Genomic DNA, 113,561 nt, shown 5'->3' on the forward strand with positions numbered 1-113,561 from the left:
ACCATCGTCATGCGACACCGGCTCGGGGGCGCCCCCCCCGCGGGCGCCCCCGGCCCCCCCCCGGGTGTGCCCCCCCCCCACCAGGCTGCCTTCAACTGCTCTGCGGTGAAACGGTTTTGGACCGCGAAGGTCGTCCTGGTGGCCGGGGTGTCACATTCGAGGGTCGGGCTTGAGGAGGGCGAACTCTGCGCCGAAGGGGTCCGCTAGCCAGGCGATCCTGCCGACCTCCGGGACGTCCGCCGGAGGCATCAGCACGGTCCCACCCGCGGCCGTCGCAGCGGCGGCGATGGCATCGGCGTCCTCGGCGAAGAAGTAGGGCACCCAGCGCGGCAGTTCACCGGCGCCGTCGCCGATCGGCGCGACTCCGCCGAAGGAGGCGTCCTGCTGGTCGCCGTCCTTGGTGCTCAGTACCCGGTACGTCATGCCAGGCGCCGGCATCTCCTGGCTGCGCCAGCCGAACACGCCCTGGTAGAAGCCGATGGCGGCGACGGGGTCGGGGGCGTGCAGTTCCACCCAGAGCAGGGTGTTCGGGGCGGAGGTGATCTCCAGCCCGGTCGTCTTGCCGGGCTGCCAGAGCGCGAACTCGGCGCCCTGCGGGTCGGTCGCCTGCGCCAGATGGCCCTCGCCCATGACGTCCATGGGCTCCATCCGGATGGTTCCGCCGCCCGCCGTGATGGCCGCGACGGTGGCCTGGATGTCGTCCGCCTTGAAGTGGATCATCCAGGCGGACTTCGCACCCTCCTGGGTGAGCGGTCCGAGCGCGGCGACGGTCTTCCCGCCGGTCTGGAAGAACCCGTACCCGCCCGCGTCCGGTCCGGCCGAGACGAACTGCCAGCCGAGGACGGCACCGTAGAACGCGGCCGCCGCATCGGTGTCGGGACTGCCGAGGTCGAGCCAGTTGGGCGATCCGAGTTGGAAGTCTGTACCGAGCATGAGCAGGTCCTCCGGGGCGTGGGTCGATCGGGCCAGGGGTAACGATGCCGACCGGGCCCGTGGTGGGCCACCCATGACCACCGGCTGCCCACCGGCTTCACTCGTACGGAGTAACGCCCTGTTCCGCGTCGGACCCAGCCCCTTGGCTACGCGGTCCGGCGCCGTGGCCACCGGGCGAACAGGCCGCGCCGCCTGCGAGGTTGAGTCGTGAACGCCGTTCGCGGGACACCCAGCGCTTCGAGCCGGGACATGAGCCGAACCTCTTGCTCCGATGTGACGGAGATCCACAGTGCTGTGCCCGTGTCGCTCGCGCTGAAGATTTCTCGACCCTGCTGCCACCCCTCGGCGTGAATCGTGTAGGGAGCCAAGGCCAGAAGCGCGTCGAACTGCACGTCGTCGCGGACATCGACGTCAATCCCCATACCGGGGTCACTCTTCGCGGACCGGACGCCCTCGGCCACCTCGTTGGCGGCCAGCGATATCACCTGCTCGTACGCGGGCACCACTTCGAGCGGCCAGGCGATATCGCTGTAGGCGTCGACGTGAGCCGTCTCGATGCTGTCCCGCAGGACACGCAGCGCCTCACGGTGAACGCGCACCACGTCTTCTTCCTCCAGGCCGTCTCGGAGGAAGAGGTCGCGACGTGGTTCATCGGGTTCACTGGTCATGCGGCTCAGCCTTTCACGCGCCGATGGCGTCCGTTCGAAGGACCTGCCTTTCGCGGCTGCGGCTGCCGACCGCCGCACGCCCTGCGCCGTATCGCCCCGTCGGCCCCCGCCTCTCATAGCGTTCACTTTCATCCATTGCAATGATCTCTATCCGGGGATGTCGCGTTAAGTTCGGCCCTGTTGCAACAAATTCCTGGCGGTGAGCTGCCATGATGACGGTCGGAAGCAACAGTTGTGTTGCGGAATACGTGAATGCAACGTAGCGTTTCCTTCGTCGGAAAGTAGCGTGTCGGTCCGAGGCGCGCGGTGCCTGAGAAGGAGAGCATCATGCAGAAGTTCGACACCCCCGCCCCCGTCTCGGCGATCGTCGACATCCCCGCCGGACGTATCCAGTTCATCGCCGCCGACCGCGCCGACAGCACGGTCGAGGTCCTGCCGGCCAACCGTTCCAAGAGCCGTGACGTGAAGGCGGCCGCGCAGGTCCGCGTCGACTACGCCGACGGCGTTCTGCGCGTCGAGGCGCCCGAGGCGAAGAACCGGATCCTGGGCTCGACGGGTTCCGTCGAGGTGACCGTGCAGGTGCCGGCCGGCTCCCGTGTCGAGGCGAAGGCGGCCGCGGCCGAGTTCCGGGGCGTGGGACGGCTCGGCGACGTCACCTTCGAGGGCGGCCACCGCTCCGTGAAGCTCGACGAGGCCGACACCGTACGCCTGGCCGGCCTCGACGCGGACATCGCCGTCGGCCGCCTCAACGGTTCCGCCGAGATCAGCACCCAGAAGGGCGGCCTCACCGTCGGCGAAGCCGCCCGAGGCATCCTCAGGCTCAGCACCCTCATGGGCGACATCACCGTCGGCGCAGCCCCCGGTGTCTCCGCGTCGCTGGACGCCGGCACCACCCACGGCCGGGTCGGCAACACCCTCAAGAACGACGGCACTCCCGGCCTGACCATCCACGCCACCACCGCCCACGGCGACATCACGGCCCACAGTCTCTGACACTCGGCCTCCGGCGAGCAGCCCCGAAGGCGAGCGGTCCCGGTGGTGGACGGTCCCGATAGCGGGCGGTCCCGAAGACGAGCGGTCCCGATAGCGAGCTGTCCCGATAGCGGAGGAGCCCACGCCCCGGTCACGCCGACCTCCGCGCTACCGCGACCGGATCAGCCGAGCGCGCACCCCATAGTGGTCGGACAGGTAGGCCTGACGGCCGTCGCCCAGCGTCACCTTGTCCTGGAACACGAGGTCCGCGTCACCGGTGAGGCTCTCCCCGGCCGCGGCCCTGACCAGTACATGGTCCAGAGCCGGCGGCGACGGCCACCGAGGCGTCGGCCGGTAGGTCGGACGCGGGTCGCTGGCGAGGATGTCCCGTAGCCCTGCCCCCGCGACGAACTCGGTCAGCGTCGTCGAGTCGCGCGGCAGGTTCAGATCACCCACCACGGCCACGGGCACCGAAGGGCCGGCGGTCGCGATCAGCTCGGTGAGCGTGGCCAGTTCGGTACGCGCGATGCGCGTGTACCGGTTCGTGGGGGACCAGTCGTCGTCGCGGTTCGCGGACAAGTGGGTGTTCACGACCACCAGTTCGCCGTCCGGAGTGCTGACGGACGCCAACTGGGCACCCTTGCGCATGATCAGTTCGCCGCGCACCGGACCGGTCATCGGGAACCGTACGAACCGCGATCGGCTGATCGGCCACCGGGACAGGATCACCAGGCCGCCCTTGAGCAGGCCCGTGCCGGAGCAGGCGACGTGCCGGTACGCGGGAGCCGCACGGCGGATCAGCCGTGCGTGGCGCCGGAACATGACTTCCTGAAGGCACACGATGTCGTAGTCGGACCGGTCCAGCGCGGCGCCGAGCGCACGGAGCCGAGCCGGGACATCGCCGGTGAAGAGGGCGTTCATGGTCAGCAGCCGCAGAGCCTGCACGGACTGGTCACCTTCGGTCCAGGGGCCGGTCGGGCCGGTCGGGTCGTGCGAGGAGCTGCTCACGGCGTCGATCGTACTGTCGTCCGGTCCGCTGGAGGACCCGAAGTCGCCCTGGAAACGGCGCAGTTCGCGACCGGTGCCCCCGCAGGTCCCCCGGCCCACCGCTCACCGCCCGGGTGCCCGCGGGCGGCGTCAGATGTCCAGGACACTCCTGATGGTGCGGATCACGCCGTTGTCGGTGTGCGCGGGGGCCAGGTGGCGGGCGCGGTCGATGACGTCGGGGTGGGCGTTGGCCATGGCGTACGACCACTCGGCGGCGTCGAGCATGCCGAGATCGTTCAGATAGTCCCCGAACACCATCGTCTGGGCCGGTCCTATGCCCAGGTGATCCTGGAGCCGGCGCACGGCGACCCCCTTGTCGGCGGTGTGGTTCATGACGTCGATCCAGTGCTCGCTGGAGACGACCACCCGGTGGGTGTCGGCGAAGGAGGCCAGGGCGGGCGCCGTGCCAAGCGCGGCCGGCCCGAAGTCGAAGATCGCCACCTTGACGATCTCGTCGTCCAGCGCGGTGGCGTCGTCGACCAGGCGATGCGCGTGGTAGTACGGGGCGACCTCGTCGAGGAAGGCCCGGTCGCCGCGTTCCGTGTAGGCCGCGTGCTTGCCGCACACGACGACGCCCGCGTCCACGCCCTCGTCCGCCAGCTGCCGGACGGTCTTCACCAGACGGGCGGTGACGGCGGGGTCGAGGGGGTCCGAGGAGATCTCCAGCCCGTCGCGGACGACGTACGAGCCGTTCTCCGCCATGTAGACCATGCCGTCGTCCTGGCCGGCGAACAGATGGGCGAGCGTGGCGTACTGACGCCCGCTGGCCGGGCTGAACACGATGCCGCGGCGGCGCAGTTCGGCGAGCAGGGGCCACAGCCCGTCGGGGACGCGGCCGTCGGCGTCCAGCAGGGTGCCGTCCATGTCGGAGACGACGAGCCGGATGTCGGGACGGCCGGGGAGGGGGGCGGGGGTGGCTGCGGTGCTCATCACGTTCCTGTTGAGGTGGCGGGGAAGGGGGCTGAGGGCGGGGTGGCCGGCACAGGCCGGTGAGCGCTGTGGGGTCACCACTGGGTGGTGGGGTGGGCGGTGCGGACGATCAGGGAACCGAGCTCGTCGACGGCGCGTGTGCGTGCTCCGGTCAGCTCGGGCAGGGGCAGGGCCGCCGCGCTGAGCGGAACGGGCCGGGGTGAGCGGGTGACGTGTTCCTCGATCGCGGTGACGAGGCGGGGGTGGGCGCCCCAGCTTCCGCCGAGGACGACGGTCCGGGGGTCCGCGAGGGAGAGGGCCGCGGCCAGGACCCCGCCGACGGCGTGCGCCAGCGCGGTGCGAACCCGCTCGGCACCGGCGTCGGTGGCCTCCAGGAGGTCCAGCAGCCGCGGCACGTCGACGGCGGTGGAGGAGGCCCGGCGCAGGCCGAGCGCGGCGAACACCTCGGTGAAGGCCATGGCCTGTCCGTCCGGCCCCGCGGTGTACAGGTGCGCGATCTCCCCCACCAGCCCCCGGTGTCCCCGTCGTACGACGCCGTCGCTGACCACGGCGCAGCCCAGACCTTCTCCGAGGTGGAGGTAGACGAAGTCGTCGACACCCTGGGCGCAGCCGATCTCGTACTCCGCGCGCGCGGCCCAGTTCACGTCGTTGTCCACCAGCACCGGACCGGTCACCGTGCTGGCCAGGACCGCGGGCGGATCCAGCGCACCCACCAGGAACGGGGCGTCGGGCAGATGCACCAGCCGGCCGGTCGCTCGGTCGACGGGGTCGGCGGCGCTCACGACCGCCAGCCGCAGCCCGCCGGACGCCTTGTCGTCCAGCTCCGCGGCCGCCGCGGCGAGCGCCTCGGCGGCCGCTTCCTGTCCCGCGTCGGCGGCCAGCGCGATACGGACCTGCCCGTGGGTGCGCCCGAGGGCGTCGACGGCCTCGGCGATGACGCCGTGCGGGGTGATGCTCGCCACCAGGGCGGTGCCGATGTGCGGCGCCAGCGCGTAGTAGGAGCCGACCCGGCCGCGCCCGGTGGTCCGCTCGCCGGTGTCCACGACCAGTCGTGCCTGTTCGAGGCGCTGGACGCTCTCGGAGATGGTCGGCTTGGAGATGCCGGTCCTGGTGGCGATCTCCGCCCGGGTGAGCCGGTCGTGCGCCATCAGGAGGCGCAGGACGTTCTCGTCCGTCAGGCCGCGCAGCAGGTCCAGGGACGGTTTCGGCGCGTTCATACGAGCATTCTAGTAAGGAGTCTTGCCTAAACATGCGAGCGGATCTACGTTGTCCTAGTTAGGAGTCCTTACTGAAAGGGTCGAGATGACGCTCTCCGCCGCACAGCGACCGCTGCCCGCACTGCCGTACTGGAACCGGACGCCCGAGGACGTCACCGCGGCCATCCGCGAACTCAAGCCCGCGCTGCGCGCCCGCATCGAAGCGGGCGGTCGCACGGTGGAGCAGGTGTTCGCCGCCGTCGAGCAGCGCGTCGAGGCGCGCGTGACCGAGATCGAGGCGGACCGCGAGCGCGGCGAGGAGGTCTGGCCCGTCCTGGACTACGACGCCATCGCCGCCGGCACCGTCACACCGACGGAGCTGGCCAAGCTCAGGAAGCGCGGCTGTCTCGTCGTACGAGGACTCTTCCCGCACGAGCAGGCGCGCGCCTGGGACCGGGACATCGTCGACTACGTCGAGCGCAACAGGTTCTTCGAGACCTACACCGGGCCCGGTGACGACTTCTTCGGCAGCGTCGGCTCCAAGCCCGAGATCTACCCGATCTACTGGTCGCAGGCCCAGATGCAGGCCCGCCAGTCCGACCGGATGGCCACGGTCCAGTCGTTCCTGAACTCGTTCTGGAAGCACACCGGTGACGACGGCACCCGGTGGTTCGACCCCGACCGCGACGCCCTCTACCCGGACCGCATCCGGCGTCGCCCGCCGGGCACCGACTCCGCGGGCCTGGGCACCCACTGCGACCCCGGCACCCTGGACCTGTGGATGACCGAGGAGTACCAGAAGGCGTTCCGCCACCTCTTCAGCGGCGACGTCGAGCGGTACGACCCCTGGGACCCGGCCCACCGCACCGACGGGCCCCAGTACCCCGGCTCCACCATGTGCTCGGCGTTCCGCACCTTCCAGGGCTGGACCGCCCTGTCCGACATGGACGCCGACCAGGGCGTCCTGCACACCGTCCCGATCCCCGAGGTGATGGCCTACCTCCTGCTGCGGCCCCTGCTGCCGGACGTTCCCGACGACTCCATGTGCGGCGTCCGGCCCAACCAGGTCTTCCCCGTGACCAGACGCTGGCACCCGACGCTCTACCGGGCCCTGACCCCGATCCCTGACGTCAGGGCCGGCGACGCCGTGTGGTGGCACTGCGACATGATCCACAGCGTCGCGCCCGTCGAGAACCAGCGGGGCTGGGGCAACGTCATGTACATCCCCGCGGCCCCCTGGTGCCCCCGCAACGAGAAGTACGCGGCCGACGTGAGGGACGCGTTCACCACCGGCTCCAGCCCGGGCGACTTCCCCGAGGAACACTACGAGCGCACCTGGACCGGCCGCTTCACCCCCGACCAGCTCAACGAGACCGGGCGCCGGGGGCTCGACCTGAGCCGGTAGACGCTCGCTCCAGTGCCGATGTGCGCCGCCCGGGCGGACGCGGAAAGGGCCCGGCGCGTCGATCCGGCTCCGGCACCGTTCGCGAAGCCTCAGCGGGGGAGTCGCGTCACGGTGCCGGAGCCAGTGGCTCGACCGTGACGGCGGAACGTGAAGCGCTGGGCTTCCTCCAGGGCGACGGCCTCGTCGAGGGTGACGGCCACCGCGGCCCCGTGCAGCGGCCGCACCACATCCACCCCGTGAAGCATCACGGTGCCCCACACCGCGGCGGTACGGATGTGGAAGCGGAGGCGATCGCCGGACATCAGGTCCGTGCCGCCCTGCTCCTCGGACAGCACGGTGATGTCCGCGGTGAAGCAGGCGTGGGCACGGATCGAGCCCGGCGCCGCCAGCACGTGACCCCGCTCGACCAAGTCGGCTGCCGTGCCAGGCAGCAACACGCCCACGTTCATGTCGGCACGGGCTTCGTCGACACGTACGTGACACGCCTCGATGTCCACCACACGCGCGATCACGCCGTCCCCCGGGCCGACGATCTCCACCTCGTCACCCCTGCGCACCCGCCCACGCTCGATCCGGCCCGTCACCATGACCGACCTGCCCTGCCGCAGGCGGAACACATCCTCGACGCACATCAAGAACGCCGTCGCCACCGCATTCATCCTGACCGACCTGTGAATCCACCGGCTCTGTCCACGGGCGTCCTCGCGTCCTCGACGTGGCTGCACACACGGCAACGATCAAGCGCTGAGGCTAGCAATGCCTGGAACCCCGGCAGTCGGCGCACACTCCTTTGGAAGTTCTCGTCGAGCGAGGCCGCACCCACCGCATCCGCAACGGCGCCGAGCTCCGGCCGGCTGCCGCCTGGTAGGTGTCGGCCGATCATGCGATTGCGCTGGGGTGGGGGCCTGGGCCCTGGCCGAACGCCGCGTCGTAGGCTGCGGTTCATGGGCCTGTGGGACGTCTTGCCGGACAGCGAGCGACAACAGTGGATCTTCGATTCGTTCGTCGGCGTGGGTCCGCTGCGGTTTGGAATGACGTCCGACGAGGCGTCCGCTGCACTAGGCGGCGTCCCCGCGTCCGACTGCGAGCATTACCCTCACTGGGATGTCGTGTGCCGCACCTACGCCGCAGTGGGCCTGAAGCTCTACTTCGGGGCCGAGGGATTGCGTGGAGTCTCGATCGATGCGCGTCGGGGGCCGCAAGTCCATGTCGACGCAACGGCCTTGGTCGGCCAGGTTCCCTCCGAGCTGGAACAGTGGCTCTTCGATCGAGCGGAACGCCGGGAACCGTTCACCGAGCTCTTCTACCTGCCAGGCGCGGAGCCCGGATCGTTGACCCTCGGGGTGGCGTTCTGCGTGCAGCGGGCCGGCGATCATCTGCTCACTCGCCCTGTATTCCTGGCAGCCGATTCCATGGATGACGTCTATCACCGGCTGCCGAGGGAAGCCTGGGCCATTTTCTGATTTCCGGGACGGCCGAGCACGAACAGTGGCCCGCCCGGCGATCAGACGCAGAGCCAGAGGATCGGTTTCTACGGCTGGTCAGGTTCATGTTGGCATTCATCCTCAACGCGGGGCGGCTCAAGGCGGGGGCCGCCGCGCGGCCGTGGCCCTGCACCCGGCCGGGGCGCGTGTCCGCGCGGTCATCTGGCCCGGGCGTGCCGCAGTTTGTGGGTGAAGCGGTGCATGTGGGGATCGAGCGATTCGTCCGGCTCCCTGAGCACCTGCTCGTCGGTCAGCCAACGAATCGCGTCGATCTCACCTCGGTCGTAGGACGTGATGGTGCCGGCATCGGCCTGGAGGAGGTACCAGAGCGAGACGTCGGTGTGTGTGCCGGGCCCGCGCGTCTTCGTGACCGTGAGGAAGAGGGGGAGCTCACCGGTGATCGACGATGCCGTGGCCACGATGCCCAGTTCCTCACGGCATTCGCGGACCACCGCGGCCCACGGGTCCTCATCCGGCTCGACGTGTCCGCCGGCCGGCAACCACAGACCCGCCTTGCGGTGCGCGACGAGCAGCAGTTGCCCGCGCGTGTCGTCGAGGACGACGAAGTAGCTCACCAAGTGCATCGCGGGAACGTCCGGCTTGCGCACCCGGTAGAGCGGAGCTCCGCCGGAGATCCACTGCCTGGCGGTGTCCAGGTGCGTGCGCTCCAGGTCGTCCCAAGTATCGATGGCCTCGACCAACCTCAGAAGACGGGCACGTGGATGATCGTCATGGGCGTTGGGAGGGTGTGGAGTCGACGTCATCCACGCATCCTGGCAGCAGACACTGACAGGCAGGAGCAGTCGGCCTCTGCCGCAACGGCGGGAGGCCGCTCTGGCCCGGGTGTCAGTGGCGCTCTTTACGATCTCCGGCATGGCAGTCCCCGAGATCGTTCCGATCACTCATGAGCCCGGCTACCGGACGGCGACCATCGGCCGCTACGGAACAGGGCCAGTTCTTCGCCTCGGTCATCTACGCGTTCCCCCAGGGGCTCAGGCTCTGTGAGGACCGGATGGAACAGAAGCGCCTCTACGCCGTGCTCCATCGGTTCGACTCCGAGGGCCGGCACATTCATTCGGACATATGGCGTGCCGGAACATTCGCCGAACAACAGCGACGCCCGTACGGAAGCGACTCGGTACGGGCCCGGGCGGAGGCCAGACCGGCGGAGCGACTCGGGAGCCTTCCGCAGCTCGCGTACAGGGACATCGCGATCCGTCCCTTCCAAGTGACCTTTGACGGCGTGCTCTTCGGCCTGGTCGCCGAACGTCACGCAGACGGCGAAGGAGAGCACGACTGGGCTGAGCTCTATCCCGACCGCCTCGGATTCTCCGCTCCGTGGGACGGCCTGTACGACACGTGAGGGCCGGCGACCTTGAGGCGCGCCCGGCCCGCTCTCCCCGGCAGCACCCGACACCACGGTCCGGCCGAGCCGGAACACGCCACGGCGCCCGGGGCGCATGGGGGAGTGGTTCGTCAGCGATGCTCAGGAACACCCCGGGAGGTGCGGTCGGCCGCCGGTAGCGTGACCGCCGTGATGATCGGAACCGAAGAAACCCGACTCGTCGTCCTGCGCGGCAACAGCGCCTCGGGCAAGTCGTCCGTCGCGGCCTGCCTGCGCGAGAGGTTCGGCCGCGGCCTTGCCTTGGTCGGCCAGGACAACATCCGCCGCGTCGTCCTCCGCGAACGCGACAGACCGGGAGCGGCGAACATCGGCCTGATCGACCTGACCGCTCGCTACGCCCTCGACGCCGGATTCCACGTCGTGCTCGAAGGCATCCTCTACGCCGACCACTACGGTGACATGCTTGCCGGACTGCGCGCCGACCACCGCGGCCCGACTCACGGCTACTACCTGGACGTGCCCATCGAGGAGACCCTCGCCCGGCACGCCACCAAACCGATCGCCGACGACGTCGACGAAGCGCAACTGCGCGACTGGTACCGACCGCGCGATCTGCTTCTCGACGGAACCGAGATCGTCATCGGTTCCGACAGCGCGTTGCACGAGACCGTCGACCGCATCATGCTCGACACCGGGCTCGCACAGCTGCCCGCACTGGATTGCTGACCGGAGCCTCGTTGCGGCAGCGGCAGCTGCGGCGGGTGCTAGCCGAGCCTGTTCAGCACCTCGGCGACAGCGGCGCGGTACCTGCGGAGCGCCTGCAGTCCGGCCGTGTAGCGGTCGCGGTGTCGCCTGATGTCCGCGGTCTGCTTCTGCGCCTTTACGGTGTGCCAGAGTTCCGCCGTGTGGTGGCGGCGCTTGCAGGTGACGTCGGCGACGGCGGTGGCCCGCTCGCGCCGTGTCTGCCGAGTGTTGCCATCGCTTCCGCGCTGCCAGGCGGTGTCCGTGTACGCCGCGACGGGGTCGGGATAGCGCGTGAACCCCTGGTCCGCCACGCAACGGGACCACACCGCCCAAGCCGTACGGAGCCGCGGATCGCGCCTGACCGCCTTGTCGTTTTCCAGCGCCCGCGTACTTGCGTACAGCCAGTCCCGCTTGAGGTCGATGCCGCGCATCAGCCGCCGGTTCGCATCCACGTTGCAGGCCGGGAGGTCCGCATACTCGACGTTGGTCATCCGGCGGCCCTTCGGCCGGGGGACCAAGGGCTTCGCCGGGTCCCAGCCGTAGCCCCAGCGCTGGGCCTCGGCGAGATCCAGGTCGCCGTAGTCGGTGCCGACCGCGATGGCGACGACAGGGTCCGTCGGGTAGCGGGGATCGAGCGGGAAGTCCGGGTGTCCGTGCCGCGCCATGCACTGCCGGACCAGCAACGCCGAGGCGCGCTCGGACTGTTGGTAGTCCTGCGGCGTGTAGCTGTAGCGGTCGCCCGGCAGGGGTCCGAGGTCCGAAGCCGTACGGATGATCCCCGGCTGCCCCTGACCGGCGACACAGACCGCCGCCAGCACCACCACGGCACTCAGCCGCCACCCCCGCTTGGTCATGCCAGGAGATGCTAGCGGCCGGCGTGTGCCGATCGGTTGCGGGCCCCCGTCAACTCGACCACACGCGAGGGGACTTGAAGGAACTTCCGGAGGAAGGTGGGGAGAGAAACGACCGTCTCCGTCCACCCGAGCGTGCAAGCAAGCATGGGAACACGGCACTTTGCGTCTTTCGGCACGCCCTGCGGGCGGCCCGCCGTAGCCTCCACGTTGCCACCACCGCGCGAACGGCCCCCTCGGTATGCCGCCGCCTCGCTGGTGTCACTCACCTGCTCGCGCTCTCGATGAGGACGGACCGCTCATGACCCCTGCCGCCACAGCCTTCGGTGACTCCGGCGACGGCGACGGTTTCTCGCCTTTGGGGCAGCGGATTCGCGCCCTGGTGAGCTCCGAGCGTTCCGTCAGTGATCTGAGGCGCTACTTCGGTATCGGCGTGCATGCCGGGGAACCGCCTTTCACCGGAAGCCGGTTCGAGCATCTGGCCGGCGGGGGAGACCGGACCGGGATCGCCGACACCGTCACCGCCGAGGACCTGATCGCGGTACAGACCCTGTCCGTCACCGTTCCGTCGCCCGTCGCCCTGGACCTCCTCGAAGGTCCTCTCGGAGGTCAGCTGTCCGCTCTGCTGAAGGCGATCCCCGCCGACATCGACCTGACCGACGCCGAAGCGTCCGTCGTGACGGACGGCTCTCCGGCGGAGCAGGCCTGGGACCTCCTTCGGGACCAGCACGGAATCAACTGGGTCATCGCCGGAAAGCTCCTGGCCCGCAAACGCCCCCGCCTGCTCCCGGTGTACGACCGCGTGGTCCGCTGCGCCCTCGGCCGCCCTTCCGAGTTCTGGGCCGAACTCCGAACCGCCCTGCACGAGGACGGCCGTTCCCTGCACCGCCAACTGCTCCAGTTGAGGCAGACGGCGGGACTTCCGGAGACCGTCAGCGCGTTGCGGGTGTGCGACGTGACGGTCTGGATGAACCACCGCGCACTGGATCATGCTTGCCCGTGAGGATTCCGGCCGTCCGTGATGGGCAGCACCCGCGCCAACTTCCGTCCAGTGAGCGGCTGCTCAACCTCAGAGCGACAATGGTGCCGGGCCGCCGAGCAGGGACGAGGCGTTCTGGAGCGGGCTGAGCGAGGGCGCGGGCGTGGCCGCTTCCGGGGTGCGGCAGGTGAAGCCGAGCCGAGTCATGGCCCGGGTCACTTCCCCGCTCGTGAAGTCGCGGCGGTCCTGGCGCGTGATGACCTCGCCGACCTGTTTGACGGGATAGTGGCACCGGCCGATGATCACGGAATCGCCCGTGATCGGCTCGGGCTTGACGCCCTTCATCGACTCCAGCACCCCGCTCTTCGAGAGGTCGAACGGGAAGCGGGCGATTACACAGCGCATGGAGCCTCACAGGTAGTGGAAGAGTGCCGGCCGGAGCGGGCCGGGTGGCGGGGACGGGACGGCTGGACGCTCAGCGGGACAGGAGCGGAGCGCCCGGGGCGTGGCGGTCGCGCAGGACGTCGCACAGGCGGATCCGGTCCGTGTACGCGGAGTCGTCCCGGATCATGACGAGCTGGGCCTCGGTGACCGTGTCCGTGTGCTGATCGTCCTCGTCGCACACGACGAGGCACCCGACACGGGCGCCCGCCATCACGGCCAGGGCGACCTCGACGGTCATGTCACCCCGTACCCGCGGCCCGGACGTGTCACCCGGGTGGGCGATGAAGGCGGCCGGGAGGGTACCCACGGAACACGACGGCGTCTGAACGGGCGTCAAATGGTGCCTCCTGCTGGGCGGTCAGTGGTGGGGAGCCGCGGATACCGGACTACTGCTGGGCGGAGCCGCGCGCGGCGGTGCCGGTGGACCGCACCTGCCCGGAACGGCCACGTCGGCCCCGGGTGGAGGAAGGGCTGCGGCGAGGGCGTTCCGTAACCGGCGCGCGGATGACGACCGGCACGCCCGAGGGGGCCTGGGCGCCCGTGATGCGGCTCAGCTCCTCCTCGCCCGAACGCACCTGGCTGATCCGCGGGTTGATGCCCGCGGCCGCCATCAGCCGGGTCATGTCGCGGCGCTGGTTGGGCATCACCAGGGTCACGACGCTGCCCGACTCGCCGGCACGGGCCGTACGGCCGCCGCGGTGCAGATAGTCCTTGGGGTCGGTCGGCGGGTCCACGTTGACGACCAGGTCGAGCTGGTCGACGTGAATGCCGCGTGCGGCGACATTGGTCGCCACCAGGACCGTCACATGCCCGGTCTTGAACTGTGCCAGGGTGCGGGTGCGCTGAGGCTGGGACTTGCCGCCGTGCAGGGACGCGGCGCGCACCCCACTGCTCAGCAGGTGCTCCGTCAGCCGGTCCACCGCGTGCTTGGTGTCCAGGAACATGATCACTCGGCCGTCGCGGGCCGCGATCTCGGTGGTCGTGCGGTGCTTGTCCGCGGCCTGCACGTGGAGCACGTGGTGCTCCATGGTCGTGACCGCGCCTGCGGACGGGTCCACGGAGTGGACCACCGGGTCGGACAGGTAGCGGCGGACCAGCAGATCGACGTTGCGGTCCAGGGTGGCGGAGAAGAGCATGCGCTGCCCGTCCGGCCGTACCTGGTCGAGCAGCGCCGTGACCTGCGGCATGAAGCCCATGTCGGCCATCTGGTCGGCTTCGTCGAGGACGGTGATGGCGACCCGGTCCAGGCGGCAGTCGCCCCGCTCGATGAGGTCCTTGAGCCGGCCCGGGGTCGCGACCACGACCTCAGCCCCGCCGCGCAGCGCGCCGGCCTGGCGGCCGATCGACATACCGCCGACGACGGTGGTCATCCGTAGCCGCAGGGAACGGGCGTACGGGGTGAGCGCGTCGGTGACCTGCTGCGCCAGTTCCCGGGTCGGTACGAGGACCAGGGCCAGCGGAAGGCGCGGTTCCGCGCGCTGGCCGACCGTGCGGGCCAGCAGCGCGAGGCCGAAGGCGAGGGTCTTGCCGGAGCCGGTGCGGCCCCGGCCGAGCACGTCACGGCCCGCGAGGGTGTTCGGCAGGGTCGCCGCCTGGATCGGGAAGGGGACGGACACGCCTTCGTGGCCGAGCGCGGCCAGCAGCGGCGCCGGCAGGCCGAGGTCGGCGAACGCCTCCACGGCCGGCAGGGCGGGCGTGACGGTCACCGGCAGAGCGAACTCTCCCTGCAGTGAGGCCTGTTGACGTCCATAGCCCTTCGACCGCGCGGGACCACCGGAGCGGCCGGCCGGGACGGTACCGAAACGGCTGCCGCCCCTTCGGGCTCCGGCGCCGTCCGTGCGGGTGCGGGTGCGGCTGAAGCGGTCGTTCGTGCGCGTGCGGTTCATGCGGAACCTTCCTTGACAGGCGCGTATCAAGGAATTCCCGCAGCTAATGGCAGCGCAGAGAATTGCGAGAACGAGCCGAATGAATTCCGTCACCGAGTCGAATCGATGACGAAATGCCGCGGGGTGTGACGCCTGAGAAGCGTCCGTTTCCCGGAAATCCGGGAGCGGCGGATGAGGAGAACGAGGAGGGGGTGCGAGGCCTCGTGATGAATGCCGCGCCGGGAATCGGAAGGGGAGAGGAGGCCCTGATCGACGGCGGCGGAAGGTCGGGAAACGAGACGGGCCGGTCCTCCGGAATCCGGAGGCGAGGTCGCGGGCCGGGCGCGTCGGGCACTGCCTCGGACCTGCGTCGGGCCGTGCCCTGCGCCGAAAAAGCGGCGAGCTGGGGCCCGCACCCCAAGGTGCGGGCCCCAGCTGCGCTGTGCATGCGGGTGTCAGGCGGAAACGATGTTCTCCGCCGTCGGGCCCTTCTGGCCCTGCGCGATGTCGAAGGACACCTTCTGGCCCTCCTGGAGCTCGCGGAAGCCGGAGCTGGCGATGTTCGAGTAGTGGGCGAAGACGTCGGGGCCGCCGCCATCCTGCTCGATGAAGCCGAAGCCCTTTTCCGCGTTGAACCACTTCACGGTGCCAGTAGCCATGTCAATTCTCCTTCGGGACGGTGCTCGGGCTCCGCACTGTGCGGATCCCGCGTCGCCGTGATGATTGCCCCGCCGGAAAAATGAATGACCGGAAATACAAAAGAACTCCGCCCGTGAGAACGGGCTGGATGTTCGCAAGTTTTTTTGGGAACCACAACTGCAACTGCTATCGACAGTAGCACGGCGGGATCGATTCCGTGCGGTAAGGAATCTCACTCGGCCTGTCGATCCAGAATTTCTCATCGCGCCCGACGTCGATTTCTCACGTCGCGGCGACAGATATCCGCCGGGAGTCAGTTCCCCCGGCCGGTGCGGTACTTGGACGGCAGCGTGTACACGAACTCCCGCGGGTCTCCGTACGCCTCTTCGAGCATCGTGGGCACGCTGTGGTACCCGCACGTGTAGAGGTTCCGGCTCGGGTCCCACGTGTTGTACGCGAGGATCGCGGCCCGCTTCTTCGCCATGTGCGAGGACGGGATGTTGAGCACGTAGTCCGCGCCGCGGTCACGCTGGTCGCGGCTGAACGCCTCGTACGTGTAGATGTGGTTGAAGCGTACGTCGGTCAGCTCGCCGTTCTTCATCAGCCAGTACGCGGCGTCGCTGCACGCCTTGTGCGTGGCGTTCGTGGGCTGCGCCGGGTCGATCGTGTCGAGCCAGCCCGCGGGGAACTTGTGGGAGGCGCCGGGATACTGCTGGATGAGCGTGCGGATCTTGCCCATGATCTGCTGGACGAAGGTGTTGTACTCGCTGTCGGTGCCGTAGGCGCTGTCGGAGAGCTTGAAGTTGATGACCTTGTCGACGCCGATGGCCTTGGCGGACAACGTGAACTCGGACGTACGGGCCGAGACGACCTCAGGTGTCGTCCCTGTCTCCTGCCACCCCAGCTCGTGGTAGTGATTGGGAGCCGAGCACTTGTCGCCGAGGAAGCACGGAGTCTGGTTGAGGTTCTGCGCGATGCCGCCGTTCTCACCCTTGGACACGAGGACCAGGTAGACCGGCCGTCCTGCGGCCTTGTGCTCCAGGATGGAGCCGGCCATCCCGATGGCCTCGTCGTCCTGGTGCGGCGAGTAGAAGATCGCGGGCGTGGCCGCCGCCGAGGCGTTCGAGGCGCCCAGGGATCCTTGGAACGCGACGCCCGCGGCCGTCAGGCCGGCGGCGGCCAGTACCGATCTCCGGGAGAGACCGGTCGGAACGGCATCGTGGGGCTGGGGCATGCGGGGACTCCTCGTTTCGACGCGTGGGGCACTCGTCCCGGTCGCGTGGAGACCGCGCGGGACGAGCTCACCTGCTGAATGCGCCACCACGGTTCCAGGAGCCGCTTACGTCTGGCTCACGTCTCGCTGACGTCGCACCCGGCACGTTGATGGTCCCCCGGTGAAGTGGTCGACTTCGAGGCGGCGTCGGGACCTCGGGGAATCTTTGGGGAAGCAGCGCATTTCCGATGTGCAGCGCAACCAGTGAGCCTCCTGAGGAGTCCAAGACGGCATGATCAATATGCGTGTACGGCACGTTCTCGGTGCCTCGATGCTCGTCGTGACCCTGGCGTCACTGTCCCTCTCCTGCTCCAGCGGCCCGGGCTCGACTCCGGCCGACGCGAAGTCGTCCGTTCGCGCCACCCGGAACACGGCATCGGCCCCCGCGACCCAGGAGCCGTCGGCCCCGAGCACCGCAGTCCCGTCACGGGGGGTCGAGAAGGTCCGCGACGTGTTCGCCCGGCTTCAGGCGACCTACAACGACGGGTGCACCACCCCGGGGAACTGCGCGTACTTCCTCGGTCGCGTGCACGATGAGCTCGACAGTCTCGACGAGGCGATGAAGGCGGATCCGCAGGGCCCCGGACACTTCAAGGAACCTCTCGCGTGGATCGCGACACTGCGGTCCGAACTGGGCGCCGACGACTCCTTCGAGAACCTGAAAAAGCACCAGAAGCTGCTCACCGGAACACGGGACGAGATCAACACGTGGATGCAGGGGCACCCGGAGGACTACCGGTGACGGCGGGTCAGACGTTGCTGTCACGAGAGGCTTGAGCGCGTCCGTCGAGAATCGTCCGCGGGTGTCCGCTTGAGGGACGGGGCCGGTTAGTCCGGTCGACGCGAGTCCGTCGAGCCGTGTGGCAGCATCGCCGTCGTGGATGACCGTATGGATGGCCTTATGGATGAGGTGGACTGGTCCGGCTTGTTCCATGCCTCGGGCCCCGCTGGCGACACGCCGCGCCGCCTGGCAGCTCTCCTCGGCGACGATGCGGAGACACTCGTCGACGGGTACTCGCACCTGTGGTCGGAGACGCTTCGCCGCGAGGGCAAGGCCTGGCCTGCGACGGCGCCGACCGCCCTGCTTGTAGCCGACCTCCTGGACGATCCGCTGCTGGGGTCCGACGATCCCTCGCTGCCCGACGCGATGCTGGCCTATCTGTACGAGGTCGGCGTCGCCGCCGACCTCGGCGACAGCGCTGCCGAGATCCGTGCTCGGGTCGAGGACCGCGCACCGGCGCTGCGGGCCTGGACCGTCGAGTACCTGTCCGCCGACGCGGAGGGCAGGGCCCGGAGGTGGCATGACGGCACGGGGCTGGGTGAACTCGTCCTCGATCAAGCCGCGCTCGCCTGCTTCGACCTGGTCCCCACGCTCCTCCAGCGAACACTGCCGTACCTCGGGTCGGAACGTGTCCGGCGCCGGACGTGTGCCGCCGCCGCTGTCGGGGCACTGGCTCGGCACCCCTCGGCCGACGCGCAGCGTTCGGAGCTGCTGGTGCGGCTGACGTCGATGGCCCCGGCTGCCGATTACCCGTACGACCTGGCGACGACGTTGATCGCCATCGGCCATCTCGGCGGCGACACCCGCCCTTGGCTGACGGACCCGCATGCGGGGGTTCGCGCCTGTGCGGCCCTGGCACCCGGTCTTGCCGGTGACGACACGGCACAGCAGGTGCTCGCGGAGCTGGAGCGGTCGCCGCAAGCGTTCAGCGAGTCCTTCGGCGACATGGCTCCGCCCCCGCAGCTCCGGGGCAAGTCGTTCCGGGATCTGCCCACCCGTCCACGCGCGAGCTGATGCCCGGTGTCCCCATGCGTCGCTATGACGGCAGCTGCGGTATTACGTCACATACTGTCCTCTCGGGCTCGGGCTCTCGGGCTCTCGGGCGTGATCCAGAAGCTCGGAGCTCGGAGCTCGGAGCTCGGCGGTCTGCGGATGTCGAGATCGTGACACCCGCTCCGTCCCAGGGGCATCAGCGGCCAGAAGGAGAGACGAGCATGGCGATTCAGCGGATGGACAATGTGGGCATCGTCGTGGAGGACATGGACGCCGCTGTCGCGTTCTTCGTGGAGCTCGGCATGGAGCTGGAGGGCACGGCGACGGTCGAGGGCCCGGTCGCCGATCAGTGCACCGGACTCGAAGGCGTCCGCTGTGACATCGCGATGCTCCGGACGCCCGACGGTCACAGCCGTCTGGAGCTGGCGAAGTACCGCAGTCCCGCGGTGATCAGCGACGTACCGCGCGACCGGCCCCACAACGTCGTGGGCACGCACCGCGTCATGTTCGCCGTCGACGACATCGAGGACACCGTCGCCCGCCTGCGCCCTCACGGCGCCGAACTCGTCGGCGAGTTCGCCCGGTTCGAGGACAGCTTTCTGCTCTGCTACCTCCGCGGCCCGGGCGGCATCATCGTCGGGCTGGCGGAGCAACTGGGCTGAGCAGGAGGAGCCGCATCACGTACGTGGTCGAAGGCGATGCATCGGAACGCTGAACCGCCGCCCGGTCAGGGCCACTTGCCTGTCCAGGGTGCTGGGCCCGGCCGGATAGGCTCGGGCGATGCCGGACACCGCCTTGCTCATCATCGACCTGCAGACTGCGCTGTTGAGCGACGCCCATGAAGTCGAGGCCTGCCTGCACAAGGTCGCCCATCTTGCCGAACGGGCTCGCTGCGCCAGCATGCCGGTCATCTACTTGCGTCAACGGCTTCCTGACGTGCCTGCCGGCCTGATCGACGTCCATCCGACGGTGGCACCGCAGTTGGGCGATGTCGTGTTGGACAAGGACGGCGCGGACTCCTTCCTCGACACCGGGCTCGGCAAGCTGCTCGACGAGCAAGAGGTGTGCCGTGTGATCATCACCGGCTTCGCCACCGAATACTGCGTCGACTCCACCGGCCGCAGCGCGCTCTCGCGTGGCTACGACCTTGTGCTGGTCTCGGACGGACACACCACGCCGGAACGCCCGCCTGGTGCCGCGCCTTCTGCCGCCCAGGTCATCGCCCACCACAACACGACCTTCTCGGCCATCCAGTACGCCGAGCGCTCCATCACAGTAGAACCGGCTGCGCACATCCGCTTCGATGCCGCACGGGCGAGTTGAGGCGAACGGGCTGATGGGCTGGAACCGAGTGGTGGGTGCCACTTACACCGTGACCGTCGGTCCGCAGGGGCCTCGAACGAGTCCCGGTGATCAACAAGGCAGTGCTCGCGCGTCACTGGAGCTGTCCGGAGCCACCGGCTTGTCGGCGGCAAGGGAGTGGATGCGCGGTATCGGCGAGGGCAGCAGCCAGAGCAGGGACAGCGCTCCGCCGACGGCCCCGATGAGGAGGGTCGCCCGGAGGCCGAAGAAGGTGGCGAGGAGGCCGCCGAACACGGCGCCCACAGGACGTATTCCGTAATTGATCGTGCTGTACGCACCGGCGACCCGACTGCGCATGCCATCGGGGATCACGTCCGCCTGGAGGGAGTTGAGGTTGACGTCGAACATCATGACGCCGACTCCGGAAAGGAACTCGGCCACGGCCAGGGCTCCGGCGCGAGCCCAGAGGGGGGCGCCCGCGGCAGCGACGACGGCGATCGGTGCCGGGAACACCACGGCGCCCACGACGATGCTCCGGCCCACGCCGAGCCTCCGCGAGATCTTCGGGGCCAGCACCGCGCCCAGGAGCGAGCCCGTCGCGCCGATCCCGAACGCCATGCCGATGACTCCCGCGGTCAGTCCGAGGTTCCGGCCGGCGAACAGCACGATCAACCCGTTGCCCGCGACGAAGGTGAAGAAGTTGACCGTCGCCGCACAGCCGAGGCTCGCCCTCAGCACCGGGTGGCGGATGACGAACACGAGTCCCTCCCTGGCCCGCCGCAGCACCGAGGACGCCGCTTGGTCATGAGCTGTCGGCGGTTCGCCGGTGGCCACCCGGCCGACCAGGACCGCGGACGCCACCAAGGTCAGGGCGTCGACGGCGACCGCGACAGGAGCGGTCAACGCCTGGATCAGGGCGCCACCGATCGCCGGTCCGGCTACGTACGACGCGGAACGGCCGGCACTGAGCTTGCTGTTCGCGTCGACGTAGGACGAGCGAGGCACCAGGTGGGCGAAGAACGGGGGATAAGCGGTGTTGAACAGCACCGCGGCCGAGCCCGTCAGCAAGGCCACGACGTACAACTGGCCGAGTGCCACCGCTCTCATGAGACAGGCGGCCGGGAGCGAGAGCAGCACTGCCGCCCGCACGAGGTCGGCGAGGACCATCAGGCGCCGCTTGTGGACACGGCGGTCGACCCAGGCACCGAGGACGATCGCGAGCAGGTTCGGGGCCCAGATGAGCGCGGTCAGCAGCGCCACCTGATCGGCCGTGGCGTGCAGCGCCTGCACCGCGATCAGTGGCAGGGCCAGTTCGGTGATCCGGTCGCCGAACTGCGAGACCGACTGGCCGGCCCAGAAGCGACGGAACCGCCGATCGCGCCAGAGCGATGCGACTAAGGACCCGTCTGCCGTCGTGCTCATGACGTCTCACCGGTCTGTTCATCGGCAGTCTCCGGCAGCGCGTATCGCAGCAACCTGACGCCACGCGCGTCGTCCGGCTGCGCGGTCTCCTCGCGCGTCACGTAGGGGGCGAGAACCCGCTCGATCGCGTCCTCGATGGCGGCCAGTTCGTCGGCGGAGACGACGACACGGGTGTTGGCCAGACCGCCGAGCCGTCGCCACACTGGTTCGAGCCGGGGTTCGACCTCGGTTGCCCACCGGTTGGGGAGGTCTCCCGAGCGCAGGAACATCTCCCGCGACAGGACCCGCGAAGCCGACCAGCCCTCCTCGTCGTCGGGATCCTTCGGCGCCTGGAACCGGAAGCCCCGCGCCACGGCCTCCCACCGCCTCTGGCGACGGTCCGGGCCGGGCTCGGCATCGCGGACCAGCCCGAAGCCCGCCAGATGCCGCAGATGCCAGCTCGTCACCGAAGGGGTTGCGCCGACATCGGGCGCGAGTTGCGTCGCCGTGGCCGGTCCTTGCCGTTGCAGGCGTTCGAGGATCGCCAGTCGCACCGGATGCGCCAACGCCCGCATCGCCTGCGGATCAGTTATCTCGATATCGCCCAGACGATTACCAGAGTCCATGACGTGAGAGACTCCTCTCACATATCGTGAGAGTCAAGTCTCACATCTCCATCCCTCGCCCTCGGACAGCCGGGACCAGGCGATCCACGCCGACGTCAAAGGCCCTTCAGGACACGATCGAGTGCGGACCGGCCTGCGGGACCCCAGTGCGGCTTGCCGCCAGGCAGACCGCGATCCCCGTTCCGGCCCATCGACATCAAGAAGAGGCTCTTCATCGCGGCCAGTCCGCGCGCCCGTCGCACCGCCGCCTCGTCCGCCCGTGCGTAACGGTCGAAGAACCGTGAGGCGCCGCCCGCGGGGAGCAGCAGCCAGGCGGCCGCGAGGTCCCAGGCCGGGTCGCCGGCGAAGAGCGCGCCGAAGTCGACGACACCCGCCAAGGTCCCGTCCGCGACGACGACGTTCGCGGGGTGCAGGTCGCCGTGCACCCACACCGGCCGGCCCTCCCACGCCGGCGCCGCCACCGCATCGCCCCAGACCTCACGGATCCCGTCGGCGAGCTCGGCAGGGGCGACGGCCCGGAAGAAGTGCTCGAAGCCGTCCGTGCAGTCCCTGGGGTGAGCGCCGAACTCCGAAGCGGTCGGGGCGTCGGCGGGCGCCTCTACGTGCAGCGCCCGGAGGAAGTCGGACAGCGTCTCGGCCGCGTGGTCGCCGCGAGTGATCGATCCGTGGTCCAGCGGTGTGCCCTCGACCCATGTCATGACGGTCCAGATCTTGGGGCAGCGCTCGGACGGTGCACCGTTCCGTACGGGGACGGGAATCGGCAGGGGCAGGCGCGCGGCCAGAATCGGAAGCCAACGGCGCTCCTTGAGCTGTAGATCGGGGCCCGTGTCCATCCGCTGCATCCTGATGGCCAACTCGTCACCGAGGCGCCACATTTGATTGCCCCAGCCACCCGGCACTTCGCGGATCGGCAGTTCGGCCAGGTCGGGATGCTGTTCTCGAAGCAGGTCGCGGACCAGGTCCTCGCTGACCTCAAACGTGGATTCGATCATGCCGAGTCACCGTACTTGAGGTGAGCGGACGCCGCGTTGCGAAGCGGGTCCAGTCCAGTTCGCCTCGGGCACCGAACTCGTAGAGCACCACTCGGTGGAGCTTGGCCCACACCCGAGCCGTCGACCCGGTCCGTTCCTCGATCCTCGCCGGCGGGATCGACGATGCAGCCGGACGCTTCAGCCGATCTGACGTACGCCATCGACCTTCGCCCCCGCTCATGACCTTCCACTGGCCGACGAATCGTCGCATAGACTCACCAAATGAGATGACGTCTCAATCACTGGGATGAGCAAAGCGGCCTTGCCGTACCGGTGTTATGTCGCCGGGGAGTCTTTCCTGAAACGATCTGGTCGGAAAGCGGGCCGAGGGTGCGTCGCGCGATCGTGCGTCGGCGCAGGAGGGGGTTGACGGTGCACCAGGGGGAGTTGCTGGCCGGCAAGTACCTGCTTGAGGTACGTATCGGTCAAGGCGGCATGGGGGAGGTGTGGTCGGCGTACGACCGCGAGCTGGACCGCTCCGTCGCGGTCAAGGTCGTGAACGCAGCCCCCGGGCTGATCGCCCGGCTACGGCGGGAAGCGCGTACGGGCGCCCGGTTGCAGCATGTCGGTATCACCGTCGTGTACGACATCGGAGAACATCATGGGCACCCGTTCTTCGTGATGGAGCTGCTCGCCGGCACTGACTTCCAGACGCTGATCGAGGACAGCCCAACTGGTCTAACGGTCCTTGGCGTTGCGCAGTTGATGGCGCCAGTGGCGGACGCTTTGCACTACGCGCACCGCAAGGGGGTCGTGCACCGTGACATCAAGCCGGCCAACCTGATGGAATTGGCCGACGGCGGGGTGAAGATCTGTGACTTCGGGATAGCCCGCTACACCGATGCCGCCACAGCCCGCACCGCGCCCGGCGGCATGCTCGGCACCCCCGCTTACATGGCACCCGAGCAGTACGAAGGCAAGGACGCCGACGCGGCCAGCGACCTGTACTCCTTCGGCGCCACCCTGCACGCACTGCTCGTCGGACGGCCGCCCTTCCCTGGCCCGTCACTTGCCGACCTCATGCGCCAGCACCTCACTCAACCCCCGCCCCGGCTCACCGATCTACGGCCCGACATCCCCGCCGAGCTCGAACGGCTGGTCCTGGATCTGCTGGCCAAGGACGCCGCCGGCCGACCCGCATCCGCGGCTCACGTGGGCGACGCCCTCCGTGCACTCGCCGGCGGCCTCGTCCAGTTGACGTCCCTGTCAACGGCCCAGCGTCCGACGGGTTGGGTCCCGCTCCCTCCGCTGTCACCGGCGGAAGAGCAGACACTTCGTTCCACGGACAGTGACATCTCCACCCAGATCGAGTTCGTCAACCAGCGCAGACAGGCCGTACGAATCTGCTGGCTCGACTACCAGGGCTCCCGCACCTTCTACACGCAACTCGCCCCAGGCATGTCCTACGTCCAGCAGACGTATGTCTCACATCCATGGATCATCACGGACACAGCGGAGAACCCGATCGTCATCTTCCACCCGACCGCGGCACCGGGCCAGGCGGCCATCTACTGACCAGGTCAGACCTCCGACGACGCGGGCATGACGCGGCGCATTGGCCAGGCCGGGCAGTTCGTCGATTTCACCGACCGCAGGAGTTCGTGAACCGGCTCTGAACTACGACGAGTTATGGACTAGATGCCCGCTGACAGCGATTCCTGCAAACGACCGGGGATATCCCGCCCCACTCGGTCCGGGTCTCGGCAGGCTGGGGAAGCTCACCATGCACCGCTGGCAGAGGCTCAAGCGGTGCCCTCGTTCCGCTTGTTGAGGAGGGCCAACTCTTCCTCGGTCAGGTGCAGGGTTCCGGCGGTGATGTTCTCTGCCAGGTGCGCCGGGTTCGTGGTGCCGGGAATGGCCAGCACGTGCGGACCACGGTGGAGAGTCCAGGCGAGCCGTATCTGGGCCGGCGTCGCATTGTGAGCGCGGGCGACGGAGCGGACGCGTGTGTCGTGCTCCTGGCCTGCGGCCGCCTCGCGACGCAGGCCGGAGACCGCGAAGAACGGGACGAAGGCGATGCCCTGCTTCCCGCACAGGTCCACCAGCCCGTTATCGTCCGCGCGGCGCCAGTCCAGGCCGTAGGAGTTCTGCACGCAGACCACGGGCGCGATCGTCTGGGCCTCGGTCACGTGCTCGGGCAGGACGGCTGAGAGTCCGAGGTGTCGGATCAGACCGGCATCGCGCAGTTCGGCGAGGGCGCCGAAGTGCTCGGCGACCGAGGCCGTGCGGGGGCCGCCGGCGCGCAGGTTCACCACGTCCAGACAGTCCCGGCCGAGCTGGCGCAGGTTCTCCTCGACCTGGCCGCGCAACTGGTCGGGGCGGACCGAGTCGAGCCACTCGCCGGAGGGATCACGCCCCGGGCCGACCTTGGTCACCACGACCACGTCACCGTGCCAGGAGGAGAGGGCGCGGTTGATGAGCTCGTTCGCGGACCGCAGTGGCGAGAAGTAGAAGGCTGCCGTGTCGACGTGGTTGACACCCTGCTCGAACGCGCTGTGCAGCAGCCCGACGGCGACATCGCGGTCGATCGGCGCACCGTCGGAGTTCCCCATCATGCCGTTGCCCGTCAGCCGCATCGCGCCGTAGCCGATGCGATTCACCTCCAGGTCGCCGAGTTTCCAGGTCCCTGCTGCCGCTGCTGCGCTCACTGTGCTCCCTCGCCCGTCGGTTCGTCAGGTCCTGGAGTATGGGGCGGTCACGGTCTGCTGCGACAGGTCAACGGGCTGGGCGAAGCGTCACATCCCTATCGGGAACTAACCATCTTCGCAATGCCGTTGGAACTGACGAGAGAGCGGCGCTCAGGGCGACGTTTCATTCCTTGTGCTGCTGTCGCGGCGAGGCGGCGGACGATGGTGGCTGCGTTCAGCGAGGCCGGATCACCGGAGAGTCGCCGTGCACCAGCCCAACCGTCGTGGGTAGGGACCGCACGACCCAGGGCCCGTCCGGTCCCAAGACCGTGTCCTGCGTACTCTCACGTTCACGGCGATCCTGATCACGGGCAGCGCATGCGCGTGACGTCGCCCCGCGCATCTCGTACGTCCGCTGGCCGTCCGGACGACGTGACACACTGACGGGATCAGGCAGCGGGGAACGGGGGCGATCCGGTTGGGTCTGGAGATCGAGAGCAGACCGTCGGAGCTTCCGTACATCGAGCGGGTGTGGCGCAGCCGCAGCGACGATGTGGGCCGGATGACGTCGATCGCGACATCGCACTGGGAGCTCGTCTTCTGGGAGCAAGACGGTCAGGTCCAGGCGGCCGTACTGGGCCCCGAACCCAAGGCGTGTCTGGCCCCCGTCCCCAAGGACGCCACGTTCTTCGGCATCAGCTTTGCCCTCGGCACCTCGATGCCACACATACCGATCAGCCGGCTCGTGGGCAGTAGCGCGGAGATACCCGACGTGACGCGGCGCTCCGTCTGGCTGAAGGGCCACGCTTGGCACCCGCCCGATTACGACAACGCGGAGGCGTTCGTACGGCGCATGGTGCGTGAGGGCATCGTGGACTGCGACCCGATCGTGCCCGCCGTGCTCGACGGTGCTCCTCCCGATGTCTCCGAACGCACCCTCCAGCGCCGCTTCGTCGCGGCGACGGGCCTCACCCGGGGTGCCATCCGGCAGATCCACCGCGCCCGTGAGGCGGCGGTGCTGATCCAGGAGGGTGTGCAGGCCCAGGACGTCGTGCACAGGCTGGGCTACTTCGACCAGCCGCATCTGGCGCGGTCCTTGACCCGGTACATCGGCCGGACCGCCACTCGGCTGAGCTCTCCGGACAGGGCGGAGCCCCTGTCGCTTCTGTACAAGACCTCGGCCGCGATGCCCGCATAGTCTCCTGGAGCAGCCGACGGGGTCGGCTCGTCCCGGACGGGACCGGGCAGACGACCCCGAACTGATCATGGAGGAATCATGCGCAAGGTCGTTTCGGGTCTGTTCGTCGCGCTCGACGGTGTCGTCCAGTCGCCGAACGAGTGGCAGTTCGCTTTCGACGAGGAGATGGGCGCGGAGCTGGGGAAGGCGCTGGAGGCGGCCGACACGATTCTGCTGGGCCGGGTGACCTTCACGGAGTGGGCCGCGTACTGGCCGACGGTGACCAGCGGCGAGGACGTCGCCTTCTCCAAGTGGATCAACGATTCGCCCAAGTACGTCGTCTCCTCGACGCTGGACAGTGTCGACGACTGGGCGAACAGCACGCTCGTCAAGGGTGATCTGGCGGCCGCGATCGAGGAGCTCAAGGCGACCGAGGGCAAGGACATCACCGTCGCGGGCAGCCCGACGCTGGTGCGTTCGCTGCTGGAGCAGGACCTGCTGGACGAACTGGTCCTGCTCATCCACCCGGTAGTGGCCGGCGAGGGCCGCAAGAAGCTGTTCGCCGACGACGCCGCCCTGAAGAAGTTGGAGCTGGCGAGCGCCCGGCCGACCAGCAGCGGAGTGATCATCGCGACCTACCGTCCGGCGCGCTGAGCGCGACAACGCCTGCCCCGGACGGCGGATGCGACGGTCACGGCTGGTCCTCGTCGTCCTCGACCGCGTCCGGCCCTGCAACGGGCGCAGGCCCTGGCCGCAGCCGACCTTCGCTTCACTCCGGGCTTCCACCGGAGCCGACACCCGCTACCGGCGCCGACGCGAACAAGGCGACTGGAACGCCGCCCAACGCAACTTCTTCAACCGTATGATCGGCCAGCTTCACCACTGCCAACAGAAGCGCGAGCTCTTCGACGAGCGGTCCGCGTTCCCCACGGCGTCGTGCCCGCCGGCGGAGGCAGCGGCCGCCTGATCTGCCGCACGGAAGGTTGAGCGGTTCTACCAGCTCATATCCCGAGCCACCTCCGCCTGCGCGGCGGCGATCTCCTCGCTCGTCGAACCGGCGATGTCGGCATCGACGTCGGACTCCAGCCGACCCAGCAGGTCAACCAAGGCCTGCTTCTGCGCGGGATGGGTGATGGGGACTGCGTCGAGATCGGTACTCATCAGCCAGTCGAACAGGACGACTGCATCGGCATGCCACAGCCGGACGTTCACGGTCGGCAGATCGGATTCCATGGCGCCTATCGTGCCCTGTCAGGCGCCGGACGCACCCGCGTCTTGCCCGGGAGATCGACGGCGACCGACCCTTTGAACATGAGACCTCAAGTCCAGGTATTCGTCGCCGACGGCCCGCTCCCTGACTGGGACGCGAGCGGAGAAGAGATCGACAGGCGCGTCGAGCAGCTCGAAGCGATTCCGAAGCCGGTCACGGGAGAGGAAGCCCGTGCGCTCGTCACCTGCTTCGGCCCGGACGACTGCTACGGCGTCGCTTGGACGCTTCTCCACCTCATCGAGACCGCCCCGAACCTCGTCCTGGCCACCGACCCCGGACCGGACGCCAACGAATGGCACCAGCGGCTCTTCGGCCGCGCCGTGAACGGAGGACTCATCCCCTGAACGTGACGACATAACAGCGTGCGGTGTCTACGCCAAGGACTGCACCCACATCGAATCGGTCTGGAAGCTCACCACCACCGACGCCGAGAAGACCGCCCTGTCCTCGGTGATCGACGCCTGCAGCAACTGACCAAGGCCCGAGGAGCAAGGGCTGCCGGAAGAACTCTGGCTGCCTCAACGCAGACGCTCCACGCTGAGTGCGGGCAGAGCCGGCCAGTATCGCGAACGCAGTCAGGGGCCGTTGGCCTTGGCGCGGAGAACTACGACCATCTCGATCTCGACGACGTCGACTTTGCGCCGCTGGACGACGTCGCCGAGAGGCTGACGCCGCAGGAAGCACACGAACTGCTCCAGCTCCTGCTGACGATTGCGCAGGATGGCCATCAGCTCTCGCTGCAAGCGGACCGGCTTGCGATGGGGATCGCCGCGCGGATCCTGTCAGAGGGCTGAATCACCACGGCCCTGCGACCCGGGCTCACCGGCGTGCCCGTACCGCTCCTACAGGGCACGCACCCCCCGTCACGGCTCGCGCCGAGTCCGGCCAGCCGGTGGACCGACACGGGCAGGGTTCCCTCTCCGGGCGGCTGTAATCGATTGGAGAGCCCGCCGGGGCCCGGGACGTGTCCCCGGAAGCGTGATCACGCGGTGTCGCCCCGGGGCCGGTGCCCCGGGGCACGTCACAGCGCGAGAGCCGGGACCCCGGGGGTGTTGCGGGCCACACCGCACACCTCGCGTGCGCGCGAGGCCACCGCGGGCTGCGGCGCGAGGGCCGCCCCGATCAGCGGCATGACGGCCGCCAGCATCTCCGTCTCGCTCGCGGTCCCGTCCACGACCAGATCGGCCGCCGCCCGGGAGGGCGCGACGTGGTCCGTGTGGCGGTCCCTGCCGGTCTGCAGATAGTTGCGCAGGGACAGCCGGGGGTCCTGCCGCTGCACCTCGATCTTCCGGAGGATCTTGCGGGCCAGGCGTATGTCGTCCGGGGTGTCGACGAACACCCGCCACGCGGCCCGCCGGACCACGGACGGCAGCGACAGCGCGAACAGGCCCTCGACCACCACCAGCCGCCCGCCGGGGCGCATCAGTGCCGCGTCGATGGCGTGCGCCACCGCCGTCTCGTCGATCGACCCCGGATGGTTCCAGTCCAGGACGGCGTGCCCGTCGGCACTGACCGTCCACTCACCTCTCAGGCGGTCGTGCGCGGGCACGTAATAGTCGTCCAGATGGACCAGCGTGACGCTCTCGGGGCAACGCAGCGACAGAGCTTCGGCAAGGGTGGACTTGCCGGATGCGGTGCCGCCTGCGACCGCCAGTACACCCGTCATACCGGGCGCTCCTCATGTGCTCAAAGGGGATAGACGACGCGGCTGGAGAAGCCGAGTGCAGGGAATGTACGGCGGGGTGATCGCCCATGGCAAGCAGGGAAACGCGGGCCGGTCCTGCGGGGGCCCGGCGCCGCGACCTTCGGCCCGCCCACACACCGGTCCTGGCGCCTGCCGCAGACCTCCGACCTGCGGGAACAGTCCTTGGACACGGGCGTGACATCGACGCGCGGGAGAGCGGATCGTCATGCACCTGACCCGGCGCCGACGTGGTCGGTCTGCGCCCGGCCGGCGGGCTCCACCGATGAGTTCTCGCGGGCCGTCGGGTCAGTACGGGCATGACTGCTGAGAACACGCCGCCGGTCGTCTCCCGCCGGGAGTGGCTGGCCGCCGTCGACACCCTGCGCGTCCGGGAGAAGGCGCACACCTGGGAGGGCGATGCGATCGCCGCCGCACGGCGGCGACTGCCCATGACCGAGGTGAACCCTTCGACTCCGCTCGCGGCAAGCAACGGAAGCGTCCCCCTGATCGACGTCTTCGAGGGCCGCACCCAGCTGTTCGTGTCGTATCACATGTGGCACGACGGCCACACCGCCGCGGACCAGTGCGAGGGCTGCACCTTCTTCACCGGCCAGGTCCGCGAACTGGCCTATCTGCACCAGCGGGACGTCACCTTCGTCGTCTTCTGCCAGGGCCCCTACGAGGAGTCCGACCGCTACCGCCGCTTCATGGGCTGGGACGTGCCCTGGTACTCCGTCCCCGCCGAGTCGCGCGAACGGCTCCTCGCCGGGCGCCACTTCGGGATGAAGGCGAGTTACCTCCGCGACGGCGACCGCGTCTACGAGACGTACTGGACCACCGGCCGCGGCGTCGAACCCATGGCCCCGTCCTACGGCATCCTCGACATGACCGTCCACGGACGGCAGGAGACCTGGGAGGACTCCCCGTCAGGCTGGCCGCAGCCGTACGCGACCCTCGGTCAGCAGTTCCGCAAGGACGGACGGCCGACCGCGCAATGGGCACGGATCGCAGCGGGCCACGACGACGGCCTCCACGGCGGACAGTCCGGCACAGGCGGTTCGGGCTGCTGCTCGTGAACCGGCTCCACGGCCGGCTCGACGAGGCGGCCAGGAAGGGGAGATGAGGGCGGCCCGCAGGTGTTCGAGCAGCTGATCCTGGGAGCCCGAGGAAAAGCCGGCCAGGAGAGGGGGACCGCCCCGCGCCAACGGGGCGGTCCGTGGCCGCTGTCCGGGCTCGTAGGGCGGACGCTGCCAAGGGCGGTTGTACGAACTTTCGCCTCGCTCCCATTATGGGGGTGGCGCGGATTGTTCTCCCGGTCCGCCGCGGCGAGCTGGACGCGACTGAATCCTGGGGCCCTCCACCTGCACCTTCAGTCGTTGTAGGGACGTTGTGCGGCCGTTGTTCTGCGGACGCGGTGAGGACCGGCATTGTTCGGCGGCACGGCGTAACGGTCATAGCGGTCAATTCGATGTCGGCCGGAATCCTCCGAGAAAGCGCCAAGACGGGCATTCTTGACGTGATGTCACCCATCGATCGAGGCAGCGCCAACTGCCGGTGGATGACTCAACTCCTGTCCGGGCTCGTTCGCATGGAGGCTCCTTGCCATGACCGTCATCGTTCCACCCCGTCTCGGCGACACCGGCGTCCTTGAGACACCGGCACGGGTCGTCGTACTGATCGTGATTCTCCTGACCGCGGTCCTGCTCGCTGCGGACGGCCAGGATCCGCGGGCCGCCGCCGGTGTGGCCGTCATAGCGGCCGGCGCCAGCGCCGAGATCGCCGACCGGCTCCTCGGCGTCACCCGCCGGCCCGCACCGAACGGGATCCGGTAATGCCCCGCGGGGAGGCTTCCCTTCCTCAAGACGGCATCCCCGCGCTCGTCGACCTCGCACGGGCCCTTCGGTCCGTGCGGGGAACGGCGGGTCTGACCTATCGCGGCCTCGCCGCCGCGGCCGCCTACAGCCCGAGCGTCCTGTCGACCGCGGCGGGCGGCCGTGAACTGCCGTCCTGGCCGGTGACCTGGGCCTACGCCGGTGCGTGCGACCCGCAGGCGGACCGGACCGCATGGCTTGAGCGGTGGAGGCGTGCCGAACGAGCCGTGGGACGCACCAAGGACGCCGGCGGTTCGGACACCGCGGCGGCTGGCACGTACGGCCTCGCGCCGCATCCCCTGGTCGCCGAGTTCGGCCACCTTCTGGACGGCACGGTGAAGACCAGCGGAAAGAGCCTGCGCCAGATATCACGGAGCGCCGGGTACGCCCCGGGCACTCTCTCCAAGGACATCCGGGGCAAGGCGCTGCCGCCCTGGGAACGTGTGCGAGACGTCCTCCAGGTCATCGGCGTTCTGGACAGCGAGATCGAACAGGTGTGGAAGCCGCGCTGGAAGCGTGCGGATCAGGCCAGCCAGCGTGCCAACGCGGCTGCCGAGGAGACGGCGGTCCCGCACTGGTACGTCGCCGCCCGGGCCGCGGCACGCCGCCGCCTGGCCCCGCACGACCCGATGCACGAAGGGACGGCCAGCGCCCCCTGGGTGGAGGTCGGCTGGCGCGCCGCGTCCGCCCACCTCCATGACGAATGGGAGGCCGACGCCGGAGCCCTCGGTGTCCGGATGGCCCAGTTGTCCGGCCGCGGTGCCGAGATCACCGATGTCTACCGCACCATTTCCTCCGGCCGGCTCGTCGTGCTCGGGTCGGCCGGGGCAGGCGCCAGCAATCTGGTACGCCGACTGGGCATGGGCCTCATCGAAGGTGCCGACCACGCCGCCCTAGCCCCCATCCCGCTGCTGCTTCCCCTGATGACGTGGACCAGCGGAACGCTCCAGGAATGGATCGACCACCAGGCCGTTCGCGCTTTCGGCCGTGAGACGGTGGAACACCTCACCGAGCACCGCCTGCTGCTCCCGCTTCTCGACGGCCTGCACCACCTCACACCCGAAGCACGCGTGGCCGTCCTGGAGGCGGCCAACACGTTCGACCCGAACCAGAAGATCGTCCTCACCAGTCGCCTGACCGCCTACGCCGAACTGGTCGAACGCACCGGCACCGTGCTCTGCGGCTCCGCCGCAGTCCACCTGCAACCGCTGGGTCCCGCCGAACTCGCCGAGTTCCTCCCCGCCGGAGCCTCCCACCAGGGCCGTTCCTGGCACCACATCATCGAGTCGCTGCAGCGCGGCGACCCCCGGACCGCGGCCCTTCAGGAAGTTTGCGCGACGCCCTTCATGGCAGCCACGGTGCGTCGCCGCCATCTTCACGCCCACGCCTTCCCGGACATGCTCCTGGACACCGATCAGTTCCCCGACGCCGCCGCCCTGCGCACTCATCTGGTGGAGTACCACCTCGCCGTTCGCTACGGCGTGCAGCAGGGCACGGACAGTTCGGCATCGATCAGCCTGACCTGTCTGCGCTCGGTACTCGGGAGGGCATCCCGCCGCGCTGGTGACCCGACCCTCGTGGCGCCCTCCACTCTCGTCCAGCCGCCACGGCGGCTGGCGGCGGCGGCCTTCTTCACCATCCTGCTCCTGAGCCCCGTCACCGTCTTCGCTCTCCTGCCCCTGATCCTCGCCCTGTGCCTGTCCAGGTCAGGGGCACCGAGAACCGCCCGCCGCCCGCCCCCGCACGCTCGACGCATCCCGGCATCCCCGTCCGATCGTTCCGCGCGACCGTCCGTCCTCGCGGAACCACGCCTTCTGTCCGCACTGGCGCGAGCCATCACCCTCACCCTGATCGTCAGCTCGATCACCGTGGCGGCGGAGCCACACTCCTCCGAACTCCTCGGGGAGGCGGCAGGCCAGATCGTGATCCTGATCAACAGCCTGATGTGCTTGTTCTGCCTGATCGTTCAGGCCCGCGCGACTCGCCCGGTCGACGACATCGAATGCCCGTCCGCTCCCGCGATGATCACCGACGACGCGTCCTGGGCGGCACGGCTCTTCGTACCCTGGTCCGCCGCAGCGGCGCTCCTCTCCGGGGCCTTGACGCTGTCGCCCGTACTCGGGATGGTCACTTTCGTCGAAGGGCTGCTGCTGGGCTTCGCGTCCAGCGTCGGAGTCCGGCACCATCTCCACCGTTCCCATCCCGTCTCACAGCTGGCCTGGATCACGCAGAAGGAAAGGTACGAGCAGGAGATCGCGGCGACCTGGGACCAGTTGCACCGGGAGGACCAGGTGATCCGCGACCAGTTCCAGGACCCGCTGGCCGGAGATCCGCGCGTCCTGATAGGCAGGGCCGTCAACTACCGCCACCGAGGCGACCTCCAGGTCCTCATCGCCGCGGTGTGCATCGGGGTCCTTGTCCCGGTCGGCGGCGCCTTCCGCCTCAGTCATCCCGCCCTGGCTCACGCGCTGCCCATCGGCTCGGACACCCCCCAGACCCCCGTACGCCGTCTGCTCGCACGCTGGCTCCTTCCAGCTCCCAAGGCGGCCGCCTGACCGTTGGCTTCGTCGGCGGGTCGGCAGAGGCGTTGATGTCCGGCGTCGCCTTGGGGGCGGGCGGCCCGGTGGGTGAGCTGAGCCGGGGGTGTCAGTCCGCTTCGGTAGCCTGCGGCGGTGACTGACGATGCGCTGAGGTTCCTGATAGACGCTGATCACGGGCAGTTCTACGTCCAGGACCTCGACCCTTATGACGCCTGGATGGGCGACGACGCGACGGACCGCGACCTTCCTCCGGCCGGCTGGACCGAAGAAGCGGTCTTCGTTCACCGCATCGGGGTGGAACCGCATTCGATCTCCGTCGGCACCGCGCGGGACGACATGGTCGAATCGCTGATCACCGTCCACGCGTCCGCGCCGACGGTCGAGCCGACGGCGGAGCACGTAGTGGAGGCCGACCTGGATGCCCCGACGGGCCGACTCGCCCTGTACAGCCCAGGAGTCCTCCCGGAGGACGGGCCGGCGGTGACGGTTCCCGCTGGGCGGTTGCGGGCTCGGGTCTCCTACGTCCCCTCCGGCCCACCGGCTGTCGACACCAACGGCGACCCCGGCCATCACTTCCTCTACCGGATCGACCTCTGGCCCACCGACCGAGCGCGCGAACTTGTCGTCCTCAAACAGGGGCCGAACCCTTGGGGTTGACCGGGCCGGTGCCGCGGATCATGCGGAGCCGATGGGTGAGGCGGGCCGGTCAGTAGCCGCTGTTCTGTGACGGTGACGCTGACGGGGTCTTGGTGATCTGCTTCCCGTCAGGACCCACCACGTACCACTTGGCACCGAAGGCGTTGAGCCCCTGGCCGTTGGTCTGTCCGGCCTTGGTGTCCTCCTTGAACGTGTAGAGCGGGTGCCCGTTGTACGTGACCTGCTTCGAGCCGTCGCTGCGCGTGGTCGTCGACAGCAGCTTGCTGTTCACGCCACTTCCGGCGGTCGGAGTTCCGCTCGCCTTCAGCGGTGGCCAGGCCTTGGCGCAGTCCCCGTTGCACGTGGACTTGTTGGTTTTGTCGGACTGGAAGAGATAAAGAGTGTGTCCCTTGCTGTTGACCAGGATGGTGCCGAGCGGACCGGACTTGGTGGACACCGTCGCGGGGGACGAGGTGCTCACCGCCGATTGCGCTGCTTGTCCGCCCTGTACCCCGCCGTGACCGGCACCGTCGGCGTACGCCAACGTGGTCGCGGACAGGAAGAGTGCGGTTCCGGTGGCTGCGATGAATGCTCGGGTCTGGTACTTCACGAGAAGTCCTCCGGCTGCGATCGCCTCGGAGTGTCTTGCGGCCGTCGTACCTCGGCGCACACCGCGTACCTTCCATTACACGCCTGATTGGGGAACCGGTCCACAGGACTTCGTGCAGCCGGAAGGACGACCGATCCCGGCACGGATGCGGGGCGGTCAGGTGCGCGGGAGGCTGGTCCCATGCCGGAGCGCAGCATGATCGTTCACCCGTCCATCGGCCGTCATGACGGCGGGCGCGAGGGGTGGAGACCCTGAGCCCGCGCAAGGGCCGCGGCGACGGTCAGGAGCAGGACGTGGAAGCCGTCCTCGACGACCTCTACACCACACCGCCGCCCGACTTCGTCGCCCGACGGGAGACGGCGGCCGCCGCCGTGAGAACAGCTGGCCGGGCGGAGGACGCCCGCCGGATCCACGCCGCCCGCCGTCCGACCCTCGCGGCCTGGGCGGCCAACCTCCTGCTGCGCTCCCGGACGGAGGAGAGCCGCGCGTTCCTGGACCTGGGACTCGCGCTGCGGGAGGCCTACCAGACCCTCGACGCCGACGGGCTCAAGGATCTCTCCGCACAGCGCCGCCACGTGGTCGCGGCCCTGTCCCTGCAGGCCGCCGAGCTGGCCCGCGACGCCGGGCACCCGCTCTCCGCGCCGGTCCAGGAAGACCTCGAAACCACGCTGCGCGCCGTGCTCGCCGATCCGGACGCGGCCGACCAGTGGGCGGGCGGTCGCCTGGTCAACGCCCTGACCCCGCCGTCGGAGTTGCGCCCCGCAACGGCACCGGCGGCCAACCGGCCGCGCCCGGGCAGCCGTCCCGCGCACCCGCCCGCGAAACAGGCCGTCACGGATGAACTAGCCGAGCGGCGCCGAGCCCACGAAGAACAGCTGGCCCGGGCCAGGGAGGCGGCCGAGGCGGCCGAGCAGCGCCTGCACGAGGAGCACGCACGCCGAGCGGACGCCGACGCCGAGCTCCAGCGGGCGCGCGAGCGCACCGAGCAGGCCCGCCGGCGGATGTCCCTCGCCGAAGAGGAACTGCGGCAGGCACGCCGAGAGCACCAGCAGGCCGAGAGCGACGAGCACGGGGCCGAGGAACACAGCCGGTCCGCCGCCGACTCCCTCGCCCGGGCCGAGCGGGACGCACGCGCGAGGGCGCAGGACGTACGCCGCAAGGAAGCAGGCCCCGTATAGCAGCCCGCCGTACACCAGCCGCGTACCGTCCGCAGGGGCGGGTGCCCGTGATCACCGGCCGGGGTCAGGACGCGCGGTGTCCGGACGGTTGCCGGGGTCGGTTCCGATGGGCAGCCGCAGGACGAAGGCGGCGCCGGGGCCGTCGGCGGCCTCGGCTGAGTGGGCGGGGGCGACGTCGAGGGTGCCGTCGTGGGCTGTGGCGATGCTCTGGGCGATGGACAGTCCGAGTCCGGTTCCGGCGGACTGGCCGGGTTGGCGGGTGCGGGAGGCCTGGAGGCGGACGAAGCGGTCGAAGATCCGGGTCCGGTCCTCGGGCGGGATGCCCGGGCCGTCGTCGGCGACGATCAGGACGGCCGTGCCGGGGTCTTCGGCCTTGACGGTGACCGTGACGTGCAGGCGGGCGTGGCGGTCCGCGTTGTCCAGGAGGTTGCGGATCAGCCGGGTGAGCTGGTCCGGGTCGCCGAGCAGCGGAACCGGGTCGGGGGCGTGGAGGTCGACGGGGACACGGGCGGGTACGGCGTCGATCGCCGCCGCGGCGAGGGCGGCGAGGTCGACGGGTTCCACACGGGTGAGGAGGGTGTCGTCGGCGCGGGCCAGCAGCAGCAGTTGGTCGACCAGGCGTTGCAGCCGTGTGGTCTCGGAGACGGCGCGCCGGGCGAGCTCGGGCCAGGGTGCGCGGTCGGGGTGGGCGAGGCCGACCTCCAGGGACGTACGGACGGCGGCGAGCGGGGTGCGCAGCTCGTGGGAGGCGTCGGCGACGAACCGGCGCTGGCGTCCCGCGGAGGCGTCCAGCCGGGCCAGCATGGTGTTGAGGGTGCGGGCGAGGCGCCCGATCTCGTCGTCGCCGGCGGGTTCGGGGATTCGTCGGTGGAGGTCGCTCGCGGTGATCTCGGCGGCCTCCGCGCGGATGCGTTCGACCGGGCGCAGGGTACGTCCGATCAGCAGCCAGGACACGCCCACCGCGCAGACCAGGCCCAGCGGCAGGACGTAGAACAGGTAGCCCTTGATGTCGCTGGTCAGCAGGGAGAGCAGTTCGGTGGAGCCGCCGGCGTAGATCACGACGGGTGTGTGTCCGGCGACGTGGCGCTGGGCGACGACGCGCTCGTCGGCCTGCCCGGCGGCCGCGGTGCGCTGCGGGGAGGTGCTGCCGGCGGGCGAGGTGTAGCGGGCGGACTGGCCGTCGACGTTCGCGGTGGAGGCGACGACGGCGCCGGAGTCGTCGACCACCTGGGCCCAGGCTCCGAGTCCGCCGGGGGCGGGGGGAAGCGGCCGGGGCCAGGTTCCGTCGGTGCTGGAGCGCGAGACGCTGTCGGCGTAGGCGTTGAGGGTGGTGGTGACGTTGCCGCGGACGGTGTGGACCATGCTGAAGACCAGCACCGCGGCGGCCAGGGCCACGGTGACGGTGATGACGAGGGTGGCCAGCACGGTCAGGCGCAGGCGCAGGGAGCCGCTAGGGCCGGTGCGGGTCAATGCGGTACCCCGATCCTCGGACCGTCTCGATGATGCCGTGGGTGAAGGGCCGGTCGACCTTCCGGCGCAGGTGATGGATACGCACCTCGACCACGGCGGAGTCGCTCTCCGCGGCCGCGTCCCAGCAGTGTTCCAGCAGTTCGGTCTTGGACACCGCCCGCCCGTCCGCGCGCAGCAGGTACTCCAGGACGGAGAGCTCGCCCGGCGTGAGGGCGACCGCCCGACCGGCCCGCCGGACGGTGCGGGTGGCCGGGTCCAGGGTCAGATCGCCGGCCGTGAGCAGCGCGGGGCGCGGGATGGCGGCGCGCCGCAGCAGGGAGCGCATGTGGGCGAGCAGGACCGGGTAGGCGAAGGGCTTGGTGAGGTAGTCGTCCGCGCCCAGATCCAGGCCTTCCGCGTGGTCGAGGTCGCCGTCCATGGCGGTGAGCATGAGGATGGGCGTCCAGTTCCCGGCTTCCCGCAGGCGGGAGCAGACCTGATAGCCGTCGAGGCCGGGGAGCATGACGTCGAGGATGATCAGGTCGAAACCGTGCTCGGTGGCCTGCCACAGACCCTCGGTGCCGTCGGCGGCGAGTACGACGGCGTAGCCCTCGGCACGCAGTCCCCAGGTCAGGGAGGCGCCGAGGGCGTCGTCGTCTTCGATCACGAGGATGCGCATGGTCCAAGCCTGAGTGGTGGCCGTGCGGCCCGCGTCCCCGGGGTCGCCCGGCAAGCCGAGGGGGTGCTGCGCGCCGGCTGAGGTGGGTGGGCTGGGGGAGTGGCGGACCCCGGCGTCGGATCATATGAGGGCCGACGTCGAATCACAGGAGTGCCGGTGTCGGATCACAGGAGCGCCGGCACCGGATCACAGGAACGCCGGGGGTCCGCCGGTCGTGTGGACGGGTGCGCTCAGGCGCGCAGCGGCGGCTCAGCCCCGGCGCGGCCGAGGCGGTCGTCGTCGTGGCCGTCGTCGCGGTCGTCGCGGTCGTCCAGGCCCGCATGGTCGACGGCAGCCTCGGGCTTGATCCACAGGGCCTTCGCGGCCCAGGCGGGCAGGTACCAGTTGGCCCTGCCGAACAGCACCACCAGGGCGGGGGTGAGCAGGGTGCGTACCACCACGGCGTCGATGAGGACACCGGCGGCCATGCCGGTGGCCGTCATCTGGACGGTCACGTCGGGGGCGGAGGACAGCGAGAGCAGTGCCAGGAAGAGGATCAGCGCCGCGCTGGTGACCAGCCGTCCGGTGCGGGAAACGCCTTCCACCACGGCTCCGTCGTTGTCCCCGGTGCGGTCGAACGCCTCGCGGACCCGGGCCAGGATGAACACCTCGTAGTCCATCGAGACGCCGAAGAGGAAGCCGAACAGCAGCATCGGCACCAGGGGGCTGATCGATCCGGTCGCGGAGATCCCCCACAGGGCGTCGGAGCCGTACCCCCGCTGCCAGACCAGGACCAGCGCGCCGTAGGCGGCGCCGACGGAGAGCACGTTGAGTGCGACGGCCTTGGCGGGAAGCAGCAGCGAGCGCATGCCACGGGCCAGCAGGACGAAGGTGACCAGGGCGACGACGCCGAGCAGCATCGGGAGCCACTGGATCATGATGTGCGTCATGTCGGTGTTCTGGACGTCCTCGCCGCCGATCAGGGCGTCGTGCGGGGCGGCGGCGCGCAGATCGGACACGACGGATCCGGCGTGGGAGGTGCCGACCTGCGCCTTGGGCAGCCCCATGATCACCGAGCTGTCGCCGTGCCGCCAGGCGGGGGTGTCCGCGAGCAGGACGCCGTGCATCGAGGGCAGGTTCCGCAGGGTCGCGGCCGTGGCGGCGGGGTCCGCGCCGGCGGGCAGTCGGACCGGTACCGAGGTGAGGACCCCGGCGGGGAAGCCGTCGTGGCGCAGGGCGACCAGGGCCTGTTGCGCGGGGCTGGCGAGGGAGAGCGAGGTGACGGCGGGCTGGTTCATGTTGATGGTCAGTCCGAAGGCGCACAGCGCGCCGAGGACGGCGGCGCCCGCGGCGGCGGCGAGCCTGGGCCGCCTGACGATCGCCCGCGCGGTGTTCGTCCACATCGTTCCCGAGCCGGTGGTCCTGCGCTCGCGCAGCCGGATCCTGTCCATGCGCGGTCCGGCACTGGACAGCAGCAGTGGTACGACGGTCAGCGCGACCAAGGCGGCGATGGACGGGATGAACAGCCCCGCCATGCCCACGCCTTGGAGGAACGACACCGGCACGACCATGAGGGCGAACAGGCCAAGGGAGGCGATCAGGGCGCTGAAGGCGACCGAGTGGCCGGCCCTGCGCAGCGAGCGGATCACCGCGGTCTGGTTGTCGGCGCCCGCGTCGCGTTCCTCGCGCCAGCGGTTGACCAGCAGCAGGGCGTAGTCGACGGAGAGGCCGAGGCCGAGCAGGGCGACGATGAACTGGACGGAGGGGTTGATCGCGATGCTGGTGACGTAGGTCAGGCACCAGATGGCAAGCTGCATGGTCAGCACGGAGATGATCGCCGAGACGAGCGGCAGGACGGCCAGCGCGGAGCCGAAGACCCAGGCCAGCACGACGAGCGCGAGGCCGATGCCCACGAGGATCTCGCTCAGAACACTGCCGCCGGAGGCACCGCCGCCGGAGCTGAGCTGCTCGACACCGGTCACCTGGACAGAGGCCCCCGGAACGGCATGGGTGATCGCGGAGCCCATGGCGTCCGTCACCTGCTGCGGTACGGGGTCGCCCATCTGCGGGGGATAGACCATCACCAGGGTGGAGGTCCCGCCCGCGCCGACCAGGGAGCGGTCCCCGGTGTTGGCGTAGGACAGGTCGCGCACCTGCGGCACCGACGCGGCGACCTTGTCCGCCGCCACCAGCCCGGCCTTGACCCTCGGGCTGTCCACGGTGGTGCCCCGCGGCAGGCCGACCACCAGCACGCTGGGCCGGGCGGCGACCCCGCCGTAGTCCTTCCGCAGGGCCTGGTTCGCGGTGTAGCTGGCGGCGCTGATCGTGGTGCCGCTCTTGAGGCGGCCGGCCGTGTGCGGCGCGATGAGCGCCCCGACGACGGTGACGGCGACCCAGGCCACGGCCACCCAGATCCGGTGCCGCATCACGAATGCGGCGAAGCGTTGCATGACTGGAAACCTCCACGAGCTGGTGCGGCCCGCAGTCGCGGACCTTTCACGCACGCCGAAGGTAGGGAGCCGAACCTTTCGATTCGCTTAACGCCTGCCGGGCCGCCCCGGGCATGAGGCCGCCTCAGCCACGCCGTGGTTCCAGGATTCCGGCGCGCGTGACGATGCTCCGGTTGCGGACGCTCATGGCGCCCACGGATTCCATGGCGTCGGCGAATTCGTTCAGGGCCGTGGCGAGAAGATGGCCGCTGCCGGGAAGGTGGGCACTTGCGCGGTCCAGGGCGTGGTCACAGTTCGTGGCGCCGTCGGCGCTGTAGGTCTGGGCGCGGCGCCAGTAGGTCTGGGACCGGGGGTCGGGAACGGGAAAGTACCGGGCGGCGTCGTGGGCGAAGCGGCGGAACCGCGCGCACTGGGCGCGGGTGCGCGACTCGTCGATGGCGTGCGGGTTCTGGATGAGCGGTTCGAGCCCGGTGCTGACGGCGATGAAGCGGCGTTCCAGGCCGAGCCCGCCGTACATCTCCCAGGCGTACACCTGCAGGGCGCGGGTCCTGGGGGACGCGGTAGTGCCGGTGCGGTCCTGAACGGATGCGGCGGTCTGCGCCGTCGAGCGGCGCACGGCGGGGTTGACCAGATCGGTCGCGGTGACGGCCAGCGTCGCGGCGCAGAGCACGCCCACGCACAGCCGACGGGTCAGCAGGTGGCCTCGTACGGGAGGCCACTGTCCCGGAACCGAGGCCGGGGCCGTACGGGTCCGGCGGGCGCTGAGCGCCCTGTGCAGGACACTCACCACGGCGGCCACGAGAACGGCGGCGAGCGCGGCGAGTACGAGAGTGGGGCCCATGATGAGGCGGAAGCCGCGGAGTACGGAGATGCCGGGGTGGAGTGAACAGGTGGACCGCAGGGTGTCCAGTGGCGTGACGCACCCGTCCAGGGAGGCGAGAACGAAGACTCCGGCGAAACCGGCCAGCACCGTGGTCTGGGCGGCGATGAGGGCGCACAGCAGCCGGTAGCGATCGGTCAGGGCCGCTGCGGCCACCGCTGCGGCTGTCGCGGCGGCGATCAGGAACATCAGCACCCAGGCCAGATAGATCCACAGGTGCAGGAGGCCACGCTCGGCGGGCGGCGGCTGCCAGGTGTGCATGTACGCCATCACCGCCATGACGGCCGTGGTGGCCAGCGCCGCGCCCAGCAGACCTGGCAGCAGTATCCGGCGCAGGGGCGGAGGCAGGGGTTCCCGAAGCGGCGCGATGCCGTAGTCCGGAGTGTCGCGGTGGGCAGTGCCGTGGTCCGCAGTGCCGTGGTCGGCGGTGTCGCGGTCCGGAGTGTCGCGGTCCGCGGAGTTGCGCAGGGCCCAGGCCGTCAGCGGCAGCAGCCACAGAGCCGCGACCGCGGTCAGGGAAAGAGCCCAGTGGTTCAGGTCCGTCATCTCGGGCAACACCGCGGCCATCCCGTCCACGATGCCGTGCTGCCCCGCGAGCTGCCCGGGTGGCAGACCCCGCACCAGCTGGGCGCGCATCTCCGCGACCGAGGGCCACCCCTCGCGTGCGTAGCTCACGCCGAACACCTGCCACCAGGCGAACCACGACGCCATCACCGCCGCGCCGGCCACCGACCCCAGCCACAGCAGCGGCCTGACACGCGTCGGCCGCACCCGGGTCCACAGCCTGGCGCACTGGGCGGTCCACCAGCAGAAGGCCACACCGGCGGCGAACGGGAACAACAGCATCACGGGGTTGCCCGGCAGCCAGGTGTTGATCCCGGACTGGTAGGCCACCAGTTCCCCGGCGGTCATCCCGGCGCCCAGCCACAACCCGGCACGTACACCGGACGGTTCGCGCCGCCCGGTGAGCACGGCGTGCGCGGCCGCCCGCCACAGGGCGACCCCGGCCACCCCGGCGACCAGCGTGGCCGTCAGAACCCAGGAGGCCTCCTCCAGCAGCGGGACGGAACGCAGCCCGTCGTAGACCCACAGCTGGGCGTTGATCACCGGGGCGGCCACCCCGGTCAGGAACATCGGCAGCGCCCGTACGCTGAACAGCTCCGCGGGATCGGCCAGTGCCTCCCGGCGCAGGTCCCACCGCGGATGGGTTCGCAACAGCTCCGCGAAGGACGCCCGTAACCGCCGGAGCACACCGCGGGGCACGACGACAGGGCCGGCCATGCGGGTCGCCCAGTGGTGCGGGGCCGCGCCCCAGCGCACCGCGGTCAGGTCGGCGTGGACCTCCCGGCTGCGCAACACGTCCGCCCGGGCGAGGTGGACCAGCAGCACCAGCACGACCGCGAGGCCGAGCAGCCGGGCGATCAGCGGCCAGCTGCTGTCGATCCCCACCATCGTCTCGGGCGACAGCGGAGCACGTACCTTCAGGGCGAACAGCGCCATCCACACCGTCAACATGACCATCAGCGCCCCGTACGGCAGCAGCACCGCGCCGAGGAACGCCCGCCACAGCGCCACGGTGAGGTAGGTGAGGGCGACGTCGCCGTTGCGGATGTGCGCGAACTCGTGCAGCAGCACCGCGCGGAAGCCCTCCGGATCTGTACGCGCGCGCACCAGCAGGCCACCGTGCAGACACACGACCGGCCGCTTGTTGCTGCCGAACACCACCGCGCCGGCCGAGGCCGCCGCCGGGTCGACGACCACCCGCGGCACCCGCTTCAGCCCCGCCGCCGAGGCCAGTTCCGCCACCGCGCCCCGTATCGCGCCGTCGCCGTCCACGATTTCCAGCGGAACGACCCGTCCACGCCGTGCCTTCCAGGCCGGGATCGTCCACATCAGCACGGCGGCCACGACGATCACCAGAACGGGCCACACCTCGGACACCCACCAGGGCGACGTGTGCGTCGGGCCGTAGCGGGCCAGGCATTCCCGGTAGGCGCTGGTGTCCTCCTGCGGGATCACCCCGCCGATACGGGACGGGTCTCCGCCCGCGGCGAGTACGCAGCCGTCCGTGCTGCCGGTGCTGCCCGTGCCCGTGGCGGAAGAAGATCCCGCACCGGGCCCGGAACCCAGGGTCAGCATCATCATCGAGGCACTGCTCACCGCGATCAGCACCACCAGCAGGATGAAGCGGAGCGTGGTGCCCGAGGGCATCGAGCGCTCGTCCAGGCGGGGCTGGGTGAGGTGTCCGGTGGCTGCCACGGTCACGACCGCTCCGGCCCGCCACCCGCACTGCCGCCTGTACTCCTGTCCGGGGTGCCACCCACGCTGCCGCCCGTACTGCCGTCCGGCCCGCCACCCACACCGCGACCCGCACTGCTGTCCGTGGTCCCACCCACACCGTGACCCGCGCTGCCGCCCGTACTGCGGTCCGCGGATCCGCCCGACTCGCCCTGCGGCGCGGGCGGCTCCGCCTGCGCGGTGCCCAGGGCCAGCCGGGCCACCACCGCGTCGGCGACGGTCTCGGCACGCTCCCGTCCCAGGCCGCGCCGGGCCGCCACCTCCAGTACACGCTGCCGCACCTCGGCGAGCTGCTCGGGGGTCAGCGGGGGCACCGTCGCCGGTTCCGTGTGTCTGCGCAAGACCCTGCGCAGAAGGCCTCCGGCACCCCGGACGACACCGTCCGCCGTCCGCTCGCCCAGCTGCCGTACGGTCTGGTCCAGCGTCAGCCACACCACCCCGGTCACCAACGCGGTGACCTCGTCCGACCCAAAGCCCAACGGCTCCGGCCGCTGACCCTCCCGGTGCCCAAGCCTCCGTCCGACCGTGTCGTCATCGAACCGCGCCAGCCCCTCCACCAGGGGCAGTTCCTCCCGCGCGACCTGGGCCACCACATCGTGTACGACGTCTCGTACGATCGCTGCGTTCGTACGCCCCTTGTACGAGGCTGCCTCAGTCTCCACCCGTGTCCCCCTCAAGACCTACGGCACGCCAAACTCGGCCATGTCCACGCTAACCCCGCGAGGCCCGCCAGCATCAGCCCTCAACTCGCCTCGTGTTCCGGCTGGTTGACGTTGCTTACTCATCGCACTGGTCACGCCTGGTGCCATCGACCGCGCTCGCGAAGGGGCTAGCGGGCCAACTGCCTTGACTGCGGCATCCGGAGAGGTCGGCCGGTGGTGCCCATGGGCTGCGTGGATATCCTCTCCGGAGGGTGGCCCGACGAGTGGTGGGAAGTCAGTGATCCGAGACCTGTACAACGTTCACGTGCGGCCTGAAGAGGGCGGACCGACACCGCTGACCGAGGAGGAAGAGCAGCGTGCGCGGGCCGTTCTGTTCGGTGATCTCGGCAAGGTCATCGCTGAACGAGGCTGGGTCCGGTTCCCCGCGTACTCACCGGAGGAGCGCCGACGACTCGTCGATGTCGCGCACCGCCTCAGCGTTCATTGGGGGCAGCAGGTGTTCATCGAGGCCGAGGACCAGTGCGCCATGAGGCTGTATCTCTCCGGGCACGGGTCGCAGGCCGTGGCTTCGCCGCTGCCGTAGCCAGGGGCGTGGGCTGCCGCTCTGGAGGCTCCTGTGTCAGTGGCGCCGGTTATGTTGCTGGGCATGACAAGTTGGATCGACTGCGGCGTCATGTCGTGGGTGGATGAAGTGCGATACCAGGATGACGAAACCGTCTTGGTCTACTTCAAGGGCACCAGCCTGGCCGCCATGGCCGAAGGCCTGTCCGCGCAGCAACGGCCCCCGTTCGCCTACGGCAACGACACGGCACCAGGCGACTGGGGCGTGATCGTGCATCACATGTTCAACCGTGACGACTACGACGAGATCGATTACCGCGAACTGTGCCCTCCGGGCGCTGAGCTGATGGTGTTCGTGCCCAATCCGTGTGTTGCCAAGGCTCACGGACCCGAGGCCTACCACTACAAGAACGGCCAGGTATCGTCCTGCATCGCCTATGAGGACGCCGAACACGTCGGAGAGTACTGGCCCAACAAGATGGCTCCTCTCATCTCGGCAGCAGGGCTGGATGGTCAAAGTGAGACCTACGAGGAGCAGTTGACCCAACTGATTTGCGACCACCTGGGACTGCCCGCACTGGATCGCGACACCATCACGGTGGACCGCGGCGTCGTGGCCTCCTCCTACTGACAGCGGTGACCTCTGGAGTTACGGAGGTTGGGTGCCGAGCCCCGTCTTGGCGATGATTCCCTCGATGGGGCAGGGCCACTACGGTGGCTCGTCCCACTGGCCACCATCGACTTGGGCAGATGGGTGCCCGGCGGTGCGGGCTCATGCGCCGGAGCGCTCACGGGGCTGGCCGATCAGCGAGCGCAGCACCGGAACCGTCGAGCCGGCCGCCGTCAGCCCGGCCAGTACAGCGCCTGCGGCGGGGACATCCGTCAGCGCGGTGAGGCCGCCGACGACCAGCCCGAGTACGAGCGCGGTGAGCAGAACGACGGCGGTGTGCAGGGACAGAAACGGTGGCTCCGTTTCAGAGCCGCTCCGGCCGGGCTGGGCCGGCGGCGGTGTCATCTGAGTCATGTCAGCACCATCACCCCAAACATGCCGCCGGCCTGCATCGATCGAACAAGTCGAGTTCTAGACGGATCAGGACCGCCCACCACCGAACACGTCACCGTCGTGTTCCGGGTTGTTTCGCCATGTTCGGCACAGTTCCGGTCAGGTTGCTCTACCCTGCTGCCGACGCGCACGCATCGGGGGGACCACGTGGCAGTCAATGGCGAGCACGGTGGAGGCAGTTACGCGGCGACACTGCAGGGCCTGGCTGCGGCGTTCATCGAGCTGAAGCGGGATCGTGGAGCCCCTTCCTACGACCGCATCCTCGTGCGCGGAAAGAAGGTGTGTGGCGAACAGCACGCGATGTCGAAGGCATCGGTGAGCGAAGTGTTCGCCGGACGGCGAGGCCCGGCCTCCCTGGACCGACTGCTGTGGCTGGTGCGCGTCCTGCTCTCCTACGATGATGGCGAAGAGGTAAAGCCGCCCGAACGGCGTGACCCCGAGCTCCAGGTCTGGAGGGAGCGTTGGCACACTCTGGAACGCGCCCGAGCCGCGGCCCGCCGTCCGTTTTCGACGGCTGGCGCGGACAACGCGGAAAGCTTGCTCGCGGGCGACCGTGACTCGGCTGTGGCCGCATCCCTGGTGGAAGGCCTTGAGCCCGGCGATACCGTCTTGCGGTCCGGAAGGTATCAGCGCCACGGCACCGTTGAGCTCCTGAGCGATCTCCCTGCACCCGCCACGCTGCCCGCGGCAGATGACGGCGCGGCCACAGCCGGACGGGGGGCACCGCCACCACCGGATACGTCGCTCCCCATGACGTCGCCCCAGCGCCCTGCGGATGTGCCACAGTCGACGATGGTCGTGTTGCCGCCGAGGCTCGCAGAGGCGTTCGCGGCGCCGGAAGTCCGCGTGGATGCGGTGTGTCTGACCGCGGAGACGCTGATGCTGGCGCTGGGTGAACCAGTGCGACTGATCCATGAGGGCCGTATCCTCCCCAGGTCGATCGACGTGCGGATCCTGCTGCCTTCCCGAGAGATCAATCTGGCGTTCCCGATCTCTGTGATGAGCCCCGGGGGCGGATCTGCGCAGATCCCCGACGACCCGGTCCACCAGCGCTGGCTCGAGCAGCGCAACGTCCAAGGGCACGTCCTGCGCCACAACCTGCTGGGGCTGCGTACGAGCCACGGCATCGACGTCCGGGTAGCCTTCCGTGCGCTCCCCTTCACCCCTCCCATGAAGGTGTACCTCCTCAATGAGACGGAGGCCCTGATGGCGTACTACATGCTCGCCAGGCGGGAGGAGGAGGTGGAGAGCCAGATTCTGGACATGTACGACACCGTCGGCGCCGCATCCCTTCTCTTCTCCTTCAATCGTCAAGCGGGCGGGAGGGACGCGGCCTACGTCGACCAATCGCAGCGGTGGTTCGACAGCGTCTGGGAAACCATCGCGTCGGACCTGACCCTTTCGTAAGCGCCTGTGCCAGGGGCTATCGACTTCGGGTCGGGAGACGACCTTGACGGTGATGCCGAGGGTGGTCCGGGCCCAGATGCGTCGTCGAGGCTGTCGCGACCGCTGCTGGGTGCCGTCGGCCGTGCATCTGGCCGTCCTTGCACGGGCGAAGTACTGGGTGACGCCACCAGCCGTCGAGAGGCGACATCATGACCGAGTGGGTAGTGCAACCGGACGGTGGTCGTCCGGAGGGCCGCGACTGCCTCCATGCCGCCGAGGCGGGTCTGGTACCGACGCCGCGAAGCCGCGTTTGTCCAGAGTGCCTTTCCCAGGGTCGCGAGGAGACGCGTCTGCGGGTCTGCCTGACCTGCGGTCACATCGGATGCAGCGACAGCGCGCCGGGCGCCCATGCATACGCTCACTACGCATCGAGCGGTCACCCCGTCGCCCGTTCCATGGAACCAAGCGGCGAGCCGTGGGCCTGGTGCTACGTCGATGAACTCTTCCTCCGCCTGAGCGACGGCCACTCAACGGAGTGAGCGTCGGCCCCTCGCCGCAATCCGTCCAAGCCGTGGGTCACGTGTCGGCCTTGTCGACATCGAGAGGAAGTTCCATTACTTCGACGCCTATGGCCAGCACCTTGGCGACGAGGCTGACGAGTACCGCGTCTGGCCTGCGTGCCCGGCCGCGGTGGAGTCGGAACGCGGACAGTGGGCCATCTACGTCAGGTGGAACGAGGTAAAGCTGGGGCCAGGGCCGCCCCGGCGCTGGGGGACCCATCTCGCGCTGCTCTGAGCCCGGGTCACCCTGAAGGGTGTTTCAGCGGGTCGGGGTGCGGGATCTGTGGTCTCGTCTCAACTATGCCCAAGATCTCCAAAGCCACCGCATCCCGGGTACAGGAGTTCGGTCCGGTGACCGACCGGCGCGAGGACATGGACGGTTACACGGTCGAGTTCGTGTCTTTCGCCGCGGACACCGACCTGGACGGCCCGCTCCAAGCCCTGCCCGGGGGCCAGTGCCCCTGCCCGCACTGGGGCTACGTCTTCGCCGGACACGTGCGTTTCGTCTTCGGCGACCACGAGGAGGTGTACGAGACCGGCGATGCGTTCTACACCCCGCCTGGTCACCGGCCCTACGTCGACGCCGGCACCGAACTCCTGCAATTCAGCCCGACCGAACAGCTCGCCGAACTTGAGCAGGCCATCGCGGAGTGGATGAGTCAGCAGAAGGACAACTGAGAAATCGGTGCGGGCGACCAGCACGGTTGAACGCTGAATTGCTCAGCCCGCGCCCCGGGGCGGGCGTCCACCCTCGCGGACGCCCTGCGCTTCAACGGCCGGCGCCAGCAAGATGAGGGTGTCACGCGGAGCGTGCCGCGGCGCGCTGTCCTCGGTGACAGCCTCCAGTCGGTGACCCGGACGCACCACGAACCGCCAGCTGCTGCGGACCATGGCCGGCGTGCACTCTCAGTGGCGATCAAAGCGCATAGAGCAGCGGCGGCGGCCGATCGTTCCCCGTCCTGGTGGCATGTGGCGACGGCGCGTCGCTCGACGGATAGTGGGATCGGAAGCGCAGGGGGTTGCTCGGGGAGACAGTGGAGTGACCGGATGGACCGCTACCCTCCTATCGTCGGCCACGGTCTCGTCGGCGATCTGCGGACCGCCGCGCTCGTCTCCTCCCAGCGCGTGGTCGACTGGTTCGCGGCACCCCGCTTCGATTCGCCCAGCATCTTCGCCGCCCTGCTCGACCACGACGGCGGAGGGTATTTCCTTATCGCTTCCGAGCATCCCGATCTCACGTGCAAGCAGCTCTACTGTCCGGACACGGCGATCATGGCGGCGAGCACGCTCGACGACGCCCTCGACGCGGAACACGGGCGCTGAGGCGTGGCCGGCCATGAGTCCCGCGGGGAGACGCCCCGGCTGACCGCGGCCCAATTCGACGCCCTGCACCGGCGCCTGGCCTCCGGCGCCTCGTGGGCGGCCGGTGCGCGGGGCGCTCTGGCCGCGTTGACACCGGACCGGGTGACGGCGGCGGCACGGGAGATTCGGACAGGCAGGACGGTCACCCTGGCGGCACCGGTGGAGACCTCGACGGGGCCCGACAGCCCGGAGCCCGCCCGGCACACCATGCGCGCCTGGTCCGAGCGGTCCGACGACCAGGGGCTGCACTTCGCCAGGGACAGCTTCGCGATGAACGTGCACGGGGACACCGACAGCCACCTCGACGCCCTGTGCCACGTCATCTACCGCGGCACCCTGCACGGCGGTGTGGACGCCGCCAGTGTCACGGAGGCCGGCGCGACGGCGCTGACGGTCGGGGCGCTCGCGGACGGGATCGTCGGGCGTGGGGTGCTGCTGGACATCCCACGGCTGCGCGGCGTGCCCTGGCTCGAACCGGGCGAGCACGTCAGGGCCGACGACCTCGGCGCCGCCGAGGAGTCCCAGGGCGCCCAGGTCGGCGAGGGCGACCTGCTGTTCGTGCGGGTCGGCCACCGAAAACGCCGGGCCGAAACGGGTCCCTGGCACACGGCGGAGGCCCGGGCCGGCCTGCACCCGGACGCGATGGAGTTCCTCGCGGAACGCCGGGTCGCGGTCCTGGGCGGCGACGGCAACAACGACACCGCTCCCAGTGCGGTCGACGGCGTCGGTTTCCCGGTGCACGTGCTGGCGATGCACGCGATGGGCGTTCACCTTCTCGACTATCTGCAGTTCGAGGATCTGGTGCCGGTCTGCGCGGCCGAGGGACGCTGGTCGTTCTTCTGCGTCGTCGCCCCGCTGCGGCTGCCGGCCGCCACCGGTTCCCCCGTCAACCCGATCGCCGTTCTGTGAAGGGGAGCCATGGACAACCGCTGCGAGGAACCCCCGGTCGTGGTGGTCATGGGGGTGTCGGGGTCCGGCAAGTCCTCTACGGGGATCCTGCTCGCCGAGCGGCTCGGGGTGCCCTTCCTGGAGGCGGACGAGCTCCACCCGGCGGCCAACCGCGCCAAGATGGCCGCGGGCCGGCCGCTCACCGAGGAGGACCGCCGGCCCTGGCTGACCGCCGTGACCGAGTGGATCGGGCGGGCGACGGCGTCCCGCACCGGCGGGGTCGTGGCCTGCTCGGCGCTCAGGTACCGCTACCGTCAGATGTTCCGCCGGGCGGGGACCCACGTATGGCTCCTGTACCTCGCACTCGACCCGGCGACCGCACGGCGGCGGGTCGCCCGGCGCACGGGACACTTCATGCCCGCCGCCCTCGTCGACTCCCAGTACGCCGAGTTGGAGCCGCTGCGCCCTGATGAACTCGGCCTGACCATCGACGCCGAGACCCCCCGGCAAGAGATCGTCGACCGGGCCGCGGCCGCGCTGCGCAGCGCCGGGTGGGCGGGAGACGCACGCTGCCCGGAGCCGGGGTGAGCCCACTGCCCGGCGTCTGTCCGCCAGGGTGCTGCGGGTGGAGGCGCCCGATAAAATCGCATCCGTGACCGATCCCCTTCGACGGGGGCTTTGAGCGGTTTCAGCCGTGGGGGGCGATTTCCGGAAAGAGAAGGCCAACGACTCCACGGACGGGGCGTTTCATGACCGGCGACCAGCACTACGACGTCATTGTCATCGGCACCGGAGCGGGCGGCGGCACTCTCGCGCATCGCCTGGCGCCCAGCGGCAAACGCGTACTGATCCTCGAACGCGGCGGCTATCTGCCCCGGGAGCGGGACAACTGGGACTCCACCGCGGTCTTCGTCCAAGGCAAGTACCGCGCACCGGAGTTCTGGTACGACAAGCACGGCAACGAGTTCCCGCCCGAGGTCAACTACTACGTGGGCGGCAACACCAAGTTCTACGGCGCGGCGCTGTTCCGGCTGCGCCCCGGTGACTTCGGCGAAGTGCGCCACCACGACGGGCTGTCCCCGGCCTGGCCGATCGGCTACGAGGACCTGGAGCCGTACTACACACAGGCCGAACACCTCTATCGCGTGCACGGCCGGCACGGAGAGGACTTCACCGAGGGCCCGGCCAGCGGCCAGTACGCCTACCCGCCCGTCGAGCACGAGCCGCGGATCCAGCAGCTCAGCGACGACCTGGAGAAGCAGGGGCTGCACCCCTTCCATCTGCCGATCGGTGTGAACCTCACGCAGGACGAGAACGGCCGGGCCACGCACGCCAGTGCCTGCATCCGCTGCGACCGGGTGGACGGATTCCCCTGTCTGCTGGGCGCGAAGTCCGACGCGCAGGTGATCTGCGTCGACCCCGCGCTCGAACACCCCAACGTCACGATGGTGACCCATGCAGATGTCCGACGGCTGGAGACCGACGCGTCCGGGCAGACGGTCACCGGTGTGGTCGCCGAGTTCGGGGACGGGAGCACGCAGACGTTCGGCGCGGACATCGTGGTCGTCGCCTGCGGTGCGGTGAACTCCGCTGTGCTGCTGCTGCGTTCGGCAAACGACCGGCATCCGGCGGGCCTGGCCAACAGCTCCGACGTCGTGGGCCGGCACTACATGCGCCACAACAACCTGGCGTTGATGGCCGTGTCGAAGGAACCGAATCCCACGAAGTTCCAGAAGACCATGGCCCTCAACGACTGGTACTTCGGCGCGGACGACTGGGAGTTCCCGCTCGGCGGCATCCAGATGCTGGGCAAGTCGGACGCCGACCAGATCCATGGCGAGGCGCCGCGCTGGGCCGGCAAGGTCTCTCCCGACATGCCGTTCGACGTCCTCGCCCACCACGCCGTCGACTTCTGGCTGTGCGGAGAGGACCTGCCCCTGGCCGAGAGCCGGGTCACCCTCGACAAGGACGGCGGCATCCACCTCGCCCTGGACGAGAAGAACAACATCGCCGGTCTGAAGCGGCTCCAGCACAAGCTGGAAGGAATGCTGGGGCACCTGGGGATGCATCCGCACCGACTGCTGAACCACAGCATCTATCTGCACAAGGGGATGCCGATCGGGGCGACGGCCCACCAGGCCGGCACCGTCCGCTTCGGCACCGACCCCGCGAGCTCAGCCCTGGACGTCAACTGCAAGGCCCACGACCTGGACAACCTCTACGTCGTGGACACGTCGTTCTTCCCCAGCATCGGCGCGGTCAACCCCTCGCTGACCGCCATCGCCAACGCCCTGCGCGTCGGCGACCATCTGGTCGAACGGCTGGGCTGAACACGACGGACCGGCCCGCGCCCGATGTTCCGTGGCGCGGGCCGGTTTCTCCTCGGACTCAGACGTTGTCCCCGGGAAGCGGCGCGGCCCGGGTGTCGGAGTCGGTCAGTGGTTCCAACTCGCTCTGGGTGTCGAGCCAGTAGACGAGAACCAGCCCCGGGCCCACCAGCACCACCGCGACGACGGTGACGATGCCCAGCCAGCGCAGCGTGTGCGACGCGCCGGCCCCCTCGGCCACCGTCAGCGTGGTCGGCAGCAGATAGGGGCGTTGCGCGAACCCCCAGGCCACGATGGCCGATGCGACCGTGGCGACCGCGGTGTGCCGAGACCAGCGGTGCGCGCGGACCACCAGCAGTGCCACCGTCAGCACACCGAAGCAGGCCGACAGGATCATCATCAACAGGCCGAGGCCGTGGGTCATCCCGTGCCACACGTAGGCGGCGTCGTGGTGGGTGACCGGCAGGGCGATCAGGGCCAGGACCACCACCGCGCCGAAGGCGAGCAGGGCGCGCAGCCGGAAGTAGTCGACGAGGTCGTCCGCGCCGAACCGGCGTGCGTCCGCGACCAGGAAGACGGCGCCGAGGAACGCGGTGGCCGCGACGGCGAGGAGACCCGCGAGGATCGACGTCGGGTTGGCCCAGACATGCGCGGTGGCGGGCGTGCCCACCGCGACCCTGCCCGAGGCGACGCCGCCGAGGACGGAGCCGAGGAAGTACGGCGTGAGGAGCGAGGCGACGGCGAACACCGCCCCGAAGACGCGCCGCCGGGCCAGGCGCCTGCTCGGTTTGCGCAGGGCGAACCCGGCACCGCGCAGCACCGTTCCGACGGCCGCGAGGACGAGCGGCAGCCACAGCGCGGTGAACACGGCCTGGAACATCTTCGGGAAGCCGGTCCACATCAGGACGAGCACGAAGATCAACCAGACGTTGTTGACCTCCCACACGGGCGCCATGGCGTGGTCGATCAGCCAGCGTGGCCGCTTGCCCCGGTCGGCTCCGCCGGCCAGGAGGTCCCAGAAGCCCGCTCCGTAGTCGGTGCCCCCGCCGCAGGCGTAGGCGGCGATGACCACGACGAGGACCCAGGCGATCACGTCCGCCATCAGTGGTCACCTCCCGTGCGTCCCTCGCCCGGACCGGACCCCGGGCCGCCGCCCGACGGGGCTCCGGCGGTAGCGGCGTCGGCCTTGCGCCGGGGCCCGTACGGGGTGTCGGCCTCCGGTTCGAGGGCGGTGGCCGAGGAGACGTCGGCCTCGTCGGCGACGCGCCAACGGGTGCGCATCTTGAGGAGGACGGCCAGGAAGGACCCGAAGGCCGCGACGTAGACGACGATGACGACCCCGAGCATGGTCCAGATCCCGGCGGCCCTCGTGTGCGTGACGGCCTCGGCCACGCGCATCTGGTTGTAGACGATCCAGGGCTGACGGCCGACCTCCGTGGCGATCCAGCCGCACTCGACGGTCACCAGACAGGCCACGCCCGCCACCGAGGCGCAGCGCAGGAACCAGCGGTTGTCGGGCATGTCCCGGCGGCGCCACCAGAGCCAGGCGTACCACAGGGCCAGCAGGATCAGCACGCTGCCGATGGTCGCCATGAGGTCGAAGCAGAAGTGCACGAGTGTCGCCTCGGCGGCGGTCGGCCGGTTCTGCGCCGGCACCGAGGTCAGTCCGGTCACTTTGGTGTCGGGTCTGAACCCGGCCAGGATCGAGTCCAGTTGAGGGATCTTGATGCCGCCGGAGATGGTCCCGTCGGAGTGCAGCCGGCCGAAGACGTACTCGGGCACGTGGGTGTCCGTCTTCCAGACGATCTCCAGGGCGGCGAACTTCACCGGCTGCTTGTGGAACACCGAACGGGCGGCGGAGTCACCGAGGAAGAACTGGATCGGCGTGAGGATCGCGGCGACGGTGAACGGCACCATGAAGCCCAGCTTGTGATACCGGTCGCGGCGGCCCCGTAGCCAGCCGACCGCGTACACACCCGCGACGACGTAGCCGGCCGTCAGGAACATCGCGACCACGAAGTGCCAGTACTCGGTGCCGAAGATCGGTGTGAAGACGGCCTTGCGCACGTCGACGTCGGTCGGATTGCCCTGGGAGTCGAGGCTGAACCCCTGCGGGGTGTTCATCCACGAGTTGGCGGCGATGATCCCGAACGCCCCCATCAACGCGGCCAGCGGCAGCGGCACGGCAAGCCAGAAGTGGGTCCACGGCTTGAGGCGGCGCCAGCCGTACAGATAGATGGCGATCATGATGGCTTCGAGGAAGAACGCCCACGCCTCCACGCCGAAGCCGAGACCGAACACATCGCCCCAGCGCCCCATCATGCCCGGCCACAGCAGTCCGAACTCGAAGGACAGCACGGTGCCCGTGACGACTCCGATGGCGAACTGCACCGCCATCACCGCCGACCAGCGCCGGGCGAGCTGCATCGCGACCGGATCGCCGCGGCGCAGACCCCGGTAGTGCATGATCAGCGTGATCAACGGCAGCGCCACCCCGAACGGGACGAGCAGGATGTGCGAGGCCAGGGTGAAGGCCATCAATTCACGGGAAGGCAGAAGCTGGGCCGGTGTGCCGGCGGCCAGGTGCACTGCTGTGCTGAGCATAGGTGCCTCGGTCATCCTCACCCGCCGTCGGCGGGGAACGCAGGGACAAGACGATCACGGCGCGGAAGCCCCGGGCCCGGTCAGGGCCCGCGCAGCGGCGTGGTGACCGCGTGCTGCTCCGTGGGCCCGGTGCCGGGCAGGGTGAAGGCGCGCTCGCGTCGCGCGCCGGAGGCGAAGACGACGGACCAGCTCAGGACCGCGCCCAGCCTGCTGCGGAACCCCGTCAGGAAGGCGATGTGGATGAACAGCCACGCCAGCCAGCCGCCGAAGCCCGACAGGTGTACGGGCCCGGCCTTGACGACGGCCCGTCCGCGCGAGATGTAGGCCGCGCTGCCCAGATCCCTGTACGCGAAGGGCTTCGGCTTCTTCGTCCGGCCCTCCACCGCATGACGTACGGCCCGTCCCGCGTACGCACCGGACTGCATGGCGACCTCGGCGAGGCCGGGCAGGTGGTCGAGGGCCATCACGTCGCCGACCACACGGATCTCCGGGTGGCCGCGAAGGGTCAGGTCGGGTTCGACGGCGATGCGGCCCGCACGGTCCCGCTCCGCACCGGTGGCCAGCGCCAGGGCGGCGGCGATGGGCGGCGCCTCGACCCCGGCCGTCCACAGCACGGTACGCGCGGGGTGATGGGTGGTCGTGCCGTCCCGCTCCTTCACCGTCAGGCCCTGCTCGTCGAGGTCGGTGACCCGCGTGCCCAGATGGAGCTCCACACCGAGGTCACCGAGGGAGCGGGCCGCCCGCGCCGCCAGCCGGTCCCCGAAGGACGCCAGCACCTGGTCGGCACCTTCGAAGAGCAGCACCCGGGCCTGGAGGGGATCGATGCTCCGGAACTCCCGGTCGAGGGTGTGGCCGGCGATCTCCCTGATCTGCCCCGCGAGTTCCACCCCAGTCGGACCGCCTCCGACCAGGGCGAAGGTGAGCCAGTGCCGCCGGTCCCGTGCGTCGGTGGCCGACTCGGCCATCTCGAACGCGCGGTAGATCCTGCGGCGGATCTCCAGGGCGTCCTCCAGCGTCTTCATGCCCGGCGCGTGAGCAGCGAACTCGTCGTGCCCGAAGTAGGACTGCCGCATACCGACCGCGACGATCAGGTCGTCGTAGGGGACGACGACGCTGCCGCCCTCCGGCCGCCGCGCGTGGACCGCGCGCTCCTGCACGTCCACGTGGGTGGCGTCGGCGAGCAGACAGCGCACGTGCGCGTGACGGCGCAGGACCGCACGCAGGGGCTGCGCGATTTGGCCCTCGGACAGGATCCCGGACGCGCACTGGTACAGCAGCGGCTGGAAGAGGTGGTGCGCCCGGCGGTCGATCAACGTCACCTTGACCGGTGACCGGCGCAGGGCCCGCGCGGCGAACAGCCCGGCGAACCCGCCCCCGATGATCACCACCCGGCGGGGCGTCACATGGTCTTCCACGGACCTCAGCCGCCGGTGGCGAAGCCGGGGAAGAGCGTCATCCCGCCGTCGACGTACAAGGTCGTGCCCACCACGTAGTCGAGCAGGTCGGAGACCATCGCGACGACCGCGTTGGCGATGTCGTCCGGGTCACCGACCCGGCGGTAGGGGATGAGCTTGAGGAGTTCGGCCTCGGCCTCGGGGGTGTCCCAGGCGGCCGTGTTGATCGGGGTGCGGATGGCACCGGGCCCGACCGCGTTCACGCGGATGTGGTGCGGGGCCAGTTCCTGGGCCAGGGTCTGCATCATCATGCCGACGCCGCCCTTGGAGGAGGCGTAGTTCACATGGCCCGACCACGGCACGATCTGGTGGACCGAACTCATGCACACGATCTTGCCCGCCGAGCGGGACACCTCCGGGACGACCCCGCGCCGGATGAATTCCTTGGCGGCCTCCCGCGCGCACAGGAACTGCCCCGTCAGGTTGACGTCGATGACCTTCTGCCACTGGGCCATCGTCATGTCCACGAGCGAGGAGTCCCGCTGGAGGCCGGCGTTGGCCACCATGATGTCGATGGTCCCGAAGTCCCGCACCATCCGCGCGACCATCTCGACGACCTGGCCCTCGTCGGAGACGTCGGCCTCGTGGGCGTAGGCGTCGACCCCGAAGCCCTTGATCTCGGCCACGACCTTCTCGGCCTCGTCGGCCCCGACGACGTAGTTGACCACGACGTCCGCCCCCGCCCGGCCCAGAGCGATGGCGGTCGCCTTGCCGATCCCCGAGTTCGCGCCGGTCACCAGGGCCTTCTGCCCTCGCAGAAGCCGTGCGACCGACGGCGTGCCCATCTCCTCGACTGTGCCTGCCACCACGGTCCTCCTCGCTCGATGCCCACCCGCACCCGCCCCCACCTGTCAGCGGAAAGGCCTCGCGGAAGACGCCACAATTCGGTGGTCAGCAAAATGCATCGGTAACCCGGGCGGAGACCCGACGCGCAAGACCGGGCTCGCTTCGACCGTCGATGTCACCCCGGTGGCTCAGAGGGATCCAGAAGACGCGAGGCCCGAGGCCCGGCTGCCCACTGCGGTCTCGATGGGATCCCAGCCTTGCAAGAGAGCATGGATGAGATGCGAGGCCAGCCGTTGCGTTGGCTCGGGGCCAGCTCTGACAGCCCACGGATCGCTGCTTTTCTCGCCTGGCAGATCCCAGCCGGAGAGAACATCGTTACGGCATGGCCGAAGAAGCCTCGATACTCGGTGAGCACTCGATCAGCTCATCTTCTTGAAGACAGTCACTGCCAGGCTCTCGCAGGCGTTGTCGCTCGCCGCGACGGCGCCGGTGGTGTCGAGCACCTTCGTCCAGGTCCCCGGCGGCAGCGCCACGTTGTAGGTACTGCCGGTGGGGTTGTCGACGACGACGGTGTCGTAGGTCGTGGGCGCGGCCGCGTTCGAGCTGAAGCGGCCGACGACGACCGAGCCGTCGATGGTCGAGGACACCTGGTTGTGCACCGCGCCCCAGGTGGTGAGGCGCAGGGCCGCGCCGGCCTTGCGGAGCGCGATGGCGTCCTTGTAGTACCTGAAGATGTTGGCGTTGGCCGTCTTGTCGCCCCAGTGGATCGCGTTGACGGCGTCGGAGGCGGCGTAGGAGTTCATCGCGGTCGGGTAGTCGCCGCTCACGACTTTGGAGCGGAGGAACTCGTCGCCCTCGGCGATGACCGGGACACCCTCGGAGGTGAGGATCATGCCAACGGCGAACCGGTCGATGCGGCCGGCTGTTCCGGTGGCTCCGCCGGTCGCGCCAGAGTAGGTGATCTTGTCGTAGAGGTTCAGGTTGTCGTGGATCGAGGCGTAGTTCATGGACTGCTCCGGGTCCTCGGCGAAGGCCGGGGTCCACAGGTCGGAGACCGGGGTGGTGCTGTAGACGTCCGTGGGTGATCCGCGCATGCCGAAGGCTATGGCCGCGGCGTTGCCGGTGCCGCCCATGTAGCCCATGGTGCTGGTGTCCGTACCGCCGCGGATCGCGTCGCGGTAGACGCCGTTGAAGACGCCGAAGTGTGCGGGCGCGAGGGCGGGGAGGTTGCCGTAGCGGACCTTCTGCGGTTCCTGCGGGTCGCTCGCTTCGCCGTTCCAGGGCTCCCCGTACATCATCAGCGTGTGACCGGCGTAGGCCGTGTTGAGGTAGTTGGCCCAGGTGTTGACGTTGTTGGTGTAGTGGACGCCGGCCAGGTCGAAGCGGAAGCCGTCGATGTCGTAGTCACGGACCCAGTGCTCCAGGGAGTCTTGGATCATGCGGCCGACCATCGGGTTGCCGTCGTCGATGGAGTTGCCTGTGCCGGACAGGTCGGTCGAGGTGTAGTACTTGCCGGTGATGTTGCCGAAGACATTCTTGCTGAAGGTGTGGTTGTAGACGACGTCCATGACGACACGGATGCCGTTCTTGTGGAACACGTTGACCATGTCCTTGAACTCGCGGATCCGGTCCTCCGGTGCCGTGAACTGCGAGAGCTGCTCCTCGGGAACGTTGTAATTCACCGGGTCGTAGCCCCAGTTGGGCACGGTGCTGCCGAAGTCGAACGAGGGCATGATCTGGACGGCTGTGACGCCCAGCTCCTTCAGGTGGTCGATGCCCGTCTTCGCGCCGTTGTCCGTCGTCCCGGTCTGCACCAGGCCGAGGAACTTGCCGCGCTTGGCCGCGTCGACGCCGGAGCTCGTGTCGATCGTGAAGTCGTGGACGCTCAGCTCGTAGACGACCGCGTCCTCACGGTTCGTCAGGGCCGGGCGCGCCGCCCAGTTGCCGTCGGTGGGGGTCACGGATGCGGTGTCGACGACCACGCCCTGGGTGGTGCCGGGGACGGTCATCTGGGCGTAGGGGTCGGGGACGGGCACGCCGCCCACGGAGAACTGGTACGTCTGATCCTTCAGGTCCCGGCTGACGACGGCCTGGTAGACGTTCGTGTAGCCGCTGAGGGCCCTCGGGCTGAGCGGATGGTTGCTGCCGCCGACGCTGACGCTGACGTTGGAGCTGTCCGGTGACCAGAGCCGGAAGGTGGTGCCGGTGGGGGTGTAGAGCGCGCCGAGGGTGTTCAGCGACGAGGTGCTGCCGCCGTTGCTCACGACGGTGATCCAGTGGGTTGCCGCGTTGTAGGAGAAGGTGGTGCTCGCCCCGGCGGACGGCACGTCGAAGGCGATGTCGGCACCGCCCGCCGCGCCGCCCGCACCGTAGTTCACGGTCCAGGACTGGCCCAGGGTCACCTTGGTGTTCCAGCTGCCGGCCGGGATCGCGGTGGTGCTGTAGGTGTAGACGCCGTCGCCGTCGGGGTCGGTCATCCGGGTGGTGGCGCAGGTGGCGGACCAGTCCGCGGTGCAGCCGAGTTCGGACTGGTAGTCACCGGCCGCGGTGACGGCGGGGCGGGCGGAGTCCTCGGTGACCAGGTGGGTGTTGGGGTCGTAGACGAAGTCGACGACCTCGCCGCCCGCGGGGACGGTCATCGAGATGTTCGAGCCGCCCGCCGCGCCGCCCGCACCGTAGTTCTCGGTCCAGTTGTCGTTGATCGCGATTTTGTAGCTGTAGCTGCCGCCCGGGACGTTGAACGAGGCGGTCCAGGTGCCGTCGGCCCGCGGGGACATCTGGGCCTGCGGGCAGTCGGGCTGCCAGTCGGCCGAGCAGCCGATCTCGCTGTCGAAGGTTCCGGCGAGGGTGACCGCGCTCGGCGCGGCGGCGCCGGCCGGGGAGGAGGAGAGGGAGACGGTGCCGACGCCCAGCAGGACGGCGGACACGCCGAGGACTGCGGCTCTGCGTATTCCGGCGCGGGGGAGTGGTCTGCGACTCATGAGGGGGAGTGCCTCCGGGCATGCCGAGGGCCGACGGGTGCACGCGACCGCCTGCGGCTGCCCGTACCTGCCGCCCTCGGGTGGGGTGGGGTGGGGTGGAGTCGGAGTGTGTGCTGGGTCTGGGGGTGGGGACGCGAGCGGCGGGGGAGCCGACGGGTACCGGGGGACCGCGAGCGGTCGGTGTCAGCGCCCGGAGCTGTCGACTGGCGACGGCTCCGGAGGCGTGAGAGGGGTGCAGGAGCAGTTGGGGTCGCTCTCCCGGGTGACCGTGCCGTCCGGGTGCTTCTGGATATGCCGGTGGGCGAAGCTCGTGCTGGACGGCCGGGTCAGCGCGGTCGACCAGATCGGGTGGCCGGCGGCCGGGAGGACCGCTGCGGCGGTGTTCCTGTCGCCCGGCGCCGCGATGGAGCCGACCGCGCACACGCTCTGGCGGCGGTCGGTGTCGGGGCACTCCTCGAAGGCAACGGAGACCAGCTTGTGTGGCCGCAAGTGCCTTTAAAACAAGGGCTGTTGACGTCGAGGATGACCGCGTCCCCGGGTGTGAAGGCGACGGCCGCGCCGCCGCTCGCGTCCACGGTCACGGGACACTCCCGTGGCCGGTCGTCCGGGTGATCACCGCACGGGCCTGCCCCTTCACCCCGGCGGCGTGGCAGGCGTCGACCATGGCGGTGCACTGCCTCTCGTCCAGCGGGCCGATGAGGTTGCCGTCGACCGGCTGGCAGTCCTCCCGCCGCGGACGGCCGACGATACTGACCGAGTCCTCGGGCGGCGCGACCTGGACGGCGCCGTATCCGCCGGGCCGAGCAGGTTGGTGCACTCGGACGCCACGGAGTCCCCGTTCCACCGGAACAGGTTGGCGATGACACCGTCTCCCGTGCGCGGTGAGGCCGCTGCGGGCGTGCTGCCGACGACGCCGAGCGGCGGGACGGCCGTGAGGAGGACGGTGGAGGTGAGCGGGGCCCGCAGTCTCCGGTATCTGGGATCTGGGTGCTGCGGCGTGGAGGGTGGGGTACATGTTCGGCTCCGGGGGCAGTGCTGTGGGTGGGGGACCGTCAGCGGCGACGGTTGCCGCGACACCGGGACCCGACCCGGGAGCGCCACACCGCGCGGTCACGACAGTGCCACCGCGCGGAGGAGCCGACAAGACTCGTGGAAGAATTTGCTGCAAGTTTCTACAATGCATTTCACGTTGCTGTCGCCGCACACCGAGCCGGTGGCGGACAAGGCCCGCTCCTCACAGCCGTCGACGGTCGGCGTCCGCGCCGGCCGTGGATGTTGCGGACGAGGGGGAGGAGTTGAGCCGGCGGTCGGTGTCGGCCGGCACACGTCCAGTGCAGCGGCCGACTCGGACGGCGACACCGCTGCGTCACCCGTGCACCACGAGTCACACCTCCAACTAGTAGACGCAACAGCCTGGTTGGGGCACCGTGGACCCCGCTGTTGTACCGGCGCCGACCAGTGGAGGTACGTGGCGTGTCGGAGTTACGAGCGGCCGGGTCCTCCTACGCGCGTGAGTTGGCGGATCTGCTGCAGCGGCTCAAGTGCCGGGCGGACTGCAGCTATGAGGCACTGGCGCGCCGGTCGGGGGTAAGTAGTTCCGCCTTGCAACGCTACTGTTCGGGCGCCGGCGTGCCCAACGACTTCGCCCCCATCGCCCGCTTGGGCAGGGCCTGCGGGGCCGACCCCCGGGAACTCCTGGAGCTGCACCGGCTCTGGGTGCTCGTCGACACCGGCCGAAGACGCAGGGTGCCATGGGCCGAACCGGCCCCGAGCGCCGCCTCGGCTGCGGGGCCGGCTCCGGCTCCGGCGCGGATTCACGCCACCGCCGAAACCGAGGGGGCGGAGACGCCGGTCAGGTCACCGGACACCCAAGGAGAGTCGACGGCCCGCACACTGAACCCGCTCTTCCCGGCAGCCGAGTTGCCGACCGGCACGGACAGCTCCCTCACCCCGGGATCCCGGCCGGCGAGGGTGCCGTTCCGCCTCCGTCTGCGGCATCTGCGCCGATGGCCGGTCCTCATCGGTTGCCTGCTCGTCGTCGGCGTGACAGCGGCGGGCACCGTTCTGCTCACCGGCGGGCGTCCGGTCGGCGCCAGCGACTCACCGAACCGTCCGCTGCTGTCGGCCAAGTGCCGGTTCGTCGCCATGGGCCACCAGGACACCTGCGTCCGTGAGCTCCAACTCCGGCTCAGGCAGGCCGGACTCGACCTCGACGTCGACGGTGCCTTCGGCCCCATCACGCAGATGCGCGTCGTCGTCTTCCAGCTCCTCGCCGGGCTGGAGCCCAACGGAGTGGTCGACGACGACACCAAACACGCCCTCTACTCCGGCCGCGTCAAGGCGCATTCGTGGTCGCCCGAAAGGGTCGACCGGCGAGTCCGCGAAGTGTTCACCGAGGACGCGGACCGCGCCGGCGGCATCGCCAAGTGCGCCTCGAACCTGGACCCGCTGTACAGCCTCGGAAACACCAACGGCACCCGGAACTGGGGGGTGTTCCAGCTCTACGACGGCACCCTGCGGGAGCTGGGCGGCACGCCCCGCAAGGCGCTCGACCCCGAATGGAACATCCAGGCCGCCCACCGTCTGTGGGCCCGTACCCGCGACTTCCGGGCCTGGCCGTCGTGCGACAAGGCCTACCAGGCGGGAGTGTCGAAGTCGGGCAGGTCCAAGGGGCCGAAGGGCAAACCGGAGCCGAGCGCCACGCCCTGACCTCCTGGCCGAAGCCGCGGACCGCGCCGGCCGCGTCCCGGCTCCGCCCCAGCCCACCCGTCATCCCAGCCCACCACGTCACCGCAGGTGGAAAGGGGTGAGACAGCCCGCTGTCCCGATGTCCGGCAGATCGTTGGCCGCACCGCCCCGGACTGCCATCGTCCTCTTCCGTCGCCCACGGGCGGCCTCGACGAGACGAAAGGGCCAAGGATGGCGAGCAGTTCCCTGAATTCCGGCGGGCGGCCGTGCAGGCGGACGAGCCGACGGGCGGTGCTCTTGGGCGGGACGGTCGCGCTGGGTACGGGCATCTCGGCAGCGGCCGCGCGGTACGCCGGACCCGCGTGGGCCGCGGCGGAGCCGGTGATCTCCGGCTGCGGAGCTGGGGCGCCCGGCCGCCCTCCCAGCCGGTCACGGTGCACCCCGCGCGCCCGCACAAGGTGATCGTGCATCACACGGACAGCCCCAACGTCCAGGACGGCTCACAGGCGCACGCCTTCGCGCTCGCCCGGTCGATCCAGGACTCGCATCTGGGCCGGGGGTGGATCGACTCCGGCCAGCACTTCACCATCAGCCGCGGCGGACACGTCATGGAGGGCCGGCACCGCAGCCTGGAGACGCTGCTCGGCGGCGCCGCCACCGTCGAGAGCGCGCACACCACGGCACAGAACACGGTCGCCATCGGCATCGAGAACGAGGGCACGTACGACACCGCCCAGCCGCCCTCGGCGCTGTACGCGTCGCTCGTGGACCTGTGCGCCACCCTCTGCACCCGGTACGGCCTGCGGGCCTACCAGATCTACGGGCACCGGGACTTCAACGACACCGACTGCCCGGGCGACCTGCTGTACGCCCGCCTGCCGCAGCTGCGAGCCGACGTCGCCGCTCGCATCGGCGGCAGCGCGGCGGCCCCCGTCTGGCCCACGCTGACCGTGGGCGCCACCGGGGACCGCGTGCGCAGCCTCCAAGTACCTGCTTCGTCAGCACGGATCCGCGCTCCTCGTCAACGGGAGCTACGGCAGCGACACCGCGAACACCGTTCGGGCCTTCCAGGACGCCGTCAAGGCCGGAGTGGACGGTGTCGCCGGACGACAGACCTGGAACCAGCTCGTTGCGCCGCTCGCCACGGGCGGTTCCGGCGAAGCCGTCCGTGCCGTGCAGAGCCAACTGGCCGCGCGTGGCGCCGGACTGCTGGTCGACGGCGCCTTCGGGCCCTCGACCCGGTCGGCGGTGGCCTCCTTCCAGACCGGCGCGTCCCTGCCGGCCGACGGCGTCGTCGACGCCCGTACCTGGGGCGCGCTCGTCGCCTGAGGGCGTCCCGCCCGACTCATCATCAACCAGCCGAGGAGAAGCACTTGAACACGATGACCAAGCTGGCCGCCGCCCTGGGCGGCACAGTGCTCGCGACCGCAATCACGGCCACCGGCAGCTCCGCCTGGGCCGCACCCGACGCGCCAGCGGCCGCTGCCTCCCCGGCCGCTGCCTCTCCGGCCGCCGTGACCAAGCTCGGCCAGATGGACGCCGCGAACCGTCTCCGGGGCGCGGGAATCACCTGGTCGTCCAGCGGCAGCTGCACCGACCGCAACAACGCCCACTGCACGTCCTTCGAGCAGATCAACCTCGCGACGGTGCAGGGTGCCATCACGCTGAAGAACGCCAGCCGCTGTGCGCTCAACATCACCGGAGGCACGGAGACCGGGCACGCCTCCGGCACGTACAGCCACTGGAACGGCTACAAGCTCGACTTCAACCCGAACGCCTGTCTGAGTGACTACATCACCGGCACCTTCACCTACATCGGCAGGCGGGCGGGCGACGGCGCTCTGCAGTACCAGGCGGGCTCCGGAAACATCTACGCCCGCGAGAGCACCCACTGGGACGTCCTCTTCTACTCCTGCGGCTGCTGAACGCCTGCGCTCGTCACCCCTCACTCCAACGACCGGAGGATTCCCGCATGTTCGACAACCATAGTACTTCAGGCCACCGCGTGGCCGGCCGTCCCCGCACGACCGTGCGCCGTGCGGCCATGAGCACGGCCGCCGTCTGCCTGCTGGCCGCGGCGGGCGTCGCGGCGCTGCCCGCGACGCAGGCCTCCGCGACGACGTCCGCGTTGTGCTCGACCACACTCGGCCAAGGCGCGAGCGGGGCGTGCGTGTCCGCGCTGCAGACCAGACTCGACCAGCTCGGCGCCCACCTCACGGTGGACGGCTCCTTCGGTCCGGCCACCCGCCGTCGAGGCGTTCCAGGGCCGTGCCGACCTAGCCGTGGACGGTGTCGTGGGCCCGGCCACCCAGAACCGTCTCGGCAATCCGGGATCGGTGGACCTGAACACCCGGTCCGCCGCTCAGATCGAGACGATGATCCGCCAGGCTTTTCCCGACAACCTGGAAGCCAAGGCGATCCGCGTCGCCCGCTGCGAGTCCGGCCTCGACGAGATAGCCGTCGGCCGCAACAACAACGGATCGCGAGACTTCGGCGTGTTCCAGTTCAACAACGGCGGGACGCTGGAGTCCTACCTCGGCACCACGTCGCGTGCCCTGGACGCTCCGCAGAACATCGCCGCCGCCTACCGTCTCTACCAAGCCCGGGGCTGGCAGCCCTGGACCTGCCGCAACGCCTGACCCCTCCCCGAGCGGCTGCGGCCTCGTCCCTTTTCGAGCCCCCTCCCCGAACGACCCCCGGACGAGGTCGCGCCGTCGGCGGACCGGGTGCTGGAGTTGCGCGACGGCACGCTGGTCTGACCGCGGCGGGGGGCCGCACGGGCGCACCGGTGGGTGTCACCAGGCGCCAGACAGCACGCCGCGTTGTGAGCGGGTGAGCCGGTGTCAGCGGGTTGGGGCTGCCAAGACGAACAGCTCTGGCATTTACAGCCGTTTGGGCAGGCTCCGCGGGGAATCCTTCAGGAGGTGTCATGGCAAAGGTCACCATTAGCCTGGACAGTGATCCGGCCATCGAGGTCATGCTGCCGGCCGGCACCAGGTGCCCGCAGGACGCTGTCGAGTTGATCGTCCGGGACTGCCTGGCACGGGGGCACCGCACCGAGGCCCGTGCCTGTAGGGCCGCCGACCAGGATCGCCTCGCCGACCGGCGGACAGCGCCGGAAGAGGGCCGATGAGCTCTTCAGGTGAGGTCGGCATGTCGGCTGGTGATTGAAGGTCCTTCTGGGCAGGGTCCGGCTGGTGTCCATCGATCTTGCTTCCGACGACCTGCGGGAGCGAATGGCTCCACTGCTGCCGGAGCGGCCGCCCCGACGTCGCCGTCGTCCCGGACGGCCGCCGGTGCCGGACCGCGTTGCGCCGGCGGGCATCGTGTACGTGCTGTGCAAGGGAGTGGCCTGGTCGACGTGCCGGTCCGGAAAAGGGAGGAGTTCCCAGCCGCGAGGATGGCGCCAATGCAGTGGCAGTCAATCCGCTCTCCGCAGAGGAAGTTTTCGGTGGGCGGGCAGCACCCCCCCCGGAAACGCATATTGCGCGCACGGCCGCAGACTGAATCCTGCTACATAACGGTGGTAAGCGTGGACAGCAGCTCGATGCAGGTGGACGCGATTACATAGGATTCCCCGGACCAGCGGCACTTCAAGTCGTGCGGTTCGAATTCCGCGCAGGCGATGAATATCGTGGATTTCGCGTAAACGCTCCAATTGCGGAAGGCCTCCATGGACGGAGTGCCGCACCGTGCTCGCATCGCGGCAGGGACGGTCGGAGGCCTGTCCTGGCCTTGTCGCACGGCGGTCCGTGGCGAGTAGGGGTATGAGTGGAGAGGGGGGCCGTGGCAACCCGGTCACCCCGGTCACCGACCGTCCGGAGAAGCTGCGGACAGTCAGACTGTCGGCACGTCCTTCTGACCCTCCCGGCTCCCGTGCGGCATCGCGGGCAGTGCTGTTGACCTGGAGCAAGACGTCGTCGAGCGGTGGTCACGGTCACACGGGTAGGCCGCTGGCGTCAGCAGTGGAAAGGAGCCAACGCGATGACTCCAGCGGAGCGGCGTACACAGCGACCTGGCCGGTCGGTGGAGGCATCCTCGGGTCCGAGCGGCCTGATGGACCTGTTGGGCGTCGCCGTGGTGCTGCTGGAGGCAGACGGCCGCATCGACATGTGGAGCCCAGAAGCCGAGCAGCTGTTCGGGTACAGCGCCGGTGAGGCGATCGGGCAGCTCGCGGCCCCCCTTCTCCTGGACCCGGCGAACCATGACGCCGCGATGTCGGTCTTCGCTGAGGTGATGGACACGGGCCGGGCCTGGGCCGGCGCTTTCCCCGTCCGGCACAAGGACGGCAGCACCCGACTGGTCGAATTCCGAAACGTGCGACTCACGGACAGCCTCGGGGATCATTACGCACTGGGGTTGGCGACCGACCGCTTCAGGCTGTGGCAGGTGGAGCGCAAGCTGGCGCTGTCCACTCGGTTGGTCACCCAGGCGCCGATCGGGCTGGCGATTCTGGACGCCGACCTACGGTACGTGGTTGTGAACCCGGCCCTGGCGTCGATGCACGGTGTGGCCGAGGCCAGTCACGTCGGTCGAGGTTTTGGTGAGATTCTGCCTGGTGCGCCGTTCGAGGCTGCGGAGTCCGCCATGCGGCGTGTGCTGGAGGCCGGAGTGCCCGTCCTCGACGAGCAAGTGGTGGGCCGCACGCGTGCCGACCCGAAGCGTGACCACGTCTGGACGATGTCGATGTACCGGCTGGAGGATCAGCACAGCAACGTTCTGGGTGTTGCCAACGTGGTAGTCGATGTCACTGACCGGTATGAGGCGGCCAGAAAAGCCGACCAGGCCCAACAGCGTCTGCGTCTGGTGGCCAGCGGTTCCGCCCGCATCGGTACCACCTTGGAAATAGAGCAAACCGCGCAGGAACTGGCCGACGTCATGGTGCCGGAAATAGCCGATATGGTTGCCGTAGATCTCCTGGACTCGATACTGCAAACGGGGCGCTCGAATACGGGCGAAAGTCCGGCGCTCTTTCGTGCCTTGGCGGTCAAGACGGCGTACCCCACCAATGCATCCCAGGCGATCGTGCCTCCCGGCCGGCTCGCCACGTATCACGCCGACCATCCTGCGGCTCATGTCGTCCGCACCCGCAAGCCCCACTTGATGAGCCACCTGGATCGCGGCGACCATGGGAAGATCGCCGCCGACCCCGAGGCCGCCCGCTTGCTCGCCGAGGCCGGCGTACATACAGACCTGGCAGTCCCCCTCATCGCTCGGGGGAAACTCATCGGCGTCATGGGCCTGGCTCGCGCCCGTAATCCCCTGCCCTTCGACGAGGACGATGTCACCCTTGCCTGTGAACTCGCCTCGACCGCAGCGTTGAGCATCGACAACGCGGTTCTTCACCATCACATCCGCAGCACCGCCGAAACACTCCAGCGCAGCCTGCTCCCACAGCTCGTGCCCCACTATCCTGGCCTGGAGATTGCGGCCCGCTACCTGCCCGCCCAAGTGTTCAGCGAGGTGGGCGGCGATTGGTACGACGCTGTCCCGCTCCGCGACGACCGCACCGCTCTCGTGGTCGGCGATGTCATGGGCAGCGGCATCGAGGCCGCTACGACGATGGGCCGATTGCGCACTGCCACCTCGACCCTGGCCAACCTCGACCTTGAGCCTGCACGCGTTCTCGCACACCTCGACGAGATTATTCTCGGTCTGGACCCCTACATCGCCACCTGCTTGTACGCGGTCTACGACGCCCGCCGCGCCAGCCTCCAGGTGGCTTGCGCCGGTCACCTGCCTCCGGTCCTGGTCCCGCATCACGGGTCCCCCAGGCTTCTCGATCTCCCCACTGGCGCCCCGCTCGGCGTTGGTGGAGCTCTTTTCGAGACGACCGTCCTGGACCTGCAACCCGGCGATCAATTGGTGCTCTACACCGACGGATTGGTCGAAACGAGAAGTGACCCGATCGACGAACGACTGGACGACCTCCGCCTCCTCCTGGCACAACGAGACCGTTCCCCGGAAGAAACGTGCGACCGCCTGCTGAAACAACTCCGGCACCCTGAGGGTCACGATGACGTTGCTCTGTTGATTGCACGGGTACGACAATTGCCGGCTCCCAGCAGCACGTGAATCCTGACGACGTACCAGGAGCCACCCGGGAGCAGAGGCGCAGGACCGATCGCCGGTAGCCGTACGGGTCCCGGCGGCCGGCCCCCTGTTCGGTGCGGTGATGTGAATGGCAGGTCAGGTCGCTCCGGTAGCGAAGTGCTCGGTGCCCAGCTCGGTGAGCAGGGCGAGTCCTTCGTGGCTCTCCGTTTCGGGGGTGGCAGTGCTTGCGGGCCGCCGGGTCAGTGAACGAGCGATACGTCACGCTGCGAAGGTTGCCGGTGTCCGGCGTCTGATCGCCGAGCAGCGCCACCGGGCGAAGTCCGCTGCAGCGTTTCGCCGAGCGGGCCCCTTCCCTCGTCGGTCGCCAGCCTCAACACCGTCCCCGGCAGCATCTTCGCCGCCTACGTCGCCGCCGCCTACAGCCAGGTCTACCCCGACATCTCGTTCAACCGTAAGTCGCTGAGTTGCCTGCACCGGTGAGATCAGCCCGTCGAGCCACCGTCGGAGCCGAAGTGACGGTTGACCGCTTGGGGCATCCGGTGGGCCACCTCATTGCCCAGGTGCTCGAACTCCTGGCGCAGGAAAGGAGAGGCGAGCCGTGCCAGGCCGTGGAACTCGATACGGGTATTGGACGGCCATCGCTCCACGGCCGGTCCGCATGCCGGTCGTCACGCGTCGAGCACGATGCGAGCGGCCAGGACAGACGCCGTGGCCGCCCGCACGTCACTTGAGGAGCGGCCGGTCAGGGTTTGGCGGAGTAGGTGACGCCGGCGAGGTTCTGGGCGGCGGAGCCCCACACCTGGTCGTAGAGGGAGGTGTCGATGCCGAGCGTGTAGAGAAGCCACGCGGTCGTGATGCCGGAGGTCAGCTTCTGCTGCGCGGCGCGGGTGATGGTTCCGCTGTCGCAGCCGAAGCCGGAGCTGTCCTCGAATCCGCAGTGGAATCCACCGGATATCACGCGCAGTTGGGTGCCTGAGGGTGTGGCGTCGTACATCTTCTGCTGGTTGCTGGCGACACCCGCGATGGAGTCGGAGCTGCCCGCGACGTACTGCGCGGGGACGGTGAGGGTTGCGGCGGCGGCGATGGCCGAGGGGTTGGTCTCGGCGGCCGCGAGGGTGGTCACGGATGTGACCGCCGGGTTGCGGCTTGCCGCGAGCAGGGCCGCTCCGCCGCCCATCGAGTGCCCCGCAAGGGCGTACCGGGTCGTGTCCACCCGGCCCGCGAACCGTGAGCCCGGGGTCGTGTTCTGCGCGGTGAGCCAGGTCAGGCCGGCGTTGAGGTCGTCGGCGAACGCCGAGTGCTGGGGGAACAGGCCGCCCTGGGACTTGGGGACGACGGTGATGACACCCCAGGAAGCGTAGTGCCCGAGGAGGCTCTCGTACTGGGTGATGGCCTGGAAGAAGCCGTGTCCGAAGGCGAGGCCGGGGTGTGTTCCGGTGGCGACCGGTGCGTTGGCGCCCGCCGTGGTGCCGGGGTACCAGACCCGCGCACTGTAGGAACGGCCCGCGGCGGACACGGTGAGATCGGTGTACGCGACGGGGAACGATCCCGGGGCGGAGGGGTCCACTGCCCGCACTGAGGGTGCCGCCGGGGACGAGTGGGCGGCTGGAGCGAGAGTGAAGGCGGCTGCCGCGGTGAGCAGCACCGCGGTCATGGACCGCAGGAGAGTACGGAACACGAGATCACCTTTTCTGTGGGGGGTGAAACAGTGATGTCCGGTGGTGCGTCTCCGTGGTGTACGGGTGTTCTCCGGCCGTCTGGCCGAAGGAGCAGGTCGCTCGGGAACATCCGTGACCCGAACCCGACCGGTGCGTCGGGAGTCGGCTATCTGAAGGGTGACGGGAGAGCGCCGTGCGTCGCGGGCCTGCGGCCGTGAGGTCGCGGTGGTCACGAACCACCCGCGGCTGTGCGGCGTGGAGACCGCTCAGCCGCCGAAGCGCAGCGTGAGGTCGCTGAGGATGAGGCTCGGCAGGGGCTCACGGTGCGCGAGCGAGCCGAGCCTGCTGTCGGCCGGGACCGTCCACGCGGCCCGCGCGAGCCGCAGGGAGGCGTTGCTGCGGACGCGGCTGGTCTTGAGCCGGCCGTTGAGCGTCTGGGTCAGCTTGTAGGCCAGTGGCCAGCGCCCCGGCAGGCGTCCCCGCTCGGCGTAGTGGCCCGCCGCGAGCGCGCCGTCGCCGGACTTGGCGGCGAACGACGCGCCGTCCGCTCGCCGCACCTCGAAGGTCGCCATCTGCTTGGGAATGCCCCAAAGGGCCCGGCCGCCGGTCATGGAGGGCTCGTTGTCGACCCAGATGTCCGTGATGCAGGCGCGGGGGTGCACGCCCTGGCGTACGAGGACGGCTCGCAGGAGTTCGTTGTAGCGCAGGACGCTGTCGTTCTCGTAGACGACCCAGGCCGCGCCGACCAGGCCGCGATCGGCGATGGTGACGGGGCGGGTGCCGGAGGCTACGGGTGGCAGGTCCGCGCACGGCACGAGCCAGAGGGTCAGGTACATCTGGCCGGCCAGGTGCCAGGGCTCATTCGAGTAGGGGGTCATTCCGGGTCCGTTCCGTGGGGGAGGGGAGGCGCAGAGCGCCCGGGGCGGTGTCCGGGACGGCTGGGCGACGCGGTGGGACGGGAGTGACATGCACGTAGGGATCCACGGGTGCGGGGCGTGGGTCGGTGTCTCCTTCGTTGGGCCACAGGGCGGTCGCCCGCTCGGCGAAGGCGGTGATGGTGAGCGAGGGATTGACGCCGAGGTTCGCCGAGATGGTGAATCCGTCGATGACGGGCAGGCCGGAGCAGCCGTGGAGGCGGTGGCAGGGGTCGATGACGCCGGTCTCTGCGCTGTCCCCGACGGTGCAGCCTCCGATGAGGTGCCCGGTGGTGGGGACGTCGAACAGGTCCGCCCAGGTGCCGCAGGCCTGGCCACCTATCAGGTCGGCGGCGCCGCGGGCGGCACGGTGACAGGCCGGTATCCAGGTCGGGCTGGGGGTGCCCTCACCGGGCCGGCTGCTGAGCCGGCGCCGTCCGGTCGGGCCACGCTGCACGTAGGTGGTGACCGAGTTGTCGAGGCTCTGCATGACCAGCGGGACCACCGACTGCTGTGCCCAGCGGCGCGGGCTGTGGAGCGCGGGCAGACGGCGGGTGTTCGACGCCGTGGCGCGAAGTCCCAGGAGCAGGCGCGACCTGCCGGGCTCGGGATCGACGAGCAGGGCGCCGAGCAGTCCGAGCAGGTTGCTGCCGCGGCCGTAGCGGACCGGTTCGATGTGCGTGGTGTCGTCCAGGTGGACGGACGAGGTGATGGCGACGCCTCGGGAACAGTCCGCGTCGCGCCGTCGTGCCCGGACCCCCAGGATGGCTTCCGAGTCGGTGCGGGTCAGCTGCCCGAGACGCGGTGAGATGCCGGCGAGCGATCCGTTGTCCTTGAGCGTGTGCAGCAGGCGCTGGGTGCCCAGTGCGCCGGCCGCGAAGATCACGTGGCGGGCGGTCAGGGTTCGCCGCCCTCTCGCCCGGAGGACGCCGGTGCGGAGGGAGGTGACGGCCCAGAGGCCGTCGGCGCGCCGGGCGTTCGTCAGCGTACGCCGCTCCAGGACGCGGGCTCCGGCCCGTTCGGCCAGACCGAGATAGTTCTTCGGCAGGGTGTTCTTCGCGTTGTTCTGGCAACCGGTCATGCAGGCACCGCAGTTGAGGCATGCGTTGCGGGTCGGTCCGGCGCCGCCGAAATAAGGGTCGGGCACCGTCGCTCCGGGCGGCCCGAAATGTACACCGGACCGGGGTCGGGCGGAAGGTGTCGCCGCAGCCGAACCCGTCCGCTGTGTCCCTGAGCAGCCGGTCGGCCTCGGTGAACACGGGATTGGTGGTGACGCCGAGCATGCGGCGGGCCTGGGCGAAGTAGGGCGCCAGTTCGCGGCGCCAGTCCCCGAGGGAAGCCCAGTGCGAGCCTTCGTAGAACGCTCTCGGTGGTTCGTAGAGTGTGTTGGCGTAGCCGAGGGATCCGCCGCCGACACCGGCGCCGCTGAGCACGAGGATGTTGCCGAGCAGGGGGGTGCGCAGGATGCCGGTGCAGCCGAGGCGTGGTGCGAACAGGTAAGGGCGAAGACGCCAGGACGTCCGGGGGAAGTCGGTGTCGCTGAAGCGCCGGCCGGCTCCAGGACCGCGACGCGATAGCCCTTTTCGGTGAGGCGCAGCGCGCTGACGCTGCCCCCGAACCCGGAGCCGATGACCAGAACGTCGAAGTCCGCGGTGGTCATCGGTCGTCTCTGGCCCTGTAGTCGGCCAGCAGTGGGTGGACGAGACGTTTGAGGTTCTCGCGTCGCACCTCGGGGTGGGCTCCGGTGAGCGCCAGGGGGCCGTCCAGGCCGGGGGCGTGCGCGACGAGCGCTAGGTGGGGCAGGAGCACGAGGAGCAGGGATAGCAGCGCATCGAGGTCGGCGTCCTTGTGCAGGTCCCCTGCGGCGACAGCCCGTTCGAGGAGGGGGAGCAGGCCGGCCAGGTAGATGGCGTTCACCGGCACTCGGACCGCGCCCCGGACGGTCGGGTCCATCTCCATGTTCGTGGCGGCGGTCACTCCGCGTTCAAGGGGTCTGCCGGCGAAGAAGTCGAGCCACGCCTCCAGTGCGTCGACGAGGTGGGTCGCGAAGTCCGTGGTCCCGTCGTACTCGTCGAGCCAGGGCCGCATGTGCGCGTAGATGCGCAGCGAGGTCTGCTCGGCGACGTAGGTGAACAGGTCGAGCTTGCCGGAGAAGTACTGGAAGAGTGAGCCCTTGGCGACGCCCGCCTCGCGGGCGATGACGTTGAGGCTGCCTGTGGAGTAGCCGTGGGTGCCGAACTCGTCCATCGCCGCCACCAGAACGCGCTCGCGGCGGGCTGGTGACAGCCGGCTCCAGGTAGGCGTGGGCATGCCAATCCTCCATGATGACCGGGCGGTCACATGACCGCCCGGTCATCATGGAGGCGCTCGACGAGAGCTGTCAACGGGCGTGTCGTGCTTGCCTGTTGGTCGCTGTGGCACCCGTTGACGAGGCTCTGTGAGCCCATCGGCCTGTGATCGGTCGACGTATGACCGAGTGGTCACAAGAGAGTTGGCATGCAGAGGGTGTGTGTGATCGGGGCCGGTTCGTCCGGGATCGCCGCCTGCCAGGTTCTCGCATCTCGCGGAATCGCCTGCGACTGCTTCGAGCTGGGAGCGCCGCCTGCCACAGCAGGGTCATCAGCAACCCTGCGCGGACAGGACACCTGCACGACAGACGGCTCCGTCCGCCACCAGCGGTCGGAGCCGCCAGGCCATAGCGCCCGGACCGCTCCGGCCGGCCGCCGGCCGATCTCGCCCCGGTCGCCCAGAAGCCTGTCGCGAAACCGGTGTCGTGGGCCGACCGCACCATGTCCGGTGCGTCCAGCTCCCGGACCCGCTCCGCTGCCGGCGGCCCGTCGGCGCAGGCACGCCTACGAGCCGCGACCCACACCCCGAGCGGATACCCACCCACACCGGGTCCGCCGACTGGCACCACGCAGGTGCAGGGCACGCGCAGCTCCGTGGTGCCGGTCTCCCGCAGCCATCGGGTGGCGGCTTCGACGCCGCGCCGCCAGTAGGTGCTTTCCGGGTCGATGACGCCCGAGGCGGTCTTCATCCGAATCCGCGTCCTGACAGGCCTGTCCGAGGCGATCCGGGGCAGACGGCGGTGGACCCGGGGCGAAGCGCGGCCCGGGCGGAATACGAGAAGAACCGCGCTGCCCCTGGGAGTCCCCGATGCCCACCGCCGTACCGGACGGAGCTGCCGAAATCACGCGCAGCCCCGCCGAAACAGTGAGCCCCGCGCGCTCGTTCGCACTGCCCCGCGGCACCGGCCGGACCACGGCCCGCATCGCCGCACTGACCGCGTGCCAGGCCGCGTCGATGGTGGGCCTCGGACTGCTGATCACCGGTCCCGCCCGCGGGCTGTGGCCGGTGACGGCCGAGGACACGGTCAACGAACGCCTCGAACAGGCCCGCACCTCCACCCTCACCACGCTGTCGTCCATCGCCTCGGAGGCCGGCAACACCCTCACCATCGTCACCATCACGCTCCTGGCCTGTCTGAGCCTGCTCCTGATACCCCGGCTCCCGATGTGGCGTCAGGCGGCCTTCCTCGCTGTCGCCGTCTCACTCCAGTCGCTGGTCTTCCTGGCCATCACCGAGTCCGTGGACCGCCACCGGCCGGACGTGCACCGCCTCGACGCCTCACCGCCCACTTCGAGTTACACCTCCGGACACACCGGGGCGGCGACCGCCCTCTACGCGGGCCTGGCGGTTCTCGCGCTGTCCCGGCTCCGCGGGCCGTGGCGCAAGGTCGTGGCGGGACTGCTGCTGCTCCTGCCGCTGCTCGTGGGCCTCGCCCGGCTCTACCGGGGCATGCATCACCCCACGGACGTTCTGGGCGGCCTCGCCAACGGCGGGCTGTCCCTGCTGATCGTGGGGCGGGCTCTGCTGGTCGACCGGTCCGTGACCGCGGCCCCGTCCGCGGCCGCCGTTGCCACCGCGCGGACCGGCGAGGAGCTTCCGCCCGGCACGACCGCCGTGATTCTCAATCCCACGGTGACGGACGAGAACCAGCGCCACGAACTGCGGCACACCCTCGAACGGCACGGCCACCGAGAACCCGTCTTCCTGGAGACCACCGCGGACGATCCCGGGGCCGGACAGACGGCTCGCGCCCTCCGCGAGGGCGCGGCACTCGTCGTCGTCTGCGGTGGCGACGGAACGATCCGCGCCGTCGCCGACACCCTCGCGGGAAGCGGTGTCCCCCTGGCCCTCGTCCCCTGCGGCACCGGCAATCTGCTGGCCCGCAATCTCGGTCTGCCGCTCTCCCCGGTCGCCGCGCTCGAAGCCGCGCTGAGCGGCGCTCCGCACCGGCTCGACCTCGGAAGCATCGAGGGCGACGGCCTGCCCGCCACCGGGTTCGCCGCGATGGCCGGCGCCGGACTCGACGCCGCGATGATGGAGCACACGGATCCGCGGGCCAAGGCGGCCCTCGGCTGGCCGGCCTACGCGCTGGCCGGCTTCGGGACACTGCGCACGCCCCGGATGCGGGTGACGATCCGGCTCGACGGATCCCCGGCCTTCCGCCGCACCGCCCGTATGGTGCTCATCGCCAACGTCGGAACCGTGCAGGGCGGGGTGACCCTCCTGCCCGCCGCCCGCCCCGACGACGGGCTGCTCGACCTCCTGGTCCTCGACCCGCGCGGACCGGGCGGCTGGCTGCGGGCCGTGCGGACCCTGCTGCGCGGGCGCGCCACGCCGCCACAGCCGTCCACCGCCCGAACCCTCAAGGCCGCGGGCGAGGACCACGACGGGGTTCCCGTGGAGTTCCTCACCTTCCGGCGCGCCGACCTCACCTTCGACACGCCCCAGTCCCGGGAACTCGACGGCGATCCGGTCAACCCGGGCAGACGTCTCACCGCCGAGGTCCGGCCCGGCGCACTGACCGTCCTGCTGCCCTCCTCGGAGAAGTGACATGGGCACCGCGACCAAGGTCCCGGAGACCCGTGCCATGTCCGGCGAGGAGCTCTCCGCGGATGAGGCCCTGGCGTCGCTGCGCCGGTACGGCGGCCTGGCCCTGCTGCGCGACGCGTTCATCCGGTTCCGCTACGCCGACGGGTTCAGCCACTCCCGTGCGCTCGCCCTCCAGACGGTCCTGGCCCTGATCCCGCTCGCCATCGCGTTCGTGGGGCTGTCCTCGGCCCTGCACACCGAGGACGTAGGCAGGGTCGCCGAGCTGACGATCCGCCGCATCGCAGCGGGCCCGAGCGCCGACGTCGTCGACGACGCGCTGCGCCGCAGCCGGCACACGGCGGGCGACGGGGCACAGGTCGCCCTGTGGTTCGGGCTGGGCTTCTCCCTGGTCAACGTGACCACCGCGATGTGCCAGATAGAGCGGGGCGCCAACCGCATCTACGGGAACGAGCGCGATCGCGTCTTCCACCAGAAGTACCTGCGCGGTCTGGTCATGTCCCTGAGCGCGGGAATCCCGCTCGGCCTCGGTTTCGTCCTGATGGTGGCAGGCGGCGACCTGGCGTCGGCCGTCGTGACGGTCTACCACCTCAACGGAGGCGCCAAGACCGCCTGGGACATGCTGCGTTGGCCTTCCGGCCTGCTTCTCGCCCTGATCTCGGCCAGCGCAATCTTCCGCCGCTCGCCCCGGCGGCGCCAGCCCGGCTACACCTGGCTGGCCTTCGGCGCCGCCGTGTACCTGGTCCTGTGGACGGCTCTGACCTGGCTGCTGAGCCTCTATCTCGGAATCAGCGGCAGCTTCGACACGGTCTACGGCCCCCTCAGCGCCTTCATGTCGCTGCTGCTCTGGGCCTATCTGACCTCCATCGCCCTCTTCCTCGGACTGTCCTTCGCCGCGCAGCTGGAGGCATCACGGGCTCGGCGCCCCGGTCCGATCCAACCCGATCCGGGAGTCTGAATGCCGGCGCGCGCAAAGGTCCGGAGCCCGCAGGACCGCCGCCAGACGGCCGACCGCCGATTCGGCGCCCGGCTGCTCGGCTCGGCCGCGGCTGCCGCGATCACCGCGGTGCCGTTCGGCCTGCTCCTCGTCCTGGTCGAGGGACAGTGGCAGCCCCTGCGCCGACTGGACACGGGAGCCGCTCGCCGGTTGCACGAGATTGCGCTGGAGCATCCCGCGTGGACGAGCGCGCTGCGCTTCCTCTCCGACCGGGTCTGGGACCCGGTCACGTTGCGGACGGCTGTCGCCCTGCTGACCCTCTGGCTCTTGTACCGCCGGGCATGGCGTCTGGCCGCGTGGTCCACGGTGGCGGCCGTGGCCGGCGGCTGCATCGGACTTCTGGTGAAGACGGTCGTCGAGCGGGCACGTCCGTCACTGGAGGATCCCGTGGCACGGGCGCCCGGGTTCTCCTTTCCGTCGGGCCATGCGATGACCGCAACCACCTCGTTCGCGATCCTGCTGCTGGTCCTGCTGCCGATGGTGCCGCGCTCGTGGCGCGCGCCGTGCTGGGGCGCAGCCGTGTTCTCCGTCGTCGGCGTCGGCTTCACCCGCGTCGCCCTGGGTGTTCACTGGTTCAGCGACGTACTGGGCGGCTGGCTGCTCGGGCTGGCGGTCGTCGCCCTCACCGCCTGGGCGTTCGAGGCCTGGCGGGCCGACACGGGAAGGCGCCCTGCCGACGTCACCGAAGGCCTGGAACCCGAACTCACCGACGAACGGCCCGAGGCCGGGACCTGCGTGTGAGCCCTCGCCCTCAGCCCGATCGATGGCTGAGGATGCCTCTGTCGATCGGTGGAAGCCCATCCGGGTCCGCCGCAGCGAGGCGTCGAGTACATCCGCCCGAAGCTCCCGCTTGCTGCGCATCGCGTTGAACCCGTCGACCGCCAAGTGGGAGAAGACGCCGTCGTCCAAGATGTCCAGAAGCTCCCGGGCGATGCTCGACTTCCCTGAGCTGGGCGTACCGGCGGGCCTCCAACGGCCCGTACCAGGGGCGTTTGTATGTCCGCGCACCGTCCCGGGCGACCGGTGGACACCGACCGCCTCCACCACCATGACGCCGGAGGGGCCGCTGACGCGCTTCACCAAGAAGGTCAGTAGCTAGGTGTGCTGACAGCGGCGCCGACACCGTGGGCAGGCCCGGTCGGCGAGTACGAGGAGCCGTCGGGTCAGGCACGCTGGTTCAACTGGGCTCCGGCAGCGGTCAGTCGGGCGTACCAGGCGCGCATCAGCGCCGCCGCGCCGCCGTTGAGCAAGTGGTCCACTGCGCCGCCGGACGCGGCCGGGTCCGGTGATCCACGTCCGGCGTCCTCCAAGGCCCGCTGTTGCTCGGCACTCGGTGCGGGGGACAGGGAGGCGCCCCGCCCCACGAGCGCGTAGCGCCGTCCGTCGACCGTCAGCACGAGGGTGCCGAGCCGGGTGAGGCGGCAGGTGACCGCGCGTGGATCGGCCAGCAGAACAGTGCCGAGGGAGCGGTCCCGGACCTGTAGACCGTTAGGGCGCAGGGTGACCAGGACAGGCTCGCAGCGGGCACCGTTCCATATGCTGCGCCGCCAGTGCACGATCCCCGAGTGTCCGGTTTCTATGCTCATGCCACAGATCATGGCATGGACACGAACCCTCCTGTCACGGGTGCGGCGCGGGCGAGGTCCGGGATCGCATGGTCCGACAGCACCATGGCCTGCTCCGGGCGCCTGGGCAACGGCAGCGGCGAGATGAGCCAAAGGCATCACCAGACCGGCCCAGATCGCTGCAGCCGTCTGGAACCGCTGACGCAACGCCTCAAAGGCTCCTGGCGAATCCAGAATTCGAAAGTGGCTCGGCCGAGCCGACTTCTGTTCCCGCGTGGGCCGGTCTCTCCAATGGCGTCGCGGCGCGATCAGGATCAAGACGGCTGCGTTTTAGCGCGGTGCCTGACGGCTTGCCATCGGCGTTCGTAGTCGAGTCGTGGTTGAGGATGCCGTCGGCGGTAACGGTGTGAGGTCTCACCGTTGTTGCGGTGACTGCGTTCTGTTGAACTGCGGTGAGGCAAGTCGATTGCGACGGATTTCCGACCCTGTGCGAGCCGATTGACCTGCGGTCCCGCCGGTTGGGTGAGACTGCCGCGGATGCAGTGAGAACACCTACGGTGGCGACGCTGGGGGAGTGTCCGACATGTTGATCACCCCTGCAGCTCGGGAACGCTTCGCATGTCACCTCTTCGCTGCCCGAGGGCCATCGGCTGCGACCGACTGCGTGGCGACTCGGGCGGCGGCTGACTCCCGTGCCCGGCTTCGATACTCGCGAGGCCGGGCACGGGAGTCAGGGGTCGTGCTGCCGGGGCTCAGGCGTCGATGATGACGGGGATGATGAGGGGCCTGCGGCGGTAGGTGCGAAACGCCCAGTTCGCCACGGCGCGGGCGATGAGCTGTTCGAGTTGGATCGCGTCCCCGACGCCTTCGTCGGCGGCGGTGGCCAAGGTCTTCTCGATGACGGGGATGACCGGCTCGAAGGTGGTGTCGTCATGGGCGAAGCCGCGGGCCAGGAAGTCGGGGGTTTCGGCGAGGGTGCCGGTGTCGGCGTCGACGATGGCCACCACCGTGACCACACCCTCTTCCCCAAGCGTGCGGCGGTCCTTGAGGGAGGCTTCGGTGACGCCGCCGACCTCCATCCCGTCCACGTAGACGTAGCCTGCGGGGACCTTCCCGGTGATGGACGCGCGGCCGTCGACGAGGTCGACGACGACGCCGTCCTCGGCGATGACGACCCGGTCCGGGTCGACACCGGTACGGATGGCGAGGTCGCCGTTGGCCTGCAGGTGGCGCCATTCGCCGTGCACGGGCATGACATTGCGGGGTTTGACGATGTTGTAGCAGTAGACGAGTTCGCCGGCGCTGGCGTGCCCGGAGACGTGGACCTTGGCGTTGCCCTTGTGGACCACGTGGGCGCCCCACCGGGTAAGACCGTTGATGACGCGGTAGATGGCGCTCTCGTTGCCGGGGATGAGGGAGCTGGCGAGCAGGACGGTATCGCCCTTGCCGATACGGATCTGGTGGTCGCGGTTGGCCATCCGTGACAGCGCGGCCATCGGTTCGCCCTGGGAGCCGGTGCACACCAGAGTGATCTTGTGGTCCGGGAGCTTCTCCAGTTCCTTCGCGCTCACGACCAGACCGGAGGGGACCTTCAGATAGCCCAGGTCACGGGCGATTCCCATGTTGCGGACCATCGACCGGCCGACGAAGGCGACCTTGCGGCCGTGCTGGTGGGCGGCGTCCAGGACCTGTTGGATGCGGTGCACATGGCTGGCGAAGCTGGAGACGATGACCCGGCGCGGCGCGGTACGCAGCACCTGCTCGATCGCCGGGTTCAGCTCACGCTCGGAGGTGGTGAAGCCGGGTACTTCGGCGTTGGTGGAGTCGGTGAGGAACAGGTCCACGCCCTCCTCGCCGAGGCGGGCGAAGGCACGCAGATCGGTGATGCGGTCGTCGAGAGGGAACTGGTCCATCTTGAAGTCGCCGGTGTGCAGCACCATCCCGGCGCCGGTGCGGATCGCGACCGCGAGGCCGTCCGGGATGGAGTGGTTGACCGCCACGAACTCGCAGTCGAAGGGCCCGAAGCTGCGCCGGTCGCCCTCCCGCACACGCACCGTGCGCGGCCGGATGCCATGTTCCTTGAGCTTGGCCTCCAAGAACGCCAGCGTCAGCTTGGAGGCGACGATGGGAATGTCGGACCGCTCGCGCAGCAGGTAAGGCACGCCGCCGATGTGGTCCTCGTGGCCGTGGGTGAGGACCACGGCCACGATGTCGTCCAGCCGGTCCCGGATGGAGGTGAAGTCCGGAAGGATCACGTCTACGCCGGGCTGGGTCTCTTCGGGGAACAGCACGCCGCAGTCGACGATGAGCAGTTTGCCGGCGTGCTCGAAGACGGTCATGTTGCGGCCGATCTCGCCCAGGCCGCCCAGGGCGATGACCCGCAGCCCTCCTTCGGGAAGAGGCGGAGCGGCTTTCAGCTCGGGGTGCGGATGACTCATGCCTGGACGTTACCCGGAGAGTGGAACGAGATGATCCATTGCCCGGGCGATCTCTTCCTCCTGCCGACGAATCGAGCGGTGCCGGCAGCAGGCCGACGACCGCCTCACCAGCCGCCTGCGGCACCACCCAGGGCTTCCTCCGCGCGATCGGCGAAGCCCGCCTGAGCACCCCGCTGCGGGGCGGCGGGAGCAACCCGGTCAGACGGCTAGCCATGTCGTGCAAAGGGCGGTCTCTCACTTGACGCCGGGGGTGGGCAGCGGGTTGCGGCAGGAACCGCACGCCGTGGGGCCGCTGTGGACCCAAGCATGTTGCACCGGACTGTGGATGACGTTGGGAAGCACATCGGTGCAGAACTCGCCGGTCGTGCCGGCAGCCACCATGACGAAGGCGTACGCATCACCGGCTACACGGGCGAGATCACCGGCTGCAACCAGACCACCGAGTGCACCGTCACGCAGCTCAAGGCCGCCCTCAACGACGGCGGCGACAAACCGACCGCCCGACACCGTCGGCGTCAGCAAATTCTTCACCCAGGCGTTCCGAGGAGCGGTCAGGAGGAGCCCCCCCCGGCGGTACGGCGTTCCCGCACCGCGACGCGCTCTTCTCCTCCGAGCCCGGCGCCGGCTGGGGGCCCCGATCCGGCCAGCCGGGCATCTGTGACCCGCTCACCCCGCGGGCCCAGGCCTGGATCGCCGCGTTCAGCCAGGCCCTGCGCCCCTTCGTGGACGGCGCCTACGTCGATCTGCCGAACGTCCCCATGCAGGACGGGGAATCCGCGTACTGTGGTGACAACGTCGACCGGCTGCGCGAGATCAAGGTGAAGTACGACCCGCACAACGTGTTCCAGTACGACCAGAGCATCCCGCCCGCGTCCCACTGACCAGGCGCGGACAGCTCCTTCGAGAGCTCAGACGGAGGGCGTATCCCGGCCATCGTCGAGGTGCGCCTCTCGCCTCTCGCCCCCGGGGCCGCCGGATGTCCCGGAGGCCGACGAAAAGGCGCCTTCACGTTTGCTCCTTCGTGGGAAACACGTACTCGTCGAGGACGAGACCGACGGCGACGGCCGCCGGGATGGCGACGAGGGCGCCGATGATGCCGAGGAGCGCGCCGCCGACCAGCACCGCGAGGACGGTGACCAATGGGTGCACGTCGACCGCGAACTTCATGGCCCGGGGCACGATGAGGTAGTCCTCGGCGACCCGGAAGACAATGTAGAAGACCGCGGTCGCGATCGCGATCGGCAGGGACACGGACAGCGCCACGAGGCTGACGACGATGCCGGCGAGCGTGGAGCCGACGATCGGAATCAGGTCCATCAAAGCGGTGAAGATGCCCAAGGCGGCTGCGTAGGGGACGCCGAGGCCCACGCACCAGGCGAAGGTCGCCAGGCCGGCGATACCCGAGGTCACGAGGTTGCCGAGCATGAACTTCCCGATGCGATTCATGATCTCTTCGGCCACGCCCTCGACGCGTTCGCGCCGGCTCGCGGCCACGAAGCGGTAGCAGAACTGTTTGATGGCCGGCAGGGCCGCCATGCAGTACAGGGTCACCGTGATCACGATCGCCGTGGACGTGAGGGTACTCAGGACCATCTGTCCTGCGCCCAGGACGCCCCCCGCCAGGCCCGTCGCTCCGTCTCCCGAGCCGATCTGCTGCTTGGCCTTCTCGACCACGTGGTAGCGGTCCTCCAGACGGCCGAGCGTCGACTGGTGGTCGTGAACCTGCTGCAACCAGCCGGGCACCGCGTCGACCAGTGCCGACACTTCGTTGGTCACCGGCGGAATGACCAGGGCCAGGAACCCTCCAAGTACCACGATGAACCCCGTCAGCACGATCGCGACGGCCCAGCCGCGCCGCAGACCCCGGCGCGTGAACCACGCGACGAGCGGTTCCAGACTGATGGCGACGAACACGGCCAGCAGCAGCAAGGTCAGCATCGAACTGACCCGCAGCACGGTCTGCACGGCCAGCCACGCGAGACTCGCGCCGAGGCCCAGACCGAAGCCCACCGTCACCCACGACCGTCCGCGCCGGCGGCGTGGATCCCGGCGCGGCGGCTCCTGAGGGGCCTTCAGGGACGTGTCCACGGCGCCCGCAGGCCCGGAATCGGAGCCCTGTACACCCGCCTTTTCCACCTCACGGTGCTCTTGCCGAACGGACTCGGGCCCGGCCCCGGACTGCCCAGACATCGCGACGCCTCTCCTTGACTGCCTCGAACAGGCATGGGCGTGTCGCCCAGGACGCTCCTGAGCCCCTCTCACACCCTGTGCCGCCGCCCACGAGGACTTCGCCCGAGACGCGTTGCGGCAGGGAACCGGTTACCCAGAGATTCCGCTCCTACCGCGTCCTTGCCCCGCCCGGTGCGCCGTGAGCCGATCGGGCCACGGTCAGAGTCGAATGTCGTGGCGTGATTCAGGGAGCTCCGCAGCTGGCGGTCCCGCCGGGGCAGGTGACGCTGTCGTTGGATGTCGCGCCGACGATCACCAGCACCAGGACGATGAGAGCCAGGATGATCCAAGGAACGTTGTCCGCGGCCCAACTGCCGTGCTCGCGAGCAGGTTTCGGAGTGCTCGTCTGTGAGTTCGCATCGTCGCGCGCGGGCTCCGCTTCCGGCCCGCCGTGCCCCGCTGTCGCCATCGCGTCACCCGCCGTCGTGGTCCTCCTCACGATGACACGGCAACGAAGGTCACCCGTCAAGCCCCGTGCCGTGCCGTCCGGGCACATTGTCCGGCCCCTGCTGGTCGCCGCCGCTCCACAGGTCTGGCTTGATTCATCCGTGGCCGCGGTTTCCGCTTTCCCCGGGCCTTCAGCAGCAGTACGGCGATGTCGTCGGTCGGCTGACCATGGGGCCAGGAGTGGTGGATGAGCTCGTCGACGAGCCGAGCCGGCCGCGAGGGACCCGCAAGAAGCTGTGCGAGCCCGCTCGTCATCCGGTCGAGGTCGGTTCCGGGCACCTCGACCAGTCCGTCCGTGTACAGGGCGAGGATCGTCCCGGAGGCATCGGGACCGTGATGATCGGGTACGGGAGGTCGACGCCGATGCCGAGCCACGGACCCGGCTCGATCTCCAGCCTACCGGGACGCTCCCCGGGACGGTGGAGCAGAGGTGGCACGTGGCCCGCGCGGGCCAGGCACATCTGCCCGCGAGCGAGGTCGATGTGCGTGTACAGGCAGGAGACGAGGAGATCGGGCTCCAGGTCGGCGAGAACGCGGTTGGTGCGGGACAGCACTTCGTCGGGACGCGCGCCCACGCTGGCGTGGACGGCCGTACGGACCTGTCCCATCAGCGCGGCGGCCGCCATGTTGTGGCCCTGGACATCACCGATGACGGCCGCCGCTGTCGATGCGTCGAGCCGTATGAGGTTGTAGAAGTCGCCGCCCACGTCCATGACGTGCCCGGCGGGGAGATAACGCGCCGCCACCTCCGGGCCGCTGAGGGTGGGCAGACGGCGCGGGAGGAGTGCCTGCTGGAGCGTACGTGCCAGGTCGAGCTTGGCGCCGTAGAGCAGCGCTCGGTCGAGGGCCTGGGCGAGGAGTCCGCCCAGTGACGTGAGGACGGCCCGGTCGTCGGCCGTGAACGTATGAGGACGGCTGTAGGTGAGGATGCAGCATCCGACAGGGCGGGCATCGCTGACGAGCGGGAGGAAGGCCCAGGAATGCTTGCCGCTGATCCGTGGTGCGGCGGGATAGTCGCGGGCGAGCTCGTCGTGGTCGGAGAAGAACAGCGGGACCCCTCTGAGCAGCGCCTCGCCCGCCGGCGTCAGGCCTGTGCCCACCGGAAGGCCGCCGAGGCGTTGGATGGTGTCCGGGTCGTAGCCATGGTGGCCCGTGATCCGCAGGCGCCCGGCGTCCGCCGCGGACAGGACCATGCCGACCGCCCCGAACGCGGGCAGGATCTGGACGGCGACCAGGTCGACGACGTCCTGCACACCGACCACGTCGGTCAGGGTCGTCGCGAGGTGCACGAGCTGCTACAGACGTCCGACGGACGCCCCGGTCGCGGCCGGGGAGACCGTCCTGGGCGGGTCGCCGGTTCTGAACCGCGCGCGGTGCCACGGACGCTGATACCGCTCGAATCGGGGTGGAGCTCGATGTCGAGCCAGGTGTCCGGCGGCCGTAGAACGGTGAAACCGACGGACTCACGCGTTCACACACTGGAGCACGCTTTCCGCCGGCGTACAGTCTTCCAGCGCGCCGAAGACCGCACGAGTGGCGGCCTGCTCGTCGCCGAGCGAGACCGCCTCCCACAGCTGGTCGATCCGGTGCTCTGGGGAGACGGTGACGGTAGGGGTCATGCGGTGAACCTGCCCCGATCAAGGAACAGATTTGGTCTATCTCCTGGGTCATGCGGCCGCGATTGTGAACACATGAGCGATCGCAAGACTCCGAGGCCTGCACCCAGTCGCAAGGATGTAGTTGCTCAGTGGCAGGCACTCATCGCCGGCGACGTAACCCGTGAAGCAGTCCATGCTTGGGCCGCCTCGTGGGTCGAAGACGAGGCGGCCTTTCACGTCCCGCCGCTGGTCTTCGGGGCCATGCAGCACCTGCACGGCTTCGACCTGTGCCGGGATCCGTATCGTCCCGGAGTCGTCTTGCACGGCAGCACGAGTGAGAGCGAGTGGGTTCACTCACCCGACGAAATCGCTGGTGCCTCCGCCCGATGGCAGGGCAGGTGCAATCTCCAGGACGCGGATCCGCAGTCTGAGTATGACAAGCGCGGCTACGTCTTCCTCGGCACCGTCACCGCAGCCACGCTGGTCATCTGGCTTCGATCGTGAAGTTCTCGTGTCGAGGGCCTCGCCGGTTCCCCGGCTCCCCGCCTGGACGAGCGCTCTCAGCATTGCGCATTGAATTCCTGGTGGTTGGTCAGGCAGTGGTGGAGCTGGCCGAGCATGCGGTTGAACAGATTGCGCAGGGCCGCGTGATAGCGGTCACTGGTCTCCCGGCGGTGGTTGTAGTGGCATGGGCGCCAGGTGAGGCGGTCAGTGCCGCATCCCTCTTGTCGAAGCACTCACGGTGCTGCTTACAGACGAGACGTCCCGTCCGGCCCCTGCCTAGGCTGACCAACGGCCAACTCACGTGCCTATTAGGCCTACAGAAACCGCCCCTGCCGTGAGTACCTGCGACGCCTGAAGCCATCGCCTTCAACTCATCAACCCCACTCGCGGCAGCTGCTTGACCCGAAAACTGCATGGGGTGTCTTGTCCGCAGCAACGCTGTCAGGCTTCTTGCGAGGCCTGCCCGGCCCCAGGCGGGGAACGCGGATCTTCTCAAACACCGTCTTGAACTGGGGACTGTCACCTCGCTGTCCGGCGGTGACGATCAGAGACAGCGGGCGGCAACGTCCGTCGGCGCTCAGGTGGATCTTGCTGGTGAAGCCACCCGCGAGCGGCCCAAACCCTCACCTCCTGCACCACCTCCGCCAGCGGGCCGACCAGGCTCTGCCACGGCGGTTCGGCCTGGTGTTCCGGTGCCTCGTTCTCCATACGTACGCTGTGTTGTCTCACCTCGTGTCGCGGCTGAGGGAGCGAAGTGGCGTACGAATGGCGGCTGTTCCGGGGCAGTGATGGCGGAGCGCCCCCAGCCGACTGGCCCGGTGGGACGATCTGGAGGCGCGTGAACGCGCACTGCGGCTGCGTGAGCGGCAGCCGATCCTCGTTTCGCCGGAGGGTGGGGTCGCCTCACGGTTGACGGGCTGGTGCCGCGCCCGGTCGGCGCCGGGAGGCTGCTGGGTGGGTGGCTTCCGGGACAGCCCCGGACCGGAGGACTTGTGCCGGGCCTTGGTGGCCGCGCCGGCCGCGTAGCGCCGCGCTCCGGCGGCTGAACCGGCCGTCACCGCGACGAGGCAGGTCACGGTGGAATGGTGAGAAGACGCCCGACGCGGTCGGGAGGCCGCTTGCCGCTCCAGGAGGCGTGGCGCTCCCCCTGGCCGACTTCGTCATCCGCCCCGCTGCACGGTGCCTGATCCGTCACCTTCCGCCGCCACGGCAGCCCGCACCCGCTGCTCCTCGCGAGCAGAGACGACATCCCGTTCCAGGGGGGTGCGACTCACGGCCGTCGCGAGGTCTTCCAAGGCCCGTTTCTGCAACTCCGCCTCGCGCCGCACGACCGGGCTCCGGTTGCCGGCGGCAGCGTCCTGCCACGCGAGGAGCGCCTTCTCCACACGCTCCCAGTCTGGATTCCTGTGCTCGCGCACGTCGACTGCTGCCTTCGCGGTGTCGGTCTCCAGGGCCTCGGCGAGCCGCTGCGCCTCGGGGACGAAACGGCTGTCGGCCTGTGGGACGTGGCTCTCCATGAGCATCACCGCCCGGCCGAACCCCTTCAGCGCCTTTTGCGCCTCCTCCGCCTCACGCGACGTCAGACCCCTTGGGCGGACCGGTTCCTGCCTTGCCCGGTTGTATGTCTCCTGCCAGGCGGCACGTGCCTCCCTGCTCGCCAGTAGTGCCCTGCGCAGGTCGGCGTGATGCTCCTGGGTCGGTTCGGCGTAGCTGCGGAGCACCGCGGCCGCGTAGCGGCCGTTGGCGGCGAGCCAGTCCGCAAGCCGGCCCGGCAGCCGGGGCGTCTCCCACGCGGGGAACACGACGTAGGCCAGCATGGCCAGGGCCCCGCCGAGCAGGGTGAGCACGACCCGCTCCGGGACAGTCTGCTCCCATGTCTGGCCGCCCATGCCGAGCAGGAAGACGACGTACGCGGCGGTGAAGCACTGGGAGTAGGCGTAGCCGGTACGGAGCATCATGTACGACAGGCCCGCGAAGACCACCGCCAGCGCGCCGAACATATGGGCGTCCGGGCCCAGGGCCCGCACCATCCCAGTGGCGAGCGCAACCCCCGCCAGGGTCCCGGCAAGACGGGCCACCGCGCGCGCGTACGTCCGGTGGAAGTCCGGCCGCATCACCATCACCGAGGCGATGGGCGCCCAGTAGCTGTGGCCCAGGGGCAGCAGGGCGGCGATCAGGTAGCCGAGCGTGGCCACTGCCGCCAGGCGGACGGCGTGCCGGAACACGGGCGAGTCCCGGCGGAGCTCGCGGCGGACCGCCTGGGCGACGACCGGGACAAGCCGGAGCATTGTCGGGCGCACCAGGAACTGAGCGCCGGCAGGGCCGGGCGGCGTTGGCGTCTTCTCGGGCGCATCGCCGCTTCCGGCGATCTCCAGCGCCTCGCCGAGCAGTTGTACGAGCTGCTCGGCCGTTTGCCGCGGGGGCCCCTCCAATACCTCGTGCTCCTCGTTGATACGCAGGACGGCCGTGCTCCTGGTCGGCACCTCGGCGGGAGTGCCGTGCCGGATCGAACGGGCGGCCGCATCCAGGACGTCGGCGGCCGCGTCGAGCAACTCCCGCGCGCGGTCCCGCCCGGGTCCCTCCGCCGGGGCGCCGACGTAGGGGTCGGCGAGCGCGGCGATGACCGGCCGAATACGCTCGGCGAGTCCTCGGGGGCCGTGCAGGACAGGGGGACGGGTGCGGGCCTGTGATGGCGTCACGGCGGCCGCGTCCCGGGCCGTCATCAACGGCTCCGGGTCGAACGGGGCCGTCGGGTCGTGCCGCAGCCGGCGGGCGTAGTCCGCCAGTGCGGCGAGGGCGTCGGCGAGCGCGTCCCGATGCGCCCCCCAACGGCGGATCGGGAACAGTAAGATCAGCACGGCTTGTACCACGCCCCCGAGCGCGATGACCCCGGCGTGCTCCAGGGCTCGCCCGACGCTCGTGGGTAGGGTGATGGTCACCAGCATGCTGCCGACGGTCGTCGCTGCGACGATCCCAGCGGTCGGTCCGACGGCCCAGGCCATCCCCGCGGCGAAGGCCCATACGGCCAGCAGCGGGAGGAACGTCACGAGTCGTCCCGCGGCCAGGTAGCCCACGAAGGTGCTGAGCGCCAGACCGGCGCCGGCGCCGAGCGCGATCACCTTGCGCGGACGCCAGGTGCGCTGGAAGGTGGCCCCACCCGCGGAGTAGGCACCGAGGGCGGCGGACGCGGCGTACGCAGGGGAGACGAGCCATAGTGCCGGCCCGACGACGATCGCCACCCCAGCGGCCGTGCGCAGCGCGAGCAGGAACTCCAGTCGCGTCTCCTCGATCGTGAGCCCGGATCGCACGACCTCGCCGAAGACCCGCAACCACGTCACGGTGTGAGCCTAGCCGGACCACCTTGCCGGGGCATTTCGGTCTAGTCGGGGTGCGGCAACCTTCGGGCAGGGAAAGCCTGACGCACACCCCGCGAACAGGCCCGCGGCCGCAGCCGCTGGATGGCGTGCAGCCATTGCGGACGCTGCTGAGCGGCCGCCGTCCGTCCAGAGCCGCGAAACGACTACGCACCCGATCGATCAGCGGAGTCTTCGTACGCGGACGGCCACCGACGGCCACCAGCCACCGACGAATCTCAGACTGGGGTCTCCAGCTAGTCGCCGTCGTTGTCTTGGAGCATTTGGCGGCGCTCCTGTTCGCGCTTGGAGTACGCGGCTGCCCGGATCGCCTCGTCGCTCTCCAACCCTGATCCCAGCGCCCCGCCCACCGTGGCGACCGAGGCGACGAACCAGGACAATGTCCAGTATTCCGTGGCGTCAAGCGGGGTTCGTGTCGTGGAGGCGAACACTTGGCCGTTGAGGATGAACAGGGCCCAGGCCAAGTTGATGACGATCAGCCCCGCGTAGCAGACGAGAACCCCGATGCCCACGGTCATGACCGTCGAGGCGTTGTAGAGCCTCGCCTTCTGCCTCGCTTCCTTCGAGGCCTCTGCCGATCGATGCCACAGCTGCGCGTCCACGATCAGCCAGCCGCTCATGAGCGCGACGGACCCGACCGCGGCGATCACGAGGCGTGGCGCGCTTAGGGACTCGGCCAGGCTCCAGATGGTGGAGTTCACCGTGGCGGCTACTCCCGTGGCGAGTGCGGCCGCCAGGGCCTTCGACAAGCCCGGCACCAGCCGCCACGGCCGGTTGGCGCGGACCATACCGAGGAGCACCCTGAGGTAACCGCGCGGTCCGCTGACGACATACCGAAGATCAGCGGTCTCCTCCTCACCGACCTGGCCCGGGTGAATAGGCGCGAGGCGACTGACGAAGGGCCCTAGAAGCGGCTGACTCCGAGGAAGTCCCTCAGCCCCGGTGGCCCGGGGGCCCGCCAGGCTGAGCACGGCTTCTTCCACGGCCCGCCGGGCTCTCGTCTGCAGACGCAAGCCCCCCAGCGGAGGAAGGGACAGCAGGGCCAAGCCGTGTTCGTGACTCAGATCCAGAACGAGCTTGCGCCCGTGTGAGTGCAGCGGAAGGTCGGTGAGGGCCACGACGATGTCCCAACTCTCCGCTCTTCCGCGGTCCATGATCCGGCGCATCAAGGTGGGCTGGTCCTCGGTCCCTGCGGTGAACGGCTCACTGACCACCTCGACGTCGAACCGTCGCCCCTGGCCTGACTTGTCGGCGAGCCGAGCGGGAAGTATCCGTGCCATGCGCTGCGCGATCTCCGTGGGCGCGTCCGGATCCGACAGGAGAGCCACGACCGTAACGCCCTGAGACGACACCCGCATGACTCCCTCTCGCCGGCTGCCCCCGCGATCGCTCGTACGCCCAGGATGCCCCCCGAGGCATCGCCGACGCCGCGGGACACGCTGGCCCCTGCCGGCAGGGGCAAGGCGGTCGGTCAGGTCTCCCGGTCCTCCCCACACAGGGCCTGTTCCACCCCGGGCCACGGTTGCGTGCGCCACCGGGAGGCGAGCCACCGCGTTCGCGAAGGGGGCCGGCAGCAGAACAGGCCAAGGCCCCGACTGGTTCGGGGGATCCCCAGCCGGGGCCGATCGAGGGTGGGCGCGACGGGGACACAGTTCCCTTCGCGCCCACGCTCGGATCAACGGTGAAGCCCCCCTCGAAGGTTCCCTGAGAGCGCCTCGTACCGGGATTCTCCGGACGCTCGTGTGAGCGGGGCCAGGTGTCGGCGCCTGCCGCGCGGTTCCCGGCACGATCAGGTAATCAGGAATGGTGAACAAGGATGCGACCGACACCTTCGTGCATGTCCGGGGCGCCAGTGAGAACAACCTGCGCAACGTCTACGTCGACGTTCCGCGGGACGCGATGGTCGCTTTCACCGGCGTCTCCGGTTCGGGCAAGTCCTCGCTCGCGTTCGGCACGCTCTACGCGGAGGCCCAGCGGCGCTACTTCGAGTCCGTGGCACCGTACGCCCGAAGGCTGTTGCAACAGGTCGGCGCACCGCACGTGCAGGAAATCACCGGACTGCCACCGGCCGTGGCCCTGCAGCAGCGACGCGGGTCGCCCAGTTCGCGCTCGACGGTCGGCACCATCACCACGCTGTCCAATCTGCTGCGCATGCTGTACTCCCGCGCCGGCACCTATCCTCCCGGAGCCGCACGGCTGGAGGCCGAGTCATTCTCACCCAACACCGCGGCCGGCGCCTGCCCGGAGTGCCACGGACTGGGCGTCGTGCACGACGTCGCCGAGGACCTGCTTGTCCCGGATCCCTCGCTGAGCATCCGCGAGGGTGCGATCGCCGCCTGGCCGGGCGCCTGGCAGGGCGCCAACCTGCGCAGTGTCGTGAACGGTCTGGGGATCGACATCGACCGACCGTGGCGCAGGCTCAGGAAGAAGGACCGGGACTGGCTGCTATATGCGGACGAACAGCCCTCCGTGTACATCGAGCCGGAGGAGGACCGCGTCGACTACGGCTACCAGGGCAAGTTCTGGAGCGCCCGCAAGCACGTCATGCACGTCCTCGCCGATTCCAAGAGCGAGAAGATGCGCGAGCGGGCGCTCCGGTTCGTCAGGAGTGTGCCCTGCCCCGCCTGTCACGGCAGCGGACTGCGGCCCGAGGCACTCTCCGTCACCTTCGCGGGACGTTCCATCGCCGAGATCAACGCGATGCCCCTCACCGAGGTCGTGGCGCTGCTGCGGCCCGTCGCGGAGCGGTCCGAGGCCGACGCCACCACGTCGACCGCCCGATCCGGGGAGACGACCGAGGTCGCGGTCCGGATCTGCGGCGATCTGGTCGCGCGGGTCGAGGTACTGCTCGACCTGGGCCTGGGATATCTCAGCCTCGGGCGCCGCTCGACGACCCTGTCGCCCGGCGAGGCGCAGCGCCTGCGGATCGCCACCCAGCTGCGCTCAGGGCTGTTCGGCGTCGTCTACGTCCTCGACGAACCCTCCGCGGGCCTGCACCCGGCCGACGCGGAACCGCTGCTGGACGTGCTGGACCGCCTCAAGGCAGCGGGCAACTCACTGTTCGTCGTGGAGCACGACATGGACGTCGTACGACGAGCGGACTGGGTGGTCGACATCGGCCCCGGCGCGGGCGAGGGCGGCGGACGCGTGCTGTACAGCGGCCCGGTCGCCGGTCTCGAGCGGGTCGGGGAGTCGGCCACGAGCCAGTACCTGTTCGGGCGCGCCCAGCCGCTCGAGCACCGCCCGCGCACACCGTACGGCTGGCTGCACCTGCGCGGCGTCTCCCGCCACAATCTGCACGACGTGTCCGTCGACGTACCGCTGTGCGTACTGACGGCGGTGACGGGCGTGTCCGGTTCCGGGAAGTCGACGCTGGTGACGCAGGTGCTTGCCGAGGTCGTGCGCGGCCACCTCGGACTCGCACCCGAGGAGCCCGACGAGGCGCAGCTGGAGGTCGACGTCCAGGACGCGTCGGGGGTCGAGTCCTTCGACCGGCTGGTCCTGGTCGACCAACGGCCCATCGGCCGGACTCCCCGGTCCAACCTGGCCACGTACACGGGGATGTTCGACGCGGTGCGCAAGCTGTACGCGGCGACGGACGAGGCCAGGGCCCGCGGCTACTCGGCCGGGCGGTTCTCCTTCAACGTGCCCGAAGGGCGGTGCGAGACCTGCCAGGGCGAAGGATTCGTCGCGGTGGAACTGCTGTTCCTGCCCGGCGCCTACGCGCCGTGCCCGACCTGCCAGGGCGCCCGGTACAACGCCGAAACGCTGGACGTCACCTACCACGGCAAGACCATCGCGGAAGTGCTGGCGCTGTCCGTCGACGCCGCCGCCGAGTTCCTGTCCGCCGTCCCGGCCGCCTCCCGCAGTCTGGAGACGCTGCGCGAGGTGGGACTGGGGTACCTGCGGCTGGGGCAGCCCGCGACGGAACTCAGCGGTGGTGAGGCGCAACGCATCAAACTGGCCACCGAACTCCAGCGAGCCCGCCGCGGGCACGCGCTCTACCTGCTCGACGAGCCGACGGCGGGGCTGCACCCCTCGGACATCGCGCTGCTGCTGCGACAGCTGCACCGGCTCGTCGACGCCGGCAACACGGTCGTTCTCGTCGAGCACGACCTGGACACGATCGCCACCGCCGACTGGGTCATCGACCTCGGTCCGGGCGGCGGCGACGCGGGCGGGCGGGTGGTCGCGGCGGGCCCGCCGGCCAAGGTCGCGAGGGCCCGCCGCAGCGCCACCGCGCCCTATCTCGCGACCCGGCTCGCGCGCTCCTGACGACGGCGCGGGGGCCTGAGCACCGACGGAGGCGTCGGCGACCCGGCGGTCCACGGGGAAGGGCGACTGCTACAGCAGTCGGTCGAACACGGCGGTCGCACCCTCCCAGTGGCTGGTCTGCGGGTTCTTCAGGTCCGGATACATGACTTTGAACGTCTCGGCGAGGGCGACGCTGAGACCGCCGATGATCTCGGGATAGCGCTCTTCGGTCTCCTGCGTGGGCGTCCTGTCGAGGGGAGGGTGCGTGGCGAGCTGTTCCAGGATCGGCTTCAGGTCGACCTCCTCGTCGAGCCGCCGGAACCGGTGGACGCTCTCCTGGAGGCCCTTGGTGATCGGTAGGTCCCACGGTTCGACGGTGTCCCGGCCGTTGGCCTTGGCCGATGCCTGGCCGACGACCAGGAGGTCGTAGAGCTTGGCGTCGACGAAGTCGCCGTACCGCTTCAGGTCGTTCTTGTCCACGTCGAGGCCTGCGGCGGCGCGGAAGAACCTCTCGAACTTCGACACACCCATCACGGTCATGCCTCTCGCCTCCTCACCGGGAACGGACGGCGCCGTTCGCTCCCGCCGCGCCGCCATCGGGTATTACCCGGTCGAGATTCGCAGAGCCCCCTGCTGAGAGCCTCCGCACTCCAGGCTGAAAAAGGGCGCCCCCTCCTGCCCTGGCAGAGCAGCCTGAAATGCGTGGTCATCACTGAACATCGGCGGCACGGCCCAGCCCCGCAGCGACCGGCCGATGATCTACCCGTGGTCTGTCGGGCTGCACCACAGCAGGGCGTCCGCGACCCGTTCGGTGTCCGCGAACCGACGGGGCGGACGCAAAGATCCAGCACTAGGACGTGAGGAACGGAAGAGCCGGCCGCTCGAGGTCGATCACCAACACCTTCAGAGCATCTCCAGGGGCGTGGGCCCGCTCGGTGGCGGAAACGCCTCGTCGAGGGCGTCGAGCGCCTCGGGGGGAAGGCGGAGGTCCACCGCGCCGCGGTTCTCCCGAACGTGGTCGGGTGATCCGGAACGCGGGATCGCGGCCACCCCCTGCTCCAGCACTCAGGCGAGTTCCACCTGGGCCGGCGTGGCTCCGAGGTCCCGGGCCACCGCATGCAGTGCCTCGGCCTCCAGGACCCGTCCCTGCTCGATCGGGGAGTAGGCCATGGCCGTCACCCCGGCCTGGCGGCACCAGGGGAGCAGATCCCACTCGATGCCACGCCGGGAGAGGTTGTACAGCACCTGGTCGACGGCCACCGCGTCGCCACCGGGGAGAGTGGTCAGCCCGGTCATGTCGGCCACGTCCAGATTGCTCACGCCCCAGTAACGGATCTTCTCCGCCGCCAGCAGGTCGGTGAATCCCGCGAGGGTCGCTTCGAGTGGCCACCGTCCCCGCCAGTGCAGCAGGTACAGGTCCAGCCGTTCCGTGCGGAGCCGCCGCAGGCTGCCCTCGCAGGCGGCGACGGTGCCCTTCCGGTCGGCGTGGCCCGGCAGCACCTTGCTGACGAGGAAGATCTCCTCCCGGCGTCCGCGGAGGGCCTCCCCGACGAGTTCCTCGGCTGCGCCGTCGCCGTACATCTCCGCCGTGTCGACGACGGTCATGCCCAGGTCCACGCCCAGCCGCAACGCGGCGACCTCCTGCTCACGCCGGGCCGGATCCTCGCCCAGGTACCAGGTACCAGGTGCCCTGCCCGAGTGCCGCGATCTCCTCACCGGAGGGGAGCGCAATCGTTCCGGCCGATTCCGCAGACATCCCGGGCCTCCCGTCCGCACGGATCCGTGTCACGCGCACGCGCACCGGGTGCCCAGGTACGCACCTTCCAGACAGCCGTGTCGCGTGCGGCCCAGGGAGATCAGGAGGGGCGAGAAGACTACGCCGAGAGCTCGCCCGGACCGGGTGCGCGATCGCGCAACGCGACGATCACCGACACGACGGCGCCGCAGGAGAGGGCCGTCGCGAAGCCGATCATCGCGGTCTGCACGGCGAAGTGCCGCAGGGCGATGCTGAACAGGACGGAGGGCAGTCCCATTCCCAGGTACGCGACGACGAAGAACACGGCGAGGACCCCCGCGCGTGAGGCGGGCTCGGCCACTGCACCGGCACGTTCGACCCCTCCCTTGAATAGCAGCCCGGAGCCGGCTCCCGACAAGGACACGGCGACCAGGTAGAGCCACAGCGCCGGGTGGTAGAGGGCGACGGCGCAGAGGACCAGGCCGACCGGAAAGACCACTGCCCCCACGGTCAGGAGCCGGGGCAGGGGGAGGCGGCCCAGGACCAGCTGGGCGGTCGCCGCGGAACCGAACATGAGGAAGGCGGCCAGGCCGGCCACAAGGTGCGAGTCGGTGTGCAGGGTGCCGTGGAGCACGCTCGCCCCGAGGGAGGAGATCAGGCCGAGGATCGCGAAGGCGAAGGCGCCCAGCGCGCCGGCCGCGCCGAACGCCCGCCGGCCGCCGGGGCGCAGGACGAACCTGCGGGGCGGTTCGGCCGCGGGCAGCTCCAGGTCCACGGTCTCCGGGGTGCACAGCACCAGCGCCAGGCACACCGCCATGGCGAGCGTGAAGATCGCCTGGGTCGTGATTAGGGGCGCGGGAAGCCACTCGGCGGCGGCTCCGGCGATCAGGGGCCCCGAGGCCAGGCCGCCGAGGTTGGCGGCGGTGGCCACGATGCCGGGCAGCACCGAACCCGTCCGGTCCGGACGGACCTCGTGGTGGAGGTCGTGCAGGTACGTCGTCGCGGTCGAGGCCATGAGCCCGAGTCCGACACCGTTCAGGATCCTGCCAGCGATCAGCCCTGGCAGGTCCCGCCACAAGATCAGTACGACCGACGCGACGATGCCGACCAGCAGCGCCGGGACGATGATGCGCCGTCGGCCGAGCCGGTCTGACAGGTGTCCCAGCCCCAGGAAGGCGGCTGCCGCGCCCACGACCATCGAGGCGTACGCCACCGTGACCGTGGTCGCGCCGAAGTGGTCCCGCGCCTCGTACAGCGGCCACAGCGGGGTCGGCGCGGTACCGAAGGCCATCAACACGGTGAAGGCCACCGCCACGAACCAGAAGCCGGTCGTGTGCAAGGCACGGCGCCGGGCGCGGGGCGGCAGTTCGGCGGGAGCGGGTGCAGGGATCCGGTGGGTCGGGTCGTCGAGAGCCTCGGCTGGGGGAAGGCTCAGCGGCGTCGGAACGGCAGGCAGGGGTACCCCTCCTCGGGTGGAAGCGGATGGCGCTCTCCATCTTCCTCACCAGACAGAATCAATGCCAACGAATGTTTCTGCTGAGCTCCAGCAATGCGAGTGATACTTCTCGTGTGGAACTACGTCAGCTGGAGCACTTCATCGCGGTCGCCGAGGAACTGAGTTTCACGCGTGCCGCCCGTCGGCTGCACGTGGTGCAGTCAGGGGTGTCTGCCGCCATCCGCTCACTGGAGCGCGAGCTCGGCTGCGCGCTCTTCGAGCGCACGTCGCAGCAGGTCCGGCTCACCGGGGCGGGCGCGGCACTGCTGCCGGAGGCCCGGGCCACCCTGCACGCCGCCCAGGCGGCCCAGGACGCCGTGCGTGCCGCACAGGACACGCTGCGCGGCACGGTGAATGTGGGCGCCATGGCCTCGGTCGAGGTGGTGGACCTGCCGGCGCTCCTCGGGCAGCTGCACGCGCGGCATCCGGCGATCGACGTCCGGCTGCGGCTGGCGGCGACCGGCTCGGCGGGCCTGGCGCACGCGCTGCTCCGCGGGGATCTGGATGTGGCCTTCCTGTCGCTGCCCGAGCACAAGCCCGCCGGGATCGAGGCACGGGAGCTGGCCACCGTGCCGCTCGTCCTGGTGGTGAGCGCCGCCCATCCGCTCGCGCAGCGGGAGGAGGTGGCGCTCGCGGACCTCGCGGGGGAGCCTTTCGTGGACTTCCCGCCGGGCTACGGCAACCGTGAGGTGGTCGACCGGGCGTTCGCCGCGGCGGGCGTCGTACGCAGGGTGGCGCTGGAAGTGCCCGACATCGACATGGGGGCGGCTCTTGTCCGGCACGGTCTGGGCATCGCCTTCCTGCCCGCGTTCGCCGTTGCCCGCACCCCCGGCCTGCACGTCGTGGACGTCCTGGACACCACGCTTCGCTGGAGCATGCATCTCGGCACGTCGTCGACCCGGCGGCCCAGCTCGGCTCTGCGGGCGCTGCTCGACCTGGTCGACCTCCATGTCATCGCCCTGTGACGACGGTGTCCGGACCAGGCCATCCGTCCCGCTTGCATGAGACGAATCAGCAGGTGTGAGCAGGCCCCGGCGGGGAGCCCGAGGTGCCCCACTACAGGGAGGCATCATGGATGCCCGTGTCACTGCCCAGGGAAGCCCCATCGCCACGGTCAACCCGTACACGGGTGAGAGGATTCGTGAGTTCCCGGCGCTGAGCGCCGAGGAGGTGGAGCGCGCGATCGACGCGGCCCACCGTAGTTTCGCGAACTGGCGTGCACGGTCGGCGGCCGACCGGGCGGCCCTCGTGCAACGCGCCGGTCGGCTCATGAGAGGGCGCCAGGAGGAACTGGCGCACCTGCTGACGCTCGAGGTCGGCAAACTGATCGACTCGAGCCGTGCGGAGGTCGACCTCGCGTCCGACATCCTCACCTACTACGGCGAGCACGGCCCCGAACTGCTGGAAGAACGACCCCTGCCGGTGCCTGAGGGCACGGCTGTGCTGGTGAACGAACCGCTCGGCGTCCTGCTCGGCGTGATGCCGTGGAACTTCCCGCTTTACCAGGTGGCCCGATTCGCGGCTCCCAACCTCGTCCTCGGCAACACGATCCTGCTCAAGCACGCGAGTAGCTGCCCCCAGTCCGCACTGGCACTCGAACAAATGTTCATTGATGCCGGCGTGCCGAGCGGGGTCTACACGAACCTTTTCGTGCGAGGCAGAGACGTCGGGAAGATCATCGACGACTCTCGAGTGCAGGGAGCGTCACTGACCGGAAGTGAGCGAGCGGGCGTGAGCCTGGGCGAGATCACCGGCCGCAATGTCAAAAAGTCCGTCCTCGAACTGGGTGGCAGTGACCCATTCGTCGTGCTGGACGGTCACAACCTCGAGCGCACCGTGTACGCCGCGTTCCTCGGCCGGATGGGCAACACCGGGCAGTGCTGCGTGGCGGCCAAGCGCTTCATCGCCCTTGCCGATGTCCACGATGCCTTCCTCGCCGGGTTGCGTGACCGGATGAGCGAACTGCAGCCGGGAGATCCGGTCGATCCCGCCACCACGCTCGGCCCGCTGTCCTCCGAGGCCGCGGCCGACCTACTGATGGAGCAGGTTCGTGACGCGGCGGACAAGGGAGCCACGGTGGTGCTGGGCGGCGGGCGGCCCGACCTGCCGGGTGCCTTCGTCGAGCCGACCCTGCTCACCGATGTCACACCGGACATGCGGGCCTACCGGGAAGAGCTCTTCGGCCCCGCCGCCACGGTCCACCGAGTTGCCGACGAGGATGAGGCCGTGGCACTGGCCAACAGCTCCCCCTACGGCCTGGGAGGCGCGGTCTTCGCCGCCGACCCGGAGCGTGCTCGCGGGGTCGCGGACCGGCTGGAGGCGAGCATGGTGTGGATCAACCACCCGACCGCGTCCCGGCCGGAGCTGCCCTTCGGCGGCATCAAGCGCTCCGGTTACGGGCGCGAACTCGGCGCCGTGGGCATCATGGAATTCGCGAACCGCAAACTCGAGCGCTACGTGGACGTCGACGCCCCGATCGGAGAGGTGCTGGGCTGAACGACGAGCCGGCCGACGCGACCCGGGCCACGATGCCGCTCGAACGCCGGTATGTCCCGCTCCCGGACACCGGCTGGCCGCGAGGCGTCAGCCCGGTCCTCCCAGCACGATCTTCCACACTCGGGTCGCCACCTGGAGGTTCAGCCGGTCCTCCACGTTCGCGAGGTCGTGGCCGCTGATGTCGCGGATGCGCTGGAGCCGGTAGCGCAGCGTGCTGCGGTGGATCGCGAGGGAGTCGGCGGTCTCGTCGTAGTTGCCGCCGCAGTCGAAGTACCGGGACAGGGTCTCCACCATGGCCGCCTGGTGCTGGGAGTCGTAGTCGATGAGCTGCCCGAGCCACTCCTGGACGAACGTCTCCAGCTCCCGGTAATCGTTGCCGGGGCCCAGGATGCGGTAGAGGCCGAGCTCGTCGAAGAACGTCGTGCCGTAGCGCTCGCGGGAGTGGAGGCGCACCTCCAGGGCGCGCTGCGCCTCCTCGTAGTGGTGGGGGATGTCCTCCAGGGAGTCGCAAGGGGCGCTCACTCCGATCGTCCCGGACCGGGTTCCGGTGTCCCGGGCGAGCGCCTCGTGCAGCGCGCGGGCGTGCGGCCTGTCGCCGGTGATGAGGACGACGTGGTCGGAGCCGCGGGTCAGCAGCGAGCGCATGCCCACCGCAACGGCCGCCCGACTCACGGTCTGCGCGAAGGAATCGTCGGCGGTCCGGTTCGACCACTGCACCACGACGACGTAGTGGCTGCCATGCAGGTCGTGTCCGACTGCCTCGGACCGGGCGTAGGCGCCCGGCTCGTCCGTCCCTGCCAGGAGGTCGTCGGCCAGCTCGCGGTGCAGCCTCACCTCCACTTCGGCCAGATTGCGCTGGTGCGTCAGCTCCTGGGCGAGCGATGCGGCGGCGTGTCTAAGCGCGAGCACGGTGTGCTCGTCGGCCTCGTCTTGTGCATCGACCAGCGCCAGCATGCCCAGGATCTCGCCGTGCGGGCGGATCAGGGTGATCAGCCGGTCTCTTATCCGCACCGGCCCGGCCTCTTTGGCGACGGTGTGCAGCATTTCGTTCTGGCGCACGGGGTCCGGTTCGGGATACGGGACGGGGCAGTCGGGACCGGTCCAGGACCTCAGCCGACCGAAGCGGTCCTCGATCAGCGCGGGAAGTCCGGTAAGCCCGTGTAGTGCGCGGGTGACAGCTTCCTCGCCGCCACCCGAGGCAGCGGCGCCGACCACGAGAGAGTGAACGGCTTGCTCGTAGCCCAGCTCAGCCACCACAGAGATCAGCTGCTGCTGGAGGGCTGTGCGTTCCTCCCGCAGTCGGTGCAGCTCCAGCGCGTCCTCGCGTTGGCGGCGGTGTGCGATGGCCACTGACAGTGCAGCAGCGATGTGCTGGACGAGCAGGGAGAGCAGGGATCGCTCGGCCCTGGTGGGTCGGGAGCGGGAGGTGACCACGAGGTAGCCGTGCAGAGCCCCAGGTCCGCGTAGCCCCAGGGCCCGCCCCCAGGGCCTGCCGGGTACGGTCACGTCGCCGTCCTGCTCGGCCAGCTCCCGCACCCTCCGGCCCACGGCCAAGGCATACGTCTGCCCGTTCCACGGGCTGGGGACCAGATCGCCGCCCACCTTGAGGTATCCGGCCTCGGCGCTGTATGACCCCCCGGCGGCTAGGTGGTCCCTGGCCAGGCGCAGGATCGCGTCTTCGTCCGGGGCGTTGAGCAGGGCGCTAGAGAGCGTGATCAGTTCGTGGAGGGCATGGTCGGCTGGAGGGCGAGCGGGCCGGCGGAGCGCTCTGCGCGCGGCCATGTGGCGCCGTCCGGCGCTGCCCGGGGGAAGGCTGCTCTTCCCGTCGCGGTCGGAGTAGCGGTGGGACAGGCCGTACGCCCGGCTGCTGACCATGGGATCACTCCGTCCGAGGCGTCCGGCTCTCGCGTACCCGCTCCCGAGCCGGCTTACCCGACACGTGTGGGTTCTTTCTCTCTCGTACTCGCAGGGCGACCGGACCCGTGCATTCCTGACTCGCCAGGCGCAGGCGTGGAGATACCCGGTTCATCATCCTGGGAAATGCTCGAGACCCTCCGTCCGCACCGGCGGGAAACCGGCGGAGATCCCCCCTCTGCCTGAACGAAACGTGATCCGGAGAGTCGACGCAGGCGTCGTACCGGGAGGAGTTCCTCATGGCCAAGGCAGTGGGCATCGACCTGGGCACCACCAACTCGGTGATCGCCGTGTGGGAGGGCGGCGAGCCGTCCGTCGTGCCCAACAGCGAGGGCAACCGCACGACACCGTCGGTGGTGGCCTTCACCGACACCGGGGAACGTCTGGTGGGCCAGCTGGCCCGGCGCCAGGCGATCCTCAACCCGAAGGGGACCATCTACTCGGCCAAGCGGTTCATCGGCCGGCACTTCGACGAGATCTCCGACGAGGCCAGGGCGGTGGCGTACGACGTCGTCGAGGGCGACGGCGGGGCGGCCCGCTTCAAGGTGCGCGACAAGCTGTACGCGCCTGAGGAGATCAGCGCACAGGTGCTGCGCAAACTCGCCGACGACGCCTCCAAGCAACTGGGGGAGAAGGTCACGGAGGCGGTCATCACGGTGCCCGCCTACTTCAACGACGCTCAGCGCACCGCCACCAAGGACGCCGGACGGATCGCGGGACTGGAGGTGCTGCGGATCATCAACGAGCCGACGGCGGCGGCCCTCGCGTACGGCATGGACAAGAAGGAGCACGAGACCGTCCTCGTCTTCGACTTGGGCGGCGGCACCTTCGACGTGAGCATCCTCGACGTCGGCGACGGCGTGGTGGAGGTGCGCTCCACCGCCGGTGACAGCCACCTGGGCGGCGACGACTTCGACCGGCGTCTGGTGGACTACCTCGCGGACGACTTCCAGAAGGACAACGGCATCGACCTGCGCAAGGACCCGCAGGCGCTGCAACGACTGTTCGAGGCGGCTGAGAAGGCCAAGACCGAGCTCAGTTCGGTGACGCAGACGCAGGTGAGCCTGCCGTTCATCACCGCCGACGCCTCTGGCCCCAAGCACCTCACCGACTCGATCATGCGGTCCACGTTCGAGCAGATCACCGGCGACCTGGTGGAGCGTTGTCTGGGACCGGTGCAGCAGGCGATGGCCGACGCGAAGGTCGGCGAGAGCGACATCGACGAGGTCATCCTCGTCGGCGGTTCCACCCGCATCCCCGCCGTCCAGAGTCTGGTCCGCCGGCTGACCGGCGGCAAGGACCCCAACATGAGCGTCAACCCCGACGAGGTCGTGGCCCTGGGCGCCGCGATCCAGGCCGGCGTGCTCAAGGGCGAGGTCAAGGACGTCCTGCTGCTCGACGTCACACCCCTGTCGCTGGGCCTGGAGACGCGCGGCGGAGTGATGACGAAGATCATCGAGCGGAACACCACCATCCCGGTGCGCCGCAGCGAGACCTTCTCCACCGCCGAGGACAACCAGCCGGCCGTCGATGTAGTGGTCCTCCAGGGCGAGCGCGAGCGGGCCGCCGACAACCGGGCGCTGGGCCGGTTCCAGCTCACCGACATCCGGCCGGCGCCGCGCGGCGAACCACAGATCGAGGTCACCCTCGACATCGACGCCAACGGGATCCTCGACGTCAAGGCCCGCGACCAGGACACCGGCAAGGAACAGGGCATCACCATCAGCGAGAGCTCCAACCTGGACCGCAGTGAGGTCGACCGCATGGTCCAGGAGGCCGAAAGCAACCGGGGCCAGGACCAGGCACTCCGCGAGGCCGTCGACGCCCGCAACGAACTCGACGCCGTCGCGTACCAGGTCGAGAAGCGCCTCGCCGAACTGGGCGAGGCAGCGCCCGCGCACGAGAAGGCACGCGCCGAGATGCTCGTGTCCGACGCCCGGGCGGCGGTCAAGGAAGAGGCGGGGGTGGAGCGGGTGCGGCCTCTGACCTCCGAACTCCAGCAAGTGCTCGCCGGGCTGACCGCCCACCAGGGCGCCGCCGCCGGCGGTCCCGGCGAGGACGCCGCCGACGGCGGTCCCACGAGCGGCGGTGGCGGGGACGATGATGTCATCGACGCCGAGTTCGACAAGGGCTGAGGCGCGCCATGCCCACACACCCCCAGGAACCCGACCGGGCCGCCTCGGATCCGGGCGTACGGGACCGGGAAGGCGCCGGACCCGCTCCTCGCGGGGATCTGCCCCAACCGGGGCCGCCCCGGCCCGAAGCGGCGAACGGCGAACCGGGGCCCGACGCCGCCGGCCCCCCGCCCGGCGAGGACGAGTACACGACCGCGATCAAGGAACTGGAGGACCGCTGGCGGCGTGCGCTCGCCGACCTCGACAACCTTCGCAAGCGTCACGCCAGGGAACTGGAGCGCGAACGGGCGGCCGAGCGGTCCCGCACGGCGGCCGCCTTCCTGCCCGTCCTCGACAACCTCGAACTCGCCCTGACCCACGCCGACGCCGATCCCGGCGCGGTCGTGGAGGGCATCCGGGCCGTACGCGACCAGGCGGTGAACGTCCTCGAACTGCTCGGCTACCCGCGGCATGCGGAGACCGGTGTCGCCTTCGATCCGGCCCGGCACGAGGTGGTCGGTGTCGTCCAGGACCCCGACGCCCCGCCGGGCACCGTCGTCGAGGTGCTGCGCCCCGGCTACGGGGACGGCGAACGGCAGCTCAGGCCCGCCGCCGTGACGGTCGCGAAGCGGGAGTGACCGGTCATGGCACGGGACTTCTACGAGGTGCTGGGCGTGTCGCGGAGCGCGAGCCAGGACGAGATCCAGCAGGCATATCGCAAACTCGCCCGCCGGTACCACCCGGACGTCAACAAGGACCCCGGGGCGGAGGAGCGGTTCAAGGACCTCAACGAGGCGTACAGCGTCCTGTCCGATCCCAAGACCCGGGGCCGCTACGACCGCTTCGGCGAGGACTTCCGCAAGATCCCCGAGGACTTCGACGAACGGGTCGCGGCCGGAGCGGGTGGCGGCTTCCGCGGCCGGGCGACCGCGGGCGGGGCCGGTCCCCGAGTCCGGTACGCCACGGGCTTCGGCGACGACTTCGGCGCGGAGGGCATCGACATCGAGGACCTGCTCGGCTCCATGTTCGGAGCCGGCGCCGCCCGAGGCGGCGTACCCGGAGCGGACCAGGAGGCCGAACTGCCGCTCACCGTCGAGGAGGCGTACCGAGGCGGCCGTCGTACCGTCACACTCGCCGGCCCCACCGGGCAGCCGCGGCGGTACGAGGTCGACGTGCCGCCGGGCGTCACCGACGGGCAGCGCATCCGGCTGGCGGGCGAAGGTGGCCAGGGCAGCGGTGACGCCGCCGCGGGCGACCTGTACCTGCGGGTACGCATCCAGCCCCACCCCCAGTTCCGACTGGACGGCCGTGACGTGCACGTCCAGGTCCCGGTCACCCCGTGGGAGGCGGCCCTGGGTGCGACCGTGCCGGTACCCACGCCCGGCGGCGGCACGGCCAAGGTCACGGTGCCCGCCGGCTCGTCCAGCGGCCGACGGCTGCGACTGCGCGGCGAGGGTATGCCGAACCCGCGAGGCGCGAACGGCGACCTGTACGCCGAACTCCGCATCATGGTGCCTCCCACCCTCGGCGACCGGGAGCGCGAACTGTTCGAGGAGCTCGCCGCCACTTCCTCGTTCGACCCCAGGAGGACGCGATGAACGACCGACCCCCGGGAGCGGGAGGCATCGGCCGCGCCGGCGCGGGCGCCCGTCCGGTACGAACGGGCGCCGACATCACCGCCACGACGGCCGTCCGGTACGCGCTCGTCCCCGTCCCCAGGCTCTCCCTGGCCGCCGTGGCCCGCCGCTCGGGACTCCACCCCGATCTGATCCGCCGGTTCGTCGCCCTCGGCCTGGTCGACGCCGGACGCGACTCCGCGGGGCAACCGGTGTTCGACCCCACGGCCCCGGCGATTCTCGCCCGTATCCAGCGGATGCGCACCGGACTCTGCCTCAACTACGCATCCATCGGCCTGGTGCTCGACCTGCTCGACCGCATCAGCCTGCTCGAAGCCGCCCTGCGCGGCCGCGGCACGAGGAGTGAAACACCCCCATGGACATGAACCGTCTCACCCAGAAGTCCCAGGAAGCCCTCCAGGAGGCCCAGAGCGTGGCCGTCGGCATGGGGCAGACCGAGGTCGACGGGGAACACCTGCTGCTCGCGCTTCTCGATCAGGAGGACGGTCTGATCCCACGGTTGCTGCAACAGACCGGCACCCAGCCGCAAGAACTGCGTGCGGCGGTACGCGGGGAACTCTCCCGCCGCCCGAAGGTCACCGGTCCCGGCGCGGCACCCGGCCAGGTCTTCGTCACCCAGCGCCTGTCCCGGCTGCTCGACGCCGCCGAGCGGGAGGCCAAACGCCTCAAGGACGAGTACGTGTCCGTGGAACACCTCCTGCTCGCCCTGACCGAGGAGGGCTCGGCGACCGCCGCCGGACGTCTGCTCAAGCAGCACGGCGTCACCCGGGATTCGTTCCTGAGCGCGCTCACCCAGGTCCGCGGCAACCAGCGCGTCACCTCCGCCAACCCCGAAGTGGCCTACGAGGCTCTGGAGAAGTACGGCCGCGACCTGGTCCTCGAGGCCCGGTCCGGGCGGCTGGACCCGGTCATCGGCCGTGATTCCGAGATCCGCCGCGTCACCCAGATCCTCAGCCGCAAGACCAAGAACAACCCCGTCCTGATCGGAGATCCCGGCGTCGGCAAGACCGCCATCGTCGAGGGCCTGGCCCAGCGCATCGTGCGCGGTGACGTCCCCGAGGGCCTGCGCGACAAGACGGTGTTCGCTCTCGACATGGGCTCCCTGGTGGCCGGCGCCAAGTACCGCGGCGAGTTCGAGGAACGCCTCAAGGCCGTGCTGTCCGAGGTGAAGGCCGCCCAAGGGCGCATCCTGCTCTTCATCGACGAACTGCACACCGTCGTCGGCGCGGGCGCCACGGAAGGGGCCATGGACGCGGGCAACATGCTCAAGCCGATGCTCGCCCGCGGCGAACTCCACCTGATCGGCGCCACCACCCTCGACGAGTACCGCAAGCACATCGAGAAGGACGCCGCTCTCGAACGCCGTTTCCAGCAGGTGCTGGTCGACGAGCCGAGCGTGGAGGACACCATCTCCATCCTGCGCGGACTGCGCGAACGACTGGAGGTCTTCCACGGCGTCAAGATCCAGGACACCGCACTGGTCTCCGCGGCCACCCTCAGCCACCGCTACATCACCGACCGGTTCCTGCCCGACAAGGCCATCGACCTCGTCGACGAGGCGTGCGCCCGGCTGCGTACCGAGATCGACTCGATGCCCGCCGAACTCGACGAGATCACCCGCCGCGTCACCCGCCTGGAGATCGAGGAGGCGGCCCTGTCCAAGGAGACCGACGCCGCCAGCAAGACGCGCCTGGAGGAACTGCGCAAGGAACTGGCCGACCTGCGGGGCGAGGCCGACGCCAAACGCGCCCAGTGGGAGGCCGAACGGCAAGCCATCCGCCGCGTCCAGGAGCTGCGCCAGGAACTGGAGCAGGTCCGCCACGAGGCGGAGGAGGCCGAACGCGCCTACGACCTCAACCGGGCCGCCGAACTCCGCTACGGCCGCCTCCAGGACCTGGAGCGCCGGCTCGCCGCGGAGGAGGAGCAACTGGCCGCGAAACAAGGGCAGAACCGGCTGCTGCGCGAGGTCGTCACCGAGGAGGAGATCGCCGAGATCGTCGCAGCCTGGACCGGCATCCCCGTCGCCCGTCTCCAGGAGGGCGAACGCGAGAAGCTGCTGCGCCTCGACGAGATCCTGCGCGAGCGGGTCATCGGCCAGGACGAGGCCGTCAAACTCGTCGCCGACGCCATCATCCGCGCCCGCTCCGGCATCCGAGACCCGCGCCGCCCCATCGGCTCGTTCATCTTCCTCGGCCCCACCGGCGTCGGGAAGACCGAGCTGGCCAAGACCCTCGCGGCGGCCCTGTTCGACTCCGAGGAGAACATGGTCCGCCTCGACATGAGCGAGTACCAGGAGCGGCACACCGTCAGCCGGCTCATGGGCGCCCCGCCCGGATACGTCGGCTACGAGGAAGGCGGCCAGCTCACCGAGGCCGTACGCCGCAGGCCGTACTCGGTCGTGCTGTTCGACGAGGTCGAGAAGGCGCACACCGATGTCTTCAACACCCTGCTGCAGGTCCTCGACGACGGCCGCATCACCGACTCCCAGGGCCGCACCGTCGACTTCCGCAACACCGTGATCATCATGACGTCGAACATCGGCTCCGAGCACCTCCTCGACGGCGCCACCGCCGAGGGCGAGATCAAGCCGGACGCCCGTGCCCTGGTGATGGGCGAGCTGCGCGGGCACTTCCGCCCGGAGTTCCTCAACCGCGTCGACGACATCGTGCTGTTCAGGCCGCTCGGCGAGCGGCAGATCGAGCGGATCGTGGAGCTGCAGTTCGACGAACTGCGCCGCCGGCTCGCCGAACGCCGCATCGCAGTGGAACTCACCGAAGCGGCGCGGGAGTTGATCGCCCACCAAGGCTACGACCCGGTGTACGGGGCCCGGCCGCTGCGCCGCTACATCTCCCACGAGGTCGAGACGATGGTCGGGCGTGCCCTGCTGCGCGGCGACGTCCAGGACGGCGCGACGGTCCGCGTCGACGCCGAACACGGCGAGCTGGTGGTCACCTACGACCAGCCCGAGGATATGAAGGGAGCGCGAGCGGCATGAGCACGATGCAGGCGACGACCGTCAGGTGCCCCAGCTGCGGGCGCACCAACCGGGTGCCCGCGGCAGCGGAGGGCCGTCCCAAGTGCGGCCACTGCAAGCAGCCCCTGCCGTGGATGGTGGACGCGGGCGACGACGACTTCGCCGAGGTCGCCGAGCGGGCCGACGTCCCCGTCGTGGTCGACCTGTGGGCCACCTGGTGCGGCCCCTGCCGCATGGTCAGCCCCGCACTGGAGAAGGTCGCCACCGATCTCGCCGGCCGCATCAAGCTCGTCAAGGTCGACATCGACAAGAACCCGCGGCTCTCGCAGCGTTTCGAGGTCCAGGCCGTACCCACCCTGCTGATCCTCGACCAGGGCGAGACGGTCGCCCGGCAGGCGGGGGCGGCGCCCGCCCCCGTTCTGCGTCAGTGGGTGGAACAGTCGATCACCGCCCGGAAGGAGTGATCAGGATGACCCTGCACGCAGACCCCCACCTCGCGCTCGTCCGGCCGGTCCGGCCGCTGACCCCGGAAGGGTGTCAGGAGTGCCTGATGCTCGGCTCCCCGTGGGTCCACCTGAGGCTCTGCCTGACCTGCGGGCACGTCGGCTGCTGCGACTCCTCGCCGAACAGGCACGCGCGCAAGCACGCGGCCGCCGACGCCCATCCGGTCGTGCAGTCGTTCGAGCCCGGCGAGGAATGGCGCTGGTGCTACGTCCACGAGGCGTTCGTCTGATGTCCGGCGACCAGCCGCCGCCGGGCGGAGAACCGGTGCCGGAGGAAGCGGACGAGGCCGTCCTCCAGGAGACCCCGGACACCTGCGGCGCGTATCCGCGCCTGACGGAGGAGCAGACAGCACGTCTGGCGGAGCACGGGCAACGCCGGAGCATGGCTCCCAACGACGTCCTGATCCAGGAGGGAGAGCGCTGCGAGACGTTCTTCGTCGTCCTCAGCGGTACCGTCGCCGTCCTCGAGGACTACGGCACTCCCGAGGAACACGTGCTGCGCGTGCACGGCCCCGGCCGCTTCATCGGCGAACTCGGGCTGCTGAACGGGCAGGTGGCCTTCTACACCGCTGTCGCCAGGGAGCCGGGCGAAGTCCTCGTCGTCTCCCTGGACCAGCTGCGCCACCTGGTGTCCCAGGACTCCACCATCGGGGACGTCGTGCTGCGCGCCTGCCTGGGACGTCGCGCGCTGCTCGTCGGAGAGGGCGCCGGCTTCCGCGTCATCGGCTCGCGCTACTCGCCCGACACCAGGAGGCTGCGCGAGTTCGCCATCCGCAACCGGCTGCCGCACCGCTGGATCGACCTGGAGACCGACGAGGAGGCCGAGGCCCTGCTGCGCCGCTTCGGTGTCGGCCCGGAGGAGACACCGCTCGTCATCTGGCGGGGCACCACCCTGTTGCGCAACCCCAGCAACGCGGAACTGGCCCGGCTCATCGGCCTGCCGTCGCTGCCCGCCGGAAACCGGCACGGCGACGTCCTCATCGTCGGCTCCGGACCCGCTGGCCTCGCCGCCGCGGTGTACGCCGCCTCCGAGGGCCTGAGCACCACCGTGGTGGAGGCGATGGCCGCCGGTGGCCAGGCCGGCACGTCGTCCCGCATCGAGAATCTGCTCGGCTTCCCCGCCGGCATCTCCGGCGCCGAACTCACCGAACGCGCCGTGCTCCAGGCCGGCAAGTTCGGCGCCGGGATCAGCATTCCGGTGGAGGCGACCGGTCTTCATCCCAAGGACGAGGACCACTACGTGGTGGCGTTCGCCGACGGCAGCGAGATCGCCGCCCGCGCCGTCGTCCTGGCCACGGGTGCCCGCTATCGCCGGCTCCAGGTGCCCGGCATCGAACGCCTGGAGGGAACGAGCGTCCACTACTCGGCGACCGTCTACGAGGCCCAGCAGTGCCGCACCGACCCGGTGGCCGTCATCGGCGGAGGCAACTCGGCGGGCCAGGCGGTGCTGTTCCTCGCCAGGTACGCGCCGAAGGTGTGCCTGCTGGTCCGAGGCCCCAGCCTTGAGGCCAACATGTCCCGCTACCTGGTCGACCAGGTCGAACGCCATCCGCGGGTGGAGGTCATGCTGCACACCGAGGTCACCGAGGTCATCGGCCAGGAGGTGCTGGAGGAGCTCGACGTGGTCGACAACCGCACGGGCGGGCACCGCCGACTCGCGGTAGGGGGCCTGTTCGTCTTCACCGGCGCCGACCCCCACACCGCGTGGCTCGCCGGCGTCATCGCCCTCGACTCCCGCGGCTTCGTCCTCACCGGCCCGGAGGCCCAGGAAGCCTGCGCCTACCCCGAGGTGTGGCACGACCGCGGGCGCCCGTGCATGACCCTGGAGACCAGCCTGCCCGGGGTCTTCGCGGTGGGGGACGTCCGCAGCGGCTCGGTGAAGCGGGTGGCCTCGGCGGCCGGTGAGGGCGCGATGGCCATCCACTTCGTGCACCGCCACCTGGGGCACTCGGCCGCACCCGGCACCACGGGCACGTCCGCTGCCGCGGGCGGCTCGGACGTCTCCCCACGCATACGTCACAAGGAGTCCGCATGGCTCGCATGACGCAGGGCAGGCCACCCCACACTCGGCTACGCCCGCGACACCTTCGACAGCCGGTCCACTCAGCCCGACGGCTGCACCATCCGCCAGGACGTCCACGTCCGCTTCCCGTGTGATCGTTGCAGGTCGGGGGAGTGGCCTGCTAGCCAGTGCTGATCACGTCTCCGCGTCAGACGGACTTGTCCGCCCGCTGCGGAGACCGCCGGTATCTCCTGGAAGCCAAGTGGCAAGCCGCAAAGATCCTGGCGGGTGGGCGCGCATCGACCGGTACGCGGTGCGCGGTGTACGTGGCCGGGGCGGCAGACAGGTCGTTCGGGGCGGGCGGCCGGAAGGATGCGGGTCGGACCGCCTGTACTCCACGGTGCACTCGGTTCTCTGACGTTGCTGAAGTCGGCCCTGAGCGGCGATAGCCCAGGTCCGCAGACCCCTCCACGACACGGCCCCAGGGCAGTCTCCTTCACCGCGCGGCGTCTTCGGGTCAGCCACCGCATCGAGAACCCGCGGGGCAGTCCACGAGTGTCACCATGCGGCCTCGTTTTGCACCCATGCCGGCTCACGCGCACCTCGGCTTCGTACGTGTAGCAATTGGCGAGGCGTCAGCGCACTGCGACCTCGCCGGCGTGAACGGCGCGCAGGGCGCGCTCGACGGTCTCCTGGCTCTCACCAACCGGGGCCACGTAGCCCAGGACATCGCGTACGGCGTCCTTTCCGAGCGTGCGGGTCATCACCCACGTGGCCAGGTACTGGGAGGCCAGACAGCCGCCCGCCGTGGCGATGTTGCCCTCGGCGTGGAACGGCGTGTCCAGCACCGTGACGTCGCATGCCTCCACAAAAGGCCGGCTCCTCACGTCCGTGCTCACCGGCATACCGTTCAGCAATCCGAGCCGAGCCAGGACCAGCGCTCCGGAGCACTGCGCGCCGATCAGCTGGCGCGGCGGGTCGAGCGACAGCCGGGAGATCAACCGGTCGTCGGCGACCACCTCGTGCGCCTTCACCCCGCTGCCGATCAGCACGACATCTGCTTCGGTCACGAACTCCATCGGGCGCTGTCCGGTCACCTCGACACCGTTCATCGACGTGACGGCCGGCGTCGGTGTCGTGATGAAGGCCTCCAGACCGTCCTTCCGGCACCGGTTGATCAACGCGGAGGCGATGAAGCTGTCGAGCTCGTTGAATCCGTCAAAGGTGACCACGGCTACCTGGTGCATGGCATCTCCTCGAAGCACGGCACGGGAGGCACAGCCTCTCAGGCGATCCGCACCCAGGTCGCAGGCCAATCGGCAGGCGGTGGCCCATGCCCGTCCGTGCCGCAGTTGTCGAGGTCTGCCACGCCATTGGACAGTGGAAGGCAGTCGTGCGGCAGACATCCGCAACGACCGCGAGGTCGATAGGGACCCGTCGCCGCGGAGAGGAACCGAGCGGCATGGCATCCACACTGAGCGTGAACGTGTTCACAGCCCCGGAGAAGGCGCTGGCAGCCGACCGGTCCAGGCCCTTCGGCCCGCCGCCGGCCTGGGATCCGATGACCTCCACCCTAATCTTCGGAGAGCACGACGCCGTCCTGGTCGACACCCTCACCACGGCCGCCGAGGCCGAGGCCCTGGCGGCCTGGGTACAGCTGCACCACCGCAACCTGACCACGATCTACATCACCCACGGTCACCTGGACCACTTCGCCAGCCTCAGCCGGCTGCTGCACCACTTCCCCGACGCCCGCGCCATCGCCACCGCGAAGACGGTCGCATACGCGCGTAAGCAGACCGAGCGGCTGCCGTTCTACCGCGAGCTGTGGCCCGGCCGGCTCCCGGCCACGATCACGCTGCCCGAACCCTGGACGCAGGAGACCTTCGCACTGGAGGGCCACGAGCTGCGGATCATCGAGCAGGGGCAGACCGACGCCGTCGATTCCACCTCCCTGCACGTGCCCGACCTGGACCTCGTCGTCAGCGGAGACGTTGTCTACAACCAGTGCCACATGTTCGTCGCCGCCACGACGCCCGACAGCCGCGCGAACTGGATTGCCGCGCTGGAGCGCCTCGCCGCCCTCGACCCGAAGACCGTGGTCGCCGGCCACAAGAAGCCGGGCGCCCCCGACACGCCCGACATCATCCCGCAGACCAGGCAGTACCTCACCGACTTCGGCCGCCTCCAGCAGGAGACCGGCA

Annotated in this window: 100 protein-coding genes and 11 pseudogenes (1 of these 111 cut by a window edge); 57 read left to right on the top strand and 54 right to left on the bottom strand. The window is 69.8% G+C overall.

Going from position 1 to position 113,561, the window contains the following annotated elements:
- Positions 1-150: 150 nt before the first annotated feature.
- Positions 151-933, bottom strand: a complete 783-nt coding sequence (locus ACFWI4_RS06390; RefSeq protein WP_387191596.1) for a VOC family protein — start codon at positions 931-933, stop codon at positions 151-153.
- A gap of 146 nt (positions 934-1,079) precedes the next feature.
- Positions 1,080-1,601: a hypothetical protein gene (locus ACFWI4_RS06395; RefSeq protein WP_387191598.1), complete on the bottom strand. Its 522-nt coding sequence runs from the start codon at positions 1,599-1,601 to the stop codon at positions 1,080-1,082.
- A 327-nt stretch (positions 1,602-1,928) separates the two neighbouring features.
- On the opposite strand from ACFWI4_RS06395, the gene ACFWI4_RS06400 reads away from it, so the two are divergent.
- Positions 1,929-2,594, top strand: coding sequence for a hypothetical protein (locus ACFWI4_RS06400; RefSeq protein ID WP_387191600.1), 666 nt, complete (start codon positions 1,929-1,931; stop codon positions 2,592-2,594).
- 147 nt (positions 2,595-2,741) lie between these two features.
- On the opposite strand, the gene ACFWI4_RS06405 is transcribed toward ACFWI4_RS06400, so the two are convergent.
- The 3 genes from ACFWI4_RS06405 to ACFWI4_RS06415 all read right to left on the bottom strand — a co-directional run bounded on the left by ACFWI4_RS06405 (position 2,742) and on the right by ACFWI4_RS06415 (position 5,767).
- Positions 2,742-3,581, bottom strand: a complete 840-nt coding sequence (locus tag ACFWI4_RS06405) for an endonuclease/exonuclease/phosphatase family protein (protein WP_387191602.1) — start codon at positions 3,579-3,581, stop codon at positions 2,742-2,744.
- Positions 3,582-3,710: 129 nt separating this feature from the next.
- Positions 3,711-4,550 carry a Cof-type HAD-IIB family hydrolase gene (locus tag ACFWI4_RS06410; protein WP_387191604.1) on the bottom strand — a complete coding sequence of 280 codons (840 nt, stop codon included), beginning with the start codon at positions 4,548-4,550 and terminating at the stop codon, positions 3,711-3,713.
- Between the two features lie 74 nt (positions 4,551-4,624).
- A complete protein-coding gene (locus ACFWI4_RS06415) occupies positions 4,625-5,767 on the bottom strand; it encodes an ROK family protein (RefSeq protein ID WP_387191607.1) in 1,143 nt (380 codons plus the stop codon).
- Positions 5,768-5,852: 85 nt separating this feature from the next.
- Here ACFWI4_RS06415 and ACFWI4_RS06420 point away from each other — a divergent pair, with 85 nt between their 5' ends.
- Positions 5,853-7,151, top strand: coding sequence for a DUF1479 domain-containing protein (locus tag ACFWI4_RS06420; RefSeq protein WP_387191609.1), 1,299 nt, complete (start codon positions 5,853-5,855; stop codon positions 7,149-7,151).
- An 89-nt stretch (positions 7,152-7,240) separates the two neighbouring features.
- Here the strand turns inward: ACFWI4_RS06420 and ACFWI4_RS06425 are convergent, their stop codons facing one another.
- On the bottom strand, positions 7,241-7,801 hold the full coding sequence (locus tag ACFWI4_RS06425) for an EF-Tu/IF-2/RF-3 family GTPase (RefSeq protein WP_387191611.1): 561 nt from the start codon (positions 7,799-7,801) through the stop codon (positions 7,241-7,243).
- Between the two features lie 294 nt (positions 7,802-8,095).
- Here ACFWI4_RS06425 and ACFWI4_RS06430 point away from each other — a divergent pair, with 294 nt between their 5' ends.
- Positions 8,096-8,614 carry a hypothetical protein gene (locus tag ACFWI4_RS06430; protein WP_387191613.1) on the top strand — a complete coding sequence of 173 codons (519 nt, stop codon included), beginning with the start codon at positions 8,096-8,098 and terminating at the stop codon, positions 8,612-8,614.
- Between the two features lie 179 nt (positions 8,615-8,793).
- Here the strand turns inward: ACFWI4_RS06430 and ACFWI4_RS06435 are convergent, their stop codons facing one another.
- A complete protein-coding gene (locus ACFWI4_RS06435; RefSeq protein WP_387191615.1) occupies positions 8,794-9,399 on the bottom strand; it encodes an NUDIX hydrolase in 606 nt (201 codons plus the stop codon).
- 109 nt (positions 9,400-9,508) lie between these two features.
- Here ACFWI4_RS06435 and ACFWI4_RS06440 point away from each other — a divergent pair.
- Both ACFWI4_RS06440 and ACFWI4_RS06445 read left to right on the top strand, forming a co-directional pair.
- Positions 9,509-9,998, top strand: a pseudogene (locus ACFWI4_RS06440) (hypothetical protein).
- Between the two features lie 174 nt (positions 9,999-10,172).
- Positions 10,173-10,706, top strand: a complete 534-nt coding sequence (locus tag ACFWI4_RS06445; RefSeq protein ID WP_387191893.1) for an AAA family ATPase — start codon at positions 10,173-10,175, stop codon at positions 10,704-10,706.
- A gap of 38 nt (positions 10,707-10,744) precedes the next feature.
- Here ACFWI4_RS06445 and ACFWI4_RS06450 read toward each other — a convergent pair whose 3' ends face one another.
- The gene (locus tag ACFWI4_RS06450) at positions 10,745-11,578 is read right to left on the bottom strand and encodes a hypothetical protein (protein ID WP_387191617.1); all 834 of its coding nucleotides are present in this window, start codon (positions 11,576-11,578) and stop codon (positions 10,745-10,747) included.
- 298 nt (positions 11,579-11,876) lie between these two features.
- Between ACFWI4_RS06450 and ACFWI4_RS06455 the strand changes: the two genes are divergently transcribed.
- The gene (locus tag ACFWI4_RS06455) at positions 11,877-12,578 is read left to right on the top strand and encodes a DUF6308 family protein (protein WP_387191619.1); all 702 of its coding nucleotides are present in this window, start codon (positions 11,877-11,879) and stop codon (positions 12,576-12,578) included.
- Between the two features lie 66 nt (positions 12,579-12,644).
- Here ACFWI4_RS06455 and ACFWI4_RS06460 read toward each other — a convergent pair whose 3' ends face one another.
- From ACFWI4_RS06460 to ACFWI4_RS06480, 5 genes are all read right to left on the bottom strand, one after another.
- A complete protein-coding gene (locus tag ACFWI4_RS06460) occupies positions 12,645-12,959 on the bottom strand; it encodes an SCO5918 family protein (RefSeq protein WP_387191621.1) in 315 nt (104 codons plus the stop codon).
- 70 nt (positions 12,960-13,029) lie between these two features.
- Complete coding sequence (locus ACFWI4_RS06465) at positions 13,030-13,236, bottom strand: hypothetical protein (RefSeq protein ID WP_387191623.1); 207 nt, start codon at positions 13,234-13,236, stop codon at positions 13,030-13,032.
- Positions 13,237-13,384: 148 nt separating this feature from the next.
- Entirely contained in the window at positions 13,385-14,884 is a 1,500-nt protein-coding gene (locus ACFWI4_RS06470; RefSeq protein ID WP_387191625.1) for a DEAD/DEAH box helicase, read from the bottom strand.
- A 434-nt stretch (positions 14,885-15,318) separates the two neighbouring features.
- On the bottom strand, positions 15,319-15,522 hold the full coding sequence (locus ACFWI4_RS06475; protein WP_385391974.1) for a cold-shock protein: 204 nt from the start codon (positions 15,520-15,522) through the stop codon (positions 15,319-15,321).
- Between the two features lie 293 nt (positions 15,523-15,815).
- Complete coding sequence (locus ACFWI4_RS06480) at positions 15,816-16,736, bottom strand: PIG-L deacetylase family protein (protein ID WP_387191628.1); 921 nt, start codon at positions 16,734-16,736, stop codon at positions 15,816-15,818.
- A 271-nt stretch (positions 16,737-17,007) separates the two neighbouring features.
- Between ACFWI4_RS06480 and ACFWI4_RS06485 the strand changes: the two genes are divergently transcribed.
- From ACFWI4_RS06485 to ACFWI4_RS06500, 4 genes are all read left to right on the top strand, one after another.
- Positions 17,008-17,517, top strand: a complete 510-nt coding sequence (locus ACFWI4_RS06485) for a hypothetical protein (RefSeq protein ID WP_387191630.1) — start codon at positions 17,008-17,010, stop codon at positions 17,515-17,517.
- A gap of 159 nt (positions 17,518-17,676) precedes the next feature.
- Positions 17,677-18,570: a hypothetical protein gene (locus ACFWI4_RS06490; protein WP_387191632.1), complete on the top strand. Its 894-nt coding sequence runs from the start codon at positions 17,677-17,679 to the stop codon at positions 18,568-18,570.
- Positions 18,571-18,770: 200 nt separating this feature from the next.
- Positions 18,771-19,211, top strand: coding sequence for a VOC family protein (locus ACFWI4_RS06495; protein WP_385391985.1), 441 nt, complete (start codon positions 18,771-18,773; stop codon positions 19,209-19,211).
- A 118-nt stretch (positions 19,212-19,329) separates the two neighbouring features.
- A complete protein-coding gene (locus tag ACFWI4_RS06500) occupies positions 19,330-19,872 on the top strand; it encodes an isochorismatase family protein (RefSeq protein WP_387191634.1) in 543 nt (180 codons plus the stop codon).
- A gap of 90 nt (positions 19,873-19,962) precedes the next feature.
- Here the strand turns inward: ACFWI4_RS06500 and ACFWI4_RS06505 are convergent, their stop codons facing one another.
- From ACFWI4_RS06505 to ACFWI4_RS06520, 4 genes and pseudogenes are all read right to left on the bottom strand, one after another.
- Positions 19,963-21,273 carry an MFS transporter gene (locus ACFWI4_RS06505; RefSeq protein ID WP_387191636.1) on the bottom strand — a complete coding sequence of 437 codons (1,311 nt, stop codon included), beginning with the start codon at positions 21,271-21,273 and terminating at the stop codon, positions 19,963-19,965.
- On the bottom strand, positions 21,270-21,878 hold the full coding sequence (locus ACFWI4_RS06510) for an ArsR/SmtB family transcription factor (RefSeq protein WP_387191638.1): 609 nt from the start codon (positions 21,876-21,878) through the stop codon (positions 21,270-21,272). The genes ACFWI4_RS06505 and ACFWI4_RS06510 overlap by 4 nt, the downstream gene beginning before the upstream one ends.
- A gap of 95 nt (positions 21,879-21,973) precedes the next feature.
- Positions 21,974-22,870, bottom strand: a complete 897-nt coding sequence (locus ACFWI4_RS06515) for a phosphotransferase (protein ID WP_387191640.1) — start codon at positions 22,868-22,870, stop codon at positions 21,974-21,976.
- Between the two features lie 37 nt (positions 22,871-22,907).
- A pseudogene (locus ACFWI4_RS06520) lies at positions 22,908-22,994 on the bottom strand (IS5/IS1182 family transposase); the annotation flags it as partial.
- A 287-nt stretch (positions 22,995-23,281) separates the two neighbouring features.
- On the opposite strand from ACFWI4_RS06520, the gene ACFWI4_RS06525 reads away from it, so the two are divergent.
- On the top strand, positions 23,282-24,424 hold the full coding sequence (locus ACFWI4_RS06525; RefSeq protein ID WP_387191895.1) for a protein kinase: 1,143 nt from the start codon (positions 23,282-23,284) through the stop codon (positions 24,422-24,424).
- Between the two features lie 227 nt (positions 24,425-24,651).
- On the opposite strand, the gene ACFWI4_RS06530 is transcribed toward ACFWI4_RS06525, so the two are convergent.
- Positions 24,652-25,557, bottom strand: coding sequence for an oxidoreductase (locus ACFWI4_RS06530; RefSeq protein WP_387191643.1), 906 nt, complete (start codon positions 25,555-25,557; stop codon positions 24,652-24,654).
- Positions 25,558-26,014: 457 nt separating this feature from the next.
- On the opposite strand from ACFWI4_RS06530, the gene ACFWI4_RS06535 reads away from it, so the two are divergent.
- The 3 genes from ACFWI4_RS06535 (at position 26,015) to ACFWI4_RS06545 (ending at position 27,680) form a co-directional block, all read left to right on the top strand.
- Positions 26,015-26,734 carry a helix-turn-helix domain-containing protein gene (locus tag ACFWI4_RS06535; protein WP_387191645.1) on the top strand — a complete coding sequence of 240 codons (720 nt, stop codon included), beginning with the start codon at positions 26,015-26,017 and terminating at the stop codon, positions 26,732-26,734.
- A gap of 78 nt (positions 26,735-26,812) precedes the next feature.
- A complete protein-coding gene (locus ACFWI4_RS06540) occupies positions 26,813-27,367 on the top strand; it encodes a dihydrofolate reductase family protein (RefSeq protein WP_387191647.1) in 555 nt (184 codons plus the stop codon).
- Between the two features lie 28 nt (positions 27,368-27,395).
- Positions 27,396-27,680, top strand: coding sequence for a hypothetical protein (locus ACFWI4_RS06545; protein ID WP_387191649.1), 285 nt, complete (start codon positions 27,396-27,398; stop codon positions 27,678-27,680).
- 26 nt (positions 27,681-27,706) lie between these two features.
- Here ACFWI4_RS06545 and ACFWI4_RS06550 read toward each other — a convergent pair whose 3' ends face one another.
- Positions 27,707-27,946 carry a hypothetical protein gene (locus ACFWI4_RS06550; RefSeq protein WP_387191651.1) on the bottom strand — a complete coding sequence of 80 codons (240 nt, stop codon included), beginning with the start codon at positions 27,944-27,946 and terminating at the stop codon, positions 27,707-27,709.
- Between the two features lie 78 nt (positions 27,947-28,024).
- Here ACFWI4_RS06550 and ACFWI4_RS06555 point away from each other — a divergent pair, with 78 nt between their 5' ends.
- Both ACFWI4_RS06555 and ACFWI4_RS06560 read left to right on the top strand, forming a co-directional pair.
- The gene (locus ACFWI4_RS06555; protein WP_387191653.1) at positions 28,025-28,327 is read left to right on the top strand and encodes a hypothetical protein; all 303 of its coding nucleotides are present in this window, start codon (positions 28,025-28,027) and stop codon (positions 28,325-28,327) included.
- 18 nt (positions 28,328-28,345) lie between these two features.
- Positions 28,346-28,777: a DUF6417 family protein gene (locus ACFWI4_RS06560; protein WP_387191655.1), complete on the top strand. Its 432-nt coding sequence runs from the start codon at positions 28,346-28,348 to the stop codon at positions 28,775-28,777.
- Between the two features lie 227 nt (positions 28,778-29,004).
- Here ACFWI4_RS06560 and ACFWI4_RS06565 read toward each other — a convergent pair whose 3' ends face one another.
- Positions 29,005-29,649 (bottom strand): uridine kinase, encoded by a 645-nt coding sequence (locus tag ACFWI4_RS06565; RefSeq protein WP_387191657.1) that lies wholly within the window; start codon positions 29,647-29,649, stop codon positions 29,005-29,007.
- A 335-nt stretch (positions 29,650-29,984) separates the two neighbouring features.
- Between ACFWI4_RS06565 and ACFWI4_RS06570 the strand changes: the two genes are divergently transcribed.
- From ACFWI4_RS06570 to ACFWI4_RS06585, 4 genes are all read left to right on the top strand, one after another.
- Positions 29,985-30,743 (top strand): DUF899 family protein, encoded by a 759-nt coding sequence (locus ACFWI4_RS06570; protein WP_387191659.1) that lies wholly within the window; start codon positions 29,985-29,987, stop codon positions 30,741-30,743.
- A gap of 528 nt (positions 30,744-31,271) precedes the next feature.
- A complete protein-coding gene (locus tag ACFWI4_RS06575) occupies positions 31,272-31,499 on the top strand; it encodes a hypothetical protein (protein ID WP_387191661.1) in 228 nt (75 codons plus the stop codon).
- Positions 31,499-34,093, top strand: coding sequence for a helix-turn-helix domain-containing protein (locus tag ACFWI4_RS06580; RefSeq protein ID WP_387191662.1), 2,595 nt, complete (start codon positions 31,499-31,501; stop codon positions 34,091-34,093). Before ACFWI4_RS06575 ends, ACFWI4_RS06580 begins: the two co-directional genes overlap by 1 nt.
- A gap of 117 nt (positions 34,094-34,210) precedes the next feature.
- Positions 34,211-34,735: a hypothetical protein gene (locus tag ACFWI4_RS06585; protein WP_387191664.1), complete on the top strand. Its 525-nt coding sequence runs from the start codon at positions 34,211-34,213 to the stop codon at positions 34,733-34,735.
- 49 nt (positions 34,736-34,784) lie between these two features.
- Here ACFWI4_RS06585 and ACFWI4_RS06590 read toward each other — a convergent pair whose 3' ends face one another.
- Positions 34,785-35,324, bottom strand: coding sequence for a hypothetical protein (locus ACFWI4_RS06590; protein WP_387191666.1), 540 nt, complete (start codon positions 35,322-35,324; stop codon positions 34,785-34,787).
- Positions 35,325-35,566: 242 nt separating this feature from the next.
- Between ACFWI4_RS06590 and ACFWI4_RS06595 the strand changes: the two genes are divergently transcribed.
- Entirely contained in the window at positions 35,567-36,502 is a 936-nt protein-coding gene (locus ACFWI4_RS06595; RefSeq protein WP_387191668.1) for a hypothetical protein, read from the top strand.
- A 51-nt stretch (positions 36,503-36,553) separates the two neighbouring features.
- Here the strand turns inward: ACFWI4_RS06595 and ACFWI4_RS06600 are convergent, their stop codons facing one another.
- From ACFWI4_RS06600 to ACFWI4_RS06620, 5 genes are all read right to left on the bottom strand, one after another.
- Entirely contained in the window at positions 36,554-37,972 is a 1,419-nt protein-coding gene (locus ACFWI4_RS06600) for a sensor histidine kinase (protein ID WP_387191670.1), read from the bottom strand.
- Complete coding sequence (locus tag ACFWI4_RS06605) at positions 37,953-38,630, bottom strand: response regulator transcription factor (protein ID WP_387191672.1); 678 nt, start codon at positions 38,628-38,630, stop codon at positions 37,953-37,955. The genes ACFWI4_RS06600 and ACFWI4_RS06605 overlap by 20 nt, the downstream gene beginning before the upstream one ends.
- Before the next feature lie 230 nt (positions 38,631-38,860).
- Positions 38,861-41,059, bottom strand: coding sequence for an MMPL family transporter (locus ACFWI4_RS06610; RefSeq protein ID WP_387191674.1), 2,199 nt, complete (start codon positions 41,057-41,059; stop codon positions 38,861-38,863).
- Between the two features lie 124 nt (positions 41,060-41,183).
- On the bottom strand, positions 41,184-44,204 hold the full coding sequence (locus ACFWI4_RS06615; RefSeq protein ID WP_387191676.1) for a M48 family metalloprotease: 3,021 nt from the start codon (positions 44,202-44,204) through the stop codon (positions 41,184-41,186).
- Positions 44,201-44,899, bottom strand: a complete 699-nt coding sequence (locus tag ACFWI4_RS06620; RefSeq protein WP_387191678.1) for a hypothetical protein — start codon at positions 44,897-44,899, stop codon at positions 44,201-44,203. Before ACFWI4_RS06620 ends, ACFWI4_RS06615 begins: the two co-directional genes overlap by 4 nt.
- A gap of 277 nt (positions 44,900-45,176) precedes the next feature.
- Between ACFWI4_RS06620 and ACFWI4_RS06625 the strand changes: the two genes are divergently transcribed.
- Both ACFWI4_RS06625 and ACFWI4_RS06630 read left to right on the top strand, forming a co-directional pair.
- Entirely contained in the window at positions 45,177-45,482 is a 306-nt protein-coding gene (locus tag ACFWI4_RS06625) for a hypothetical protein (protein ID WP_387191680.1), read from the top strand.
- A gap of 63 nt (positions 45,483-45,545) precedes the next feature.
- Positions 45,546-46,091, top strand: a complete 546-nt coding sequence (locus tag ACFWI4_RS06630; protein WP_387191682.1) for a hypothetical protein — start codon at positions 45,546-45,548, stop codon at positions 46,089-46,091.
- 141 nt (positions 46,092-46,232) lie between these two features.
- Here the strand turns inward: ACFWI4_RS06630 and ACFWI4_RS06635 are convergent, their stop codons facing one another.
- Positions 46,233-46,484: a hypothetical protein gene (locus tag ACFWI4_RS06635; RefSeq protein WP_387191684.1), complete on the bottom strand. Its 252-nt coding sequence runs from the start codon at positions 46,482-46,484 to the stop codon at positions 46,233-46,235.
- Positions 46,485-47,060: 576 nt separating this feature from the next.
- On the opposite strand from ACFWI4_RS06635, the gene ACFWI4_RS06640 reads away from it, so the two are divergent.
- From ACFWI4_RS06640 to ACFWI4_RS06670, 7 genes and pseudogenes are all read left to right on the top strand, one after another.
- On the top strand, positions 47,061-47,930 hold the full coding sequence (locus ACFWI4_RS06640; protein ID WP_387191897.1) for a GntR family transcriptional regulator: 870 nt from the start codon (positions 47,061-47,063) through the stop codon (positions 47,928-47,930).
- A 188-nt stretch (positions 47,931-48,118) separates the two neighbouring features.
- Positions 48,119-48,448: a UBP-type zinc finger domain-containing protein gene (locus ACFWI4_RS06645; protein ID WP_387191686.1), complete on the top strand. Its 330-nt coding sequence runs from the start codon at positions 48,119-48,121 to the stop codon at positions 48,446-48,448.
- Between the two features lie 321 nt (positions 48,449-48,769).
- Positions 48,770-49,147 carry a hypothetical protein gene (locus ACFWI4_RS06650; protein ID WP_387191688.1) on the top strand — a complete coding sequence of 126 codons (378 nt, stop codon included), beginning with the start codon at positions 48,770-48,772 and terminating at the stop codon, positions 49,145-49,147.
- 369 nt (positions 49,148-49,516) lie between these two features.
- Positions 49,517-49,744 (top strand): annotated as a pseudogene (locus ACFWI4_RS06655) (trehalase-like domain-containing protein); the annotation flags it as partial.
- 51 nt (positions 49,745-49,795) lie between these two features.
- The gene (locus ACFWI4_RS06660) at positions 49,796-50,740 is read left to right on the top strand and encodes a cyclase family protein (RefSeq protein WP_387191690.1); all 945 of its coding nucleotides are present in this window, start codon (positions 49,796-49,798) and stop codon (positions 50,738-50,740) included.
- A gap of 9 nt (positions 50,741-50,749) precedes the next feature.
- Positions 50,750-51,307, top strand: a complete 558-nt coding sequence (locus ACFWI4_RS06665) for a gluconokinase (protein ID WP_387191692.1) — start codon at positions 50,750-50,752, stop codon at positions 51,305-51,307.
- Positions 51,308-51,468: 161 nt separating this feature from the next.
- The gene (locus ACFWI4_RS06670; RefSeq protein ID WP_387191694.1) at positions 51,469-53,049 is read left to right on the top strand and encodes a GMC oxidoreductase; all 1,581 of its coding nucleotides are present in this window, start codon (positions 51,469-51,471) and stop codon (positions 53,047-53,049) included.
- A 58-nt stretch (positions 53,050-53,107) separates the two neighbouring features.
- Here the strand turns inward: ACFWI4_RS06670 and ACFWI4_RS06675 are convergent, their stop codons facing one another.
- From ACFWI4_RS06675 to ACFWI4_RS06705, 7 genes are all read right to left on the bottom strand, one after another.
- Positions 53,108-54,148, bottom strand: coding sequence for a cytochrome d ubiquinol oxidase subunit II (locus ACFWI4_RS06675; protein WP_385392058.1), 1,041 nt, complete (start codon positions 54,146-54,148; stop codon positions 53,108-53,110).
- Positions 54,148-55,650, bottom strand: coding sequence for a cytochrome ubiquinol oxidase subunit I (locus ACFWI4_RS06680; protein WP_387191697.1), 1,503 nt, complete (start codon positions 55,648-55,650; stop codon positions 54,148-54,150). The genes ACFWI4_RS06675 and ACFWI4_RS06680 overlap by 1 nt, the downstream gene beginning before the upstream one ends.
- Positions 55,651-55,730: 80 nt before the next feature.
- Complete coding sequence (locus ACFWI4_RS06685; RefSeq protein WP_387191699.1) at positions 55,731-57,065, bottom strand: NAD(P)/FAD-dependent oxidoreductase; 1,335 nt, start codon at positions 57,063-57,065, stop codon at positions 55,731-55,733.
- Positions 57,066-57,070: 5 nt separating this feature from the next.
- The gene (locus ACFWI4_RS06690; RefSeq protein ID WP_387191899.1) at positions 57,071-57,889 is read right to left on the bottom strand and encodes an SDR family oxidoreductase; all 819 of its coding nucleotides are present in this window, start codon (positions 57,887-57,889) and stop codon (positions 57,071-57,073) included.
- 420 nt (positions 57,890-58,309) lie between these two features.
- Entirely contained in the window at positions 58,310-60,871 is a 2,562-nt protein-coding gene (locus tag ACFWI4_RS06695) for an alpha-amylase family glycosyl hydrolase (protein ID WP_387191701.1), read from the bottom strand.
- 183 nt (positions 60,872-61,054) lie between these two features.
- Entirely contained in the window at positions 61,055-61,360 is a 306-nt protein-coding gene (locus ACFWI4_RS06700) for a carbohydrate-binding module family 20 domain-containing protein (RefSeq protein ID WP_387191703.1), read from the bottom strand.
- 88 nt (positions 61,361-61,448) lie between these two features.
- The gene (locus ACFWI4_RS06705) at positions 61,449-61,688 is read right to left on the bottom strand and encodes a hypothetical protein (protein ID WP_387191705.1); all 240 of its coding nucleotides are present in this window, start codon (positions 61,686-61,688) and stop codon (positions 61,449-61,451) included.
- Between the two features lie 656 nt (positions 61,689-62,344).
- On the opposite strand from ACFWI4_RS06705, the gene ACFWI4_RS06710 reads away from it, so the two are divergent.
- From ACFWI4_RS06710 to ACFWI4_RS06750, 9 genes and pseudogenes are all read left to right on the top strand, one after another.
- Positions 62,345-63,580: a peptidoglycan-binding protein gene (locus ACFWI4_RS06710; protein WP_387191707.1), complete on the top strand. Its 1,236-nt coding sequence runs from the start codon at positions 62,345-62,347 to the stop codon at positions 63,578-63,580.
- Between the two features lie 443 nt (positions 63,581-64,023).
- Positions 64,024-64,359, top strand: a pseudogene (locus tag ACFWI4_RS06715) (peptidoglycan recognition family protein); the annotation flags it as partial.
- Positions 64,360-64,549: 190 nt separating this feature from the next.
- Positions 64,550-64,627, top strand: a pseudogene (locus ACFWI4_RS06720) (hypothetical protein); the annotation flags it as partial.
- A gap of 21 nt (positions 64,628-64,648) precedes the next feature.
- Positions 64,649-64,888, top strand: coding sequence for a peptidoglycan-binding protein (locus ACFWI4_RS06725; protein ID WP_387191901.1), 240 nt, complete (start codon positions 64,649-64,651; stop codon positions 64,886-64,888).
- A gap of 53 nt (positions 64,889-64,941) precedes the next feature.
- Positions 64,942-65,484 (top strand): hypothetical protein, encoded by a 543-nt coding sequence (locus tag ACFWI4_RS06730; protein ID WP_387191903.1) that lies wholly within the window; start codon positions 64,942-64,944, stop codon positions 65,482-65,484.
- A gap of 330 nt (positions 65,485-65,814) precedes the next feature.
- A pseudogene (locus tag ACFWI4_RS06735) lies at positions 65,815-65,871 on the top strand (hypothetical protein); the annotation flags it as partial.
- A gap of 24 nt (positions 65,872-65,895) precedes the next feature.
- The gene (locus ACFWI4_RS06740) at positions 65,896-66,198 is read left to right on the top strand and encodes a hypothetical protein (protein WP_387191905.1); all 303 of its coding nucleotides are present in this window, start codon (positions 65,896-65,898) and stop codon (positions 66,196-66,198) included.
- Between the two features lie 290 nt (positions 66,199-66,488).
- The gene (locus tag ACFWI4_RS06745) at positions 66,489-66,692 is read left to right on the top strand and encodes a hypothetical protein (protein WP_387191709.1); all 204 of its coding nucleotides are present in this window, start codon (positions 66,489-66,491) and stop codon (positions 66,690-66,692) included.
- 851 nt (positions 66,693-67,543) lie between these two features.
- Positions 67,544-69,634, top strand: coding sequence for a SpoIIE family protein phosphatase (locus ACFWI4_RS06750; RefSeq protein ID WP_387191711.1), 2,091 nt, complete (start codon positions 67,544-67,546; stop codon positions 69,632-69,634).
- A gap of 461 nt (positions 69,635-70,095) precedes the next feature.
- Here the strand turns inward: ACFWI4_RS06750 and ACFWI4_RS06755 are convergent, their stop codons facing one another.
- The 6 genes and pseudogenes from ACFWI4_RS06755 to ACFWI4_RS06780 form a co-directional block, all read right to left on the bottom strand.
- Positions 70,096-70,260 (bottom strand): hypothetical protein, encoded by a 165-nt coding sequence (locus ACFWI4_RS06755; RefSeq protein WP_387191712.1) that lies wholly within the window; start codon positions 70,258-70,260, stop codon positions 70,096-70,098.
- A gap of 95 nt (positions 70,261-70,355) precedes the next feature.
- Positions 70,356-71,291 (bottom strand): alpha/beta hydrolase family protein, encoded by a 936-nt coding sequence (locus ACFWI4_RS06760; protein WP_387191714.1) that lies wholly within the window; start codon positions 71,289-71,291, stop codon positions 70,356-70,358.
- A gap of 246 nt (positions 71,292-71,537) precedes the next feature.
- Positions 71,538-72,149: an acetoacetate decarboxylase family protein gene (locus tag ACFWI4_RS06765; protein ID WP_387191716.1), complete on the bottom strand. Its 612-nt coding sequence runs from the start codon at positions 72,147-72,149 to the stop codon at positions 71,538-71,540.
- Positions 72,130-73,845 (bottom strand): annotated as a pseudogene (locus tag ACFWI4_RS06770) (GMC oxidoreductase). The gene ACFWI4_RS06765 and the pseudogene ACFWI4_RS06770 overlap by 20 nt, the downstream one beginning before the upstream one ends.
- A complete protein-coding gene (locus ACFWI4_RS06775) occupies positions 73,842-74,495 on the bottom strand; it encodes a TetR/AcrR family transcriptional regulator (protein WP_387191718.1) in 654 nt (217 codons plus the stop codon). The pseudogene ACFWI4_RS06770 and the gene ACFWI4_RS06775 overlap by 4 nt, the downstream one beginning before the upstream one ends.
- A gap of 70 nt (positions 74,496-74,565) precedes the next feature.
- Positions 74,566-75,222: a helicase associated domain-containing protein gene (locus tag ACFWI4_RS06780; protein ID WP_387191720.1), complete on the bottom strand. Its 657-nt coding sequence runs from the start codon at positions 75,220-75,222 to the stop codon at positions 74,566-74,568.
- Between the two features lie 119 nt (positions 75,223-75,341).
- On the opposite strand from ACFWI4_RS06780, the gene ACFWI4_RS06785 reads away from it, so the two are divergent.
- From ACFWI4_RS06785 to ACFWI4_RS06795, 3 genes are read left to right on the top strand one after another with little or no spacing between them, the layout of a single operon-like run.
- On the top strand, positions 75,342-77,084 hold the full coding sequence (locus ACFWI4_RS06785) for a diacylglycerol kinase family protein (protein WP_387191721.1): 1,743 nt from the start codon (positions 75,342-75,344) through the stop codon (positions 77,082-77,084).
- 1 nt (position 77,085) lies between these two features.
- The gene (locus ACFWI4_RS06790; protein ID WP_387191723.1) at positions 77,086-78,039 is read left to right on the top strand and encodes a YihY/virulence factor BrkB family protein; all 954 of its coding nucleotides are present in this window, start codon (positions 77,086-77,088) and stop codon (positions 78,037-78,039) included.
- The gene (locus ACFWI4_RS06795; RefSeq protein WP_387191725.1) at positions 78,040-78,819 is read left to right on the top strand and encodes a phosphatase PAP2 family protein; all 780 of its coding nucleotides are present in this window, start codon (positions 78,040-78,042) and stop codon (positions 78,817-78,819) included.
- Positions 78,820-78,852: 33 nt separating this feature from the next.
- Here ACFWI4_RS06795 and ACFWI4_RS06800 read toward each other — a convergent pair.
- The 3 genes and pseudogenes from ACFWI4_RS06800 to ACFWI4_RS06810 form a co-directional block, all read right to left on the bottom strand.
- Positions 78,853-79,086, bottom strand: a pseudogene (locus ACFWI4_RS06800) (hypothetical protein); the annotation flags it as partial.
- 155 nt (positions 79,087-79,241) lie between these two features.
- Complete coding sequence (locus ACFWI4_RS06805) at positions 79,242-79,664, bottom strand: hypothetical protein (protein ID WP_387191726.1); 423 nt, start codon at positions 79,662-79,664, stop codon at positions 79,242-79,244.
- 731 nt (positions 79,665-80,395) lie between these two features.
- The gene (locus ACFWI4_RS06810; protein WP_385392075.1) at positions 80,396-82,081 is read right to left on the bottom strand and encodes a ribonuclease J; all 1,686 of its coding nucleotides are present in this window, start codon (positions 82,079-82,081) and stop codon (positions 80,396-80,398) included.
- A 119-nt stretch (positions 82,082-82,200) separates the two neighbouring features.
- Here ACFWI4_RS06810 and ACFWI4_RS06815 point away from each other — a divergent pair.
- Positions 82,201-82,275, top strand: a pseudogene (locus ACFWI4_RS06815) (MerR family transcriptional regulator); the annotation flags it as partial.
- A gap of 40 nt (positions 82,276-82,315) precedes the next feature.
- Here the strand turns inward: ACFWI4_RS06815 and ACFWI4_RS06820 are convergent.
- Positions 82,316-82,612: a hypothetical protein gene (locus ACFWI4_RS06820; RefSeq protein ID WP_387191728.1), complete on the bottom strand. Its 297-nt coding sequence runs from the start codon at positions 82,610-82,612 to the stop codon at positions 82,316-82,318.
- Positions 82,613-82,803: 191 nt separating this feature from the next.
- Here ACFWI4_RS06820 and ACFWI4_RS06825 point away from each other — a divergent pair, with 191 nt between their 5' ends.
- On the top strand, positions 82,804-82,962 hold the full coding sequence (locus ACFWI4_RS06825) for a BBE domain-containing protein (RefSeq protein ID WP_387191730.1): 159 nt from the start codon (positions 82,804-82,806) through the stop codon (positions 82,960-82,962).
- A gap of 124 nt (positions 82,963-83,086) precedes the next feature.
- Here the strand turns inward: ACFWI4_RS06825 and ACFWI4_RS06830 are convergent, their stop codons facing one another.
- The 3 genes and pseudogenes from ACFWI4_RS06830 to ACFWI4_RS06840 all read right to left on the bottom strand — a co-directional run bounded on the left by ACFWI4_RS06830 (position 83,087) and on the right by ACFWI4_RS06840 (position 86,376).
- Complete coding sequence (locus ACFWI4_RS06830) at positions 83,087-84,097, bottom strand: AI-2E family transporter (RefSeq protein WP_387191732.1); 1,011 nt, start codon at positions 84,095-84,097, stop codon at positions 83,087-83,089.
- 678 nt (positions 84,098-84,775) lie between these two features.
- Positions 84,776-85,950, bottom strand: a pseudogene (locus ACFWI4_RS06835) (PP2C family protein-serine/threonine phosphatase).
- 270 nt (positions 85,951-86,220) lie between these two features.
- Entirely contained in the window at positions 86,221-86,376 is a 156-nt protein-coding gene (locus ACFWI4_RS06840; protein ID WP_387191734.1) for a hypothetical protein, read from the bottom strand.
- Between the two features lie 72 nt (positions 86,377-86,448).
- Here ACFWI4_RS06840 and ACFWI4_RS06845 point away from each other — a divergent pair, with 72 nt between their 5' ends.
- Positions 86,449-86,859 (top strand): hypothetical protein, encoded by a 411-nt coding sequence (locus ACFWI4_RS06845; protein WP_387191736.1) that lies wholly within the window; start codon positions 86,449-86,451, stop codon positions 86,857-86,859.
- 1,160 nt (positions 86,860-88,019) lie between these two features.
- On the opposite strand, the gene ACFWI4_RS06850 is transcribed toward ACFWI4_RS06845, so the two are convergent.
- Positions 88,020-90,197: an FUSC family protein gene (locus tag ACFWI4_RS06850; protein WP_387191738.1), complete on the bottom strand. Its 2,178-nt coding sequence runs from the start codon at positions 90,195-90,197 to the stop codon at positions 88,020-88,022.
- Between the two features lie 272 nt (positions 90,198-90,469).
- Positions 90,470-91,561: a hypothetical protein gene (locus ACFWI4_RS06855; RefSeq protein ID WP_385392560.1), complete on the bottom strand. Its 1,092-nt coding sequence runs from the start codon at positions 91,559-91,561 to the stop codon at positions 90,470-90,472.
- Positions 91,562-92,036: 475 nt separating this feature from the next.
- On the opposite strand from ACFWI4_RS06855, the gene uvrA reads away from it, so the two are divergent.
- Positions 92,037-94,508, top strand: a complete 2,472-nt coding sequence (gene uvrA, locus ACFWI4_RS06860; protein WP_387191740.1) for an excinuclease ABC subunit UvrA — start codon at positions 92,037-92,039, stop codon at positions 94,506-94,508.
- A gap of 69 nt (positions 94,509-94,577) precedes the next feature.
- Here the strand turns inward: uvrA and ACFWI4_RS06865 are convergent, their stop codons facing one another.
- The 3 genes and pseudogenes from ACFWI4_RS06865 to ACFWI4_RS06875 all read right to left on the bottom strand — a co-directional run bounded on the left by ACFWI4_RS06865 (position 94,578) and on the right by ACFWI4_RS06875 (position 97,678).
- Positions 94,578-95,027: a DUF1931 family protein gene (locus ACFWI4_RS06865; RefSeq protein WP_387191742.1), complete on the bottom strand. Its 450-nt coding sequence runs from the start codon at positions 95,025-95,027 to the stop codon at positions 94,578-94,580.
- A gap of 363 nt (positions 95,028-95,390) precedes the next feature.
- Positions 95,391-96,243 (bottom strand): annotated as a pseudogene (locus tag ACFWI4_RS06870) (aldo/keto reductase).
- A 118-nt stretch (positions 96,244-96,361) separates the two neighbouring features.
- On the bottom strand, positions 96,362-97,678 hold the full coding sequence (locus ACFWI4_RS06875) for an MFS transporter (protein WP_387191908.1): 1,317 nt from the start codon (positions 97,676-97,678) through the stop codon (positions 96,362-96,364).
- A 113-nt stretch (positions 97,679-97,791) separates the two neighbouring features.
- Here ACFWI4_RS06875 and ACFWI4_RS06880 point away from each other — a divergent pair, with 113 nt between their 5' ends.
- Complete coding sequence (locus ACFWI4_RS06880; RefSeq protein WP_387191744.1) at positions 97,792-98,682, top strand: LysR family transcriptional regulator; 891 nt, start codon at positions 97,792-97,794, stop codon at positions 98,680-98,682.
- Positions 98,683-98,788: 106 nt separating this feature from the next.
- Positions 98,789-100,213 (top strand): NAD-dependent succinate-semialdehyde dehydrogenase, encoded by a 1,425-nt coding sequence (locus ACFWI4_RS06885; RefSeq protein ID WP_387191746.1) that lies wholly within the window; start codon positions 98,789-98,791, stop codon positions 100,211-100,213.
- Positions 100,214-100,300: 87 nt separating this feature from the next.
- Here the strand turns inward: ACFWI4_RS06885 and ACFWI4_RS06890 are convergent, their stop codons facing one another.
- Positions 100,301-102,088, bottom strand: coding sequence for a PucR family transcriptional regulator (locus ACFWI4_RS06890; protein WP_387191748.1), 1,788 nt, complete (start codon positions 102,086-102,088; stop codon positions 100,301-100,303).
- A gap of 278 nt (positions 102,089-102,366) precedes the next feature.
- Here ACFWI4_RS06890 and dnaK point away from each other — a divergent pair, with 278 nt between their 5' ends.
- The 8 genes from dnaK to ACFWI4_RS06930 are packed head-to-tail and all read left to right on the top strand — an operon-like array spanning position 102,367 to position 111,399.
- The gene (gene dnaK / locus ACFWI4_RS06895; protein WP_387191750.1) at positions 102,367-104,262 is read left to right on the top strand and encodes a molecular chaperone DnaK; all 1,896 of its coding nucleotides are present in this window, start codon (positions 102,367-102,369) and stop codon (positions 104,260-104,262) included.
- Between the two features lie 8 nt (positions 104,263-104,270).
- Complete coding sequence (locus ACFWI4_RS06900; protein WP_387191752.1) at positions 104,271-104,879, top strand: nucleotide exchange factor GrpE; 609 nt, start codon at positions 104,271-104,273, stop codon at positions 104,877-104,879.
- 6 nt (positions 104,880-104,885) lie between these two features.
- Positions 104,886-105,839, top strand: coding sequence for a DnaJ C-terminal domain-containing protein (locus tag ACFWI4_RS06905; protein WP_387191754.1), 954 nt, complete (start codon positions 104,886-104,888; stop codon positions 105,837-105,839).
- Complete coding sequence (locus ACFWI4_RS06910; RefSeq protein WP_387191756.1) at positions 105,836-106,243, top strand: chaperone modulator CbpM; 408 nt, start codon at positions 105,836-105,838, stop codon at positions 106,241-106,243. The genes ACFWI4_RS06905 and ACFWI4_RS06910 overlap by 4 nt, the downstream gene beginning before the upstream one ends.
- The gene (gene clpB / locus ACFWI4_RS06915; RefSeq protein WP_387191758.1) at positions 106,234-108,873 is read left to right on the top strand and encodes an ATP-dependent chaperone ClpB; all 2,640 of its coding nucleotides are present in this window, start codon (positions 106,234-106,236) and stop codon (positions 108,871-108,873) included. Before ACFWI4_RS06910 ends, clpB begins: the two co-directional genes overlap by 10 nt.
- Positions 108,870-109,316, top strand: a complete 447-nt coding sequence (gene trxA, locus ACFWI4_RS06920; RefSeq protein ID WP_387191760.1) for a thioredoxin — start codon at positions 108,870-108,872, stop codon at positions 109,314-109,316. The genes clpB and trxA overlap by 4 nt, the downstream gene beginning before the upstream one ends.
- Positions 109,317-109,321: 5 nt before the next feature.
- The gene (locus ACFWI4_RS06925) at positions 109,322-109,585 is read left to right on the top strand and encodes a UBP-type zinc finger domain-containing protein (RefSeq protein WP_387191762.1); all 264 of its coding nucleotides are present in this window, start codon (positions 109,322-109,324) and stop codon (positions 109,583-109,585) included.
- Positions 109,585-111,399 (top strand): FAD-dependent oxidoreductase, encoded by a 1,815-nt coding sequence (locus ACFWI4_RS06930; RefSeq protein ID WP_387191764.1) that lies wholly within the window; start codon positions 109,585-109,587, stop codon positions 111,397-111,399. Before ACFWI4_RS06925 ends, ACFWI4_RS06930 begins: the two co-directional genes overlap by 1 nt.
- 593 nt (positions 111,400-111,992) lie before the next feature.
- Here the strand turns inward: ACFWI4_RS06930 and ACFWI4_RS06935 are convergent.
- The gene (locus ACFWI4_RS06935; RefSeq protein WP_387191766.1) at positions 111,993-112,604 is read right to left on the bottom strand and encodes a DJ-1/PfpI family protein; all 612 of its coding nucleotides are present in this window, start codon (positions 112,602-112,604) and stop codon (positions 111,993-111,995) included.
- Positions 112,605-112,819: 215 nt separating this feature from the next.
- Here ACFWI4_RS06935 and ACFWI4_RS06940 point away from each other — a divergent pair, with 215 nt between their 5' ends.
- Positions 112,820-113,561 carry the 5' portion of an MBL fold metallo-hydrolase gene (locus ACFWI4_RS06940; protein ID WP_387191768.1) on the top strand. It continues 83 nt past the right edge of the window, so 742 of the gene's 825 nt are visible here — the first part of the coding sequence; the start codon lies at positions 112,820-112,822; its stop codon lies off the right edge, out of view.

Origin of the sequence: Streptomyces sp. NPDC127038 (genome assembly GCF_042725875.1) — a bacterium.
GTDB lineage: Bacteria > Actinomycetota > Actinomycetes > Streptomycetales > Streptomycetaceae > Streptomyces.

Coding starts and splice junctions, on each gene's coding strand:
- ACFWI4_RS06665 (WP_387191692.1), top strand. CDS start 50,750: ATGGACAACCGCTGCGAGGAACCCCCGGTCGTGGTGGTCATGGGGGTG.
- ACFWI4_RS06925 (WP_387191762.1), top strand. CDS start 109,322: ATGACCCTGCACGCAGACCCCCACCTCGCGCTCGTCCGGCCGGTCCGG.
- ACFWI4_RS06545 (WP_387191649.1), top strand. CDS start 27,396: ATGCGACGGTCACGGCTGGTCCTCGTCGTCCTCGACCGCGTCCGGCCC.
- ACFWI4_RS06450 (WP_387191617.1), bottom strand. CDS start 11,578: ATGACCAAGCGGGGGTGGCGGCTGAGTGCCGTGGTGGTGCTGGCGGCG.
- ACFWI4_RS06435 (WP_387191615.1), bottom strand. CDS start 9,399: ATGACGTCGACTCCACACCCTCCCAACGCCCATGACGATCATCCACGT.
- ACFWI4_RS06845 (WP_387191736.1), top strand. CDS start 86,449: ATGAGCGATCGCAAGACTCCGAGGCCTGCACCCAGTCGCAAGGATGTA.
- ACFWI4_RS06420 (WP_387191609.1), top strand. CDS start 5,853: ATGACGCTCTCCGCCGCACAGCGACCGCTGCCCGCACTGCCGTACTGG.
- ACFWI4_RS06480 (WP_387191628.1), bottom strand. CDS start 16,736: ATGCCCCAGCCCCACGATGCCGTTCCGACCGGTCTCTCCCGGAGATCG.
- ACFWI4_RS06610 (WP_387191674.1), bottom strand. CDS start 41,059: ATGCAACGCTTCGCCGCATTCGTGATGCGGCACCGGATCTGGGTGGCC.
- ACFWI4_RS06865 (WP_387191742.1), bottom strand. CDS start 95,027: ATGACCGTGATGGGTGTGTCGAAGTTCGAGAGGTTCTTCCGCGCCGCC.
- ACFWI4_RS06455 (WP_387191619.1), top strand. CDS start 11,877: ATGACCCCTGCCGCCACAGCCTTCGGTGACTCCGGCGACGGCGACGGT.
- ACFWI4_RS06470 (WP_387191625.1), bottom strand. CDS start 14,884: ATGAACCGCACGCGCACGAACGACCGCTTCAGCCGCACCCGCACCCGC.
- ACFWI4_RS06780 (WP_387191720.1), bottom strand. CDS start 75,222: ATGAAGACCGCCTCGGGCGTCATCGACCCGGAAAGCACCTACTGGCGG.
- ACFWI4_RS06795 (WP_387191725.1), top strand. CDS start 78,040: ATGCCGGCGCGCGCAAAGGTCCGGAGCCCGCAGGACCGCCGCCAGACG.
- ACFWI4_RS06410 (WP_387191604.1), bottom strand. CDS start 4,550: ATGAGCACCGCAGCCACCCCCGCCCCCCTCCCCGGCCGTCCCGACATC.
- ACFWI4_RS06445 (WP_387191893.1), top strand. CDS start 10,173: ATGATCGGAACCGAAGAAACCCGACTCGTCGTCCTGCGCGGCAACAGC.
- ACFWI4_RS06630 (WP_387191682.1), top strand. CDS start 45,546: ATGACAAGTTGGATCGACTGCGGCGTCATGTCGTGGGTGGATGAAGTG.
- ACFWI4_RS06910 (WP_387191756.1), top strand. CDS start 105,836: ATGAACGACCGACCCCCGGGAGCGGGAGGCATCGGCCGCGCCGGCGCG.
- ACFWI4_RS06675 (WP_385392058.1), bottom strand. CDS start 54,148: ATGGCGGACGTGATCGCCTGGGTCCTCGTCGTGGTCATCGCCGCCTAC.
- ACFWI4_RS06570 (WP_387191659.1), top strand. CDS start 29,985: ATGACTGCTGAGAACACGCCGCCGGTCGTCTCCCGCCGGGAGTGGCTG.
- ACFWI4_RS06670 (WP_387191694.1), top strand. CDS start 51,469: ATGACCGGCGACCAGCACTACGACGTCATTGTCATCGGCACCGGAGCG.
- ACFWI4_RS06500 (WP_387191634.1), top strand. CDS start 19,330: ATGCCGGACACCGCCTTGCTCATCATCGACCTGCAGACTGCGCTGTTG.
- uvrA (WP_387191740.1), top strand. CDS start 92,037: ATGGTGAACAAGGATGCGACCGACACCTTCGTGCATGTCCGGGGCGCC.
- ACFWI4_RS06400 (WP_387191600.1), top strand. CDS start 1,929: ATGCAGAAGTTCGACACCCCCGCCCCCGTCTCGGCGATCGTCGACATC.
- ACFWI4_RS06395 (WP_387191598.1), bottom strand. CDS start 1,601: ATGACCAGTGAACCCGATGAACCACGTCGCGACCTCTTCCTCCGAGAC.
- ACFWI4_RS06790 (WP_387191723.1), top strand. CDS start 77,086: ATGGGCACCGCGACCAAGGTCCCGGAGACCCGTGCCATGTCCGGCGAG.
- dnaK (WP_387191750.1), top strand. CDS start 102,367: ATGGCCAAGGCAGTGGGCATCGACCTGGGCACCACCAACTCGGTGATC.
- ACFWI4_RS06540 (WP_387191647.1), top strand. CDS start 26,813: ATGCGCAAGGTCGTTTCGGGTCTGTTCGTCGCGCTCGACGGTGTCGTC.
- ACFWI4_RS06805 (WP_387191726.1), bottom strand. CDS start 79,664: ATGAGCATAGAAACCGGACACTCGGGGATCGTGCACTGGCGGCGCAGC.
- ACFWI4_RS06690 (WP_387191899.1), bottom strand. CDS start 57,889: ATGGGCACGCCGTCGGTCGCACGGCTTCTGCGAGGGCAGAAGGCCCTG.
- ACFWI4_RS06750 (WP_387191711.1), top strand. CDS start 67,544: ATGACTCCAGCGGAGCGGCGTACACAGCGACCTGGCCGGTCGGTGGAG.
- ACFWI4_RS06730 (WP_387191903.1), top strand. CDS start 64,942: ATGACCAAGCTGGCCGCCGCCCTGGGCGGCACAGTGCTCGCGACCGCA.
- ACFWI4_RS06890 (WP_387191748.1), bottom strand. CDS start 102,088: ATGGTCAGCAGCCGGGCGTACGGCCTGTCCCACCGCTACTCCGACCGC.
- ACFWI4_RS06390 (WP_387191596.1), bottom strand. CDS start 933: ATGCTCGGTACAGACTTCCAACTCGGATCGCCCAACTGGCTCGACCTC.
- ACFWI4_RS06430 (WP_387191613.1), top strand. CDS start 8,096: ATGGGCCTGTGGGACGTCTTGCCGGACAGCGAGCGACAACAGTGGATC.
- ACFWI4_RS06635 (WP_387191684.1), bottom strand. CDS start 46,484: ATGACTCAGATGACACCGCCGCCGGCCCAGCCCGGCCGGAGCGGCTCT.
- trxA (WP_387191760.1), top strand. CDS start 108,870: ATGAGCACGATGCAGGCGACGACCGTCAGGTGCCCCAGCTGCGGGCGC.
- ACFWI4_RS06475 (WP_385391974.1), bottom strand. CDS start 15,522: ATGGCTACTGGCACCGTGAAGTGGTTCAACGCGGAAAAGGGCTTCGGC.
- ACFWI4_RS06765 (WP_387191716.1), bottom strand. CDS start 72,149: ATGACCCCCTACTCGAATGAGCCCTGGCACCTGGCCGGCCAGATGTAC.
- ACFWI4_RS06905 (WP_387191754.1), top strand. CDS start 104,886: ATGGCACGGGACTTCTACGAGGTGCTGGGCGTGTCGCGGAGCGCGAGC.
- ACFWI4_RS06565 (WP_387191657.1), bottom strand. CDS start 29,649: ATGACGGGTGTACTGGCGGTCGCAGGCGGCACCGCATCCGGCAAGTCC.
- ACFWI4_RS06885 (WP_387191746.1), top strand. CDS start 98,789: ATGGATGCCCGTGTCACTGCCCAGGGAAGCCCCATCGCCACGGTCAAC.
- clpB (WP_387191758.1), top strand. CDS start 106,234: ATGGACATGAACCGTCTCACCCAGAAGTCCCAGGAAGCCCTCCAGGAG.
- ACFWI4_RS06515 (WP_387191640.1), bottom strand. CDS start 22,870: ATGATCGAATCCACGTTTGAGGTCAGCGAGGACCTGGTCCGCGACCTG.
- ACFWI4_RS06550 (WP_387191651.1), bottom strand. CDS start 27,946: ATGGAATCCGATCTGCCGACCGTGAACGTCCGGCTGTGGCATGCCGAT.
- ACFWI4_RS06485 (WP_387191630.1), top strand. CDS start 17,008: ATGATCAATATGCGTGTACGGCACGTTCTCGGTGCCTCGATGCTCGTC.
- ACFWI4_RS06695 (WP_387191701.1), bottom strand. CDS start 60,871: ATGAGTCGCAGACCACTCCCCCGCGCCGGAATACGCAGAGCCGCAGTC.
- ACFWI4_RS06650 (WP_387191688.1), top strand. CDS start 48,770: ATGCCCAAGATCTCCAAAGCCACCGCATCCCGGGTACAGGAGTTCGGT.
- ACFWI4_RS06605 (WP_387191672.1), bottom strand. CDS start 38,630: ATGCGCATCCTCGTGATCGAAGACGACGACGCCCTCGGCGCCTCCCTG.
- ACFWI4_RS06415 (WP_387191607.1), bottom strand. CDS start 5,767: ATGAACGCGCCGAAACCGTCCCTGGACCTGCTGCGCGGCCTGACGGAC.
- ACFWI4_RS06810 (WP_385392075.1), bottom strand. CDS start 82,081: ATGAGTCATCCGCACCCCGAGCTGAAAGCCGCTCCGCCTCTTCCCGAA.
- ACFWI4_RS06745 (WP_387191709.1), top strand. CDS start 66,489: ATGGCAAAGGTCACCATTAGCCTGGACAGTGATCCGGCCATCGAGGTC.
- ACFWI4_RS06555 (WP_387191653.1), top strand. CDS start 28,025: ATGAGACCTCAAGTCCAGGTATTCGTCGCCGACGGCCCGCTCCCTGAC.
- ACFWI4_RS06775 (WP_387191718.1), bottom strand. CDS start 74,495: ATGCCCACGCCTACCTGGAGCCGGCTGTCACCAGCCCGCCGCGAGCGC.
- ACFWI4_RS06840 (WP_387191734.1), bottom strand. CDS start 86,376: ATGACCCCTACCGTCACCGTCTCCCCAGAGCACCGGATCGACCAGCTG.
- ACFWI4_RS06680 (WP_387191697.1), bottom strand. CDS start 55,650: ATGCTCAGCACAGCAGTGCACCTGGCCGCCGGCACACCGGCCCAGCTT.
- ACFWI4_RS06935 (WP_387191766.1), bottom strand. CDS start 112,604: ATGCACCAGGTAGCCGTGGTCACCTTTGACGGATTCAACGAGCTCGAC.
- ACFWI4_RS06930 (WP_387191764.1), top strand. CDS start 109,585: ATGTCCGGCGACCAGCCGCCGCCGGGCGGAGAACCGGTGCCGGAGGAA.
- ACFWI4_RS06465 (WP_387191623.1), bottom strand. CDS start 13,236: ATGACCGTCGAGGTCGCCCTGGCCGTGATGGCGGGCGCCCGTGTCGGG.
- ACFWI4_RS06495 (WP_385391985.1), top strand. CDS start 18,771: ATGGCGATTCAGCGGATGGACAATGTGGGCATCGTCGTGGAGGACATG.
- ACFWI4_RS06645 (WP_387191686.1), top strand. CDS start 48,119: ATGACCGAGTGGGTAGTGCAACCGGACGGTGGTCGTCCGGAGGGCCGC.
- ACFWI4_RS06785 (WP_387191721.1), top strand. CDS start 75,342: ATGCCCACCGCCGTACCGGACGGAGCTGCCGAAATCACGCGCAGCCCC.
- ACFWI4_RS06900 (WP_387191752.1), top strand. CDS start 104,271: ATGCCCACACACCCCCAGGAACCCGACCGGGCCGCCTCGGATCCGGGC.
- ACFWI4_RS06510 (WP_387191638.1), bottom strand. CDS start 21,878: ATGGACTCTGGTAATCGTCTGGGCGATATCGAGATAACTGATCCGCAG.
- ACFWI4_RS06490 (WP_387191632.1), top strand. CDS start 17,677: ATGGATGAGGTGGACTGGTCCGGCTTGTTCCATGCCTCGGGCCCCGCT.
- ACFWI4_RS06505 (WP_387191636.1), bottom strand. CDS start 21,273: ATGAGCACGACGGCAGACGGGTCCTTAGTCGCATCGCTCTGGCGCGAT.
- ACFWI4_RS06580 (WP_387191662.1), top strand. CDS start 31,499: ATGCCCCGCGGGGAGGCTTCCCTTCCTCAAGACGGCATCCCCGCGCTC.
- ACFWI4_RS06575 (WP_387191661.1), top strand. CDS start 31,272: ATGACCGTCATCGTTCCACCCCGTCTCGGCGACACCGGCGTCCTTGAG.
- ACFWI4_RS06460 (WP_387191621.1), bottom strand. CDS start 12,959: ATGCGCTGTGTAATCGCCCGCTTCCCGTTCGACCTCTCGAAGAGCGGG.